This window comes from Myceligenerans pegani (genome assembly GCF_014892515.1).
Classification (GTDB): Bacteria; Actinomycetota; Actinomycetes; order Actinomycetales; family Cellulomonadaceae; genus Myceligenerans; species Myceligenerans pegani.
On record NZ_JADBGR010000068.1, the window covers coordinates 1 to 82,901 of the forward strand.

Sequence of the window (82,901 nt, forward strand, 5' to 3'; positions counted from 1 at the left end):
CGCGTGGCCCAGAACGCTACCGCCGAGGCCGCCGCCACGTTGAGCGAGTCGACGCCGCCCGCCATCGGGATGCGGACCACCGTGTCGGCCGCGGCGACCGCGCCGTGCGAGAGCCCGTCACCCTCCGTACCCAGCACGAGAGCAAGACGCTCGTGCCGGCCCGCGGCGATCTGCTCCACCAACTCGTCCAACGAGATCGAGTCGTCGCTCAGCGCCAGCGCGGCGGTGGTGAAGCCGGCCGCACGCAGTTCCTCCAGACCGCCCGGCCACTTCTCCAGCCGCGTCCACGGCACCTGGAAGACGGTCCCCATCGAGACCCGCACCGAACGACGGTAGAGCGGGTCGGCACAACGCGGCGTGACCAGCACGGCATCCACCCCGAGCGCCGCGGCCGACCGGAACGCCGCACCCACGTTCGTGTGGTCCACCAGGTCCTCCAGCACGGCCACGCGCCGCGCCCCCGCTCCCCCGCGAGCGGCGGCCAGGATCTCGGCGACCGGGGCGAGCGGCGGACGGTGCATCGCGGCGAGCGCGCCGCGATGCAGGTGGAACCCGGTGATCTCCTGGAGCACGGGCTCCTCGGCCACGTAGACCGGCACGCCCGGACAGGCGGCGAGCGCGTCCGCCATCACGTCGAGCCAGCGGGGCGCCATGAGGAACGAGCGCGGCCGGTGGCCGGCCTCCAGCGCCCGGTGGATCACCTGGGTGCTCTCGGCGATGTAGAGGCCCTTGGCGGGTTCGTGCTTGCTGCGCAGGGCGACGTCGGTGAGGCGCGTGTAGTCCGCGAGCCGCTCGTCGGCCGGGTCGTCGAGGTGGACGACGTCGGGGTTGGTCACGGTCCCCGATTCTGCCGCACAGGCCGTTATCGCCCCGTTATCACTGACAGCGAAATCCGGGTACTTCCCATGAAGCCCAATGGTTCGCTAATGTCCCCACCAAGGCAACTTCGTACACGACGAAGGAGATCAGTGATGAGAACCGCCAGATCCTCCCGACCCCGCCGCTCCCGGAGTTCCGGCGCGCATCCCGCGCTCCCGCTCTCCTACCAGGAGATCATCGAGCGCACGCCGTCGCTCGACCCCGCGGAGGAGGCGCTGCTCCTCGAGCGGGCCGCCCTCGGCACGGCCGCCGCACGCACCCTCGCGAGGACCGCCGTCTCGCCGTCGCTGCGCGTCGACCTCGAAGCCAGGGTCAAGGCCGGGCAATACGCGAAGGAGCGGCTCGTCCTGGCGTACCTGCGCATCGTGCCCGACGTCGTGAGCGCCTATACCGGCCGCCTGCCGTTCATGGACCTCGTGCAGGAGGGCAACGTCGGCCTCGTGCGCGCCGCCGAGAACTACGACCCCGCCCACGGCACGTTCGCCGCCTTCGCCGCCCGCTGGGTGCGCCGCTCCGTGGTCCGCGCGATCGCCGCCGGGAGGCGCGCCGAGGCGCCGGACGGCGGGTCCTTTCACGACGGGACGCCCACGGCCGAGCAGTCGGTCCTGCGCCGCCGCGTGCGCCAGGCGCTCGCCCACCTGGACGCGGTCGAGGCCAAGGTGCTCGAGATGCGGTTCGGGCTCGTGGACGGCACCACCCGGACGCTCGAGGAGATCAGCCGCCGTCTCGGCGTGACCCGGGAGCGCGTGCAGCAGATCCTCAACGAGGCCCTGATCCGCCTCCGTGACGTCGTGGCGCCGCTGCCGGCCGTGGCCTGAGCACGCGACCGCCCGCGGCTCCGCAAGAACCCAGAGACTCCCCCGAGGGCGCACCCCGCGTGCGCAGGCCTCGCGGGCCGGTGGCCCGACAACGGCGTCGTCCCACCGGCCCGCGAGGATCACGTGCGGTCCGACATCACGTACGGTCCAGCCTGGACACGACCTCGTCGAACGCCTCCTGGTAGGCGGTCGTGCGCGGATAGCCGCCGTGCAGGCCGATCTCGAACAGGTACGCCGAGCGGTCGACCTCCTCGGCCCCGCGGTCGATCTCGTTCGGCTCGTACCCGACCACGGGGAACCCCAGGAAGTCCGTGCGCCGCCACAGGTTGATCCACGCCGGCGGGCCGGGCCGCGGCGCCGCCGTCGCCCCGGTTCCCGTTGCCTCCTGTCCCGCCAGCTCCTGTCCCGCCACCTCGTGTCCCGTCGCGTCCGTTCCCGTCGTGGCGCCCGGCACGAGCAGCCCGCGCAGGCTGAGGTCCGGCGCGGGAGCCGGCTGGAGGTCGACGTCGTCCACTCTCCACGGGTCGCCCGACCACGCGGGCGGGCCGACCGGCGGGAGGCCGAGCGCCTCGGGCCCGAGCAGCTCGGGGAAGAACCGGCCGAAGTAGGGACGGAGCTGGACGCCGTAGGTGAGCAGGCCGATCCGGCCATCGGCCGACACCTGCCGGTGCACCGGGTTGCCGGACCTGATGAGCACCACCGCCGCGGCGATGACGCCGCCGATGGAGTGCGCCGACAGCACCACGCGACGGCGGCGGGCGACGGCCTCGCGGTACGCGTCGTCGTCGACGTCGACCGCCGTGAGCCACGAGTCCACGCGGCTGCGCACCTCGGGGACCGCACGCTCGGCGTAGCTCGGCGGGCCGAACGGGTGGGCGCTGCGGGGCAGGAAGCACAGGACATCCCAGAGCAGACCCCACGGCCGGGTGTCGTTGGCGACTGCTCCGGCCAGGGCGCTGGCGACCAGCGCGGCCGCGAGCGTGCCCAGCATCGGCACCGCCAGCGCGGCGAGCCAGGCCGGCACGGTGAACAGGCCGGACGGGTCGCCCATGAAGCCGGGGAGCGCCAGCGTGGCGGGGTCGCCCAGGTCACCGGGCGCCACCGCCAGCGGGACGGTGGCGACCAACGCGACCCAGGACGCGACGGCCAGTGCGGACACCGCGAGCTCGGAACGGTGGGACATCGCGGCGAGCTGCCGGGCGCGCAGGGCTCGCTGGGCGGCCGGGTTGAGCATGCCGGGATCGATCACGTCACCGGCACGCACGCCCGGGAGCCCGCGGCCGGCGGCCCGCGCGGCCCGGGCCCCGGGACCGCGGCGCGGCCCGTACGTGTCGACCGCGGGCGGGATCCACAGCGTGCCGCTGCGCACGGCGTCCACTCCCGCCGGCGCCACCAATGCCACCAGGAGGATCAGGGACACCACGACGATGACCGCGACGCTCGCGCCGAACTCCGTGTACACGGGCGGGACGGGCACGATCTCGCCCGGGTCGGCGTCGATCACGACCTCGACGAACAGCCCGCCGCGGGACTCGGGCACGACGACGCCCGTCGGGGCGGAGCGCAGATACCACTGCACCCCCACGACGGCGAGGCTGGAGAAGATCGCCGCGGCCGCCGTCGAGAGCAGGAGGAACACGCCCGGCCCCGCTCCGCCCCAGCCCTCGGCACGCGAACCGTTCGCCCGCCGACGGGCCACCGCCCACGCGGCGGGAACCGCGAGCGCGACCACCGCCACGGACAGCAGCACGGCCCGGACGGTGATCGGCAAGGGCTGCCCGCCCGGGGCGGCGAGCGTGGCCACCGCCGTGCAGGCCGTCGCGACCAGCGGAGGGAGGAGCCAGACCACCGTCAGCGCGGCGCCCGGGCGGCGGGCGCGCCGCCACACCAGGGCCGCCGACGCGATCCCCGTGAGCGCGACGACCAGGAGGCCCGGCGTCGCCTCGATCCCGATCAGCCGCGGCGTCTCGGCCGGCGGGTCGGCGCGGGCCAGTGTGACCCACGCCCCCGCCCAGACCAGCAGGCCGGCGACGAGCAGGGCGAACGCGGCGCGAGGCTTCCAGCGAGGCGCCTCGACCTGGACGCCGTCGTCGTCGGTGCGCAGGGCGACGATCCACGTGGCCACCATCGCCACGGCGAAGCCCGGCGCGGCCGCCCAGGCCGTGCGCTCCGACGTCCACAGCATGAGCGCCGAGAGCAGGCCGAGCGCCGCGGCCAGGTGGCTGTAGAGCGCCCCCGTGCCGGTGCGGCGCGTCCAGAAGCCGGGACGACGTAGGACGGGACCGTCGCCGGACGCCGCCGTCTCGCCGGCCATCAGTGCGGAGACACGGGACTCGAACTTGACGCTGCCGCTGTGCGCGATGAGCACCAGGACGGCGACGGCGACCACCGACACGAGCGACAGCCAGCCGAGCCGGTCGCCGTGGTCCAGGCGAGCCATCCAGTACAGCTCGTCGGGAATGCGCGCGCAGACGGAGACGGTCTCGCCGGCCACCAGCCCCATGCACCGGGTACCGATCGTGGACAGGGCGATCGCGGCCGTCGTCGTCGTGAACAGGAGCGTGAGGAACAGGGCGAAGACCCTGGTGAGCGCGGCCGAGGGGTCGGGCAGGATGCGACCGGCCGTGGGTTCGCGCAGCGCGGGCGGGATGCGCCGGGCCCAGTACCCGGCGTTCGCCAGCCCGAACGGCACGATCGCCACCCACATCACCCGCGTCGCCGCCGTGCCGACGAGACCGAGCACCCCGCCGAACGGCAGGCGGCCCAGGCGTGACATCGCACCCCAGGAGTAGGCCTCGCGGCGCACGTCGTTACGGATCTCGTGCGGGTCACCCGCGGGGATCTCCCGGTCCCGTACGTCGCCCGGCGCCGGCTCGCGGTCGCGGGCGTCGGCCTCGGGGGTCGGCACCCAGAAGCTGCCGAGGCCGTCCCCGTCGGTCTGGACCACCTCGCCGGCGGGCAGGTCGAGGATGTGGTGCGGCTGCGGGCTCGCCACGCCGTGGATCCGCAGCTCGAGGATGTCCTGGCCGGGGGCGACGGGGACGTGCCGGCCCGGGGGCTCGTCGCGCCGCACCGCCTGCGGCTCGGCGCGGGCGGCGTCCGGCCGCTCGGGCTGCTCGGCCCGCTCGGGCTCCTCGCGGTCGGTGGCGGGCTGCGGGGAGTCTGGCTCACGCACGTGGCTCATGGATGCCTTCTGTGACGGGGTCAGGACAACAGAACGCCACCAAACTAGGACGGACACCGCATTTGCGCTAGGGCTCAGGCGGGAGCGGGAGCCTCCTGCCCCTCCGGCGCCGGCTCCTCGTCCGTCACCGGCGCCGCGAACTGGCTCTCGTAGAGGCGCGCGTACGCGCCGCCCGCCGCGAGCAGTTCCGCGTGGGAGCCCTGCTCCACGATGTCGCCGTGCTCCATCACGAGGATCACGTCGGCGTCGCGGATCGTGGACAGGCGGTGGGCGATCACGAACGCCGTGCGGCCCTGGCGCAGCCGGTGCATCGCCTCCTGGACGAGCACCTCCGTGCGCGTGTCGACGGAGCTCGTCGCCTCGTCGAGCACCAGGATCTCCGGGTCGGCGAGGAACGCGCGGGCGATCGTCAGGAGCTGCTTCTCGCCCGCCGAGAGGCTCGATCCCTCGTCGTCGATCTCGGTCCGGTAGCCGTCCGGCAGGGTGCGCACGAACGGGTCCACGTGCGTGGCGCGGGCGGCCTCCAGGAACTCCTCGTCGGTGATCTCGCGCCGCACGCCGTAGCGCAGGTTCTCCTCGATGGAACCCTTGAACAGCCACGTGTCCTGGAGCACCATCCCGATGCTGCCGCGCAGCGCCTCGCGCGTCATCTCGCGGGTGTCGACGCCGCCGAGCGTGATACGGCCGCCATTCACCTCGTAGAAGCGCATCAGGAGGTTCACCAGCGTCGTCTTGCCCGCGCCCGTCGGCCCGACGATCGCGACCGTCTGCCCCGGCTCCGCCGTCAGGTCCAGCCCGGTGATCAGGGGCTTGGCCGGGTCGTACGAGAACTCGACGTCCTCGAACACCACGCGTCCCCGCACCGGGCCGCCCTCGCCCGGCGGCACCGGACGGGCCGGGTCCGGCTCCTGCTCCGGGGCGTCGAGCAGGTCGAAGACCCGCTCGATCGACGCCACGCCCGACTGCAGCAGGTTCATCATCGAGGCGACCTGCGTCAGCGGCTGCGTGAACTGGCGGGAGTACTGGATGAACGCCTGCACGTCGCCGATGGTCAGCTGCCCCGACGCCACCCGCAGGCCGCCCACCACCGCGATCACCACGTAGTTGAGGTTCCCGATGAAGCCCATCGACGGCTGCATCGTGCCGGAGATGAACTGCGCGTTACGGGTCGCGACGTGCAGGCGCTCGTTCTCCTGGGCGAACGTCTCCGCCGCGGTGCGCTGCTGCCCGTACACCCGCACGAGCGAGTGCCCGGTGAACATCTCCTCGATGTGCGCGTTGAGCCTGCCGGTGCTGGACCACTGCTCGATGAACTGCGGCTGGCTGCGCTTCGCGATCTGCATCGTGACCACCACCGACAGGGGCACGGTCACGAGCGCCACCAGCGCCAGGATCCACGAGATCCAGAACATCATGGCCAGCACGCCCACCACGGTCAGCAGGGAGGTGACCAGCTGCGCGAGGGTCTGGGTGGCCGTCTGGGACGCGTTGTCGATGTCGTTGGTGACGCGCGACAGGATCTCCCCGCGCCGCTGCCTGTCGACGTACGACAGCGGGATGCGGTGCAGCTTCGCCTCGACGTCGTCGCGCAGGCGGCGCATGGTGTTCTGCACGGCCACCGCCGTGATCCGCGCCTGCAGCCAGCCGAACACGAACGCCGCCACGTACACGGCCACCGCCCAGGCGAGGACGGTGATCAGCTGTCCGGTGTCGATGCCCTGGCCGGCCACCACGCCGGTCATGCCCGAGAGCATGTCGGCCAACTGGTCCTCGCCCCGGGCGCGCAGCCCCGCCACGATCCCCTCGGTCGGGGTCCCCGCCGGGACCTGACCGCCGAGCATCGTGCCGACCACGCCGCGGAAGATGACGTTCGTCGCCTCGCCGAGGATCTTCGGGCCCGCCACGGTGAGCGCGACCGAGATCACGCCGAACAGGGTCAGGACCACCACGCGCGCCCGCTCGGGCCGCATGACCGCGGCGAAGCGCCTCAGCGACCCGGTGAAGTCGAGCGCCTTCTCGGCCGGCATGCCCATCCCGCCCATCGGGCCGGCCCCCGGGCCGCGCCGGGCACCGCCGCGCAGGGCCTCGCGCGTCGTCTCCTCGTCGGCGGTCCTGGACCCAGGGGTCCCGGCGTCGCCGGCGGCGTCGCCCGACGGCGTCCCGTTCTGCGCGCTCATGCCGCCTCCTCCAGGCTCATCTGGCTCGTCACGATCTCCTCGTAGGTCTCGCTGTAGTCCGGATGGTCCCGGTCGAGCAGCTCGTGGTGCCGCCCGCGGCCGACGATCCTCCCGTGGTCGAGCACGAGGATCTGATCGGCGTCACGGATCGTCGCCACGCGCTGCGCCACGACGATCACCGTGGACTCCCGGGTACGGGGCGCGAGGGCTGCCCGCAGCCGGGCGTCGGTGGCGTAGTCCAGCGCGGAGAACGAGTCGTCGAACAGGTAGACCTTCGGTTCGCGCACCACGGCACGTGCCATCGCCAGGCGCTGGCGCTGGCCGCCGGAGAAGGTGCTGCCGCCCTGTCCGACCGGCGCGTCGAGGCCTCCGGGCAGCGCCTCCACGAAGTCCCGCGCCTGGACGATCTCCAGCGCCCGCCACATCTCGGCCTCGGTCGCGTCCGGCTTGCCGTAGCGCAGATTGCTGGCGATCGTGCCGCTGAACAGGAACGCCTTCTGCGGCACCATGCCGAGCAGCGAGCCCAGGTCGTCGGTGCTCAGGCGCCGCACGTCGACGCCGTCGATCAGCACGCGGCCACCGGTCGCGTCGAACAGCCGCGGCACCAGGTTCAGGAGCGTGGTCTTGCCCGCGCCCGTGGAGCCGATGATCGCCGTGGTCTCCCCCGGGCGAGCCGTGAAGCTCAGGTCGTGCAGCACCGGCGCCTCGGCTCCCGGGTACCCGAAGGTGACGTCGTCGAACGTGATCAGGCCACGTGGGCCGGCGCCGTCGGACAGGCCGGCCAGCGGGGCCGGCTCGGCCGGCTCGCCGACCGACGTCCTCGTGCCGAGCACCTCCGCGATGCGGCCCGCCGCGACGGCGGCGCGCGGCACCATCATGACCATCATCGTGGACATCATCACGGCCATGAGGATGAACATCAGGTACGCGATGAACGCGGTCAGCGCGCCGATCTGCATCTCCCCGGAGTCGATGCGGCCGGCGCCGAACCAGAGCACGGCCACGCTCGACAGGTTCATGATGAGCATGACCAGCGGGAACGCCATCGCCATGAGCTTGCCCGCCCCGAGCGACGTGTCGTAGAGGGCCTCGTTGGCGACGTCGAACCGCTCGGCCTCGCGCCGCTCGCGGACGAACGCGCGCACCACGCGCAGGCCGGTGATCTGCTCGCGCAGCACGCTGTTGATCGCGTCGATCCGGCTCTGCATGGCCCGGAAGTACGGCACCATGCGCCACATCAGCAGCCCCACGCACACCAGCAGCACCGGGACGACGACGAGCAGCAGCATGGACAGCTCCACGTCCTCCTGCAGCGCCATGATCACCCCGCCCACCAGCATGATCGGCGCCATCACCATGATGGTGAACATCATGATCAGCACCTGCTGCACCTGCTGGACGTCGTTGGTGGTGCGGGTGATGAGGGTCGGCGCCCCGAACTGTCCCACCTCGCGGGCGCTGAACGTCTGCACCGTCGAGAACAGGTCCCGCCGGACGTCCCGGCCGAACGCGGTGGCGGCCCTCGCGCCGAGGTACACCGCGCCGACCGCCGTGGCGGCCTGCAGCAGGCTCACGCCGAGCATCCAGCCGCCGGTCCGCCAGATGTAGGCGATGTCGCCCTGCACCACGCCGTTGTCGATGATGTCGGCGTTCAGCGACGGCAGGTAGAGATTGGCCAGCGTCTGCAGGAGCTGGAGCACCAGCAGCAGAGCGACGGCCACCCAGTACGGGCGCAGGTACCTGCGCATGAGCGTGATGAGCAATTCAGTCTTCCTCGCTGTGATGAGAGGCCGCGCTGCCGCCGGCGTACGCGGCGGGGGGCGAGTAATGGGTATCAGGAACCTTCTGCTCCGGCGAGCGCTTTTCGCCGACGATCCCGTGGACCAGCGCGTCGGCGAGAACATCGGCCGGGAGGGGCGCGGTCAGCTCCTCCGGCCCCGCCCAGCGGTGCGCGGTGGCCGCCTCGATCAGCGCGACGGCCACCGCGAGCGGCACCCGCAGGTGGTCCAGGTCCTGGGCGAGCACGCGGCCCAGGCTCTCCTCGATCACCGTGCGGCGCGTTTCCTTCTGCGCCATGAGTCGCGACCGCATCTCGTGCGCGCGCTCCTGGTGCGCGGGATCCCGCGCGTCCATGGGCTCGCGGCCGTGCATCGCGCGCAGCACCATGACCCACGCGGTGGCCTCCTCCGAGCGCCGCTGGCCGAGCTCGATGATCCGCCGCACCCGCTCCACGAGCGGCAGCCGGGCGTCGACGGACTCGAGGTCCGCGCGGGCGTTCGCCGGGTCCGAGGCCCGCAGCAGCCCCTTCAGGGCGACCTCGCCGATCAGGCACGCCTTGTCACCGAACGCGCGGAACAGGGTGCCCTCGGCGACACCCGCGGCGTCGGCGAGCTCGCGCGAGGTCGCGTCGACGCCGCGCTCCGCGACGAGCGGCATCACGGCCTCGACGATCGCGGCCCGACGGTCCTCCGGCGCCATCGGCGCGGCGCGGCGACGCCCGTCGCCCGCAGCCGTGGCGGAGGTCTCTCGACTGTATGGCACGGTGACAGCCTAAATGAGTGAGCACTCACTCCGCAACCTGGAGCCGACGCCGGTGGTCGGCCCGATGTCGAGCGGCCGATCACACGACCGGCGACCGACCACGCGGCCGGATCGAGCGTGCAAAAAGGCCGCCCCGCCCACGAGATCGTGGGCGGGGCGGCCAAGGTCCCTCCGGAACTACTGCTGCGGCGGAGCCGGCGGAGGCGGCGGGACCTCCCCCTCGTCGCCGTTCACCGGACGCGGGCGCGGCGTGGGCGGCGCCTGGCGCGCCTGCGTCGAACCGCCGGGGCGCTGGCCCCGCTCGGCCGACGGGTCGAACGGCGCGCCGGAGCGGGTGCCCGACTCGGTCGCGTCCGCCGTGGCGGCCTCCGCCTGGCGCTGGGCCTCGGCCAGGGCGTCGCCCGCGCTCGGCAGGATGCCGCCCCCGGTGAGGAAGTCCGTGGTCGGCGTGACCGGCGGCGTCGGCTCCCCGCCCCCGTCGCCGGCCCCGGCCGCGCCGCCACCGCCGAAGCCCTTGGCGATGCTCGCCATCGCGGCGGTGAACTCGGTGGGGATCACCCAGTTGGTGTTCGAGGTGCCGTTCGCGAGCTGCGGCAGCATCTGGATGTACTGGTAGCTCAGCAGCTTCGGGTCCGCGTTGCCGCGGTGGATCGCCTCGAAGACCTGGAGGATCGCGCGCGCCTCACCCTCGGCCTCGAGGATCTGGGACTGCGCCGAACCCTCGGCCCGCAGGATCGCCGACTGCTTCTCACCCTCGGCGGTGAGGATCGCCGACTGCTTGACACCCTCAGCCGTGAGGATCGCGGCGCGGCGGTCGCGCTCGGCGCGCATCTGCTGCTCCATGGCGCCCTGCACGGAGGCGGGAGGGTCGATCGACTTCAGCTCCACGCGGTTGACGCGGATGCCCCAGCGGCCCGTCGCCTCGTCCAGCACGCCGCGCAGCTGGCCGTTGATCTGGTCGCGGCTGGTGAGCGTCTGCTCGAGATCCATCGAACCGATGACGTTACGCAGCGTGGTCACGGTCAGCTGCTCGATCGCCGTGATGTAGTTCGCGATCTCGTAGACGGCCGACCGGGCGTCGGTCACCTGGAAGTAGATGACCGTGTCGATCTCGACCACCAGGTTGTCGCTCGTGATCACGGGCTGCGGCGGGAACGACACGACCTGCTCGCGCATGTCGACGCCGGCGCGCACCTTGTCGATGAACGGCACCAGCAGGTGGAAGCCCGGTGTCAGCGTCGTGTGGAACTTACCGAGGCGCTCGATGACCAGCGCCACGGACTGGGGCACGATCCGCACCGCCCGCGACAGTGCCACCAGGACGACGATGACGAGTATGAGGAGGACTATCCACAGTCCGATGTTTTCCACAAGCCTCTCCTACCGCGGGCGCACCCGCTGGAACGATGTGTACGTGATCTATCCGGGCGCGGGCGGTCAGGCGGACCGGTCGGCCGACTTCGGCGCGACCACCGCGGTCGCACCGTCGATGCGCACCACCTGCACCGTAGTCCCCTCCGGCAGCGGAGGCGAGCCTTCCGCCACGCGTGCCGTCCAGACCTCGCCCATGAGCTTGACCAGGCCGCTCACCTCGGTCACGTCCTCGACCACCGACGCCGTCCGGCCCACGTGGGCCTCGGCGTTCGTCAGGGTCTCGGGCCCGCCCTTGGACAGGTACCGCTTCAGCGGCGGACGCACGGTCAGCAGCAGGATCGTCGAGACGACGGCGAACACGATCACCTGGACCCACAGCGGCTGACCCGCCGCGTTGGCTCCGGCAGCCGCGAGCGCGCCGCCCGCGAACATGATGAAGACGAAATCGAGCGTCGTGATCTCGATCAGGCCGAGTATCAGGGCCGCGCCGACCCACCACAACCACTCCATGGGAATCCCCTCCCCGAGGCTGAGCGCTCACCTGGCGCCTTTGCCCGAAGATTACCAATCCCTCACACTGCGTTCCAGCAAAATCGGGCGAAGTCGCGAAGACTTTTCGATCAACGCCGGCTGACGCCGGTCAACGGGTCAGCGCGCGGCCCGCGCCAGCCAGCGTCCCCCGCCGTGCGCGACGACGAGCGGCAGCCCGAACGCGGCCGACAGGTTGTCCGCGGTGAGGACCTCGTCGATCGGGCCGGCCGCGTGGATGCGGCTGCGCCCCATGAGCAGCACGTGCGTGAAGCCCTCCGGGATCTCCTCCACGTGGTGGGTGACCAGCACCAGCACCGGCGACGCCGGATCGCCGGCGAGTTCCGTCAGCGCCGCCAGCAGCTCCTCCCGGCCGCCGAGGTCCAGCCCGGCGGCGGGCTCGTCGAGCAGGAGCAGCTCCGGGTCGGTCATGAGGGCCCGCGCGATCTGCACGCGCTTGCGCTCGCCCTCGGACAGGGTGCCGTAGTGCCGGTCGGCGAGCTTGGCGACGTCGAACGCCCCGAGCAGGTCGGCGGCGCGCTGCTCGTCGACCTCGTCGTACGACTCCTGCCAGCGGCCCGTCACCCCGTAGGCGGCGGTGAGGACGACGTCGCGCACCGTCTCGCCGCCCGGGATCCGGTCGGCGAGCGACGCCGACGACAGCCCGACACGCGGGCGCAGCTCGAACACGTCGGTGCGGCCGAGCCGCTCCCCCAGGATCTCGGCGCTGCCCGCGGTGGGGTGCATGCGGGTCGCGACGATCTGCAGCAGCGTCGTCTTGCCCGCGCCGTTCGGTCCCAGCACGATCCAGCGTTCGCCCTCGTTCACCCGCCAGTCCACCGAGTCGAGGATGGTCGTGGTGCCGCGCCGGACAGTGACGCCCGAAAGGTCGAGAACCGTGCTCATGGTCCACAACAGTAACCGACATGTCCCATACTGTGAGGGCGATGAACACAGCGCCGGACCTGCCCCGCAGCGTCGTCCTCGCTCTCTGGCTGCAGGGCGTGGGCGACACCTCGGACGCCGCGGGCGCCATCCAGGGGGACGACGAGCCGCACCGCGTCCACGGCCTGCCCGGCGTGTGGGACGGCACGGACCTCGGCACGCTGCTCACGACGTGGACGCACGGCCCGCGGACCGTGGCCGCGCTCCTCCCGGTGGCCGGCGATCCCGCCGGGGTCCCGGCCGCAGTGAACCACGACGCCACGGAGGCCGGCGAGTGCGTGGTCATCACGACGCCGGACGGAAGCTGGGCCGCCGTGCCGGACATCACGCCGTTCGGCAGTCACCTCGAGCCCGGCCACCTGGTCGAGTGGAAGGTACAGCCGGTGCCCGACTGGAGCACGGGGCTGTTCGGCACGCTCGGGTCGGTGTCCGACGCCGAGCGCGAGCTGCGCACCAGCCTCATGACCGCCACGGACGCCCTGGACTCGCTCGACGTCGCCCGCTGGCGCGACGACGCGGCCGACGCCATCGAGCGCCTCCGCGCCGCCAGCACCGCCGACTGGCCCGTGCCGCACCTCGACGGCCGCCGCGCGCGGGTCCTGCAGCTGGCCGCGCGCCTGCGCGCGATCGTCGCGCTGGGCGCGGTGGACGACGGCGGTGCGGTGAACCTCTGGCAGGCGGACCAGCGCAGCACGGCGCTGCGGGAGGTGGACCGGACGGCACGCCACGCCATGAGCGCGGCAACCTACGGCGAGATCCCCTGACGACCGACTCACGTTCGGCAGGGGCTCGAAGCCCTGCTGAACCCGACTCAGGAAAGGCTCCCCCCGGGGGGGATCAGGGGCTGAGGAGGGCGAGGACTTCGTCCAGCCGACCGTCCACCGCGTGGGGTGCCTGGGCCTTGACCACCGGCTTCGCCCGGAACGCCACCCCGGTCCCCGCCGCGGCGATCATGTCGAGGTCGTTCGCGCCGTCACCCACCGCAACCGTCGCCGGTATCGGCACGCCCTCCGCCGCCGCCCATTCGCGCAGGGTCGCGGCCTTCGCGGCCCGGTCGATCACCGGACCGACGGTCCGCCCGGTCAGGACGCCGCCGGACACCTCGAGGCGGTTCGCGCGCACGAGCCGGATGCCGAGGTCCTCCGCGATCGGCCGCACGATCTCCTCGAAGCCGCCCGAGACCAGCCCGAACGCCCAGCCCCGCGCGTGGCACGCCGCCACGAGCTCGGCCGCGCCCGGCATGAGCTCGACGGCGTCACGCACCTTGTCCAGGGCGTCGACGGGGACGCCGGCGAGCGTCGCGACGCGCTCGCGCAGCGATCCCGCGAAGTCGAGCTCGCCGCGCATCGCGCGCTCGGTCACGGCGGCGACCTCGTCGCGGGTCCCCGCGTGGTCGGCGATGAGCTCGATGACCTCCTGCTGCAGGAAGGTGGAATCGACGTCGGTCACGATCAGGCGCTTCACGCGCAACAGTGTGCCCGACGTCGTGCGGCCGCCGCAGATCCCTCCGCGGTGCGGGCGGTGCGGGCGCTCAGCCCTGCGGCCTGCCCACGTGGGTGAGCACCGCCGAGGAGCGGTCCCACGCGGACCACGGGGTCTCGGCCGGGGCCTCCAGCACGGAGTAGGTGGCGGTCGGCACGCCGGCGCGGACCTGCGCGAGGGCGGCGTCGTCGGAGCCGGGGCCGGCGAGGTAGGACGCGGTCGCGGCCATCGTGGGCTCGTGGCCGATCACCAGGACGGTGCGTGCGCTGTCGTCGAGCTCGCCGACGAGCGCGAGCACGTCGCTCACGCGGGCGTTGTACAGGCTGTCGGTGACGACGACGAGCGGGCCGTCGATGCGCCGGCCGTTCAGACCGCTCTTGGCCAGGTCCCACGTCTGGCGCGTGCGCAACGCGGAGGAGACGAGGACGACGTCCGGCACGGCGCCGAGCGCGACGAGCGCCGCGCTCAGCCCGGCCGCCTGCGTGCGGCCCCGCAGGGCGAGGGGGCGCAGCGCGTCGTCAGAGGTCGTGGCCGGCTCGGCCTTGGCGTGACGCAACAGGACGAGCCGACGCACCGGCGTCGTCGACGCCACCTCCTCGCGTTGCCTGGCCACGATCTCTCCTTCCGTTCGGCGGCGCCTCCCGGATGGGGAAGGCGCCGTGGTGCTGGGGGCTCTCCCGCGATGGCGGTTACTGCCCCATGGCGTGCACGCCGCCGTCGACGTGCACGATCTCGCCCGTGGTGGCCGGGAACCAGTCGCTGAGCAGGGCCGCGACGGTTCGCGCCGTCGGCTCCGCGGTGGTCTGGTCCCAGCCGAGCGGCGCGCGCTCCGGCCAGTTGGCCTCCATCTGCTCGAAGCCGGGGATCGACTTCGCGGCGGTGGTCTTGATCGGCCCGGCGGACACCAGGTTGCAGCGGATGCCGGCGGGTCCCAGGTCGCGCGCGAGGTAGCGGTTCGCGGCCTCCAGGCCGGCCTTGGCCACGCCCATCCAGTCGTAGACGGGCCAGGCGAACTGCGCGTCGAAGGTGAGGCCGACGATGGCGCCGCCGTCGGTCATCAGCGGCTTCGCGGCCACGCCGAGCGCCTTGTAGGAGAACGTGGACACGTGCAGCGCGGTGGCGACGTCCGCCCACTCGCCCGAGAGGAAGTTCCCGCCCATCACGCTCTGGGGCGCGAAGCCGATCGAGTGGACCACGCCGTCGAGCCGGTCGAGGCCCGCCTCGCGCACGGCATCGGCGAGACCTGCGAGGTCCTCGTCGCTCGTGACGTCGAGCTGAACGACCGGGGGCGGCGTGTCACCCGGCAGACGCTTCGCGAACGCACTAGTCAGCTTCATCTGACGGCCGAACGACGAGAGGACCACCTCGGCCCCCTCCTCGATCGCCAGGCGCGCCGTGTGGAACGCGATCGACGAGTCGGTGAGGACCCCGGTGATGAGCAGCTTCTTGCCTTCGAGGAGACCCATGTTGTCCTTCCGGTGAATGCGCGGGGCATGACACGCCGTGCCCCGCACTGGGTGTGAGCGTAACGGTGCGACCGCGCGCGAGGAAAACTCCCGGGTCGGCGCGGGTCGTGGAAGATGTCGCCAACGGTGTCGGCGAGGACACGGCCGTCCCGGCGGCCGTGGTGAAAGCGCAGGTGAGCGCGAGGATCGGTGGGGCCGTCAGTGCCCCATGCCCATGCCGCCGTCGACGGGGACGACGGCGCCCGTGACGTAGGACGCGGCGTCCGATGCGAGGAACGTCACGACGCCCGCCACCTCGTCGGGGCGGGCGAACCGGCCGGCGGGAATCGCGGCGAGGTAGAAGTCCCGCGTCTTCTCGGGCAGTTCGGCGGTCATGTCGGTCTCGATGAAGCCGGGCGCGACGACGTTCGCGGTGATGCCGCGCCCGCCGAGCTCGCGCGAGATGGAGCGCGCCATGCCGACCAGCGCCGCCTTCGACGCGCCGTAGTTCACCTGGCCCGTGCCGCCGTACAGGCCCACGAGCGAGCCGATCAGCACGATGCGACCGTAGCGCTTGCGGATCATGCTCTTGGCGGCACGGCGCACGCAGCGGAACGTGCCCGTCAGGTTCACGTCCACGACCTGCTCGAACTCCTCGTCCGACATGCGCATGAGGAGCTGGTCCTTCGTGACGCCGGCGTTGGCGACGAGGACGTCCACCGGCCCGAGGTCCTGCTCGATCTGCGCGAAGGCTTCGTTCACTGCCTCCGTGTCGGTGATGTCGGCCTTGTAGCCGTGCACACCGTCGGGCAGGTCGCCCCCGCGGTACACCGTGGCGACGCGGTCCCCCTCGGCGACGAAACGTTCGGCGATCGAGCGGCCGATGCCGCGTGCGGCGCCGGTCACGACGACGACGCGGCCGGCGGCGGAATCCAGGTTCTCGGTCATACCGGCGACGCTACCCGTGCGACCCACCGGGCGGCGCTGCGCGACCTGCCACGCGCCCCGCGCCGCGCGTTGTGGGGTTCCGACAACATCGATTCGTGACATCGGGTACCAACACCGGGAATCCGTCGATCCCGGACGAGGTTCACCCCGTCGTGACGCCGCGATAGACCTCCATCGTGCGGTCGGCGATCGCCGCCCAGGAGAAGTGCTCGCGGGCCCGGCGGCGGCCCGCCTCGCCCATCGCCGCGGCGCGCGCCGGATCGGCGACCACCCGGTTCAGGGCCTCGGTCAGGTCGGCGACGAACCGGTCGGGGTCGAGCGGCGTCCCGGTGCCGTCGTCGGCCTGCTCGATCGGGACGAGCGCGCCCGTGACGCCGTCGTCCACGACCTCCGGGATGCCGCCGGTCGCCGTGGCCACGACAGGCAGCCCGACCGCCATCGCCTCGAGGTTGACGATGCCGAGCGGCTCGTACACGCTCGGGCAGACGAACACGGTCCCGGCCGCGAGCACGGCGACGAGTTCCTCGCGCGGCAGCATCTGCTCGATCCAGACGATCCCGCCGTCGCGGCCCGCGCGCGCGGGGCCCGCTCCGGCGCGCGCCTCGCGCAGCCCGCTCACCAGTGTCTTCACCTCGTCCATCAGCTCCGGCGTGTCGGGGGCGCCCGCACACAGCACGAGCTGCACGTCGTGCGGCAGCCCGGCCGCCGCACGCAGCAGGTACGGCAGCCCCTTCTGCCGCGTGATGCGCCCGACGAACACGACCGCCGGCCGGTCCGGGTCGATCCCGAGGCGCCGCACGGTCCCGTCGGCGGCCGCGAGGGCGGCGTCGCCCGACGGCCGCCGCCACCCGGCCAGGTCGATCCCGTTGTGCACCACGTGCACGCGGCCGGGATCGAGCTCGGGGTAGCAGCGCAGGATGTCGTCCCGCATCCCGGCCGAGACCGCGATGATCGCCGACGCGCCGAGGTAGGCCGTCCGCTCCGCCCACGACGACACGGCGTACCCGCCGCCGAGCTGCTCCGCCTTCCACGGCCGCAGCGGCTCCAGGGAGTGCGCGGTGACGACGTGCGGCACGCCGTGCAGCAGCCCGGCGAGATGGCCGGCCATGTTGGCGTACCAGGTGTGCGAGTGCACGACGTCGGCCCCGGCGCAGTCCTGCGCGATCGTCAGGTCGGTGCCGAGAGTGGCCAGCGCCGCGTTCGCGCCGGTCAGCTCGGCGGGCGTGACGTAGCCGGTCACGGCCGGAGCGGGCTCCCCGGGGCCGACGACGGCGCCGCCGGCCTCGCCGAAGTGGCGCACCCGTATGTCGGCGAGCGGCGCGAGCACTCTCGAGAGCTCCGTGACGTGCACCCCTCCTCCGCCGTAGACGTGCGGCGGGTACTCCCGGGTGAGGAGATCGACGGTGAGACGGGACGACGGCGGCCGCTGCGGCTCCAGAGCTGTCACGGTCCAGACGTTACCGATATTTCTTCACCGCCATTTCCTCTGCGGAGCTTTCGCCGGACTCGCCCGAGGCCATATCGTCTGAGCCATGGCAGCCCCTCGTGTTCTCGCGATCGTCCTCGCCGGAGGCGAGGGAAAGCGCCTCATGCCGCTCACCGCGGCACGCGCGAAGCCCGCCGTCCCGTTCGGCGGGATCTACCGCCTGGTGGATTTCGCGCTCTCCAACATCGTCAATTCCCGCTACCTGCACGTCATCGTCCTGACCCAGTACAAATCGCACTCGCTGGACCGGCACATCTCCAAGACGTGGCGCATGTCGCCGCTGCTGGGCAACTTCGTGGCGCCGGTCCCGGCGCAGCAGCGCGTCGGCAAGCACTGGTACCTGGGCAGCGCGGACGCGATCTACCAGTGCCTGAACGTCATCGAGGACGAGAGGCCGGACATCGTGGTCGTGGTGGGCGCGGACCATGTCTACCGCATGGACTTCTCCCAGATGGTGGACGCGCACATCGAGTCGGGCGCCCGGGCGACGGTCGCCGCGATCCGGCAGCCGCTTGCCCAGGCGGACCAGTTCGGCGTCATCGACGTCGAGCCGGACGACCCCACGCGGATCCGCGAGTTCCTCGAGAAGCCGTCCGACGCCGTCGGCCTGCCCGACGCCCCCGACAAGGTGCTCGCGTCCATGGGGAACTACGTGTTCGACGCCGATGCCCTCGTCGAGGCCGTCACCCGGGACGCGTCGAGCAACGACTCCCGGCACGACATGGGCGGCGACATCGTCCCGGCGTTCGTCGCGGCCGGCGAGGCCGGGGTGTACGACTTCATCCGCAACGAGGTGCCCGGCTCCACCGACCGGGACCGGGCGTACTGGCGCGACGTGGGGACCATCGACTCGTTCTTCGAGGCGAACATGGATCTCATCGCGGTGCAGCCCGTCTTCAACCTGTACAACGACGAGTGGCCGCTGTACACGGGGTACACGGGCCTGCCACCGGCGAAGTTCGTGCACGCCGGCCCGGGCCGGATGGGGCACGCCGTGGAGTCGATCGTCTCGCCGGGCGTCCTGATCTCCGGGGCGCAGGCCGCCGGCTCGGTGCTGTCACCGGGCACCCACCTGCACTCGTGGTCGTCGGTGGGCAACTCCGTGCTCATGGACGGCGTGCAGGTGCACCGGTACGCGCAGGTGCACCGGGCGATCCTGGACAAGAACGTGATCGTGTCCGAGCGCGCCCGGATCGGCGTCGACCACGAGGAGGACCGGGCGCGCGGTTTCACGGTCACCGAGTCGGGCCTGACGGTCGTCCCGAAGGGCAGCGTCGTCAAGTAGGCGGAGGCACCGCGAGCGGCCGCCACGGGGCGGTCGCGTCAGGCGCTCGCCCGGACGACGAGGCGCGGCGTCAGCACCTCGTGGCGGTCGGTGGTGCGGCCGGACCAGCGTTCCCGCAGGAGCTCGACCGCCAGCGCGCCCATCTCCGCGCGCGGCTGGTGCACGCTGGTCAGGCGCGGGCGGGCCCGCAGGGCGAGGGCGGAGTCGTCGTAACCGACGACGGCGAGCCCGGCCGGCACGTCGATCCCCCGGTCCCAGGCGTGGTCGAGCACGTCGAACGCCTCGACGTCGTTGCGGGCGAAGACGGCGGAGCATCCGTCCGCCAGCGCGGCGTCCAGGCCCGGGCCGGCCGGTTCCTCGCGATCCCGCTCGATCACCCGCACGTGGCCGGCCAGGCCGTGGGACACCATCGCCGCCTCGTACCCCGCCCGGCGGGCCAGGCCTGCCGGGCGGCGGGACGACGTCAGGTGCGCGATCCGCTCGTGCCCGGCCGCGACGAGGTGGCCGACGGCGAGCGCGGCGCCGTGCTCGTCGTCGTTGTTGACGGAGTCGATCCCGGCGACCGGCTCCAGGGAGCGGCCCACCATGGCCACGGGCGCGCGCCGGGCCGCGGCCTGCAGCAGGGCCGGGTCCGCCCAGGAGGACACGACCACCAGCCCGTCCACGTTCAGGTCGCCCAGCGCGTCGAGCCGCTCGGCCATGCGCCCGGCCTTCCGCGCCCCGTGGGCGAGCAGCACGGACAGGCCGTGCTTCTCGGCGGCCCGCTCCACCGCCTCGACGACCTCCGTGTGGTACGGGTTGTCGAGGCTCGCGACGACGACGCCGAGCAGCATGGTGCGCGTCTGCCGCAGGGCGCGCGCGAGGGCATTGGACCGGTACCCGAGCTCGTCGGCGGCGGCGACGATCCGCTCTCGCGTGGCGGGGCTGACGCCGTCGTCCCCGCGCAGCGCCAGCGACACGAGCGACTTGGAGACGCCCGCCCGCGCGGCGACGTCGAGGATCGTGGGGCGGGACCTCATGCACTGTTTCTACCCCACGGCCGTGGCCTGCCCAAGCCTCGCCGGGCGGGCGCCGAGGACCGTCCCGCGTCCGGTGCGGTCGTCCCGGCCGCCCGTCGGGCGTGCCCTGTGGCACCGCCGACCTGGAACGTTCCAGAATTCGCGTCTCGTTCACCTGCCGGTCCGGGTTCCGCTACCCGGGCGCCGCCGTCCGTCCCTAGCGTCGTCGCCCGTGACCGAGATCTCCGCCGCGGCGACCGCCGCTCCCCCGCCGCCGTCCGCCGCTCTCGCGACCCGCCCCGAGGCGCTGTTGCTGGACTTCGGCGGCGTCGTCTTCGCCACGCGGAAGCGTCCCGGCGGGATGAGCGAGGTCGCCGACCGTGTCGCCGAGGTCCTCGCGCGGGCCGGTCACCACGTCCCCGCCGCGGACCTGCTCCCGGTGCTGACCGGCGGGCGCACCGCACTGCACGACTGGAAGAACTCCGCGAGCCGCCGCCTCGCGCCGCGCGAGCTGACACACCGCGAGATCTGGGGCGACTTCTTCGCCGCTCCCCTGCCCGCCGCCGCCCGCGAGGTGCTGGTCGGCCAGGCGGGAGCGCTGCAGCAGATGGTCACGCTGACGCTCGCCGAGCACCGCCTCCGGCCGGGCGTCCGGGAACTGGTCGAGCTCGCGGACGCGCTCGGCGTCTCGCTCGGGATCGTGTCCAACGCGCACTCCGGCCGCGCCCACCGCGCCGTGATGGAGCGCCACGGCCTGACCGGGGCGTTCGGCGTGCAGGTGTACTCCGACGAGGTGGGCGTCCGCAAGCCCAACCCGGAGATCATCGAGATCGCCGCGCGGGCCCTCGGCGCCGAGCCCGCTCGCTGCTGGTACGTCGGCGACACGTACGACCGCGACGTCGTCGCCGGGCGGCGCGCCGGCGCGGGTGCGGTCGTCATCACCCGCCACCGGCACACGGACGAGGTCCCGTTCCCGGTCGCGGACACCCCCGACGCCATCTTCGACACCCCGGAGGGCCTGGTCGAGGCGCTGCGCGCGGCCGCGCCGCCGGAGCCCGGGCGGGCGGAATCCGGGCCGGCAGCGAACGCCGGTGACCGCCCGGCCGCGCACTTCCCAGCGGTCGGGGACTCGGCGGTCGGGACACCCGTCGCCCAGGTTTCGGCGACCGGCCGCCCGGGCCGCGGCGAGCGGCCGAGCGCGCTGCTGCTCGACCACGGCGGGGTCATCTCGGTGTCGCGGCCCGACGACGGCGTCCGGCGCGCCTTCGCGGAACTGCTGGCCACCCGCCTCACCCGGGCGGGCTACGCGCTCACCCCGGACCAGGCCCTCGCCGCGCTGGACGACATCCGCGCCGCCCACAAGTCATGGAAGGCCCGCCACGAACTCCCCGCCGCCCCGGCCCCGCTCGCCGCGGCCACTCCGCCCGCCGAGCACGACATCGGCGCCGGTGTCAGCGTCCATGACGCCGACGTCGTCCTCGGCGCCGGGGATTCCGGGAGGGGCGTCGTCGTTCCCGAGATCGATGCGACGACGTTCTGGGTCGAGTTGGCGGGCCCCGTGATCGCCCGGGCGGTGGGCGGCGCCGCGGGCGCGGCCCCCGCTGCCGCCACGTCCGCGACCGGGCCCACCACGCCCGCCGTCGTCCCCGACGGGCTGCGGGCCTGGCTGCGGGCCGAGGCGCACGCGCTCATGGTGGCCTACGCCCGCGCCAAGTCCGTGTCCGTCGTGCGGTCGGGGGTCCGCGTACTGCTGCGGGCCGCGCGCGCCGCCGGCGTCCCGGTCGCCGTCGTCTCCAACACCGTGAACGGCCGCGCCGTGCGCGAGAAACTCGACGCCGCCGGGCTGACCGAGTACGTCGGCGCGCACGTGTACTCGGACGAGCTCGGCCGCCGCAAGCCCGACCCCGAGATGCCCGCCACGGCGCTGCGCGCCCTCGGCGCCGAGGCCGCGAGCGCCTGGTTCGTCGGCGACAAGCCGGCGCGGGACGTGATCGCGGCGCGGGCGGCCGGCATCGGGCACGTGGTGCTGGTGCGGGGCGGTTCGACGTCGGACGACGCCCTCGCCGCCCTGGCCGACGACGATCCCGCGCGGCCCGACCACGTCGTCGACGACATGGCCGGGCTGGCCGCCCTCATGGGCCTCGCGCCCGCCGCACCCCCCGACTCCGGCCGGTCACCCGCCGGCCGGGAACAGGACCCCGTCCCAGGGTCCTGACCCCGCACGACCATCCCCCTTTGGAGCCCAGCATGACCACCACCGCCGCGGACGCCCTGCGCGTCCGCCTCCACGACCCCGACCGGATCTCCGGCTCGCAGAAGCTGATGATCATGATCCTGTCCATGACCCTCTACGGCGTCGCCGACATCGTCGCGGACCTGCTGCCGAAGTTCGAGGTCGGCAGTCTCGAGCTGGAGGTCGCGTACTTCGCGTTCATCCCCGTCGTGCTCGCCGCCCTGCTGACGCCGCTGTGGGTGGCGCTCGGCGTCGCCATCGGTGAGGCGGTCATCGCCGACATGCTGCTCGGTTCGTTCTCGGGGATCGGGGAACTGGAGGGCTTCCTGCAGATCTTCGTCGGGACGTACGTGGCGGGCTGCCTGGTGAAGGACCCCCGGCGCCCCGCGCGGCTGTTCTGGGCGGCGATGGCGCTCGTGTCGATCGACAAGGTGTCGTCCGGGATCATCGACGTGGCGAAGTTCGGTGTCGGGATCGACCCGGAGGCCGGTGAGGACGCCGGCGGCGGGCTGGCCGCCGTCGTGCTGGCGGAGGGCATCGAGCTGGTGCTCGCGCTGGTCATCACGGGCGCGGTGTTCGGCGGGCTGGTCGCGATCTGGCTGGCGCCGCGCCTGTACGGCAAGATCGAGCCGCTGATGGGCCTGCGGCCGCGCGATCCCGCGAACCCGCCGCGGCTGGTGGGCCCCTGGGGCTCGCCGTTCTGGCTGGTGGGTGTGCTCGGGATCGTGCTGGCCGCGGCCGTGGGGATCTTCGAGCAGTGGGAGGAGCACTTCGAGGTCACCAACCCGGTCACCGCGCTCGGCGAGTGGGAGGCGGCGAACGCGGAGTCGCTCGCGGAGTCGTCGTTCGCGTGGCTGGCGGCGCTGCTCGGCCTGGTGGCCGGGCTCGTGATCGTCGCGGTCATCGCCGCCCTGCGGGCGCGCGGTACGCAGCGGTCCCTGGCGGCCGACGCCGACGACGAGGCGGAGGACGACGCCTGATGCCGGCCGCCGACGACGGCCCGCGCGGAGCCGCCCCCGCGATCGAGGTCCGGAACCTGACGTTCCGGTACCCCGGCGCGGAGCGGGACACGCTCCGCGGCGTCGACCTGACGATCGCCGCGGGTGACTTCGTGGCCGTCGTCGGCGGCAACGGCTCGGGCAAGACCACCCTGGCCAAGACGTTCAACGGGTTGGTGCCGCACTTCTGGAACGGCGACCTGTCCGGGTCGGTGCGCGTGCACGGGCGCGGCACGCGCAAGCGGTCGGTCGCGGAGCTCGCCTCCGAGGTGGGGTTCGTGTTCCAGGACTTCGGCAACCAGCTCGTGCGCCCCACGGTGCGGGACGACGTCGCCTACGCGCCCCTCAACCTCGGGCGGGCCGACTGGCGCGAGCGGGCCGACGCCGCCGTCGCCGGGCTGGGACTGGAACCCATCGCGGACACGTTCACCTGGCAGTTGTCGGGCGGCCAGCAGCATCTGACGGCGCTGGCGGGCGCGCTCGCGCTGGCGCCCCGCATCCTCGTGGTGGACGAGCCGGCCGCCGAGGTGGACCCCGCGCGGGCCGCCGAGATCTACGAGCACCTCGTGCGGCTCAACGAGCGGGGCACCACGGTGGTCGTCGTCGAGCACCACGCGGAGCTGATCGCCCGGTACGCCCGCAGCGTCGTGCTCGTCGACGACGGCGTGGTCCGCTGGCACCTGCCGACCGCCGAGGCGATGGCCCGCCGCGAGGACCTGGAGTCGGCGGACGTGCCGGCACCGCAGGTCGTGGAGATCGCCCGGGCGCTCGCCCCGGGATCCCCGCTGCCCCTCACGGTCGACGACTGCGTCGCGGCCCTCGCCCTGCTCGCCGACCCGCTCCTCACCCCGCCCGCCGAGGCAGCAGCATCCCGGGATGCCGCACTGCCGCGGCGGAGCACCGAGGCCGGGTCGGGGCCGGAGTCGGGGTCGAGGTCCGGGTTCGGGGGCGCCTCGGACGGACTACGGAACCGCGCGGGCATCGCCTCGCTGCGGGACGTCTCCCACGGGTACCTGACCATCGACGGGCCGCGGTCCACCGTCGTCGACGGCCTGTCGCTGGACCTGTTCGACGACGACCGCGTCGCCCTCGTCGGGTCGAACGGGGCCGGGAAGTCCACGCTGCTCACCCTGCTCGCCGGACTGGCGCTTCCCCGTGCCGGCACGGTGACCGTCGACGGCCGGGACACGCGCGAGGTCTCGGCCCCCGAGCTCGCCGGCACCGTCTGCTACCTGGTCCAGCATCCGGAGGAGATGTTCCTCCAGGACTCCGTCGCGGCCGACGTCGCCATGTTCCCCCGGGGCCGCCGGGTGGCCGGCGCGGACGAGCTCGTCGCCCGCGTCCTCGACCGCATGGATCTCACCGGGGTCGCCGACCGTGACGGCCGGCTGCTGTCCGGCGGCCAGCAGCGTCGCGCCACGCTCGCCATCGCGCTGGCCATGCGGCCCCGCCTGCTCCTCCTCGACGAACCCACCGCCAGTCTCGACCTGCGCAGCCGGGACGACGTCATCGGCCTCCTCGCCGACCTTGCCGAGCACATCCGGTGCACCGTCGTCGCGACCCATGACATGCAGCTCGTCGCGGAGTGGGCCACCCGCGTCGTCGTCCTCGACGGGGGCAGGATCATCGCGGACACCACCCCCGCGGCCCTGTTCGCCGACGACGCCGTGCTCGCGCGCGCCCGCCTCGTACCGCCCCAGGCCGCCCAGGTGGGCAGGCGGCTGGGCCTGTCTCCCGTGCCCCGCGGCGTGGCGGAGCTGGTCGCGCGGCTGGGCGGCGCCCCGGCCGAGGCGGCCTCACCCGCGCCGGATGTCCTGTCTCGGCCGGCTGAATCGGGGGCCGCGATCGCCGGGAACGTCGCCGGTACGGTCGCCGGCGGGAAGGAGGCGGCTCGGTGAGCACCCGGCGCGATCTCGACCGCCTCTCCGTCGACTGGATCACCCTCGAGCTGATGCGCGTCGCCTACGCCACCCGGGGCGGCTTCCTCGCCGTCCGGGACCCGCGTGCGGTGGTGTGGTGGTACGTGATCGGGGCGCTGGCCCCGTGGTTCACGTACGACGTCGGGGTGCTGGCCGTCCTCTTCGCCGCGGCTCTGGTCGCGGCGCTGGCGGCCAGGATCGGGCCGCTGCTCCTGGGACTGTTCCTGCTCGGGATCGTCGGCGACCTGGTCTACCTCCTGGTCATGCTGCTGATCCTGCGGGAGGACCCGGCGGCGGTCGGCACGCTCGTGCTGCCCGTGCTGAAGCTGGGCACGGTGTCGCTGGTGAGCATGGCCGCCTTCGCCTCTCTCGACCCGGAGAAGATCAGCGACGCCCTGCTGGCGATGCGGGCGCCGGAGATCCTGGGCTTCGCCGTCAGCTACGGCTACCGCATGATCCCGGTGCTCGTGGACGAGTTCCGCACCATCGTGGACGGCCACCGCCTGCGCGGAGCGCCGCCGCGCGGCCCGGGTCTGCTGGGCTGGCGCCTCGTCGTCCGCCTCGCCACGATCCTGGTCCGGTCCTTCTACCCGCTCATCCTCAACACTGCGAAGCGCACCCGCACCACGGTGGAGGCGCTGGAGACCCGCGGCTTCACCGCCGCGGGCAGCGTCGGCGGCGCGGGCCGCGCGCTCCGGCTGGCGCACCTGCGGTTCACCGTGGCCGACGGCGCCCTGCTGACGGCCACGCTCGCGGTGGTGACCCTGGCGTACTGGACGGGCGGCATCATGTGAGCGCGCGGACGCGGGTGAGTCGGTCGCGCCACCAGGTGATCCGTTCCGGGTCGGTCGGTTCGTGGGTGTCGAGCAGGTCCGGGTCGGGTTCGGGTGCGGTGCGCGGGACGGGGAGGTATCCGTCGACCGGGCGCAGTGACGCGTCGCCGGGGACGACGTCGCCGTCCAGGAGGGACAGCGTGCCCAGACCGCAGGCGAAGTCCAGCTCCGGCAGCGCCCCCGCGAGGGCGAGCTGCGCGGACAGTCCGACACTGGTCTCCAGGGCCGAGGAGACCACGCACGGCAGTCCGGCGGCCTCGGCGACCTCGAGCGAGCGGCGCACGCCACCCAGCGGGGTGCACTTGATGACCGCGACATCGGCCGCACCGGCGACCGCGACCCGTAGCGGGTCCTCGGCGCGCCGGATGGATTCGTCGGCAGCGATCCGTACGTCGACCTGACGCCGGACGGCGGCCAGTTCCTCGATGGTGCGGCAGGGCTGCTCCACGTACTCCAGACCAGCCGCAGCCTTGTCCAGCAACCGGATCTGCGCGACGGCGGTCTCCACGTCCCACACCCCATTGGCATCCACCCGGATCGCCCCGCCCGGCCCGAGCGCGTCACGGACGGCTTCGACGCGGGCAAGGTCCTCGGACAGTGACTCGGGGTGATCGGCGACCTTGACCTTGGCCGTACCGCAGCCCGACCGGGCCACGATCTCGTGCGCACGCTCCGGGCCGACTACCGGAACCGTGCAGTTGATCGGGATGCGGTCGCGCACCGGCTCGGGCCAGCCGATGGTGGCCTGCTCGATTGCGGTGGCCAGCCAGGACGCGGACACGACGTCGTCGTAGTCGTCGAACGGGCAGAACTCACCCCACCCGGCAGGCCCACGGATCAGCATCCCCTCACGCACAGTGATGCCCCGGAACCGGGCGGTCATGGGAATGGCGTAGACGCGCGCCCCAGCGAAGTCGATCTGGTCAGGGTCGGTGGTACTGATCATCACTTGGTGGATCCTCTTCTCGGCTAGCCGGGGTGCAACGCGCGGTGGTGAAGCGCGGGGTATCAGCGCCCGCGGGATCGCTGGGCGGTGCAAGGGCCAGACCGCCCACCGCCTATCTGCTCCCATGCCGCTCGATCCATCAGGTAGTGAGGCATCTCCATCCTGACTCCTCCGGATGCGGTTCTCACTGTCGTTCCGGCCCGCTCGAACCCAGCGTGGACAAGCGCGCGGTGACCAGCTACGTCTCGGGGTAGCCGGATCGCTCGGACCTCATCCAGCGCACGAAGTTCGAAGGCGATCCAGGCCAGGCCGGAGAGCGCTTCGGCCCCGAGACCGAGGCCCCACCAGTCAGGATGTATGGCGACATCCGCTTCGCACGCCGACTCCTGCGCTCGACTGCCAACGAGGGTTCCGCAGCCGACCGTCCGTCCACTCCTGGCGTGCACAATGGCGAGCGTGGCGTCCTTCGGCGCAAGTCCGGAGCCCGCCTTTTCCGAGCCTTGAACGGCACGTCCCACCAAGTCACGCACCTGTTCGCGATTGAGCAGGCCGTGGCGGCGATGCCGGACAACGCGGTAGTCGCTGAAGAGCGCAAACAGAGCATCGACGTCCTCGACGCGAATCGGTCGCAGGACAAGACGGGTGGTCGCGCGCAAGGCCTCGGTGATCAGATCTTGACTCATGCTGCGCCTTCGTCAGTGCCAGCTGAGCTCGCGACCTGCATGGCTCTGCGTACGGCGTTGAACGTCTCCCATACCGATGCCGCCGTGTCGACCTCGCCGTGGATCATGTTGGTCAGTCCATCGGTGCTCATGGCTCGGCGCACGAGGAGCTTGGCCGGGAGCATGAGAGCAGCGTTCTCGCCGGTCCATACCTCAATCCGGACGGGAGCCCTGGTCAGCAGCGGAATGAGCAGGTGACGATGCCGTTGGAAGTTGTTGGAGCGCCCGTAGAGGACATCGATCGTCGGAGCGGTCAGCGTGAGTTCGACGGCGTCGCGGCACGCCAGACCAAGGGCTTTGAGGAGCAGGGCGAACTCCGTGTGCAGCGATGTCACCGTGACGTCGCTTCCCGCCTGTGGCGAAAGTGCGGTGACGCCTTCGGCCAAGGCCGACCAGACGGCGATGTCGTACTCCGGATTTCGGGGCAGTCTCAGAGCCGCCTTGCGCGCGACGGCGGCCACAAGGTCTGGCTCGGCGACGGCGTCAGGGTCGACGCCCTGAAGCCAGGCCAGGACAGAGGCCCATCCCACGCGGATCCGGGCACGATCACCGGCGGTGCAGGGGCGGTTGAAGCCGTTGGGCTTGTACATCACCAGCGCCGCGTCGCAGCTGCTGACCGTAGAGATAGGGCGGGCTGCCGCGCCGTCGGGCATTGGTTCGCTCTCCTCATCGAGCCGGTGGTAGGACTTGGATCTTTCCCATGACAAGTGCATCGAGACCGCAGGCGACGAAGGTGCGTACCGCATCGGCGGGGGCGTTCACGATCGGTTCGTCGGCCTCGTTGAACGACGTGTTGAGAACTACGGGCAGGCCTGCGCGGCGCCGGTACTGCTCGATCAGGTCCCAGAACATTGGGCTGGCCGCGCGTTCGACCGTTTGCACGCGTGCAGTGCCGTCGACGTGAACGACGGCTGAAACAGTGCCCCGTTGTGCCGGAATGACATCGGCCGTGGCCAGCATGTACGGGTACACGTAGCGGCCCGCTGCGTGCAGGCGAAAGTAGGCGTCCCCATGCTCGGCGAGCACTGCAGGAGCAAGCGGCCGGAACAACTCGCGGCGTTTGATCAGGGCATTGATTCGTTCGACGACTGCGCCATCTTGGGCGGGAGCAAGGATGCTGCGCGCGCCCAGCGCACGGGGTCCGAACTCGGTACGCCCCTGTGCCCAGCCGAGCACCTTCCCTGCGGCAAGGAGTTCAGCCGCGCGCTCAGCCGGGTCGGCGACAGGCGTCACACGGTATCCAAGAGCTGGGAGGTGCTGGACGGCTCGCTCAACATCGTTGTCGGAGAGTTCTGGCCCGTGCAGTGCATGGCGCCACGCCTCACGCTCGCTGGCGTCGGCGACAAGCAGGGCGGCACCGACAGAGGCCCCGGGGTCCCCTGCCGCGGGCTGGACGTAGACCTCATCGAACAGGCCCGACTCGACGATGCGCTGGTTGAGCACGCAGTTGAGGGCGACGCCGCCGGCCAGGCAGAGGCGGCGGTGCGGGGTCAGCTTCCGGGCGTACCTCAGGAAGCGCAGGACGAGCTTCTCGAGTAGCACCTGCGCGCCATGGGCAACGTCCCGATGGCGGTCGTTGATCTCCTCGTCTGGCTCTCGTGGCGGGCCGAGCAGATCGACGAGCGCAGGGCTGAAGAGCCTGCGGTGCGAACTGGGCCTCCGATGATGATCGAAGTACGACAGGTTCAGCCGGAGTCGGCCGGATCCATCGACGGTGGCCAGTTGCGAGATATTGCTGACCACCTTGGTGCTGCCGTAGGCGGCCAGGCCCATCACCTTGTACTCGTCGTTCTGCGGCTGGAAGCCGAGGTACCTGGTGAGCATCGAGTACAGGTAGCCGAACGAATGCGGATAAATGACGCTGTGCAGCTTCCTCAGGTGCCCGTCGCGCCCGTCGTAGATGCAGGCGGTCTCATACTCGCCGCGGCCGTCGAGAGTGACCACGAGCGCGTCGTCGAACGGCGAGGTGAGATACGCGCTGGCGGCGTGAGCGCGATGGTGAGCTACAGGCGTGATGCGAACATCGGGGTGCAGCAACCCTCTCTCACGCACCTGAGCGGGTAGCCGTCGCCGTCGGAGGTACTTGTCAACATCAGACCTCAACGAGCCGAGTGAGTCCGGGAAGGCGTGCCACAGGTTCGCCGGTGCGAGCATCGCCTGGAGGCGTGGATCGACGAACAGCGCGACATCGTCGATCTCGCCGGGCTCGAGCCCCACTTGATCGAGGCACGCCTTGATCGCCTCTGTGGGAAACGCCTTCGTGTGCTTGTCGCGGGTCAGGCGTTCCTCTTCGACGGCAGCCAAAACCCGGCCCTGGAGAACAAGTGCGGCGGCCGAGTCGTGCGTGCCGAAATTGATCCCCAGGACCGGTGATGTCATCCGGCCGTGGGCTTCCCGATCAGGTCCTGGCCACCCAGGTAGGGACGCAGAACTTCGGGCACTGTGACAGTGCCGTCGTCGTTGAGGTTGTTCTCCAGGATCGCGAACACGGCGCGGTCGGTGATGCCGGTCGAGGAGATCGTGTGTGGCAGCACAGTCTTGCCGTCCGCGCCCTTGAACCGGATCTTGAACCGGCGCGCCTGGTAGTCCCACAGGTTCGTGTTCGAATGCGTCTCCTTGTAGGCGCCGAACGACGGGAACCACGCCTCGGTGTCGTACTTCTTGTACGCCGGGGCTCCCATGTCGCCCAGGCACACCCGCACCACACGGAACGGCAGCTCCAGAGACGTCAGGATGTCCTCGACATTCTGCTGACACTCCTCGAGCATCGCGTCCGAGTCGGCCGGGTCACAGATGATGATCTGCTCCACCTTGTGGAACTGATGCACTCGGAACCCGCCACGGTTCGACCGGCCCGCCGACCCTGCTTCAGTTCGGAAGCATGGCGAGAAGGCCGTGACCTTGATCGGGAACTCCGACGCGTCCACGATCGTGTCGCCGTAGTAGCCGATCAGGGTCTGCTCCGAGGTGCCGATCAAAGCCAGATCGGAGTCGGCGACCTGGTAGATCTGGTCGGCGAAGAACGGCAGGTACCCCGTGCCGAACAGCGTCCGCTCACGGGCGAGCAGCGGCGTCAGCATCGGCGCAAAGCCGCGCTTGACCAGGAAGTCCTGCACGTAGGTGAACACCGCCCAGGCCAGGCGGGCACCATCACCCTTCCAGTAGTAGAAGCCGTTGCCGGCGACCTCGGCGCCCCGAGCCATATCGAAGATTCCCAGCCGCTCACCGATGATGTCGTGCGAACGGTTCTCGTCAGCGGGCACGGGGGTGCCGAACGCGCGCAGTTCCACGTTGTCTTCGTCCGAATGCCCGAGCGGAGTATCTTCCGCGAACAGATTTGGCAGTCGGACCCACAGCTCGTCGCGAGCCTTCTCAAGCTCACGAAACCGCTCGGTAGCGTTCTTCAGGTCCTGCTTGAGCGCGCGGGCCTTATCGATGTCCGCGCCCTTGCCCAGCTTCTTCTGCTCCGCACGCAGCGTCTCCATCTGGACCTGCGTCGCGCGCATCTCGGAGTCGAGAGAGATCAGCCCGTCCACATCGACGTCGGACTCCTTGGCCTCGACCGTACGGCGCACACGGTCAGGGTCGGTACGCAACAGGGTGATGTCGATCACAGGGCGTCTCTCCTCGATGGTTGCTGGTCATCGTGCTGGCAGTGCGCGAATGCCGACACGCGGCTGTGTGACCGCTCGAAGAGGCCGATTGCCTCTTGCAGGTGCCGCGGGTTCGACGTGGTGATCGCCAGCGCCGAGACCCGCTGGTCGGCAAGAGCCCACTCTAGCGCCGAGAGCCTCCTCATCCCGGATCGGACCGTCTGATCGACGAGGCGTCCCCGGTCGAGCGGCGACATCCCGACGAACGCCCGACCCGACTCGACGACGCCATTCACGTACAGCGCGGACCACCGGTTGTGCAAGTTGTACTGCGCGGCGACCCCGCCAATCCCACGGCAACGCAGAGCGCCCAGCACGTGCGCGGGCTCGTGACAGTACGCATACACGGAGCCGACGACACCGGTGACGCGGCACAGGTCCTCACCCAGCGCGTAGAAGTCGGCAGCGGCGCCCTCGTCGCGCAAGAGTTGACGGTCTTGCGTGCGCTTGACGTCAATCTCAAGTACGAGCACGTCGACCGCGCTGATCCCGAGCGCCACGACCGAAGCTTCCAATGCCTCCGCGATCCTCGCGGCGATGACTCCGACGTTCACACCGAGCGGAGCTTCCGCCTTGACCAGGTGCCGCACTCGGCAGCCGGTCTCGTCTAGGACCTGGCGCACCGCCCATTGGGTGCCAAGCCGCGGGTTGGAGTGGATCATGCTGACTCCGGACCGGAGAGCGAGCCGGAGTGCCGCCATGCCGGGAGCCGAATCCTTTCCCGGCCGGAGGCGGCCCTCGACGAAGGTGCTCGTGCCGAAGCAGTACCTGTCGAGTGCCGCCCGGGATTCGACACCTTCACGGGCGGTTGGTTCCGTTGGCACGGTACTCATGCGTCGGCTGTTGGGACTTCGACCGGGCGGGTCGGTTCGGCCAAGCCCGTCCCGCACGCACCTCCTGAGCAGCCACCGCCCGCCGCGACTGCGCCGCCAGGTGTCTCCTCCGTGGCGGTGCGGGTCAGGATCGTCTGGAAGTAGGCGATCGACTTCTCCTTGCCCACCACCTTGTCGAACCGAAGTTCGCCGAGCTGGTCGCGGTAGTGGCGCCGCTTGGGATTATCGACGTCGAACTGCTTGCTGTCGCGGTAGCCAGTCAGGCGAGCGAAGGTGTCGCGCTTCTCGGACAGGCTCATGCCCCACAGCGTCGGCGGGTTCTTCTGACTGATGCAGATCGTCGTCATGCCGTTCGGGCTGATCCGCAGCTTCCAGCAGCCGCCGCACGGGTAGTTCCATGAGAACATCGCCAGCACCGCGACCTTCACACCGGTGTCGCCGATCTCGTAGTAGTTGTAGGACGGGTTGTCACCCTCGATCGACTCGCGCGGCACGGGCCTCAGTTCTCCGGCCTTGGCCAGCGCGGCGAGGATCGCCTCCTCATCGACGAACTGGTCCTTCCAGAACTGCTCGCCCTCGTCCCCGAGCTGGGCAGGGTTCGACGGGAAGAACTGGTTCAGTTTGATCGCCAGCTGCCCCGCATACCCCCGACGGTTGTTGACGTCCCGCGCGAACTCCACGAATGCTGGCAGCTCGTCGAGCGTGTCGCGCATCGTCACGCACGACAGCTTCGTCATCGTCGGCAGCAGTTCCACCGACCGTTCGATGCTCTTCAGCGTGTCGTCGTGGAATCCGCGCCGGGTGAGGAACAGGTTCTTCTGCTCGTCAAGTGTGTCGATACTGATGATCGCCCGCGTCAGGCCAGCGTCGACTGCGTCCTCAATGAACCGGTGCAGCCGATACCCGTTCGTCGTCACGATCTGCTGGGCGAGACCGATTTCCTTCCCCGCGCGCAGCATGTCGACGAAGTCCTTGCGCACGGTCGGCTCACCGCCGGTGTAGTGAACCCGGCTGATCCCGATGTCGTGCCCGGCCTGGAGCACCTCGATCGCCTCGTCCAGCGACGGCTGGACGATCACCCCCTGCGGCCCTTCCGGCAAGCAGTACCGGCAGCGGATGTTGCACCTCGACGTGATCCCGAACCGCAGGTTCCACTTGCGCATCCCGGGTGAGTACCGGTTGTCCATGACCTTCACGGGCATCTCCCACATTGTGCGATCGCTGACAGAACGCGCCGTCAGAACTGCTCACGACGCAGATAGCGCAGACGAACCACCCCGAAGTTCACAACATAGGGCACAGATGATGTCAAACTCTTTCTGGTCGGGCTGGATGGTTCGTACGTGATCATCCAACTCCGGCTAATCCGCCCGGTACAGTGCACGCCCGCCGCATCCTTGTGGCATCCGTGTCGCAACGAGGTGCTGACCGGCGGCGGAGCTGGGATTGGCCAACCGCTATTGCGCGACCTGCCGGCGTCGAATTGACGACAGGGATCGGACTCGCCGCGGCGTGCGGACCTCGCCCAAGAGGGTGCAGCGCACGCCGTGCTTCTCCAACTCGAACGCGAGCCGGATGTACGCCTCGGCCAGACGAGCCGACCCCGGCACCACCACGACGTCGGCGTGGCGGTGGCGAGCGGTCTCGGTGACCTGGCTAATGGTCAGACCGTCGCGGGCATCGTCGAGAACGTCCGCCAGAGCGAAGCCTTCTGCCTGCGCGTACGCGGTCACGGCCTCGCGCTGCTGCTGTGCTTGGGCATCGGTGTGCGCGGCGATGTAGCCGAGCACAACCGGACGCGGCCCGTTCACCCGTCGCTCCCGGCCAGCGCTCGCACGTGGCATTCCAGGCCTGAGACGGTGCCGGACCAGTCGGCGACGGTCGGTACCGCGAGGCGCTGGATGAAGGTCTCCGACAGGCCGAGGTCGCGGGCGATCGAGGCGCCCTCGGACAGGTGGACGGGTTCGATCGTGACGGTGCCGCCGCGCAGCAGGGTCAGGCGGGCGATGCGGTCCTCACCGAGCATCTCCACGATCTCGGTCAACGCAACGAACATCGCGTGCAGGGAGGGCGTTGGTGCAGGCGTCTTGGTGTTCGACACGGTTCACGCTCCAGAGTTCGGCGTCAGCCCACGAGCAACGATCAGCGGCGGGCCCTCGTACCGTCCCATCGGACCTGTCGCGCGGAGAACTCTGTAGCGCACACCCGACGCGATCGCTCCGCTTTCGTGTGCATCGCGCGGTGTGTCATCTCTGTAGCATCCTCTGCGCGGCCATCGCCAGATGCCCAATGGCGCCGTACGGTGGACGGGCATCAGAGATCGCAGCCGGAAACACCGCAGCCGGAACGGAGTGCCTCGATGGTCGGACGTCGCAGGTGGTTGGTCGAGCGGCGCGCGGCTGCGGGCCTCACACAGGAGGCCCTGGCTGCACGTGTTGAGGTCGAGCGCACCACGATCGCCCGTTGGGAGACTGGCGCCAACACGCCAGGGCTCTGGGTCCGTTCGCGTCTCGCCGTCGCGTTGGATCTGACGACCGAGCAGCTCGACGGCCTCCTCCGTGCCGAGCCGCAGGACGACGGCACCAATATTGTCGAGACGCTTCCCGAAATCCAGGAGCGTCAGGAGGCTGGCCGTCTTCTCGTCCTGGCCGCTGGTGCGACGATCGACCTGGAGGACGACGCCAGTTCCTCGTGGGCTGAGCCGGTCGACCGGCTGACGTCGCCTGCCCCAGGCCGGATCGGGATGACCGACGTCGAGCACATTCGAGCCCTGACGACGGCGATGCGGGCTGTCGATCACGCACACGGGGGTGGTGCGTGCCGGGATGCGATCGCCGCTCAGGTTCGCTGGACCCAGCAACTGCTGGCCGCCGACGCCACGGACGAGGTACGGCGTCACCTGCTGGTAGCGCTGGGTGATCTGCACAACCTTGCCGGTTGGGCGTCGTTCGATGTCGGCTTGTTCACCACGGCCCGGCGGCACTTCGCCCGAGCGCTTGAACTCGGTCGTCACGCCGGGGATGCCTCGCTGTCTGCGAACGTCCTGTACCGGCTCGGCAAGCTGCACCTGCATCGCGGTCTCAGCAAGGAAGCACTGCGGTTCTTCCAGTTCGGTCAGATGCTTGCACAAGGCGGGTGCGGCGTGACCGACGCGATCCTGTGGGCCAACGCCGCATGGGCGTACGCGTTCCTCGGGGACCGGACTCAGATGAACACGGCGCTTTCCGCGGCGACCGCCCTGTATGAGAGCGCCGACCACGACCGTGTCGAGTCCTGGGCGGCGTTCTTCGACCACACCGACCTGCATGCCTCGGCCGGTGTGGCACTGACGTCGCTGACCGATCCCGGAGAGGCCGATACGAATCGCGCGATCGAGCATCTCTCCGCCGCTGTGGCTCAGCGTGGGCCCGACATGGCACGCAGCCGATCCTTCGAACACACGGCCCTGGCCGTCGCTCACCTGCGCGTCGGTGCGATCGAGGAGGGCATAGCCTTTGGTCACGAGGCGATCGACGAGGCCACTGCCGTGCGTTCGGTGCGGACCGTCGAGAAGCTCGAGCCCTTGCGCGCGGAGGCGGCTCGTCTGACGACGCGCTCGGGTGCCACCGATCTCGCCCACCGCATCAGCACACTGCAACCCACGGCCTGAAGGACGATGAGCACTAACTCCACTGCCACTCCCACCACCGAGCACATCCCCGGTGACACCGACTGGCCCTACGCGGTTCTCGCCGCTACCTGCGAGCGCATCGGCGCGAGCCCCGAGGATGCACGGCTGATCAAGTTCACGAACAACGCGGTCTTCGCCCTGGCTCGCGACCCGTTCGTGGTCCGGATCGCCGGGTCGAGCGCGATCGAGAAGCGCGTGAACAAGGTCGTCTCGGTCGCGAACTGGCTCGCGAGGCATGACATGCCGACGGTGCGGCTCGTCGAGGGCATCGAGCAGCCGATGACGGTGGACGGGCGTCTGGTGACGGTGTGGCACAAGGTGGCCGACGTCGGACCCCAGCCGACCGGGCACGACCTGGGACGGATCGCCAAGCGCTTCCACGCCCTGCCCGACGCCCCAGGCTCCCTGCCGAAGTGGGATCAGCTGCATTCAACACGCACCCGCCTGGCAACCCAAGACGTCCTCACCGGCGACGAGCACGACTTCCTCGCCCAGACGGCCGACGAACTCGAAGCGGAACTGGCGGAGGTCGACTACCTGCTCGAGCCCGGGCCCATCCATGGCGACGTGTTCGCCGGCAACCTCATCCCCGGACCAGACTGGCCGGTGCTGTGCGACTTTGACTCCACCTGCCACGGACCGCGCGAATGGGATCTGACCCCAGCCGCCGTCGGACGCCTGCGATTCCACTACCCGGTCGACTACCACGGACAGCTCGCCGAGGCCTACGGCCTGGACATCACCACCTGGCCAGGCTTCACCGTCTTCCGCCGCATCCGCGAACTCCAGCTCGTGTGCAGCGTGCTACCCGTCCTGCGCTCCAGCCCCAGGATCCGCGACCAATGGCGCCACCGCTTCGAGACGTTCCGCGACGGCGACCTCGACGCCGTCTGGACCACCTACACCTGACAGCCGGCGCCGCAGCCGTGCCGGCGAGGCGTTGAGGGCGGTCGCCGACGACGACGTGACCGGAAGCATCGGCGATCGGGGCGTGGTTCCCATCCTCCGCGGGCTGATCGCGACCCGGGTCGCGGCTCCGGCCGGGGAATGAGCACCGGCCTGCAGCTCGACCGCATCGCCGAGGCGGTCCGGTCCTACCACGTCGAGATCCGAGTCATCCCCTCGACCTACCGACCGGACTCATCTCGCACGTTACGTTGCCCTGTTCGACGGCCTGGACCGGACCGCCGTCCCATCCACGACCCTGCAGGGCCAAGTCCGGCTGACCAGTGCACGGCGCGGCCTCACTCCATGTCTGCGGGATTCGCTCCCCCATGCCGCGCAACATTTGCCAGTGTGCGCTGCAGAATCTCGTCGAGTGTCACCCGGCCGGCAACGTAGTCCCGGGCACTCTGGATGTCCTCGGCATCGGGTTCCATGCCCTCCAGCCGTAGGCTCACAAAGGTTTCGAGCACGCTCTCGCGCCGCTCCGCCTCCGCCGTGGGCGCGTCGTCGGCTCTGCGAGGTGCTCGATGTCTCGCCGGACGAGCTGAGCGTGCTCCTGGACGGCGTCGATACCCCGCCGATTCGCGTGATGCAGGTGGAGCGCACAGACGCCGATCCCGGGCCCGAAGGCCAGCTCCGCGCCGTCGAGGTCCCATAACCATCTGGCCCGATCAGGCACTTTAGAGGCATCTGACGCGGATCACGGCTCACCGGGCGTGTCGCCGTGACCGGTCCCGTAGCCTCGCCACGTGGATGAGACGTCAAAGGACGACAAGACGATGCGGTTGGACATGTTGGATCGCTTGGTGGCGATGCGCGGCTACCCGTTGGCCGAGGAGGTCGCCAACGCGATGCGTGTTGTGCCGCGTCACGTGTTCGTGCCGCAGGCGCCCCTGGGCGAGGCGTACGGCCTGGGAGCCGTGATCACCCACCGGGACGCCCAGAATGTGCCGATCAGCTCGGCGTCCGCATCGGGCACGGTCGCGGGCATGCTGGAGCAGGCCCAGGTCCAGCCCGGTCACCACGTCCTGGAGATCGGTGCGGGAACGGGATACAACGCGGCCCTGCTGGCGCACCTTGCCGGTCCGTCCGGTTCCGTGACGACGATCGAGTTCGCACCGGACGTGGCGGAGGCGGCCCGGGAACATCTCGTCACCTACGGCGCCGACCAGGTGCGCGTCGTGACCGGCGACGGAACCATCGGGCATCCGGACCAGGCTGCCTTCGACCGGATCCTGGTGACGGCGGGCGCGTGGGATGTCGCGCCGGCCTGGGTGAACCAGCTCGCCCCGGGAGGACGGATCATCCTGCCGCTGAGGCTGCGCGGCTTGACCCGGGTGGTGGCGTTCGAGCGGGACGGGGATCGGCTACGCAGCGTATCGGTCGCTGAGGACGGCTTCATCCCGATGAAGGGCATCGGCGCGATACCCGAGAAGAACGTTCCCCTGGGCCAGGGACCGGACATCACCCTGCGCATCGACGACAACCAGCCGGTCGCCTCCGCGCTCTCGACTGCCCTGGACGAACAGCCCGTGTTCGAGTGGACCGCCATCGAGTCTCCGTGGGCGTGGACCCCTGACCAGGACTTCTGGCTCGCCACGCTGCCCGGGTTCTGCCGAGTGTTCGTCGATGCCGAGGCGGTGACCGCTGGACGGGTGCCACGTGCGAAGGATCCATGGGGAGCGTGGGGCGTGCAGGTCGGCGGCTCGGTCGCGTACCTGACAGCGCAACGGGTCGGCGGTACGGACGAGATGCCCATGCTCCAGGTAGGAGCATGTGGATTCGGCCCGCAGGGCGCCGACCTGGCCAGGCAGCTCACCGACCGTGCACGGGCCTGGCTCGACGAGACGGCCGGCGACGTCGATATCACGATCGAGGCCCGTCCCGCTTCCGAGGCATCTGCCTCCGATGAGGCTGCGGCACTGCTGATCGCCAGGAAGACGGATCACGAGTTCGTCGTCACGGCCGCCCGCAAGCCGGAGGCCATGAGCGCGTAGCGACGACGGTAAAGGAGACCCGCACGCGCTTGGAGCCTGTGACCGCTACGAACTCGTCAGGTTGCCCTGTTCGACGGCCTGGACCGGGGCGCAGCACACGGCTCGTAGACTGGGGTGATGAGCAAGGCTCCGCGTCCCGAGCCCGAGGTCCAGTCGATCACGTCGGTCCCCGAGTCGCTCGACGCCGACCAGGCGCGGCGCGCCAAGGTCTACCTCATCCAGATGGCGATCCGACTGGTCTGCTTCATCGCCGCGATCCTCTGCCTCACCATGGGGCCCGCCTGGCTGGGGTGGACGCTCGCCGTCGGCGCGGTCGTGCTGCCGTACACCGCCGTCGTCTTCGTCAACGCCGGGCCGAACCGCGCGCCGCGCGACGCCCAGGCCTACGTGCCCGAGGGTCCGGCCGCGCTCCCCGCGGCCGGTGACGGGCCCGACGACGCCGGGCGGCCGCCGTCGGGCACGAGGCACACCGTGATCGACGGCGACGCCCTGCTCGACGACGTGCGTGACGAGCCTCTGCACGACGAACCCCTGCGCGACGAACCCGTGGAGAAGAAGAACTGATGGACGTCCTGGGACTGGGCGGCGGGTCCGCCGCGACGCCGGACCCCGTCGGCGAGCTGATCTGCAGCGCGAAGGGTTGCCGGGCGGAGGCTGCCTGGGGCCTGCTGTGGAACAACCCGCGCCTGCACACCCCCGAACGCCGCAAGGTGTGGCTCGCCTGCGACGACCACCGCGAGCACCTGGAGCAGTTCCTGTCCGCGCGGAGCTTCTGGAAGCAGACCGTCCCGGTCGCCGAGTTGGACCGTCAGGAGAGCGCGTGAGCGCTGCCGGCCAGGCCCGTGCGCCCCGTACCACCAGGCAGTGGGTCGTCCTCGGCGTCGCCGCCGTGCTGCTGGCCACGCTGTGCCTGGTCGCGGGCCGCTGGCAGTGGGACCGCTACGAGGACCGCAGCGCGCAGATCGACCTGATCGAGGCGAACTGGTCGGCCGCGGCCGTGCCGGTAGAGGACGTGCTCGACGGCCCGGGCGCCGTCCTGCCCGACGACGCCGTCTGGCAGCCCGTCACCCTGACGGGCCGCTACGAGTCCGATGCGACGGTCCTGCTGCGCAACCGGCCCGTGCACTCCACGCCCGGCTACCACGTGCTCGTCCCGTTCGTCGCGGAGCACCCGGACGCGCCGGACGGGATCGTCGTGGTGATCGACCGCGGGTTCGTTCCCCTGGGCGCGGACGGCAGCGCGCCCGCCTCCGTGCCGGAGGCCCCGGCCGGGGAGGTCGAGGTGACGGCGTCGCTGCGCCTCGACGAGCCGCCGTCGTCCCGCGGTGCCCCCGAGGGGCAGGTCCAGGCGATCTCGACCGCCCAGGTCCTGGCCGCCGGCCCCGACGGCGCGGCCTGGGCCGACGGCCGCACGGTCGGTGCGTACGGGGCGCTCCGCGCCGAGGAGCCACGACCCGCGACGGCGCCCGTCGCGCTCCCCGCGCCCGACACCGATCCCGGGTCGCACCTGAGCTACGCGTTCCAGTGGGGCGTGTTCTCGGTCGGAGCGATCGCCGGCTACGTGCTGCTCTGGCGGCGCGAGCGCGGCGCGCTGCGGGGCGCTACGGTGTCGGCCGGGGACCTGCTCCTGGCCGCGCCCGACGTCGACGCCGCCACGGGCGGGACGACATCGCGCGCGCGCCGCCCGGCCCGGCCCGGCGCCCGGGGCCTCCTCTCGCGCCCCACCGCCGACTCCGACGACGAGGACGCCCTCATCGACTCCCAGCTCCGCTGACCTCATCGTCACTGACCTACTCTTGGGGCGATGCCCTTCACTCTGTCCCACCCTGCCGCCGTGCTGCCGTTCGTGCGCCGGCCCCTCAGCGCGGCCGGCCTGGTGGCCGGGGCGATCGCGCCGGACCTGCCCTACTTCGCCCGGGCACTGCCCGTTCCCGTGACCGCGCAGTCCTGGTACGAGCCGTATCTCAACGCGACCACCTCGCACGGCCTGACCGGCTCCCTGACGGTCGGCCTGCCCTACGCGATCCTGCTCGCCGCGGCCTGGTGGGCGGCCCGGCGCCCTGCCGCGGCCCTGCTCGTGGCAGGTCCGACGGCGGACGGCGCGGCCCCGCGCGATGATGCGGGCGGCGGGGGCGGGCTGCGTCCGGTGGCCGTCCGCGGCGGATGGATCCTGCTGTCGCTGCTGATCGGGATCGCCACGCACCTGCTCTGGGACTCGTTCACCCACGGTGACGGGTACGTCGTCACACACGTGGCGGCGCTCTCCGACCCGGCGATCGGCGGCCTGACCTGGGCGAGACTGCTCCAGCACGTGAGCACCGTGGCGGGCCTGGTGGTGCTCGCATGGTACCTGTGGCGCCGCCGGTCCGGCCTGCGGGTCCGGGCCGGTGCGGCCGTGACGGTCCTGGCGGTGGCCGCCGCAGGCGCCGTCGCCGGAGCGCTGCTGCAGTGGCGGAGTGCGGCCGGCGACCCGGCCGGTGTCTCCGTCGAGGTCCTCCTCCGGGCTGCCGCGGAGACCGCGGGCGTCACGCTGTTCGGGGCCGCCGCCGTCTACGTCGCCGCATGGTGGCTCGTCCACGCGAACCGCCACCAGCGACGTAACTCACTGCGCCGCCCCGCCTCGACTGCGTAGACTGGCCCGGCCCCGTTCGGCTCGGCCGCCATGGGCCCCGCACTCCCTGCGACCTCCGAAGGACCCTCATCCCGTGATCACCGCCCATGGCGTGGAGCTGCGCTTCGGCGCCCGCGCACTGCTGAACCCCGCGACGTTCCGGGTCGCGCCGGGCGACCGCATCGGGCTGGTGGGCCGCAACGGCGCCGGCAAGACCACGCTCACCAAGACCCTCGCGGGCGAGACCCTCCCAGCGGCGGGGCAGATCACCCGTGGCAGCGAGATCGGCTACCTGCCGCAGGACCCTCGCACGGGCGACCTCGACGTCGTGGCCATGAACCGCGTGCTGTCGGCACGCGACCTCGACAAGCTCATCGCCAGGATGCGCACCACCGAGGCCGAGATGGCCTCCGAGGACCCGGACGTGATGGCCCGCGCCCTGGAGCGCTACCCCAAGCTGGAGGCGCGCTTCCTCGCTGCGGGCGGATACGCCGCCGAGGCGGAGGCGCAGGTCATCACCGCGAACCTGGGCCTCGACGAGCGTGTGCTCGCGCAGCCGCTGCACACCCTCTCGGGTGGCCAGCGCCGCCGGATCGAACTGGCGCGCATCCTGTTCTCCGGCGTCGACACCCTGCTGCTCGACGAGCCCACCAACCACCTCGACGCCGACTCCATCGCCTGGCTGCGCGACTACCTGCGCACGTACAGCGGCGGCTTCATCGTCATCTCGCACGACGTCGACCTGCTGCGCGCCTGCGTCAACAAGGTGTTCCACCTGGACGCCAACCGCGGCGAGCTCGACCAGTACGCGATGGGCTGGGACAACTACCAGAAGCAGCGGGAGACGGACGAACGACGACGCCGGCGCGAGCGGGACAACGCCGAGAAGAAGGCCGCCGCGCTCATGTCCCAGGCGAACAAGATGCGCGCGAAGGCCACCAAGGCGACCGCCGCGCAGAACATGATCCGCCGCGCCGAGCAGATGCTGGACGGCGCGGAGGGCGTGCGGCAGGCGGACCGGGTCGCCAAGCTGCGGTTCCCGACGCCCGCGCCCTGCGGCAAGACGCCGATCACGGCGAGCGGGCTGTCCAAGTCCTACGGGTCGCTCGAGGTGTTCACGGGCGTGGACCTGGCGATCGACCGCGGGTCGCGCGTCGTCGTCCTCGGCCTGAACGGCGCGGGCAAGACGACGCTGCTCCGGCTGCTCGCCGGCGTCGAGAAGCCCGACTCGGGCACTGTCGACGCCGGTCACGGGCTCAAGCTCGGCTACTACGCCCAGGAGCACGACACCCTCGACATGGACGCGACCGTCGTCGAGAACCTGCGGCACGCCGCCCCGGACCTCACCGACACCCAGGTGCGCAACGTGCTCGGCTCGTTCCTCTTCTCGGGGGACGACGCCGACAAGCCCACCCGCGTCCTGTCCGGCGGCGAGAAGACCCGCCTCGCCCTCGCGACGCTCGTCGTCTCCAGCGCCAACGTGCTCCTGCTCGACGAGCCCACCAACAACCTCGACCCGGCCTCCCGCTCCGAGATCCTCGGCGCGCTGAAGACGTACGAGGGCGCCGTCGTCATGGTCACGCACGACGACGGCGCGGTCGACGCGCTCGAACCCGAGCGCGTCCTCCTCCTGCCGGACGGCGACGAGGACCTCTGGAACGAGAGCTACGCGGAGCTGGTGTCGCTCGCCTGATCAGGTGATGTGGTCGACCCGATGCCGATGCGGTCGCTCCCTCAGGAGACCGACCGCATCGGCATCCGGCCGACCACTCGACGCATCTCGCGCGGCCCGGCCGGTCGTCAGCGGGCCGAGAGCTCCCCGTCCTCCGCGACGCTCACCGGGATGGCGTCGCTCCACACGAACCGCGGTGCGGCGCTCGCCGGATCGAGCACCGTCATGACCCGGGCCGTGTAATCGCCCTCCGGGATCGGGGCCCCGGCGCCTTCCGCGGTGCGCCGGCAGGAGTTCATCGGGTACGAGTACGCGTAACCCCACCCGTCCCCGCCGGTCACCGGATCCAGCGTGGGACCGGGATACCCGTGCCCGACCAGCACGCCCTCGTCGAACAGGATGATCGTCGGAGGCGCGTACGGGAGGTCCGGGTCACGGTCGCCGTCCGTCAGCGTCACCGGGATCTGCCAGCGCCCGAGGATCGTCGTCACGGCGACGTCGTGCAGGTCGAACGTCCATCGCTCGTCGGCGGAGGACTCGGCCAGCACGGTCTCCTCGGACGCCAGGCAGCCGACGCCGGACCAGGTGAGCCAGTCCGGCTTGAACTCGTCCCAGTACACTTCCGGGTCCACCGACGGCCCGCCGCCGACCGGGCCGCCGGCCCCGTCGGCGGTCTCGAGCTCCACCGGCTCGCTGAGGTACAGGGCGGAGTCCGCCCCGTGCGCCCGCACGGCCACCCGGACCTCGAACCGCCCCGCCTCGCGCACGTGCTGGTACCGGTCCTCGTCCCAGGGTTCGTCGGCACCTTCCGTGGGCAGGCAGCCCGTGACCGGCTCCGCACGAACCGGCCCCCACCACTCCCCCATGTCGGCCTCGGCGATCCCGTAGTTCCCCTCGCTCGAGAAGTCCCAGCCCAGGTCCACCACCGTCCCGTCCTGCGACCAGACGAGGAACGGCTCCTGGACCGCGTCACCGATCGCCTCGCCGGAGATCGTGGCCGGGACCCACCAGCCTTCCCGCTCCCGGTAGGCGGCGGGCTCGCCTGCCATGTCGACCTGCAAACCGGCGACCCCCGTGGGCTCCGCGACGTCCTCCAGTTCCGCGACGGACATCCCGCAGTAGGCCCCGCTCCCCTCCCAGCCGTCGGGCACGTACCCGTCCTGGTACTCGACGGTCACCCCGTCCGGGATCTCGCCCTCGGCCCGGTCCGGGCCGGGGCTGACCACCGGCGGCGCGGTGCTCGGGTCGCCCGGCAGCGGCGCCGGCTCACCCTGGATCCACTCGGCGGCCTGCGATCCGGTCACCGCCAGCACGCCCGCCAGGGCGAGCGCGGCGGCGGTCCCGCCGGCCTTGGCGACGCGGCGACGCCGCACCCGGCCCCGCAGGGTCGGCAGCCCTTCGGCGAGCGCGGCCTGCCCCTCCGGGCGGACGCCCGCGCCGTGATCCCGCAGGAGGCCCGACAGCGCGGCGCCCTCGTCGGGTGTGGCCCACTCGTCGTTCGTGGTGGTGGCGCTCATCGTGCGCTCCCTCCTTCCAGGGCGGCGTTCGTGCTGATCGTGCTGATCCGTCGCGTGCCGGGCGCGGTCGCCCGTCCCGGACCGGTCTCGCCGTCCGGCCCGCCGCCGCTGCCGAGCAGCTCCCGCAGCACGGGCATCGCGGCGTGCAGATGCCGTTTCACCGTTCCTTCGGTGACGCCGAGCTCCGCCGCGATCTGCGGCACCGTCAGGTCCTCGTAGTAGCGCAGCACCACGCACGCCCGCCGCCGGGGTGTGAGCTGCTTCAGCGCGGCGCGCACGTCGGCGCGCGCGGCGGCCGGGACGTCCGCGCCCCGCACGCTCGCGTCCGCAGCCAGGAGATGGTGCACGCCGAACCACCTGCGCCGGCGGCGGTACCCGTCCAGGAAGAGGGTCATGATCGTGCGCCGCACGTAGCCCTCGACGTTCTCCACCGGCGAGCCCACGTCCAGCGTCGCCATCCCGCCCGTGCCCGCCTGCCGCGGCCGCCGGAACTTCGAGTACACCTTGACCAGGGCGTCCTGGACCAGGTCCTCGGCCTCGCGGCGGTCCCCGACCAGCATGTAGGCGTGACTCACCAGCGCCCCGCCCCGGTGGGTGACCAGTTCGGTCAGTTCGGCGTCCCACCCCGCCGTCATGGCCGGCTCCGCATGCTCATCACGTCTCCCGGGTCCCGGCGCGGGCCTCTCCCGCGCCTCCACCCGCCATGACGCTCCGCGGGGCCGGAACCGTTGACGCTACCGTGCCGGTTGCGAGGACGCCCCGGCTACAGATCCAGCTCCGACCGCTTGAACTTCTCCCGCAGGAACCGGCCGTGGTCGTCCAGGGCGTCCAGCGCGCGGGAGTACACCGCGTCGCGGATCCGGCCCGCCTCCTCGGCCAGCAGCTCGAGCTGTGCCACCAGCTCACGCTGCGGACTCGTGCCGCCCCGCACCTCGACGCGCACGCGTCGGGGCAGGTCGAGGTAGCGCCGCAGCGACGTCGGCAGGTAGTCCCCGACGATGGACTCGACGAGGTACCGCTGCTCCGGCGCCCCGGCGAGTTCGTCCCACCGGGCGACGATCTCGTCCAGGGCGACCAGCAGCCGGTCGGCGGGCTCCCGCGTCCCGGGTTCCAGTCGCGCGGCGGCTCGCCGGATCTTGGCGACGCCCTGTTCCACCTCCTGGGCCGGCGCTCCCGCACCCAGCGTGACCGTCAGTGGCGGTTCCCCCGGCATGACGAGCGCGCCCACGGCGTACGCCCCCGCCACCACCGCGAGCCAGAACTCGCCCAGTCCGACGGTGAGCTGCGCGGCGACCGCGCCGACGCCCAGTGCGGTCCCCGCGAGGTTCTTCCTCGAGCCCACGTACCGGCCCACAGGGCCGTCCATGAACTTACTGGTAGCCACGGATCTCCTGGAACGCTCCGGCGAGATCTCCGTTCAGCGCGTCGAACACCTGGCCGCCGCTCAACTCGGCGACGCGCGTCAGCTCGTCCACGTCGCCGTCGCCGAACAGCACGACGAACACCGGGATGCCCCGCGCGTCCGGTCCGAGCCCCGCGTAGTAGTACTCGAAGTCCGCCGCGTCCGAACCGTTGGCGTTCTCGCCGTCGGTCATGAGCACGATGGAGACGAACGTGTCGGGCCGTTCGGCGCGCTGCGCGACGGCGACCTCGTAGGCCTCCCGGAGCGAGTCGTAGATCGCCGTGCCACCCTCGGCGTGCAGGCCGTCCGTCACCGACCGGATCTCCTCCAGCGCCCCGCTCTTGTCCGTCTCCGGCACGTCCACCACGGTGGGCGCACCGGGCACGTCGTCGAACGGCAGCAACGTGATCCGCTCACGGACGCGGAACTGGTTGAAGGAGCCGGTCGTCGACGTGTCGGCCCCGGACAGGCCGGACAGCGACGCCTTGAGCGCGTCGATCCGCTCGCCCGCCATCGAGCCGGACGTGTCGAGCACGAACACCGACTGGGACGGTGCCCGGACCGTGTCGAGGTACGTGGAGATCAGCGCGTTGGCGACGTCGATCGTGCCCGGGAACGGTGTCTCGAACAGGACCTCGTCACCGAACACGCCGCCCGTGTCGACGCCCGGTACGGCGGGCCGGCGGTGCACCTCGCGCACGATCCGCTCCTGCACCTCGGGCGTGGTGAGCCAGTCGGTGAGCGCGTCGAACTTCTCCTTCTTCCCGGTCGCGCTCTGCAGCAGCGTGAGCGGGTAGTCGGAGGTGACGACCCCGTCCGACGGCGTCACGATCGTGGCGGGCGCCCCACCCAGCTCGAGGCCCATGAGCACGGACTCGTAGTTGATCAGGCCGTCGACCGTGTCCGGCTCCGAGACCACCTTCTCGGCCAGCCAGCCGGAGGACCCCGCCGTCAGCTTCTGCGCCGAGAAGAACTTCGTCATCTCCGGCGTGACCGACTCGATGTCGCGTTCCTGGAGCGCCGTCCCCGTCCCGGACAGCGCGGTCGCCACCGCGACCAGGGCGCTGAACCCGGAGTTCGACGCCGCCGGGTTCGTCATGCCGTACGTGAAGTCCCCCGCCGCGGCCGCCTCGGCCAGCTCGGCCCAGGTCGGCGGCTCGGCGTCCCAGCCGAGCCGCTCCGCGACGTCGGAGCGCAGTCCCAGCACGACCGGCGAGCTCATGATCCGGACGCTCTCCGAGATCTCCTGGCCCGCGCCGGGCAGCAGGGAGAGGTACCGGTTGTTGGGGAACCAGGTCGCGTCGTACCTCCCGGCGGCTCCACCGGACGCGACCAGTTCGGTTCCCTCCAGCGTGCCGGTGTACTCGAACACCACCTTCACGCCCGTCTCCTCGGCGGCGTCCTCCAGGATCGGGACCATGTCCTTGACCTCGCTGCCCGCGAGGATCCGGAGGGTGTCCGGGCCGTCCGGCAACGCGCCGTCGTCGGCCCCGGGGACGCAGCCGGCGAGGAACAACGTCGCGGAGACGACGGCGGCGATCCCCGCCGGGAGACTCCCTCGCCTCATGCCTGGCCCTCCGGCTTCGCCCGCTCGAGGTACGCCGACGCCTCGTCGAGGCGCTGCCGCAGGGCGGTCACGGTCTGCCCCATCGTCTCGACGGCCTTCGCCTTGTAGCCGTCGACGGCGTCGATGGTCTCGTAGATGTTCGTGAACGCCGTCTCCAGCGCCTGGACGCTCACGCTCGGGTTCGTGGCCTGCTCGGCCACCCGCGCCGAGTTCTGCTTCAGCATCTCGGAGGTCGCCACGATGATGTTCGACGTCGTGCTGCTGAGCGCGTCGATCTGGTCGAGGACGAGCTTCTGGTTCGCGAGCGCCTGCGCCACGATCACCGCGGTGCGCAGCGCGGAGACCGTGGTCGTCGTCGCGCGTTCGACGCCCTTGACGAGTTCGGCGTTGTTCTTGCGGACGACGTCGAGGGCCATGTACCCCTGGGCGGAGACCGCGAGCTGGGTGAGCAGGTCCTGGTGCTTCTGGCGGACCTCGAAGAGGACGTCGGAGGTGAACGCGTCGGCCTTCTCGGGGTCGACGGCGCGGATGCGCGCGATCTCGTCGACGAGCGCCGTGTCGAGCGCGGCGGTCAGGGTCGCGTACTCCTGCAGCTTGGTCATCGTCTCCCAGAGCCGCGCCTTCTCGCCCTCGACCGCGGCGTTGTCCTTGAGCAGGGTGTCGGAGCCGCTCTGCAGCGCGCGGATGATCCGGTCGAGCTGGCCCTGGGCGGAGACGTAGCGGGCGAAGTAGCTCTGGAGCTGCTTGCGGAACGGCAGCAGGTCGCGCAGGAACTTGCCGAAGCCGCCGTCGGCGGCCTTGGCCGGGTCGAGCTCCTCGACGGTGAGCCGGAGTTCCACGAGTGACGTGGCGACCCGGCGCTGCGGATCGGTCTCGGTGCCCCGGCCCTGGGCCGCTTCCAGCGCGGCCACGGGGCGTTCGAGCATGCGGCTGGTCACCGAGGCGGCGGCGCGGATGTCGTCGCGGCCCATGGCCGAGACGTCCTTGACCCTCGCGGCGAAGTCCGGGTCCCGCGGGTCGAGGCCCGTCAGCCCGCTGACGAACGTGCTCGCCCGTTCGGCGAGTTCGGCACGGCGCCCGGCCTCGAGCGGGACGACGGCCCCGGCCTGCTCGGGCTCGACCGGCGCGACGGCGGCCGGGGGTTCCAGTACCAGCGGCGCGGGCTCGGGGGAACTGCTGTCGTTCATCGTGGTCCTCCGGGGGTGCCGGCAGTGCGTCCGGTCATTGATCGGCGGTGGGGTGCTCGGTCGGCGCGGACGTGTCGTACCGCTCGGCGATCTCCTGGATCATTCCCTCGAGCGACTCGTAGGCGGGCGGTTCGACGACGTCGACGGGCGCGGGCGGGACGGGAACCCCGCTCTCCTCGAGGACGGAGGTGAACACGGCGGCGTCGTTCGGCCGGAAGCCGTACGCCGCCTCCAGGCGGGCCAGCGCGTCGTCGTCGGTCAGCAGCCTGCCGACCTGGTCGCCGGCGTCGGTCAGCGAGACCAGCGAGTGCTTGGACAGGATCGTCGGCGCGGGATAGAGCAGGACCATGTCGTCGGTGATCGCCGCCGCGGTGGCCTCGTTGAGCTGCCGGCCGAGGAACTGCGCCTCGTAGGCCATCACGAGCGGCTTGGAGCCGATGCCCTGGCTGAGGTAGTCCTCGAACGGCGACTCCGAGCTGTCCGCGGAGTAGCCCTGCTTGAGGAAGAGGGCGGACATCTCGTCCAGCACCTCGTCCTGCTGCCGCGCGCCGCTCACGATGTTGTCGCCGTTCGCCACGTACGAGGCGATGGCGAGGTACATCGCCGCGGAGTTGGAGGTGCGGATGTCGGTGCTGGAGATGAGGATCGAGCGCGAGCTCGGGTAGGCGTCGTCGGCGCCCTCCAGCTGGTTCCAGCGGGTGTCGTCCGCGACCAGCTCGAGGTAGGCGTGCATGTCGAGGGTCCACATCCCTGCGTCGGACCGCCTGGCGACGCCCGCCTCCTCGAGCAGTTCGGCGATCGGCTCGAAGCTGGCCACGACCATCGGCGAGTAGAACGGCGCGTGGACCGTCTCGGCGCCCGTCACCTCGCGCGCCTTGTCGGCGGCGGGGGCGGACGAGGGAAAGACGAAGTCGACGCCGTCCAGGTCGACGCTGGTGGCGATCTGCCGCGAGCCCGCCGTGGTGACGCGCACGTCCAGGCCGTGCCTCGCGAACTCCTCCCTGACGCGCGGGTCGTCGAAGAAGGGCTTCTTCTCCGAGCCGATCACGCCCGTGACGACCGTGAGGTCGCCGCCGCCCGCCGCGGGGCCGCCCGGGCCTGCCTGCATGCCACGACCGACGATGATCGCGACGACGATGCCGATCACGAGCACCGTCGCAAGAATCAGCCCAACGGTTCGCCTGGTGGTTGCCGCCATACCCCGCCCCGGATCGTGCCCGGACGTGGTCCGCCGGGCTGCGATCTCACCTTATTTCTGGGCACATGGGGACGGAAGGAAAGTATGGTTGCGCCACGGTGAATTCCGGGCAACCATCTGGTGCCTCTGACCGGGGAAGTCGCTCAGGTCAGTTTCTTCTCCAGGCAGTCCGTGAAGCGGCCGAGCATCGTGGTGGAGACCTCCTGGACCAGCCCGCGCCCGATGCTCGCGACCTTGCCGCCGATCTGGAGGTCCGTCGTGACCTCGACGTCGGTCGCCGGGCCGCCGTCCGCCCGGGCTGCCCCGGGACGGAGTGCGACGACGGCCTCCGCGCCCGCCGTGCCGTTGCCGCGCCTGTCCTTGCCGCGGGCGGAGAGCACCATGCGGCCCGACGAGCCGTCCTTCGCGAGCGACTTCTCCCGGAACTCGCCCTCGCCCCGGAACGTCAGCGAGATCGGGCCCAGCTTGATCTTCACGCCCCCGGTGAACGCGTCGCCGTCCACCGACGTGACCTCGGCGCCGGGAAAGCACTCCGCCACGGACTCGACGTCGTCGAACGCCGCGAACGTGGTGGCCACGTCCGCGGGCACGGTGAAGCGGTGGGTCAGTTCCATGGGCGCACTCCTCCGGGTGGCGTCACTGCGGGTGTCCCGCCGCCGCGAGCACGGCGCGCCGGGCGAGCACGGTCGCCAGGTGCCGCCGGTAGTCGGCGTCCCCGTTGAGGTCCGACGGCGGACTGGTGCCGTCGGCTGCGGCGGCGCAGGCCGCGCCCACCGCCTCGGGCGTCGGCGTCACTCCCGCGAGCGCCTCCTCGACGGCGCGCGCCCGCAGGGGTGTCGGCCCCATGTTGGTCAGGCCGATCCGCGCCTCGGAGATCGTCTTCCCGTCGGCCAGGTGGACGCAGGCCCCGACGGCGACGACGGGCCACTGCTGGGCGGTGCGCACGAACTTCTGGTAGCCGGCGCCCCAGCCGGGGTGGACGGGGAAGCGGATGGCGACGAGGAGTTCGTCGTCGCCGACGGCGGTCGTGAACAGGTCCTGGAAGAAGTCCGCGGCGGGCACGACGCGTTCGCCGGAGGGCCCGGCGATGACCATCTCGGCCTCGAGGGCGAGCGCGACGGCGCCGCAGTCCCCGGCCGGGTCGGCGTGGGCGAGGGATCCGCCGAGGGTCCCCCGGTGCCGGATCTGCGGGTCGCCCACCTCCGCGACGGCGTGGTGGAGCAGCGTGAGCTCCTGGCGGATCTCGTCGGAGGCGAGGATCTCGTGGTACGGGGTCATCGCGCCGATCTCGATGGCTCCTCCTCCCCCGGCGACGGCGCCTCCGCCGCCGATGTCGCGGATGCCGCGCAGGGAGTCGATGCGCCCGAGGTCGACGACGAGGTCGGGCGCGTTCAGCCGCATGCGCAGGACGGGCAGGAGCGACTGGCCGCCCGCGAGCACCTTGGCGTCGTCGGCCTGTGCGAGGAGCCGGAGGGCTTCGTCGACGCTGGTGGGCCGCGCGTAGTCGAACGCTGTGGGGATCATGCGGCGCTCCCTTCCTGGATGGCGTGCCAGACGCGCGCGGGTGTGCAGGGCATCCGGACGTCGTGCACGCCGTAGGGCCGCAGCGCGTCGACGACGGCGTTCACGACGGCGGGGGTGGACGCGATAGTGCCGGCCTCGCCGACGCCCTTGGCGCCGAGCGAGTTCGTGGTGGCGGGGGTGCTGCGGTGTGCGGCGTCGAAGCTGATGAGGTCGGCGGCGCTGGGTACGAGGTAGTCGGCGAGGGTGCCGGTGAGGAGGGTGCCGGCGTCGTCGTACACGGCCTCCTCCCAGAGGGCCTGGGCGATGCCCTGCACGAGCCCGCCGTGCACCTGCCCGGCGACGATGAGCGGGTTGATGACGGTGCCGACGTCGTCGACGCACACGTACTTGCGCAAGGAGACGGCGCCGGTCTCGGTGTCGACCTCGACGGCGCACAGGTGCGTGCCGTGGGGGAACGAGAAGTTCACGGGATCGAACGTGGCCTCGGCGTCGATGCTCGGTTCGATCCCCTCCGGGTAGTCGTGCGCGGCGAAGGCGGCGAGGGCGATCTCCTGAACGGTCTTGCCCTCGCCCGTGCCGGCCACGGTGAACTTCCCGTGGGCGAACTCGATGTCCTCCGGGGCCGCCTCGAGCAGGTGCGCGGCCCACGGCTTGGCCTTGGCCACGACCTTGTCGGCCGCGAGCGCGAGCGCCTCGCCACCGACGGTGAGCGACCGTGAGCCGTAGGTGTCGAGGCCGCGGGGGGCGACCTGCGTGTCGCCGTGCAGCACCTCGACGTCCTCGTAGGGGACGCCGAGCCGGTCGGCGACGATCTGGCTGAACGCGGTCTCGTGTCCCTGGCCGTGCGCGCTGGCGCCGGTGGTGACCTCGACCTTGCCGGTGGGGAGCATGCGGATCTCGGCGTGCTCCCAGCCGCCGGCGCCGTAGTTGAGGCTGCCGAGCACGCGGGAGGGGGCGAGTCCGCACATCTCGGTGAAGGTGGAGATGCCGATGCCGAGCTGCACGGGGTCGCGTTCCTCGCGTCGCCTGGCCTGTTCGGCACGGAGGTCCTCGTAGCCGAAGGCTTCGACGGCCTGGGCGGTGGCGGACTCGTAGTCGCCGGAGTCGTAGGTGAGCCCGGCGACGGTGGTGAACGGGAACTCGTCGTGGGTGATCCAGTTCTGGCGGCGGACCTCGAGGGGGTCGCGGCCGAGTTCGGCGGCGAGCTCGTCCATGAGCCGTTCGACGGCGAACGTGGCCTCGGGCCGTCCGGCGCCGCGGTAGGCGTCGGTCCAGGTCTTGTTGGTGAGGACGGTGCGGCAGTCGAACCGGTAGGCGGGGAACTTGTAGATGGCGTTGAACATGAAGGCGCCGAGGACGGGCACGCCGCCGCCGACGAGGGCGACGTAGGCGCCGAGGTCGGCGAGCAGTTCGACCTTGAGGCCGGTGACGGTGCCGTCCGTGGTCGCCGCGAGGGTCAGCTTCTGCCACTGGTCGCGGCCGTGGTGGGCGGCCAGGAGGGACTCGGAGCGGGTCTCGGTGTACTTGACGGGTTTGCCGAGGCGTCGCGCGACGGCGAAGGCCGCCCATTCCTCGGGCGTGGTCTGCAGCTTGCCGCCGAACCCGCCGCCGACGTCGGGCGCGATGACCCGGATCTTCGACTCGGGCACGCCGGTGGTGGCGGCCAGGAGGAAGCGGGTGATGTGCGGGATCTGGGTGGCGGACCACAGGGTGATCTGCTCGCCGGTCGGGTCGACGACGACGGAGCGGGGTTCCATGAACGCGGGGATGAGCCGCTGCTGGCGGTACTCGCGCTCGATGAGGATGCCGCCCGAGCGGGCGGCGGCGATGGCGTCCTCGACGTCGCCGCCCGTGCCGGCCTCGGCGGAGTCGAAGATCCACCGGGCGGAGTTGTTGGTGCCCAGGTCGGGGTGGGCGAGGGCGCCGCCGTTCTCGGGGGTCGCCGCGGCGGCGTCCTTGAGGTCGAGGGCGGCGGGCAGTTCCTCGTAGTCGACGTCGACCAGTTCGGCGGCGTCGACGGCCGCCGCGGCGCTGCGGGCGACGACGACGGCGACGATCTCGCCGGCGAACGCGACCCGGTCGACGGCGACCGGCTTGTGCTCGGGTGCGACCTGGTCGGTGGTGATGGGCCACGCGTTGGCGAGGACGCCCTGGGTGTCGGCGAGATCGGCGCCGGTGAGCACGGCGACGACGTTCGGGGACGCCTGGGCGTCTCGGGTGTCGATCCCGGTGATGCGCGCGTGCGCGTACGGGCTGCGCACCATGGCCAGGTGCAGGGTGCCGGGCGGCGCGATGTTGTCGGTCCAGCGGGTGCGGCCGGTGAGGAGGCGGTGGTCCTCCTTGCGGCGTCGGTCGCGCCCGATCTCGCCGTCGTGGGCGGCCTCGGCGGTGGGGGCCTCTTCGGTGGTGGTCATGCCGCGCCTCCGTCCGCTGCGGGTGCGGCCGTGGTGCCGGGGGTGCCCGCCGCGTGCTGCACGGCGCGCACGATGTTGTGGTAGCCGGTGCACCGGCAGAGGTTGCCCTCCAGGCCCTGGCGGATCTGTTCCTCGGTGGGCGCGGGGTTCTCGGCGAGGAGGTCCGCGGCCTGCATGATCATGCCCGGCGTGCAGAACCCGCACTGCAGGGCGTGGTACTCGTGGAACGCCTCCTGCACGGGATGCAGGGCGCCGTCGGTGGCGAGTCCCTCGACGGTGGTGACCTCGGCGCCGTCGGCCTGCACGGCCAGCACGTTGCACGACTTCACGCTGTGGCCGTCGAGGTGGACGGTGCAGGCGCCGCAACTGGCGGTGTCGCAGCCGATGACAGTTCCGGTCTTGCCGAGCCGCTCGCGCAGGTACTGCACGAGCAGGAGGCGGGGTTCGACGTCGTCGGACACCTTCGCGCCGTCGACGGTGAGCTCGATCCTGGTCATGGACGCTCCTCTGCCACTGCGTTGTGACGGTGTGACACGCATCACGGTACGCCCGGGCGACCGCGGTCCGCCACAGCTGGGCCGGGGAGGCGCCGCCCGGGCTCAGGCGAGCCGCAGCGTGCGTTCCACGGCCCCCGGCGAGTCGAGCGAGAAGGGCAGCGGCGCCGCGTCCCGGACGCCGGGCAGCGTGACCTCGTAGTCGCCGAGGAAGCCCGTCACGCGCACGCGGCCCTCGGCGTCCGTGCGCAGGGTGGTGGGTGCCAGCCACCACTCGCCCCTGACCAGGTCGCGGAGGCGGTCGTAGGCCGGCTTGGGCGAGCCGTCCGCGCGCAGGAGGCCGCCCGGCGCGTTCAGCCACATGCCGCGGTCGCTCAGCCCCCAGTAGGTGAACGCCTCCACGTCCGGGTGGGCCAGGAGCAGCCGGAGGTGCGCCTCCAGCTCCTCGGCCTGGCGGGCCTCGCCCTCGGCGGTGCTCGGCCACTCGTCGACCTGCCAGTCGTTGAGGTCCACGACGTGCTCCGGCATGAGTTCGCCCGACAGCAGTGTGGTCTCGGTGAAGTGGATCGGGATGCCGTAGCGGCCGAAGCGCTCCAGGACGTCGAGCGTCTTCTCCTCGCCCCACCATCCCTGGTGCATGTGGGACTGCAGGCCGAGGCGGTCGATCCGGATGCCCGCCTCCAGCACGGCCTCGAGGAGGCACTCGTACGCCGTCGACATGTCGAAATCGTTCAACAGGAGGGTCGCGGACGAGTTCGCCGCCCGCGCCTCCTCGAACGCGATCCGGATCGTCTCGACCCGTCCGCGGGCGCGGGCGAGCGGCGTGATCGCGTTGTCCTCGGCGGTGAAGACCGGCATGATCACGACCTCGTTGATCGCGTCCCACGTGTCGATCACGCCCGCCATGTCCGTGACGTCCCGCCGGATGCGCTCGCGTTGGAGCCGCTCCACCTCGGCCAGGCCGGCGGCGGTCACGCGGTCGCCACCCTCGCGGGCGACGTCGAGCAGCCATCCGGGCTGGACCGTGTGCCACACGAGCGGATGACCCTTGACGACGACACCGCGCACCGCGAACCACTCGGCGGCCCGGCGCAGGCGCGCGGTGCGCGGCACGCCCCGCTCCGGCTCGAACGTGCCCCAGTAGAACGGCAGCGTCGCCTGGTTGAAGACGTCCAGCCAGGCGTCCGCCAGGAGCTGGTCGTAGCCGGGGTCGCGCGAGTCGCCGTTCGCCAGGTCCACCAGGTCGAACCCGATGCAGCCGAACCAGAACGCGTGCCGGGTCTGGCGCACGACGACGTCCTGGCCGGCGAGGGCCGCGCCGTCCGGGCCGCGCAGCGTCAGGCGGACGTCCGCGCGGCGGTGCGCGAGCGAGGGATCGGGTCGGCGGGTCACGGGCGGCCGGAAGAGGGACGACGTCGTCATGGTGGGTACCTTAGAGGTCGCGCGACACCTTGGTGATGAATGCGCCCGTCCGTCGTCGTCAGGGACTCGCCCGAGCCGCCCCAGCGGGCCGAGACGATCTCGGCGGCGATGCTGATCGCCGTCTCCTCCGGGGTGCGGGCGCCCAGGTCGAGGCCGATCGGGCTGCGCAGGCGCGCCAGGGAGTCGTCGGGCACGCCGGTCTCGCGGAGCCGGGCGAGACGGTCATCGTGCGTGCGCCGCGAGCCCATCGCGCCGACGTAGGCCAGGTCGAGGCGCAGCGCCAGGTCCAGAACGGGCACGTCGAACTTCGGGTCGTGGGTCAGCACGCACACCACCGTCCGGGCGTCGATCCGGCCCGCGTCCGCCTCGGCGGCGAGATAGCGGTGCGGCCAGTCGGTCACCACCTCGTCCGCGTCCGGGAACCGCGTCGCGGTCGCGAACACCGGCCGGGCGTCGCACACCGTGACGCGGTAGCCGAGGAACGAGCCGACCCGCGCCGTCGCCGCCGCGAAGTCGATCGCGCCGAACACGAGCATCCGCGGGCGCGGTGCGAAGGACGAGACGAACACGCGGCAGCCCTCGCCGCGGCGCTCGCCGTCGGGTCCGTAGGTGAGGGTCTCGCTGAGGCCGCCGGCGAGCAGGCCGAGGGCGTCGTCGGTGACGGCGTCGTCCATGCGGGCCCCGGCGAGTGCGGGCCTCGCCGGGGCGGGAGACTCCGGGCGGACGACCAGGCGGCGGCCGACGACCGCCTCGTCCGGGTGCTCCACCACCGTGGCCACGGCGACCGGGCGTCCGGCGGCGATGTCGGCGGCGACCTCGTCCAGGTCGGGGAAGCCGGCGCGGTCCACCCGCTCCACGAACACGTCCAGGATGCCGCCGCAGGTCAGGCCGACGGCGAACGCGTCGTCGTCGGAGATGCCGTACCGCTCCAGCACCGGGCGGCCGGTCGTGGCGACCTCGCTCGCGAGGTCGAACACGGCACCCTCCACGCAGCCGCCGGAGACCGAGCCCACCGCGACGGGCGGCGCGCCCTCCGCCCCCGGCCCGACCAGCATGGCCGCTCCCGGCGGGCGGGGAGCGGAGCGGAACGTCGCCACGACCGTGCCCATCCCGACCGGGTGACCCTCCCGCCACCACGCCAGCAGTTGGTCCAGCACGTCACGCACGCGCGATCACCTCCAGCACCTCCTCGAACGTACCCAGCGAATGCCCCGCCAGGAAATGGTCCACGTACGGCAGCACCGCTACGATCCCCGACTGCACCGGCCGGTACCCGGCCTTGCCGCGATGCGGGTTCACCCACACCACGGCGTGGGCCAGCCGGTGCAGCCGGGCGGCGCGGTCGGCCAGGTCGGCCGGGTCGCCCCGCTCCCAGCCGTCGCTGCAGACCACGACGACCGCCCCGCGCAGCCGCGCGCCGTGCCGGTCCGTCAGCGTGGCGAGCGCCCCGGCGAGCCGCGTGCCGCCCGCCCAGTCCGGGACGAGGTCGCCGGCGCGGGCCAGCGCGCGCTCCGGGTCGGCGGTGCGCAGGGCGTCGGTGACGCGCGTCAGCCGGGTGCCGAGCGTGAACGCCTCCGCGCGGAACCGGGTCCCGGCGCGGCGTGCGCCCGCGGGGGCCGCCGACCGCACGACCGCGTGCGCCAGCCGCAGCAGCGCCTCCGCGTACGGGCGCATCGAGCCCGACACGTCCACGAGCAGCACGACGCGGCGCGGCGTCCGGGCCCGGCGGCGGCGCTCGATCCGGGCCGGTTCGCCCGCGCGGCGCAGGGAAGCACGCAGCGTGCGGTGCAGGTCAGGGCGGCCACGGTGCCACGGCACGGTGCGGGCGGCGCGGCGCAGCGGCGGGCGCGGCCGGAGGGCGGCGAGCTGTGCGGCCAGGACCCGCCGCTCCGCCTCGGTGAGGCCGGCGACGTCGCGATGGCGGAGAGTTTCGCGGTCGTCGGCGACCACCCCGTACTGAATGGGGTTCGGCAGGGTTTCGAATCCGTTCGAACGGTCCGCAAAGGTCTGCGCGGCCCTGTCGAACCCTCCTCCAGCAGCGGGGTGGGGGAGGTCCGTGTCCCGGGTGGCGTGGTCGTGGTGGGCGGGGCCGGCGGCCGTCCTGCCGCGGGGCACCGGCAGCCCCAGGGTCGAGGACCCGAACCAGGCGGCGAACACCTGGTCGAACCGGGCGAGATCCTCCGGGCCGCCGCAGAGCGTCGCCCGCCCGGCGCGATAGGTGGAGACGGCGCTTCCGGCGCCGAGCACGGCGGTGGCCTGCAGGAACGAGGTCGCGCGGTCGTGCGTCACGCCGACCCCGGCCGCCCGCAGTGCCCGCGTGAACCCGAGCAGCACCCGCTCGCCGTCGTCGGACACGTCACGCCGCCAGGATCCGGGTCAGCGCCTCGCGGGCACGGATCGTGTCCTCGCGGTACTTGACCACCGCGCCGAGGGTGCGGGACGCCGCGTCGAGGTCGAGCGTCGCGGCGCCGAGACGCTCCAGGGCGCGCGCCCAGTCGAGCGTCTCGGCGACGCCCGGCGGCTTGAGCAGCGGCTCCGCACGCAGCCGCTGCACGCAGCCGGCTACCTGGCGGGCCAGGGCCTCGGCGACCTCGGGCAGGCGCGCCCGCACGATCGCGACCTCCCGCTCCAGGCCTGGGTGGTCGATCCAGTGGTAGAGGCAGCGGCGCTTGAGGGCGTCGTGCAGCTCACGCGTGCGGTTCGACGTGAGGACGACGGTGGGCGGCGTCGCCGCGCGGATCGTGCCGAGTTCCGGGACGGTGACCGTCCAGCCGGACAGGACCTCCAGCAGGAAGGCCTCGAACTCGTCGTCGGCGCGGTCGACCTCGTCCACGAGCAGCACGGACGGCGTGGTCCGCAACGCGCGCAGGACGGGCCGGGCCAGGAGGAAACGCTCGTCGAACAGCGAGCGCTCGACGGTGTCGACCTCCAGGGCGCCCTCGTCCGACGACACCGCCGCCGCCTCCAGTGTCCGCAGGTGCAGGATCTGCCGGCCGAAGTCCCAGTCGTACAGGGCCTGGGTGGCGTCGATGCCCTCGTAGCACTGCAGCCGGATCAGGGGCGCGCCGGTGACCTCGGCCAGCGCCTCGGCGAGAGCGGTCTTGCCGGTGCCCGGCTCCCCCTCCAGGAGCAGCGGGCGCTCCATGGCCCGGGCGAGGTGCGCGACCGTGGCGAGGTCCTCGTCGGCGAGGTATCCCGCCTCCCCCAGTGCCGCGGCGAGGGCCTCGGGTGAGTTCATTCGTTCAGGCTACGGTGTGGCCGGAGTTCTCGTGCCGTTCTCTCCCGGGAAAGTTCCGGTGCCTAACGTCGCGGGGTATGAGCAACGATTCCCTGAAGCAGACGCCGGCATCCGCAGGGCGGGGCGTCGGTCTCGGCCGCCGGACCTTCATGGCCCTCGGCGGCGCGGCCGCCGCGACCGCCGCCGCCACCGCTGCGGCACCGGACACCGCGGCGGCCGCCACCCTGCCGCGGTACCGGCGTCCGCGCCTGCGCTTCGGCCGCGACGGCAGGTTCACGATCGTGCAGTTCAACGACACCCAGGACGACGAGCGGATCGACCGCCGTACGCTCGAGCTCATGGACGCCGTGCTGGACGACCAGCGGCCGGATCTGGTCATCCTGAACGGCGACAACCTCACCGGCGGGTGCGACACCGCCCGGGAGGTGCACCAGGCGATGAACAACGTGGTCCAGCCCATGGAGTCGCGCGGGATCCCCTGGGCCGTCACGTTCGGCAACCACGACGAGGACAACCTGCACCTCAACGATGTGGACGAGGCGCAGATGCTCGCCTTCTACCGCTCCTACGAGCACAACGTGAACGTCGCGACGGCGCCGGGCGTCACGGGGCAGGGCAACTCCCAGTTCCTGATCGACGGGACGAACGGGCGGCCTGCCTTCAACATCTGGCTGCTGGACTCGGGCCGCTACGCCCCCGAGACGCTCGCCGGGCAGGACTTCGAGGGCTACCCCACCTGGGACTGGCTGCGCGGCGACCAGGTGTCCTGGTACTTCCGCACCTCCGAGGCGCTCGAGCGGCGCCATCGGCGCAAGATCCCCTCCCTGATGTTCATCCACATCCCGCTCTGGGAGTACCGCTTCATGTGGTTCGGTTCGGTCGACGGCCGCACCGACGCGGACCACGCCCGCGGCGCCGAGCGGCACGGGATCGTCGGCGAGCGCAACGAGGACGAGTGCCCGGGGCCCTTCAACTCGGGGATGTTCTCCGCGATCCAGCACCGCGGCGACGTCAAGGGCGTCTTCTGCGGCCACGACCACGTCAACACCTATGTCGGCGACTACTACGGCGTCCTGCTCGGCTACGCGGGCAACACCGGGTTCGGCACCTACGGCCTCTCCGGCGACGAGCGCAACCGCCTTCGTGGCGCCCGCGTCTACACGCTGGACGAGCGGGCCGACGGCGTCCTCACCGACACGTTCATGGTGTTCGCGGCCGACTACGGCATCGACCTGACCGCCGACGACCAGTCGATCGACCCGCTGCCCCTGCCGAGGGGCTGAGCGGCGCCGGGCCTGACCGGAGGCCGGTCAGGCCCGGCCAGGGTCAGCTGTCGTCGTCCATGGACTCCTCGCCCTCGTCCATGGACTCCCCTTCCTCGTCCATGTGCTCGTCGTCCATGGACTCCTCGCCCTCCATGGATTCCTCGTCCATCGACTCCTCGTCCATGGACTCCTCGCCCTCCATGTCCTCGTCCTCGGACATCTCGTCGTCGGACATCTCCTCGTCCGTCATCTCCTCCGTACTCGTCGGCGACATGTCGTCCTCGGCGGGCTCCGAGTCGTTGCAGCCGGCCAGGAGGGTGGCGGCGGTCAGGGCGGACAGTGCGACGGCCGCGACGCGGCGGCTCCGGGTGATCCTCATGCCACCGACGCTAGAGCCCGGAGCCCCCGGATGACCCTTACGGCCTGGTTATGCGGTCCTTACAGGGATCTAACGCACCTGCCACAACCACCACGGGTCATCGGGTCCTCGCCGACGACGCCCCGGGCCGCGCCATCAGCCGCGATACCCCTCCGGCCGCTCGCGGTGCTCCGTCACCCGGTCGAGCCAGTCCCCCACCAGGGCCCCGAACAGTTCCGGCTGCTCGGCGCCCACATCGTGCCCGGCGCGGTCCAGCACGGCGAACGTGGCGCGCGGGTACTTCTCGAGAATCGTCCAGGCGTCCCGGTAGCCGGTCACGTTGTCCTGCCGTCCGGCGAGGATCAGGCTCGGCCGGGCGAACTCGCCGTCGTCCACCGCGAACGTGCCCTCGTACGACGCCGCGATCCGCAGGGCAGCCGTCTCGTCCAGGATCTTCTGGCCCGGCACCACGGCCGCCTCCCGATGGGCCCAGGTGGCGGGCGTCTGCGCCACGCCGATCTCGTCCGCGTCGAGCGCGTCGCGCCCCACCCGCCCGGCAAGGCCCGGGGCGCGGAACAGGATCCGTCGCGGCGGCAGGTCACGCTTCTCGTGCTCCGGCTCGATCACCGGCACCACGATCGCCATGCCGTCCACCCGGTCGCGATGCGCCGCCACCAGCCCGCGCGCCAGGTACCCGCCGTACGACTGCCCGACGACGGCGTATCTCCCCGGCACCAGGAGCTCCACGGCGGCCCGCAGGACCCGGAGGACGTCATCGGCCCCGGCGACGCCGGGCGCCTTCGTCCCGCCGTGCCCTGGCAGGTCGACATACACCCGCCGCCACTGCGGGTGCCGTGTGAACACGGGCTCGAACGGGACGGTCATCGCCCGCAGGTCCAGGGTGAAACCGTGCACCAGCACGACCGTCGGCGCGTCCGGGTCATCGGGCCCGCGCACCTCGTGATGCACCCGCGCACCGTCGACCTCCACGTACGCCATACGACTCCCTCCGCCAGGTTCCGCTCGCACCACGCCACACGGTAGCGGGACACACCGACATCGACGCCGTCAGCGGGGACCCGGCGACCGTGCGGCCCTGCGCCGGCGGCCGTCCGACGCGCCGCCACCGCTCCCACCAGCACCGCGACCGAGTTCCCTTATATCCTCTTTGCGATCGACCGAGGGAGCTCGATGCCGGACCCAGCCAGCCCGACCGCCCCGCCCGCGCGGCCCCGCCGCAAGCACTACGACGCGTTCCTCTCCTACAGCCGCAGCGCCGAGGGCGACTTCGTCCCCCGTGTCCAGGCGATGCTGCGCGGCTTCGGCAAGGGCGCCGCGGGCCCGTCGGACGATCGCGACCTGCGGCTCTTCGTGGACCGCTCCGGCCTGGCTGCGCACCCCCACCTGTGGCTGGAGATCAAGAACTGCCTCGAGGCCTCGGACCGTCTCGTCGTGTTCGCCTCCCCGGGCGCCGCCGCGTCCGAGTGGGTCGACAAGGAGGTCCGCTGGTGGCTCTCCGAACGCAGCATCCACACCGTCTACATCGCCCTGACCAGCGGTGAGATCGTCTTCGATCACGGGTTGGGCCGCATCGACGCCGAGGCCACGACCGCCCTGCCCCCCGCCCTGGTCGAGCATCTCGACCGGGAACCCCGGTGGGTCGACCTGCGTGGCCCTCGCCGCGATCCCGCGCGCACCAACCATCCCGAGCTCCCGAACGCGCTCGCCGAGCTGGCCGCCCCGCTGCGGGGCGTCGCCAAGGAGGACGTGCTCAGCGCCCACATCACCGCGCAGCGCCAGCTCAACCGGCGCGCCCGGGCACTCACCTCGGCGCTGTCCGTGCTGCTCGCGCTGTCCGTGGTGAACGGCGTCGTCGCGAGCCATTCCGCCGAGCAGGAGGCGGCGGCGTCGTACGAGAGCGACGCCCACCTGCTGGCCGCGGCGTCGCACGCCAACCGCACCGAGGACCCCGACCTCGCCCAGTACCTCGCCGCCGAGGCGTACCACCGTGCGCCCGGGACGCAGACCCGGCACGCCTTCCTCACCGCCACGCTCGACACCCCGCACGACGACCAGCACCTCCTGCGCACCGTCGACACGCCCGGCGTGACGGCCCTGGCCGCCACCGGCACCGGCACCGTGGGCCGGACCGCGACCGGCGGGCTGCTGCGCTGGAACCCCGACGACGGCGACCCGGAGATCCTGCCCGGCGCGAGCGTCGCCCTCTCCGAACCGGACCTGCCCGCCGGGAGCACCGTCGTCGCGGGCAGCCGGGACGGGCGCGTGGTCGCGGCGATCGACGCCGCGGGAGTCGTCCTCGGCCGCTTCCCCGACGACGACGGCCCCCTGGCCGGCGACGGCGAGCTCGTGCGCCTCTACCGCCCGCTCCTCGACGTGCCCGACGACGAGCGGCTGGACCCCGCCGGCGTCGCGGTCACCCCGGCCGGCGACGCGCTCCTGGTCGCCTACGAGACCCGCGGCACCTGCCCGGGCGGCGCCACCCGCCAGCTCCTGCGCATCGCCCTCACCGGGCCCGACGGCGACGTCGGCCTGCGCGAGGTCGCCGCCCGCGCGCACGCCTTCTTCCGCAGCCCCGCGTCCCGCTGCACCGCCGACGACGGCCCGGACGACCCGGTCCGCGCCGTCACGGTGGACGTCGTCGCCGCCGCGCTCCACACCGACGACACCGGCCGGGTGACCGTCGCCGACCCACGCACCGGCGCGTCCCGCACCCTGCGCCTCGACACCCTCACGCCCTCCACGGACGGTCCCCCGGCGCGCGCACCCCGCGACACCGTGCCCGCCCCGTCGCTCACCACCTGGGCCGGTCTCGCCGGCACGGGCACCGCCACGCAGGTCACGCTCCACCACCCGCGCACGCGTCCCGGCGACGACGTCCCGGGCACCATGTCGTGCCCGGTCCCCCACGGCTGGCGGAACGCGGAGCTCGCCGCGGTCGACGACGCCGGGCCGCGGGCGCTCGTGCGGACCGACGACGGGCTCGTCGCCTGCACCGCGCCGCGGGACATGCTCTGGCCGCGGACCCGGACCTGGCACCTGACCGGCGTCGCGCCCGGCGCGCTGGCCGTGCTCGCGCCCGAGGACCGCGTGGTCGCCGCCGACGACGAGACGCTGTTCCTGTGGCGCACCACGCGCGAGAGCAGCGACATGGACTTCCCGCCCGGCATCGCCGAGGATCCTGCCGCGGCGCCCGTCGTCGCCTCCCGCTCCGGCGACCGCCTGCCGGAGCACGCCGCCACGACAGCCCTGTCCTGGCCCGACGGCACCGTCCAGGTCCACGAGAAGGGCACCGTCCAGGTCCCCGGCCTGCCCGACGGCGAGCGCCTGCTCCCGGTCTGGCTCACGCCGTCGGCCACGGGCACCGCCGCGCGGCCCGGCGCCGGCGACCTGCTGCTCCTCGCGCCGGACGGCCGGGCCTGGATCAGCGCCACCGACGAGCTGCGGCCCGGGCCGTCCGGCACTCTCGAACCGCCCGCCGAGCCGCTGCCGGGCTTCCGCGCGCGGCTGCGCGAGGGCCACACGGCGTTCACCACGTTCCCGGCGGAGGGCTGCCTGCCCCGCCGGCTCGAGGAGTCGGACAGGACCTGCCCCGTGCTGGTCGGCGCCCACCGGACGCCGGACCACCTGGTGCTCGTGGACTCCACGGGCGGCGTCTACCTCATGGATCCGGGCCTGGTCGTGACGCCCCGCTACATCCCGGACGAGCTCGGGATCGGCGAGCCGATCGCTCCGCCGTGGGACGATCCGGGTCGCGTGTCGGCGCAGGACGACTGGCTCGCCGTCGCTCCGCGCGGCCGGTCGCTGCGCGTGCTCGACCTCGCGAGCACCGTCCCCACCTGGGACGTGCGGGGCGGGGCCATGGCGCAGGTGCACCTCGTGCCCGCGCTGTGGGAGGGGAAGGACGCGCCGCCCCGGCTGGTCACGCTCGCGGAGGACGGATCGGTCCGCACGGGGGCCGTCGCCGAGAACGGCCCCCTCCTGCCCCTCCTGTCCCCCGGCTCCCACGGCGACGTGCTGACCACCCTGGCCGAGCCGGGGCTGGTGGTGCGGAACGAGGGAACGCGGCTGGCGCTGTTCGACATCCGATCCGGCGCCCGGGTCGGGACGATCGCGACCAGCCTGCGCGCGGCCGGGGACGAGCCCGACGCCGGTACCGTCCACGCCGCGCACGGGCGTCTCCTGCTGGTGCAGGAACACGGGGTCACGATCTCCCGTGCGCTCGACAAGGGCGAGGACGCGATGCTGGAGCAGGCCTGCGTCTCGGCCGCCCCGGCGCTCACCCCGGCGGACCTCGGCCGGCTGGGCGTCCGCCACACGCCGCCGCGCTGCCGCATCGTCCACACGGAGGGCCTGCCGACGTTCACGGACCCGGCGCTGCTCACCTCGGAGACCCGGCTCGCCCCGGCACCCTTCCCGCCGGCCAGGTAACGCCCGGAACGCCGCCGAGCAGTCACTTGCGCCGCGCATCACAGCGATTGAGACGAACCCACTGACTGTTCGGCGGTGGAAGTCAGTGCGCGCATGCCACCGGCGACCGAACGGGCGTCGATGTCGGACGCGCGAAGCCTCGCCGCGACCCGGGCGGAGCGGACGCCCGACGCGCACAGCACGTGGACCACGCCGCCGTCCGCCCAGGCGGCGACGTCGGACACGCTGCGGTCCGCGTCCGGACCCGTGAAGTTCCCCGACGGAACCACGCGTGCCCCCGGGAACGGGTCGATCTGCGACTCCCAGGCCTCCCGCACGTCGAGCACGAGGACCTCCGCGCCGCTGTAGCGTGCCGCGACCAGGTCCGCCGCCGACACCTCGCCCGGCTCGACCGGCTCGACCGGCTCGGCGGGCTCGGCGGGCTCGGCGGACTCGACCGGCTCGGCCGACCTGCCGGACCCGGTCGACTCGGGCTCCACGGGGCGCCGCGCGTCGGTGTCGCCGGCCGCGCCGCCCCCCACCCCGCAGAACACGGCATACGGATCCGCGCCGCCTCCGCCGTCGTCGGCCTTCCCCGTACCGCCCAGGAGTTCCGTGACCGGCCCGCGGTCGGGGTCCGGCCGCACGGTGAGCGTGCGCCAGGTGCCCTCCAGGGCGTCGTGGACCGCGAGCCGCCCGAGCAGCGGCCGCCCGGCGCCGGTGATCAGCTTGATCGCCTCGGTCGCCATGGTGGTCCCGACCGTGCCGCAGACGGCGCCGAGGACGCCCGCGGTGGCGCAGTCGGGCGAGGCGCCGGGCGGCGGCGGCACCGGGAACACGTCGCGGTAGGTCACCCCCTCCGGCGCGACGGCGCCCGCACGGGCGCGGGGCACCGCCCAGAACGTCGAGACCTGACCCGTGAACCGGTGGAGCGCCCCCCACACGCACGGCGTGCCGAGGATCTCGGCGGCGTCGGAGACCAGGTACCGCGTGGCGAACGCGTCCGACCCGTCCAGCACGAGGTCGTAGCCGGCCAGCACGTCGAGCACGTTGTCGCGGGTCAGGCGCTCGCGGTGCTCGACGACGCCGACGTGCGGGTTCACCTCGCGCACGGTGTCGGCCGCCGACGCCGTCTTGGGCCGGCCCACGTCGCCCTGCCCGTGGACCACCTGGCGCTGCAGGTTGGAGGTCTCGACGACGTCGTCGTCCACGATGCCGAGCGTGCCGACGCCCGCGGCCGCCAGGTACAGCAGCGCAGGGCTGCCGAGCCCGCCCGCGCCGACGATCAGCACGCGCGCCGCCCGCAGCCGCCGCTGCCCGTCGACGCCGATCCCGGGCAGCGCGAGGTGTCGTGCGTATCGCGCCAGCTCGTCGCGGGTGAGGTCCTCGGCGGGCTCGACCAGCGGCGCGAGGCCCGGAAGGCCCGGCCCACCGCTGGACGGCACGCCCGGCCCCGGTGGCACGGCCCGCCCCGTCACAGCGCCAGGTCCAGGTTGTCGCGTGCGCCCGGGGCGGCCGTCGCATCACCGACCGCCACCCGGCCGTCGGCCGGCGACGACGCCAGTGCCTGCTCGCGGCGGGGCATCCGGCCCGCGCGGGCGGCGTCGTACCCGGCCTCGACCGCGAGACGCATCGCCCGGGCCATGCGCACCGGGTCGGCCGCACGGGTCACGGCGGTGGCGAGCAGGACGCCGTCGCAGCCGAGCTCCATCGCGAGCGCCGCGTCCGACGCCGTCCCGATCCCCGCGTCAAGGATCACCGGCACGGGCGACGCGGCGGCGATCGCCTCGATGTTGCGCGGGTTCGCGATGCCGAGCCCGGAGCCGATCGGCGACCCGAGCGGCATGACCGCGGCGCAGCCGGCGTCGGCGAGGTGGCGGGCGGTGACCGGGTCGTCGTTGGTGTAGGGCAGGACGGTGAAGCCGTCGTCGACGAGGATCCGCGCGGCCTCGACGGTTCCGGCCGGGTCGGGCAGGAGGGTCACGTCGTCGGCGATGACCTCGAGCTTGATCCAGTCCGTGCCGCACGCCTCACGCGCGAGCTGTGCCGTGAGCACGGCCTCGCGGACGGTGAAGCAGCCGGCCGTGTTGGGCAGGGGACGGATGCCGAGGCGTTCCAGCAGGCCCCAGATCGAGGTGTCGCCGGTGGCGGCGGCACCCGCCGCCCCGAGGGCTGGGCGGGCCACCCGCCGCATCGCGACGGTGGTCAGTTCCGTGCCCGACGCCACGAGCGCGTCCTCGAGCGCGAGCAGGCTCGCCGCTCCCCCGGTGCCCATGACCAGGCGCGAGCCGAGCGAGGTCCCCGCGATGGTCAGCGGTGCGTCGGTGGAGGTCGTGGAGGTTGTGGCCATGGTCAGCCTCCCTGCACGGCGGTGACGACCTCGACCCGCATGCCGGGCCGGATCTCGGTGCGGTCCCAGGCGCCGCGGGGCACGACGGCGTCGTCCACGGCGACGGCCACGCCGCGCGGCACGCCGTCGACCACCACCTCGGGCACGAGGCGGGCGACGAGGTCGGTCACGGGGACGGGCCCGTCGAGCGGGTAGGGCTCGCCGTTCACGAACGCGGCGGGCCGGGCGGGATCGGCGAAGGTGTCCGGGGAGGTGGTCACGAGGGTGCTCCTTCGGTCGTGCGGGGGTGTGCGGCCGGTGCCGTGGACCGGCGCTCCAGCCTGCGCGGGTCGAGCAGCGGCGCGGCGGCCTCCGCGATCCGCGCGACGCCCGCGGCGTCGGGTCCGGCGGGCGGTGCGACGGCCTGACCGTGGTCGACGACGCCGGGACGGTGGTCGACGACGGCGGCCGTGAGCGGGGCGAGCAGGATCCCGCCCCGATGGTGGCCGGTGGCGAGGAGGAGGCCCGGTGCCGCCTCCCCGAGGAGAGGGGCGTTGTCCGGGGATCCGGGCCGGGAGCGGGTGGTCGTCTCGACGAGGTCGGCCTCGTCGAGGGCGGGCAGGAGGGCGCGCGCGTCGCGCAGCAGGGCGAACACGTCGCCCGCGCGGGTGCGCGTCGTGGCGGCGCGCTCGTCGGAGGTGGCGCCGACGACGATCTCGCGGCGGCCGTCGGCCCGGGGGCGGCGGGGCACCACGTAGACAGGCCGGCCCTGGACGGTACCGCGCACCACGACCGACGGACCCAGGGACACCTCGGCGTCGAGCCGGAGGGTCGTGCCGGGGACGGCGCGGGTGGGGGCGCCCGGGTACAGCGCGGCACTGGCGTGCCCGGCGGCGAGGACGACGATTCCGCCTCGACGCCGACCACCTCTCCCGGCCTCGTCCGGGCCGTCGCCCCCGGCCCCGTCGGCGCTTCCGACCGCGACCGGCCCGTCGGCCACCTCTGTGGGTGCCCCCGCCACCCATGCCGTTCCCGCGTCGTCGCGCACGCCGACCACGGCGCCGTCCTCCCAGATCAGTGTCGTGACCGCACGCTCCACCAGCCGCCCGCGCGGGTGCGCACGCACCACGTCGAGCAGCGCGCTCTGGACCACCCGAGGGTCGACCTGGTGGTCGCCGGGGACCCAGGCGGCCGCAGAGACGCGCGGTCCGAGGGACGGTTCGCGGTCCCGCGCCTCGGCCGGGGTGATCTCCTCGGACTCCAGGCCCAGCTCGCGGTGCAACGCGAGGCGCCGGCGCAGCAGGGCGACGTCGTCGGCGTCGTACGCGACGGCGAGCGTTCCGGCGGTGTCGAGCCCCAGCGCTCCGGGCGCGAGCCCGGCGGCCCGTTCCAGCTCGGCAGCGAACCGCGGCCAGAGCCGCGCGGACTCCGCGCCGATCCGCGCGAGGCGTTCCTCGCCGAACTCCGCCTCCATGGCGGGCCCGAGCATCCCGGCCGCGGCGTGGGTGGCGCCGTCGCCCGGCGCGGGGTCGAGCACGGTGACGGCCGCCCCGGCCGCGAGCGCCCGCCACGCGGCGGTCAGCCCGATGATCCCGGCGCCCACGACGACGACGCCGGGCGCACGGCTGTGCTCCATGGTTTGCTCCCTTCGCCGGCATGACCCGGATCAGGTTCGACGGTCGGCGCTCCCGCGCCCTCTCAGCCCCGTGGGGCTCCCGTGCATGTCGTAGCAACCATAACCCCGGTGTCGGACGACCGGCCCACGGGTCTCGTACGGCAGCTCCGCCGCCGTCCCGCTCACGCCGGGACGCACGGGACGAGTCGTCACCGGGCAGCCGATGCCGTGGGTTGTCCCGGCCGGAACGGCCGACTGATCGTCCGCCTACACTGCGTTCCGTGGATCCTCGGACACGGCTCGCCGACGCCCGGCTCTACCTGTGCACCGATGCCCGGGAGGCGGCGGGTGATCTCGAACCGTTCCTGCACCGGGTGTTCTCGGGCGGGGTCGACGTCGTGCAGCTGCGCGACAAGACGCTGGACGCCGCGCGGGAGCTGGAGCTGCACGCCCTGGTCGCGCGCGTGGCGGCGGAGTACGGGGCGCTGTGGGCGGTCAACGACCGGGCCGACGTCGCCGGGCTGGCCGGAGCGCCCGTGGTGCACATGGGGCAGGACGACCTCGCGCCGGGCGACGTGCGCACGCTCCTGGGCGACGGCCCCGTCCTCGGCCGCTCGACCCACGCGTTCGAGGAGGCCATGACCGCCGAGGCGGACGACCGCGTCGACTACTTCTGCGTCGGCCCCCTGTGGTCCACGCCGACGAAGCCGGGCCGCCCGGCCGTGGGCCTGGACCTCCTCCGGCAGGTGGCGGCCACCGATCCCGCGACCCCGTGGTTCGCGATCGGCGGCATCGACGACGACGGCGGGCGCGCCACCCGCCTGGACCAGGTCCTGGAGGCGGGCGCCACCCGCATCGTCGTCGTCCGCGCCATCACCGAGGCAGACAACCCGGAAAAGGCCGCCGCACACCTCCGCCGCCGCCTGACTCCGCCACCCTACTGAGTGAGGTTCACCAGGGTTTCGAATCCATCTACTCGGCCCCGAAAGGTCTGCACGGCCCTACTGAACCGACCTCAGCAGCGGCCGGGTCAGCCGTTCCAGGCTGCCGTGAACTCCTCCAGGTTGATCTTGCCGTCGCCGTCGCCGTCGGCGTGCACGAAGATCGACGTGAGGTCGTCGTTCGTGACCTCGTCGCCCCGCCTGCTCATGGCCTGGCGGAACTCCTCGACGGTGATGTGGCCGTCGTCGTCGTTGTCGAACTCGTTGAAGGTGGCGGTCAGCTCGTCCTCGGCGGTCACGGAAGCCCTCCTGAAATCTCCGACTTGCTCGGTCCGGGAGCAGGCTACCGCCAACCCGTCCCGCCGGGCTCATTCCTGCTTCGGCCCCACCCACACCTGCTGGGCGTTGACGAACTCGCGGATCCCGTGCGGCCCGAGCTCGCGGCCGTAGCCCGAGCGCTTGATGCCGCCGCTCGGCAGCCGCGGGTCGGTCTTCACGATCCCGTTCACCGCGACCTGGCCCGCCGCGATCCGGGACGCCAGCGCCTCGCCGCGCTCGGGCGTGGACCACACGCTCGCCGCCAGGCCGTAGTCGCTGCGGTTCGCGACGGCCAGGGCGTGCTCGGCGTCGTCGGCCCGCATCACGACCATGACCGGTCCGAACGTCTCCTCGCGGCACGCCGTCATGTCCTCGGTCACGTCGGCCAGCAGCGTGACGGGGTAGAAGAACCCGTCCCCGGCCGGCATGCCGCCACCCAGCAGCAGGCGCGCACCGGCGTCGACCGTCTCGGTCACCTGGCGGTGCAGGTTGTCGCGCAGGTCGGCCCGGGCGATCGGTCCCACCTGGGTGGCCGGGTCCCGCGGGTCCCCCACCACCAGCTTCTCGAGCCGCCGCTGCAGCCTCTCGACCAGCTGGTCGTACACGGGCGCCTCGGCGATGATCCGCTTGGCCGCGATGCACGACTGCCCCGCGTTGATGATCCGCGACAGCGTGATGACGTCGGCCGCCTCGTCCAGGTCGGCGTCGGCCAGCACCAGGCAGGGGTCGCTGCCGCCGAGCTCCAGCACGGCGGGCTTGATCTCGCTCGCGGCGACGCTCGCCACGGCCGAACCCCCGCGCGCCGAGCCCGTGAACGACACCGCCCGCACCCGCGGGTCCCGGATGACGCCCTCCACCGCGTCCGTCTCCAGCGGCAGGTTCGCGAACACGCCGTCGGGCACCCCGGCCGCCGCGAGGGCGTCGGCGATGGCCCGGGCGCAGCCGGGCACGTGCGGATCGTGCTTCATGACGCACGTGTTGCCCGCCATGAGCGCCGGCGCCGCGAAGCGCGCCGCCAGCCAGAACGGCGCGTTCCACGGCAGCACGCCGAGGATCGTCCCGAGCGGCAGGTACTGCACGTAGCTGCGTGTCGCGTCGGACGCCAGCACCTCCTCGGCCAGGTAGTCCGCCGCGTGGCCGGCGTAGTGCTCGAAGCACCACGCCGCCTTCGCGACCTCCCCGTGCGCCTCGGTGACGGGCTTGCCCATCTCGCGGGTCATGAGCGGGGCCAGCTCGTCGGTGTGCTCGCGCAGGTAGGCGCCCACGGCGGTGAGCACCTCGGCGCGCCGCGCGATCCCGGCGTCGCGCCAGGCGGGCCAGGCCGCCTCCGCGGCTCCCAGCACGGCGTCGACCTGCTCGGGGCCGGCGGGTTCCAGCTCGGTGACGACCTGTCCGGTGCTCGGGTCGATGGCAGTCAGCATGCGGGCCTCCTTCTCACGCGATCTCGGCGACGTCGGGGCGGATGGGAGTGGGTGCGTCCTCGGTGTCGTCGGTGACGTCGGGCGGTGCCCCGTCGCCGGGCACGACGACGGTCGAGGACTCCGGCACGACGGCGGACGACAGCGACGCGGCCTGCTCAGGCTTGCACACGAAGTCCTCGTCCAGGGTGTAGAACGACTCGCAGCCGTCGGCCGTCACGTGGATGGTGTCGGAGATGCCGACCGTCTTGTCCCCGTCGACGCCCCACATCCACGGCAGGATGTGGAACGTCATGCCCTCGCGCAGGATCGCCGGGTTGCCCTGGTTCAGGCTCAGGATGTAGCCCTCGTCCCAGCTCGGGGGGAAGGCGATACCGATCGAGTAGCCGGACCGCGTGATGAGCCGGGCGCCCACGCGGTTGTCCGAGATGATGTTCCGGACGATGTTGTCGGCGTCCGACACGGTCAGGCCCGGTCGGATCGCCGCCTTGACCTCCTTGAGCGCGAGTTTCATGCGCTCCTGGGCGACCTGCATCGAGTCGGACAGCTCGTCGAGGACCACCGTGCGCATCATCGCCGTGTGATAGCGCCGGAAGCAGCCGCCCACCTCGAGGAAGACGTGCTCCCCCGGCTGGACGTGGCGGCCCTCCCAGGTCGCGTGGCCGATCATGCTCCGCGGGCCGGAGACCACGTACGGCATGACGGCCGGCGGCTCGCCCCCGGAGCGGAACATGGCGGCGCTGATCTCGGCGCCGATCTCGTTCTCCGACACGCCGGCCACGCACGCCTCGATGCCGGCGCGCATGCCCGCCTCGGTCGCGCGGGCGGCCTTGGCCATGATGCCGATCTCGGCGGTCGACTTGATGAGCCTTCCCTCCTCGACGATGCCGAAGCAGTCCAGCAGCCGGCCCTCGGTGAACGCGGTGTGGATGTAGTCCTGGTGGTATGCGGGGAAGAAGTAGCTGTTGCGCTCGTAGCCCACGGTCCCCGAGTGGAGGCCGAACTCGCGCAGCGCCTGCACCAGCCCCTGGATCGCGTCGCCGGTGTCCGGGTAGGGCCGGGTCGCCTCGACCCAGGTGCGCGCGTGGACGTTGGACTCCTCCATCGCGCGCGTGATCATGAAGGGCTCGAGCTCCAGGGGCACCACCAGGGCCTGGAAGAAGGAGTACCCCGTGGTCTGGTAGTCCGTCAGGTACATGAGGTTCTCGGGATCGGTGATCACCACCGCGTCCAGCAGGCGGTCCGCCATGCGCGTGCGCAACTCCGTCAGGCGCCTCTGGTACTCCTCGAACGGGAACGTCATGTCGTCGCGCTGTCTCATCTCCGGGGCCTCCCCTCGTCGTGCCGTGAATTCGGTTCCCGCTCGGTCCCGGCCGGGCGGTTCAGGTGGTCGCCCGCACCGCGAACGCGAGGATCTCCAGCCCTTCGGCCAGGTCGTCGTCGCCGATGGTGAGGGGCGGGATCAGCTTCAGCACCCGCCCGCCGGTGCCGCACGGGCACACGAGCAGGCCGGCCTCGAAGCACGCCGTGGTCACGGCCTTGGCGAGGGCACCGTCGCCCAGGTCGAGCCCCTGGATCATGCCCTTGCCACGGACGTCGAACCCGTGGCCCGAATCCTGGGCGATCGTCCGCAGCGCGCCCGCCATGGTCTCGCCCTTGGCGCGCACCTGCGCGAGGAACTCGTCGTCGTCGAAGTAGGTGAGCGCCTCGCGGCCGGCTACGAACGACAGGCCCTGGCCGCGGAACGTGCCGGTGTGCTCGCCGGGAGACCAGCGGGCGTCGTGCTCGGGCTTGACGAGGTTCATCGCGAGCGGCGTGCCGAAGCCGCCGATGCCCTTGGCGAGGCACACGATGTCGGGGTCCAGGTCCATGCCGTCGAAGCTGAAGTAGCTGCCCGTCCGGCCGCAGCCCACCTGGATCTCGTCGATGACGAACAGTGCGTCCACGTCCCGTGCGAGCTGCTGCACGGCCCGCAGCCACTCGCCGTTCGCGACGTGGACCCCGCCCTCGGCCTGGACGGTCTCCACCACGAAGGCCGCCGGGGGCTTCAGCCCGCTGGAGCCGTCGGCGAGCAGTGCGCGGTAGTCGTCGAGCGCCCGGACCCCGCCGCCCGGGGCGGTCTCGAACGGCAGGCGCACCACGTGCTCGAGGGGGACGCCCGCGGCGTTGCGGAAGTAGTCGTTCGCGGTCAGGGCGAGGGATCCCAGCGTCATGCCGTGGAACCCGTGGGTGAAGGCGACGACGTCCTGCCGCCCCGTGACCCGCCGGGCCAGCTTGAGCGCCGCCTCCACGGCGTTGCTGCCCGTGGGGCCCATGAACTGCATGCGCATCGTCATGCCGCGCGGGCCCAGGATCTTCTCCGCGAACGCGGACAGGAAATCCCGCTTGACGGTCGTCGCCATGTCGAGGCTGTGGGCGATGCCGTCGGCCTCGAGAAAAGCGATGATCGCCCTCTTCATGCGCTCGTTGTTGTGGCCGAAGTTGAGCACCCCGGCACCGGCGAAGAAGTCGACGTAGCTCTTACCGGCCTCGTCGACCTGGCGGGCGTTCGACGCCGAGGTGAACACGGTGGGCCACATCCTGCTGTAGCCCCGGATCTCTGACTCCCACTTCTCGAAGACCTCCATGGGCCAGATCTAGTTTCTCCCGCCGCTCCCCGTCAAGGAACTCGCCGCGATTTTCTCCGCGGTTTTCCGGGAAAACGCGGCCGTCACCCGCAGCGGATCCGATTCATCCTTGATGTCGGTCGTCAGCCTCGTCAGTTCGCCGCGATGCCCGCCAGGAGCTGGTCGACCAGCCGCTCGGCGAGGTCCTCCGTGCGCAGGTGCGGGTAATGGCCGTAGACCATGATCGTGAGCATCGGGCTGACCAGCGCGGCGGCGGTCAGCACCGGATCGAGGTCCGCTCGGAGCTCGCCCTGGTCGATCCAGTACCGGATGACGTCGATGCCCGCGCGCCGCCGCCTGGTCATGAGCCGCTCCTGCTGGCGCGCCAGCTCGGGGTTGTCCTCGGCCTCGACCATGATGGACTTCAGGATCCGGCGCTCCACCGGCGAGACATCGGTGCGCACGCCCCGCAGGAGCCGCACCAGGTCGTCCCGCACGGACTCGTGCGGCAGGTCCGAGGCCGGCGGCGCCTTGATGCTCTCCACGGCGGCGGCGACGAGCGCCTCCTTGGAGGACCACCGCCGGTACACGGTCGCCTTGGAGGTGCCCGCCCGGGACGCGACCGCCTCCATGGTGATCGCGCCGATCGAGCCGTGCTCGGCCACCAGGTCGAGCACCGCGTCGAGGATCGCCCGGCTGGCGGCCTCGCTGCGCGGCCTGCCGGCTACCGCGTTCTGGGACGTCATCGGCCCATTGTCACCCACTACCCCCGCCGGGCCGCGGCACGCGCGGCGACTCCCTCGGATGCGTCCTCCGGTTCACCGGCGTCCGGCGCCGGCCTCCCCGCGAAGTAGCGGGCGACGACGACCATCCCGAGCACCACCATCGCGGCCGAGACGTACGCGGTCACGTGCATCGCGCCGACGAACGCGCCGTCGGCCGCCGCGAGCAGGTCCGCGGCCTGCGCCTGCGGCACCGCGCCCTCGGCGACCGCGCCGTACGTCGCGGGCAGGGAGGCCTGCGCCGCGTCGGGCAGCTGGGGCGCGACGCCGGCGATCCGGCTCTGGTACGCCTGCGCCATGACCGTGCCGAGCACGGCCACGCCGAGCGCACCGCCGACCTGGCGCAGCGTGTTGCTCAGCGCCGAGGCGACGCCGGCCTGCTCCCGGGGCACGGACTGCATCATCGTGTTCATCGCGGGCGGCATGAGGTTCGCCATCCCGGCGGACTGCACGAAGAACAGCACCACGATGACCCACAGCGGCGTGTCCGCCCGGATCTGCGCGATCGCGAGGAACACGGCCCCCACCAGCGTCAGGCCGACGAGGCCTACGGCCCGCGTGCCGAACCGCTTGACGAACGTGCTCGACAGCGGCGAGAAGATCATCATGCCCGCGCCGAACGCCAGGAACAGCAGGCCCGCCTGCAGCGGGGTGCGGTCCCGCACGATCTGGATGTAGAACGTCATGAAGAAGAACAGGCCGAGCATCGCGAAGAAGACCAGCGCGATGAGCGCCGACGCCGAGGCGAACCTCCGGTCGAGGAACAGCCGCGGGTCGAGCGAGGCGTGCGGGGTGCGCAGTTCCCACCAGACGAACGCCGCGAGCCCGGCGACACCGCCGGCGATGGTGCCCCACACCTCGACGCCCGTCCACGAGCCCGAGTCGCCGGCCTCGATGACGCCGTAGGTGATCAGCACGAGCGCGACGACCGACAGCGCCATGCCCACCAGGTCCGGCCGACCCTGGCGCCCCTTCGACTCCGGCGCCACGAGGAGGATCATCACCAGGCCGATCACCACGACCGGGACGTTGATCAGGAACACCGATCCCCACCAGAACCGTTCGAGCAGCGCGCCCCCGACGATCGGCCCGATCGCCCCGCCGACCCCGACCGCACCGCTCCAGATCCCGAGCGCCCGCGGGAACTCCTGCTCGGAGAACACCGCCCGCAGCAGCGACAGCGTGGACGGCATCATCGCTGCCGCGCCCGCCCCCATCAGCGCGCGGTACCAGATGAGCTGGTCCGGGTTCTGCGCGTACGCCGACAGCAGCGACGCCGCCCCGAAGACCACCATCCCGATCATGAGCATCCGCTTGCGGCCGACCCGGTCACCGATCACGCCGAACACGAACAGCAGCCCGGCGAAGACCAGCGTGTAGGAGTTGATCATCCACGCCAGGTCGCCCTGGGCGGCGCCGAGCCCGTGGACCGGATCGGCCAGGGTCTTCAGGGCGACGTTGAGGACGGTGTTGTCCAGGACGACGACGATCAGGCTGACGACGAGGACGCCGAGGATCAGCCACCGACGCGGGTGGCCGGCGTAGGTGTCGGTGCTCATGCCCTCCACCGTACACCTTTACGAAACGGAACGGTAGCGTTTTGAAATGCCGCCCGGCTTCCGCCCCGACCCGACCTCACGGCATGGCGATCTCGCGATCACCCACGACGGCGACCGTCCGCTCCCCCTTCCGGACCAGGGCCGGACGGGTCGGCGTGACCACCCGGCCCGCCGCGGCCGCCAGGACCGCCGAGGCGTCCGCGAACCCGGCGAGCTCGGTCATCGTCAGCCAGGTGGGCGGCATGAGGCGCGCGGCGCCGGCCGCGTGCTCGGCGAGGATGTCGGCCGGGTACCACCAGCCGGCCTCGATCGCCTCGGTGGTGCGCGCGTCGGCGGCCTGCCCGGCCGGGAGCGCCGCGACGAAGAACGCGGCGTCGTACCGCCGCGGCTCCTGCTCGGGGGTGATCCAGCGGGCCCACGGGCGCAGGAGATCCGCCCGCAGGACGAGCCCGGCGCCGTCGAGCACGTCGGCCAAAGTGCGCGTCCGGTCGATCAGGCCGGAGCGCGCGGCGCGCAGCCACGCGTCGTCGGGCGGCGGCGGTTCCGCGGTGCCCGACGACGAGCCGGACGGGGGTCCGGCAGGCGCGGCGAGCAGCACGCCGCACTCCTCGAACGTCTCGCGCACGGCGGCGCCCACGAACCTGGCCGCCTCCCCGGGATCGCACGAGAACCGGCGCCCCCACTCCGCGGGGCCCGGGCCCCGGACACGGGCGGGTGCGATCGCGTCCCCGGCGTCGACGGCGCCGCCGGGGAACACGGTCATCCCGGCGGCGAACGCCATCGACGCCACCCTGCGCTGCAGGAACACCTGCAGCGGGGCACGCTCGCCGGAGGGATCGGTCCGGTCGCGCACCAGGATCACGGTGGCGGCGGGCCGGGGCACGGCCGGGGTCGTGGTCACCCGGGCAACGTAGCCGATCCGCGGGAGACGGCCTCCATCAGCCGCGTGGCCGTGCGCTCGTCCAGCACCAGGTCGGTGACCACGCCCGCCGCGAGGGCGGCGCGCAGCGGCGGGACCTTGTTGTCGCCCGCGACCGCGCACAGCCGCCGGGGGATCCGGCGCAGCTGCCGCGGCGTCGGGCCGGTGGCGCGGGCGTTGATCGGGATGTCCTGATAGCTGCCGTCCGCCCGGAGGAACACGGTGCACACGTCCCCGACGACCCCCTCCGCGTGCAGCAGCTCGGTGTCGTGCGGCTCGAGGTAGCCGGCCGCGTACACGTGCGAGGGCAGGCCTCCGGAGACCGCCGCGCCCACCGAGAACAGGGCGATGTCGATCCGGGACTGGACGTCGAGCACGCGCTGCACGGAGCGCTCCCGCCACATCGCCTCCTTCGTGGCGGCGTAGTCGAAGAACGCCGGGACGGGGAAGTGGTGCACGTGTGCGTCGAACGCCGCGCCGAACCCGGCGACCAGGTCGCCCGCGTAGGAGATGCCGGACGTGCGCGTGTTGGCCGCGCCGTTGAGCTGCACGATCTCCGCACCGCGCGTCGGCTTGCTCGGCAGGTGGCCCGCGATGGCGGCGAGCGTCGTACCCCAGGCGATCCCGAGCACCATCTCGGAGTCGAACCAGCGGGCCACCAGCCGCGCCGTGGCCATGGCCACCTGGTCCAGGCGGTCCGACAGGCTCGCCGTGTCGGGGACCGGGACCACGTAGGCGGCGACACCGAAGGTGGTGGCGATGTGCCGGCCCAGGCTCGGCGCCCGCGAGTGGCCCGGGCGGAGCGTGATCTCCACGACCCCTTCCTCGCGTGCACGTTTGAGCAGCCGGGACACCGTGGACCGCGACGTGTGCAGATGCTTGGCGATGACCTCCATCTTCGCGTCCTGCAGGTAGTACATGGTCGCCGCGGTCACCAGGTCCCGCTCACGGTCCGGCATGTCTGGCTCCTCCTGGTTCTCGGGGACACCACCCCGGCGCGACCCGGCCAATTCTTGCACGTTCGTGCATACAGCTTGCACGTCCGTGCCCGAGGGGGTGTTGTTGGTACAGCGCCGCGATCGGCAATGACCGGCATATACGCGGTGCACGGAATGGACAAGCAACCGGAAGGGAACGGCATGGTCACCACCCGCCTCACCACGGAGTCGCGGACCCGGGCGCTCGCCGCGCTGGAGCGGTCCGCGCACGCCGACGCGCTCGACGTCCTGGTGATCGGCGGTGGCGTGACCGGTGCGGGCATCGCGCTCGACGCCGCCACCCGCGGGCTGTCCACCGCCGTCGTCGAGGCGCAGGACTGGGCCTCCGGGACATCGGGGCGCAGCAGCAAGCTCGTGCACGGCGGCCTGCGCTACCTGCAGATGCTCGACTTCCATCTCGTCCGCGAGGCGCTCACCGAGCGCGACCTCCTCCTCAAGGAACTCGCCCCCCACCTCGTGCGCCCCGTGCCGTTCCTCTACCCCCTCGAGCACCGCGTCTGGGAACGGGCCTACGTCGGAGCCGGCATCGCCCTGTACGACACGCTGGCCACCATCGGCCGCGGCCGGCGCGCCATGCCCTGGCACCGGCACCTGACGCGCCGCCGCCTGGCGGAGAAGTTCCCCGACCTCGCCCACGACGCCGCCGTCGGCGCCGTCCAGTACTGGGACGCGTCGGTCGACGACGCCCGGCTCGTCACCACCCTCGTCCGGACCGCCGCCGGCCACGGGGCCCACGCCGCCCCACGGACCCAGGTCACCGCGCTGACCAAGGACGCCGACGGCGCCGTGGACGGAGCCGTCGTGGTGGACCTGGAGACCGGCCGCGAGATCACGGTGCGGGCCCGGCACGTCATCAACGCCACCGGCGTCTGGACCGAGGACACCGAGGCGCTCGCCGGTGACGAGGGCGGGCTGCGGGTGCTGGCCTCGAAGGGCGTCCACGTCGTGGTGCCCCGCGACCGCATCCGGGGCGAGGTGGGGCTGATCCTGCAGACGCCCGTGTCGGTGCTGTTCGTCATCCCGTGGTCCCGGTACTGGATCCTCGGCACCACCGACACGCCGTGGGAGCTCGATCCCGCGCATCCCGTGGCGACGTCGGCCGACGTCGACTACGTCCTCGACCAGGCGAACTCGGTGCTGTCCTGCACGCTGCGGCGCGAGGACGTCATCGGGACCTACGCCGGGCTGCGCCCGCTGCTGCAGCCCGGCACGAAGGAGGGCACCAGCTCCGCCAAGGTCTCCCGGGAGCACACCGTCGCCTCGCCCACGCCCGGCCTCACGGTGATCGCGGGCGGCAAGCTCACGACGTACCGGGTGATGGCGAAGGACGCCGTCGACTTCGCGCTCGGGGACGCCGCCGCGGCACGGCCCAGCATCACGCACGAGATCCCGCTGCTCGGCGCGGACGGCCTGGAGGCCGCGCGCGGCGACGCCGGCGCCTGGGCGCGGCGGTACGGGTGGACGCCGGCGATGGTGGACCACCTGCTGCACCGGTACGGCGCGAACCTCTTCGAGATCGCCGCGCTGTGCGAGGCGGACCCGTCGCTCGCCCGGCCGCTCGACCAGGCTCCCGCCTACCTGCGTGCCGAGGTGCATTACGCCGTGAGCCACGAGGGCGCGATCCACCTGGAGGACGTGCTCGCGCACCGCACCCGCCTCGTCTACGAGCTGCCCGACGGCGCCCTGGCCGCCGTCGACGAGATCGCGGACGTCGTCGCGCCGCTGCTCGGCTGGGACGACGCGACCAGGGCGGCGGAGATCGAGTCCTATGCCGCCCGCGTCCGGGCGGAGGCCGCGGCCGCCGCCGAACCCGACGACGCGGCGGCCGCCGCCGTCCGGCGTCGCGCGTCCGACGTCGCGCCGATGCGGGCGCTGCGGACCTGACACATGCTGTGCGCGACGGCGCACCGACCGACAACGAAGTCAACGAGAGAGGGAACCACCCATGTCGACCATCCAGTTGTTCGTCACCGAGATGCTCGGGACGATGATGCTCACCCTGCTCGGCTGCAGCGTCGTCGCCAACGCGATCCTGCCGAGGACCAAGGGGGCCGGAGTCGGCGCGAGCTGGCTCCTCATCAACTTCGGCTGGGGCCTCGCCGTGTTCTCCGGCGTGTTCGTCGCCTTCAAGAGCGGCGCCCACATCAACCCGGCGGTGACGGTCGGGCTCCTGGCGAGCGGGTCCGACGAACTCGGTCCGGGCATCGCGGCGACCGCCGGCAACGCGGCGATCTACATCGCGGGGCAGATGGCCGGCGCGTTCCTCGGCGCCGTGCTCACCTACCTCGCGCACAAGCGGCACTTCGACGAGGAGGCTCCCGGCGCGGTCAAGCTGGCGGTGTTCTCCACCGGTCCGGAGATCCGCTCGTACGGCTGGAACGTGGTGACCGAGATCATCGGCACGTTCGTGCTGGTGTTCGTGGTGCTGTCGTTCGCGAACTGGCCCGGTGACCTGGGCCCGCTGGCGGTGGCGCTGCTGGTGACCGGGATCGGTGCCAGCCTCGGCGGCCCCACCGGGTACGCCATCAACCCCGCCCGCGACCTCGGCCCGCGGATCGCGCATGCGATCCTGCCCATCAGGGGCAAGGGCGGCAGCGACTGGGCCTACTCGTGGGTCCCCGTGGTCGGCCCGCTCATCGGCGGAGCCCTCGGCGGCGCGCTCGCCCCCGCCGTAGCCTTCTGAACGGCCCCGCACGTCCCGACACCCGAAACCCCCGCAACCCGCACAACGAAGTGGATGGAGAACCATGCCTGACTACGTCCTCGCCATCGACCAGGGCACCACGAGCTCCCGGGCCATCGTGTTCGACCACGCCGGGACCGTCGTCTCGACCGGACAGCTCGAGCACGACCAGATCTTCCCGCAGCCCGGCTGGGTGGAGCACAACCCCGAGCAGATCTGGGACAACACGCGGCAGGTCGTGGGGATCGCCCTGACCCGCGCGAACATCAACCACGCGGACCTGGCGGCCGTGGGGATCACGAACCAGCGCGAGACCACGGTCGTCTGGGACAAGAACACCGGCAAGCCCGTCTACAACGCGATCGTCTGGCAGGACACCCGCACCCAGGCGATCGTGGACGAGCTGGCCGGCGACGCCGGGCCGGAGCGGTACAAGAGCGTGGTGGGCCTGCCGCTCGCGACCTACTTCTCCGGGCCCAAGGTGAAGTGGATCCTCGACAACGTCGAGGGTGCGCGGGAGGCCGCGGAGCGCGGTGACCTGCTGTTCGGCAACACGGACGCGTGGGTGCTGTGGAACATGACCGGCGGCGTCTCCGGCGGCGTGCACGTCACGGACGTCACCAACGCGTCGCGCACCATGCTCATGGACCTGGACACCCTGTCCTGGCGGGAGGACATCGCCGCGGACATGGGCATCCCGATGTCGATGTTGCCCGAGATCAGGTCGTCGTCGGAGGTGTACGGGAACGGGCGGCCGAAGGGCATGGTGCCGGGCGTGCCGATCGCCGGCATCCTCGGCGACCAGCAGGCCGCGACGTTCGGCCAGGCGTGCTTCGAGGTGGGCACCGCCAAGAACACGTACGGCACGGGCAACTTCATGCTGCTCAACACCGGCACGGAGAAGATCCCCTCGAAGAACGGCCTGCTCACCACCGTCTGCTACAAGATCGGCGAGGCGGACGCGGTGTACGCGCTGGAGGGATCGATCGCGGTGACCGGGTCGCTCGTGCAGTGGCTGCGCGACAACCTCGGGCTCTTCGCCGACTCGCCCGACGTCGAGTACCTCGCGGGCAAGGTGGAGGACAACGGCGGGGCCTACTTCGTGCCCGCGTTCTCCGGCCTGTTCGCGCCGTACTGGCGTCCGGACGCGCGGGGCGCGCTGGTGGGGCTCACGCGGTACGTCAACCGCAACCACATCGCCCGCGCCGCCCTGGAGGCGACGGCGTACCAGACGCGCGAGGTGGTGGACGCCATGCGTGCCGACTCCGGCGTCGAGCTCACCGAGCTGAAGGTCGACGGCGGCATGGTCGCCAACCAGCTGCTCATGCAGTTCCAGGCCGACCAGCTCGGCGTCGACGTCGTCCGTCCGCAGGTCGCCGAGACGACGGCGCTCGGCGCCGCCTACGCCGCCGGCATCGCCGTCGGCTTCTGGTCCGGCGAGGCCGACGTCGTGGCCAACTGGGTCGAGGGCGGCCGCTGGTCCCCGTCGATGGCCGACGACGAGCGGGAGCGCCTCTATCGCAACTGGAAGAAGGCCGTCACGAAGACCTTCGACTGGGTCGACGCGGACGCCGGCTGACGGCGGCCGACGACGGCC

73 protein-coding genes and 1 riboswitch are annotated in these 82,901 nt (G+C 72.3%); of the genes, 21 read left to right on the forward strand and 52 right to left on the reverse strand.

Annotated features, from left to right (window positions below; translation table 11 throughout):
* A partial coding sequence (locus IIE03_RS08265; RefSeq protein WP_192862277.1) for a TrmH family RNA methyltransferase occupies positions 1-836 on the reverse strand: 836 nt, incomplete at its 3' end.
* Between the two features lie 135 nt (positions 837-971).
* On the opposite strand from IIE03_RS08265, the gene IIE03_RS08270 reads away from it, so the two are divergent.
* Complete coding sequence (locus IIE03_RS08270; RefSeq protein WP_192862278.1) at positions 972-1,697, forward strand: sigma-70 family RNA polymerase sigma factor; 726 nt, start codon at positions 972-974, stop codon at positions 1,695-1,697.
* Between the two features lie 136 nt (positions 1,698-1,833).
* Here the strand turns inward: IIE03_RS08270 and IIE03_RS08275 are convergent, their stop codons facing one another.
* From IIE03_RS08275 to IIE03_RS08305, 7 genes are all read right to left on the reverse strand, one after another.
* Positions 1,834-4,881 (reverse strand): hypothetical protein, encoded by a 3,048-nt coding sequence (locus IIE03_RS08275; RefSeq protein WP_192862279.1) that lies wholly within the window; start codon positions 4,879-4,881, stop codon positions 1,834-1,836.
* A gap of 74 nt (positions 4,882-4,955) precedes the next feature.
* Positions 4,956-7,058 carry an ABC transporter ATP-binding protein gene (locus tag IIE03_RS08280; RefSeq protein ID WP_192862280.1) on the reverse strand — a complete coding sequence of 701 codons (2,103 nt, stop codon included), beginning with the start codon at positions 7,056-7,058 and terminating at the stop codon, positions 4,956-4,958.
* The gene (locus IIE03_RS08285) at positions 7,055-8,821 is read right to left on the reverse strand and encodes an ABC transporter ATP-binding protein (protein WP_192862281.1); all 1,767 of its coding nucleotides are present in this window, start codon (positions 8,819-8,821) and stop codon (positions 7,055-7,057) included. The genes IIE03_RS08280 and IIE03_RS08285 overlap by 4 nt, the downstream gene beginning before the upstream one ends.
* A gap of 1 nt (position 8,822) precedes the next feature.
* Complete coding sequence (locus tag IIE03_RS08290; protein ID WP_318842875.1) at positions 8,823-9,599, reverse strand: TetR/AcrR family transcriptional regulator; 777 nt, start codon at positions 9,597-9,599, stop codon at positions 8,823-8,825.
* A gap of 177 nt (positions 9,600-9,776) precedes the next feature.
* The gene (locus IIE03_RS08295; RefSeq protein WP_192862282.1) at positions 9,777-10,970 is read right to left on the reverse strand and encodes an SPFH domain-containing protein; all 1,194 of its coding nucleotides are present in this window, start codon (positions 10,968-10,970) and stop codon (positions 9,777-9,779) included.
* A 66-nt stretch (positions 10,971-11,036) separates the two neighbouring features.
* Positions 11,037-11,483, reverse strand: a complete 447-nt coding sequence (locus IIE03_RS08300; protein ID WP_192862283.1) for an NfeD family protein — start codon at positions 11,481-11,483, stop codon at positions 11,037-11,039.
* 138 nt (positions 11,484-11,621) lie between these two features.
* Positions 11,622-12,407, reverse strand: a complete 786-nt coding sequence (locus IIE03_RS08305) for an ABC transporter ATP-binding protein (RefSeq protein ID WP_192862284.1) — start codon at positions 12,405-12,407, stop codon at positions 11,622-11,624.
* Positions 12,408-12,448: 41 nt separating this feature from the next.
* Here IIE03_RS08305 and IIE03_RS08310 point away from each other — a divergent pair, with 41 nt between their 5' ends.
* On the forward strand, positions 12,449-13,210 hold the full coding sequence (locus tag IIE03_RS08310) for a hypothetical protein (RefSeq protein ID WP_192862285.1): 762 nt from the start codon (positions 12,449-12,451) through the stop codon (positions 13,208-13,210).
* A 73-nt stretch (positions 13,211-13,283) separates the two neighbouring features.
* On the opposite strand, the gene serB is transcribed toward IIE03_RS08310, so the two are convergent.
* The 5 genes from serB to glgA all read right to left on the reverse strand — a co-directional run bounded on the left by serB (position 13,284) and on the right by glgA (position 17,768).
* Positions 13,284-13,916 (reverse strand): phosphoserine phosphatase SerB, encoded by a 633-nt coding sequence (gene serB, locus IIE03_RS08315; RefSeq protein ID WP_192862286.1) that lies wholly within the window; start codon positions 13,914-13,916, stop codon positions 13,284-13,286.
* Positions 13,917-13,977: 61 nt separating this feature from the next.
* Positions 13,978-14,541 carry a SixA phosphatase family protein gene (locus tag IIE03_RS08320; RefSeq protein WP_192862287.1) on the reverse strand — a complete coding sequence of 188 codons (564 nt, stop codon included), beginning with the start codon at positions 14,539-14,541 and terminating at the stop codon, positions 13,978-13,980.
* A gap of 76 nt (positions 14,542-14,617) precedes the next feature.
* Positions 14,618-15,394: an enoyl-ACP reductase FabI gene (gene fabI / locus IIE03_RS08325; protein ID WP_192862288.1), complete on the reverse strand. Its 777-nt coding sequence runs from the start codon at positions 15,392-15,394 to the stop codon at positions 14,618-14,620.
* 198 nt (positions 15,395-15,592) lie between these two features.
* A complete protein-coding gene (locus tag IIE03_RS08330; protein ID WP_192862289.1) occupies positions 15,593-16,321 on the reverse strand; it encodes a beta-ketoacyl-ACP reductase in 729 nt (242 codons plus the stop codon).
* A gap of 142 nt (positions 16,322-16,463) precedes the next feature.
* The gene (gene glgA, locus IIE03_RS08335) at positions 16,464-17,768 is read right to left on the reverse strand and encodes a glycogen synthase (RefSeq protein ID WP_318842876.1); all 1,305 of its coding nucleotides are present in this window, start codon (positions 17,766-17,768) and stop codon (positions 16,464-16,466) included.
* Between the two features lie 85 nt (positions 17,769-17,853).
* On the opposite strand from glgA, the gene glgC reads away from it, so the two are divergent.
* Positions 17,854-19,092, forward strand: coding sequence for a glucose-1-phosphate adenylyltransferase (glgC, locus tag IIE03_RS08340; protein ID WP_192862290.1), 1,239 nt, complete (start codon positions 17,854-17,856; stop codon positions 19,090-19,092).
* A 38-nt stretch (positions 19,093-19,130) separates the two neighbouring features.
* On the opposite strand, the gene IIE03_RS08345 is transcribed toward glgC, so the two are convergent.
* Entirely contained in the window at positions 19,131-20,111 is a 981-nt protein-coding gene (locus tag IIE03_RS08345) for a LacI family DNA-binding transcriptional regulator (protein ID WP_192862291.1), read from the reverse strand.
* Positions 20,112-20,322: 211 nt separating this feature from the next.
* Between IIE03_RS08345 and IIE03_RS08350 the strand changes: the two genes are divergently transcribed.
* The 4 genes from IIE03_RS08350 to IIE03_RS08365 are packed head-to-tail and all read left to right on the forward strand — an operon-like array spanning position 20,323 to position 26,034.
* Entirely contained in the window at positions 20,323-22,305 is a 1,983-nt protein-coding gene (locus IIE03_RS08350) for an HAD family hydrolase (protein WP_192862292.1), read from the forward strand.
* A gap of 32 nt (positions 22,306-22,337) precedes the next feature.
* Positions 22,338-23,303 (forward strand): cell division protein FtsQ, encoded by a 966-nt coding sequence (locus tag IIE03_RS08355; protein WP_192862293.1) that lies wholly within the window; start codon positions 22,338-22,340, stop codon positions 23,301-23,303.
* Complete coding sequence (locus tag IIE03_RS08360) at positions 23,303-25,219, forward strand: ABC transporter ATP-binding protein (protein WP_192862294.1); 1,917 nt, start codon at positions 23,303-23,305, stop codon at positions 25,217-25,219. The genes IIE03_RS08355 and IIE03_RS08360 overlap by 1 nt, the downstream gene beginning before the upstream one ends.
* A complete protein-coding gene (locus tag IIE03_RS08365; RefSeq protein ID WP_318842877.1) occupies positions 25,216-26,034 on the forward strand; it encodes an energy-coupling factor transporter transmembrane component T family protein in 819 nt (272 codons plus the stop codon). The genes IIE03_RS08360 and IIE03_RS08365 overlap by 4 nt, the downstream gene beginning before the upstream one ends.
* Here IIE03_RS08365 and IIE03_RS08370 read toward each other — a convergent pair.
* From IIE03_RS08370 to IIE03_RS08410, 9 genes are all read right to left on the reverse strand, one after another.
* On the reverse strand, positions 26,027-27,019 hold the full coding sequence (locus IIE03_RS08370; protein ID WP_192862295.1) for an o-succinylbenzoate synthase: 993 nt from the start codon (positions 27,017-27,019) through the stop codon (positions 26,027-26,029). The two genes, IIE03_RS08365 and IIE03_RS08370, sit on opposite strands and share 8 nt — an antisense overlap.
* A gap of 62 nt (positions 27,020-27,081) precedes the next feature.
* Positions 27,082-27,702 carry a GNAT family N-acetyltransferase gene (locus tag IIE03_RS08375; protein WP_192862296.1) on the reverse strand — a complete coding sequence of 207 codons (621 nt, stop codon included), beginning with the start codon at positions 27,700-27,702 and terminating at the stop codon, positions 27,082-27,084.
* Positions 27,699-28,394: a hypothetical protein gene (locus tag IIE03_RS08380; RefSeq protein WP_192862297.1), complete on the reverse strand. Its 696-nt coding sequence runs from the start codon at positions 28,392-28,394 to the stop codon at positions 27,699-27,701. Before IIE03_RS08380 ends, IIE03_RS08375 begins: the two co-directional genes overlap by 4 nt.
* A 13-nt stretch (positions 28,395-28,407) precedes the next feature.
* Complete coding sequence (locus IIE03_RS08385; protein ID WP_192862298.1) at positions 28,408-30,120, reverse strand: carbamoyltransferase family protein; 1,713 nt, start codon at positions 30,118-30,120, stop codon at positions 28,408-28,410.
* Positions 30,117-31,355, reverse strand: a complete 1,239-nt coding sequence (gene serS, locus IIE03_RS08390; protein WP_192862299.1) for a serine--tRNA ligase — start codon at positions 31,353-31,355, stop codon at positions 30,117-30,119. Before serS ends, IIE03_RS08385 begins: the two co-directional genes overlap by 4 nt.
* Positions 31,352-32,056 carry an aldo-keto reductase family protein gene (locus IIE03_RS08395; protein ID WP_192862300.1) on the reverse strand — a complete coding sequence of 235 codons (705 nt, stop codon included), beginning with the start codon at positions 32,054-32,056 and terminating at the stop codon, positions 31,352-31,354. The genes serS and IIE03_RS08395 overlap by 4 nt, the downstream gene beginning before the upstream one ends.
* 167 nt (positions 32,057-32,223) lie before the next feature.
* A complete protein-coding gene (locus tag IIE03_RS08400; protein ID WP_192862301.1) occupies positions 32,224-33,429 on the reverse strand; it encodes a radical SAM protein in 1,206 nt (401 codons plus the stop codon).
* A gap of 255 nt (positions 33,430-33,684) precedes the next feature.
* Positions 33,685-34,038: a recombinase family protein gene (locus IIE03_RS08405; protein ID WP_192862302.1), complete on the reverse strand. Its 354-nt coding sequence runs from the start codon at positions 34,036-34,038 to the stop codon at positions 33,685-33,687.
* A complete protein-coding gene (locus IIE03_RS08410) occupies positions 34,035-34,271 on the reverse strand; it encodes a hypothetical protein (protein ID WP_192862303.1) in 237 nt (78 codons plus the stop codon). The genes IIE03_RS08405 and IIE03_RS08410 overlap by 4 nt, the downstream gene beginning before the upstream one ends.
* A 315-nt stretch (positions 34,272-34,586) precedes the next feature.
* Between IIE03_RS08410 and IIE03_RS08415 the strand changes: the two genes are divergently transcribed.
* Together IIE03_RS08415 and IIE03_RS08420 are read left to right on the forward strand one after the other, a co-directional pair.
* The gene (locus IIE03_RS08415; RefSeq protein ID WP_192862304.1) at positions 34,587-35,876 is read left to right on the forward strand and encodes a helix-turn-helix transcriptional regulator; all 1,290 of its coding nucleotides are present in this window, start codon (positions 34,587-34,589) and stop codon (positions 35,874-35,876) included.
* Positions 35,877-35,882: 6 nt separating this feature from the next.
* Positions 35,883-36,806, forward strand: coding sequence for a phosphotransferase enzyme family protein (locus IIE03_RS08420; RefSeq protein ID WP_192862305.1), 924 nt, complete (start codon positions 35,883-35,885; stop codon positions 36,804-36,806).
* 335 nt (positions 36,807-37,141) lie between these two features.
* Here IIE03_RS08420 and IIE03_RS27000 read toward each other — a convergent pair whose 3' ends face one another.
* Positions 37,142-37,504, reverse strand: a complete 363-nt coding sequence (locus tag IIE03_RS27000; RefSeq protein ID WP_408632838.1) for an antitoxin VbhA family protein — start codon at positions 37,502-37,504, stop codon at positions 37,142-37,144.
* Between the two features lie 87 nt (positions 37,505-37,591).
* Between IIE03_RS27000 and fxlM the strand changes: the two genes are divergently transcribed.
* The 6 genes from fxlM to IIE03_RS08455 all read left to right on the forward strand — a co-directional run bounded on the left by fxlM (position 37,592) and on the right by IIE03_RS08455 (position 43,143).
* Positions 37,592-38,839, forward strand: a complete 1,248-nt coding sequence (gene fxlM, locus IIE03_RS08430; protein ID WP_192862307.1) for a methyltransferase, FxLD system — start codon at positions 37,592-37,594, stop codon at positions 38,837-38,839.
* A 117-nt stretch (positions 38,840-38,956) separates the two neighbouring features.
* Entirely contained in the window at positions 38,957-39,403 is a 447-nt protein-coding gene (locus IIE03_RS08435; protein WP_192862308.1) for a DUF3099 domain-containing protein, read from the forward strand.
* A complete protein-coding gene (locus tag IIE03_RS08440) occupies positions 39,403-39,663 on the forward strand; it encodes a hypothetical protein (RefSeq protein WP_192862309.1) in 261 nt (86 codons plus the stop codon). The genes IIE03_RS08435 and IIE03_RS08440 overlap by 1 nt, the downstream gene beginning before the upstream one ends.
* On the forward strand, positions 39,660-40,613 hold the full coding sequence (locus IIE03_RS08445; protein WP_192862310.1) for an SURF1 family cytochrome oxidase biogenesis protein: 954 nt from the start codon (positions 39,660-39,662) through the stop codon (positions 40,611-40,613). The genes IIE03_RS08440 and IIE03_RS08445 overlap by 4 nt, the downstream gene beginning before the upstream one ends.
* Before the next feature lie 30 nt (positions 40,614-40,643).
* Positions 40,644-41,471 (forward strand): DUF4184 family protein, encoded by an 828-nt coding sequence (locus IIE03_RS08450; protein ID WP_192862311.1) that lies wholly within the window; start codon positions 40,644-40,646, stop codon positions 41,469-41,471.
* A 73-nt stretch (positions 41,472-41,544) separates the two neighbouring features.
* Entirely contained in the window at positions 41,545-43,143 is a 1,599-nt protein-coding gene (locus tag IIE03_RS08455) for an ABC-F family ATP-binding cassette domain-containing protein (protein WP_192862312.1), read from the forward strand.
* Positions 43,144-43,250: 107 nt separating this feature from the next.
* Here IIE03_RS08455 and IIE03_RS08460 read toward each other — a convergent pair whose 3' ends face one another.
* From IIE03_RS08460 to IIE03_RS08525, 14 genes are all read right to left on the reverse strand, one after another.
* Positions 43,251-44,639, reverse strand: a complete 1,389-nt coding sequence (locus IIE03_RS08460; RefSeq protein WP_192862313.1) for a hypothetical protein — start codon at positions 44,637-44,639, stop codon at positions 43,251-43,253.
* Complete coding sequence (locus IIE03_RS08465) at positions 44,636-45,274, reverse strand: SigE family RNA polymerase sigma factor (RefSeq protein WP_192862314.1); 639 nt, start codon at positions 45,272-45,274, stop codon at positions 44,636-44,638. The genes IIE03_RS08460 and IIE03_RS08465 overlap by 4 nt, the downstream gene beginning before the upstream one ends.
* Before the next feature lie 128 nt (positions 45,275-45,402).
* The gene (locus IIE03_RS08470; RefSeq protein WP_192862315.1) at positions 45,403-46,023 is read right to left on the reverse strand and encodes a hypothetical protein; all 621 of its coding nucleotides are present in this window, start codon (positions 46,021-46,023) and stop codon (positions 45,403-45,405) included.
* On the reverse strand, positions 46,010-47,608 hold the full coding sequence (locus tag IIE03_RS08475) for a substrate-binding domain-containing protein (protein ID WP_192862316.1): 1,599 nt from the start codon (positions 47,606-47,608) through the stop codon (positions 46,010-46,012). The genes IIE03_RS08470 and IIE03_RS08475 overlap by 14 nt, the downstream gene beginning before the upstream one ends.
* The gene (locus IIE03_RS08480) at positions 47,605-48,795 is read right to left on the reverse strand and encodes a toxic anion resistance protein (protein ID WP_192862317.1); all 1,191 of its coding nucleotides are present in this window, start codon (positions 48,793-48,795) and stop codon (positions 47,605-47,607) included. The genes IIE03_RS08475 and IIE03_RS08480 overlap by 4 nt, the downstream gene beginning before the upstream one ends.
* A gap of 34 nt (positions 48,796-48,829) precedes the next feature.
* Complete coding sequence (locus IIE03_RS08485) at positions 48,830-49,948, reverse strand: hypothetical protein (protein WP_225997465.1); 1,119 nt, start codon at positions 49,946-49,948, stop codon at positions 48,830-48,832.
* A 188-nt stretch (positions 49,949-50,136) separates the two neighbouring features.
* On the reverse strand, positions 50,137-50,607 hold the full coding sequence (locus IIE03_RS08490; protein ID WP_192862319.1) for an SRPBCC family protein: 471 nt from the start codon (positions 50,605-50,607) through the stop codon (positions 50,137-50,139).
* 22 nt (positions 50,608-50,629) lie between these two features.
* The gene (locus IIE03_RS08495) at positions 50,630-51,517 is read right to left on the reverse strand and encodes an FAD binding domain-containing protein (protein ID WP_192862320.1); all 888 of its coding nucleotides are present in this window, start codon (positions 51,515-51,517) and stop codon (positions 50,630-50,632) included.
* Positions 51,514-53,931, reverse strand: coding sequence for a xanthine dehydrogenase family protein molybdopterin-binding subunit (locus IIE03_RS08500; RefSeq protein WP_192862321.1), 2,418 nt, complete (start codon positions 53,929-53,931; stop codon positions 51,514-51,516). The genes IIE03_RS08495 and IIE03_RS08500 overlap by 4 nt, the downstream gene beginning before the upstream one ends.
* Positions 53,928-54,428: a (2Fe-2S)-binding protein gene (locus tag IIE03_RS08505; RefSeq protein ID WP_192862322.1), complete on the reverse strand. Its 501-nt coding sequence runs from the start codon at positions 54,426-54,428 to the stop codon at positions 53,928-53,930. Before IIE03_RS08505 ends, IIE03_RS08500 begins: the two co-directional genes overlap by 4 nt.
* Positions 54,429-54,530: 102 nt before the next feature.
* Complete coding sequence (locus IIE03_RS08510) at positions 54,531-55,847, reverse strand: endo-1,4-beta-xylanase (protein ID WP_192862323.1); 1,317 nt, start codon at positions 55,845-55,847, stop codon at positions 54,531-54,533.
* Positions 55,844-57,013 carry an XdhC family protein gene (locus IIE03_RS08515; protein ID WP_192862324.1) on the reverse strand — a complete coding sequence of 390 codons (1,170 nt, stop codon included), beginning with the start codon at positions 57,011-57,013 and terminating at the stop codon, positions 55,844-55,846. Before IIE03_RS08515 ends, IIE03_RS08510 begins: the two co-directional genes overlap by 4 nt.
* Positions 57,006-58,202, reverse strand: a complete 1,197-nt coding sequence (locus IIE03_RS08520; protein ID WP_192862325.1) for a vWA domain-containing protein — start codon at positions 58,200-58,202, stop codon at positions 57,006-57,008. The genes IIE03_RS08515 and IIE03_RS08520 overlap by 8 nt, the downstream gene beginning before the upstream one ends.
* Position 58,203: 1 nt before the next feature.
* Positions 58,204-59,085: an AAA family ATPase gene (locus IIE03_RS08525; protein ID WP_192862326.1), complete on the reverse strand. Its 882-nt coding sequence runs from the start codon at positions 59,083-59,085 to the stop codon at positions 58,204-58,206.
* A gap of 77 nt (positions 59,086-59,162) precedes the next feature.
* Here IIE03_RS08525 and IIE03_RS08530 point away from each other — a divergent pair, with 77 nt between their 5' ends.
* Positions 59,163-60,368, forward strand: a complete 1,206-nt coding sequence (locus IIE03_RS08530; RefSeq protein ID WP_225997466.1) for a metallophosphoesterase family protein — start codon at positions 59,163-59,165, stop codon at positions 60,366-60,368.
* Positions 60,369-60,411: 43 nt separating this feature from the next.
* Here the strand turns inward: IIE03_RS08530 and IIE03_RS08535 are convergent, their stop codons facing one another.
* Positions 60,412-60,729 (reverse strand): hypothetical protein, encoded by a 318-nt coding sequence (locus IIE03_RS08535; RefSeq protein ID WP_192862327.1) that lies wholly within the window; start codon positions 60,727-60,729, stop codon positions 60,412-60,414.
* Between the two features lie 135 nt (positions 60,730-60,864).
* A complete protein-coding gene (locus IIE03_RS08540) occupies positions 60,865-61,707 on the reverse strand; it encodes an alpha/beta fold hydrolase (protein ID WP_192862328.1) in 843 nt (280 codons plus the stop codon).
* Positions 61,708-61,899: 192 nt separating this feature from the next.
* Here IIE03_RS08540 and IIE03_RS08545 point away from each other — a divergent pair, with 192 nt between their 5' ends.
* Positions 61,900-65,157, forward strand: a complete 3,258-nt coding sequence (locus IIE03_RS08545) for a TIR domain-containing protein (protein WP_192862329.1) — start codon at positions 61,900-61,902, stop codon at positions 65,155-65,157.
* Positions 65,158-65,195: 38 nt separating this feature from the next.
* Here the strand turns inward: IIE03_RS08545 and IIE03_RS08550 are convergent, their stop codons facing one another.
* From IIE03_RS08550 to IIE03_RS08565, 4 genes are all read right to left on the reverse strand, one after another.
* A complete protein-coding gene (locus IIE03_RS08550) occupies positions 65,196-66,581 on the reverse strand; it encodes a ThiF family adenylyltransferase (RefSeq protein ID WP_192862330.1) in 1,386 nt (461 codons plus the stop codon).
* A gap of 29 nt (positions 66,582-66,610) precedes the next feature.
* Complete coding sequence (locus tag IIE03_RS08555; RefSeq protein WP_192862331.1) at positions 66,611-67,486, reverse strand: thiazole synthase; 876 nt, start codon at positions 67,484-67,486, stop codon at positions 66,611-66,613.
* Between the two features lie 2 nt (positions 67,487-67,488).
* Complete coding sequence (gene thiS / locus IIE03_RS08560) at positions 67,489-67,746, reverse strand: sulfur carrier protein ThiS (RefSeq protein WP_318842878.1); 258 nt, start codon at positions 67,744-67,746, stop codon at positions 67,489-67,491.
* Complete coding sequence (locus IIE03_RS08565; protein WP_192862332.1) at positions 67,743-69,101, reverse strand: FAD-dependent oxidoreductase; 1,359 nt, start codon at positions 69,099-69,101, stop codon at positions 67,743-67,745. Before IIE03_RS08565 ends, thiS begins: the two co-directional genes overlap by 4 nt.
* Positions 69,092-69,194: riboswitch (TPP riboswitch) on the reverse strand. Its footprint overlaps the gene before it by 10 nt.
* Before the next feature lie 158 nt (positions 69,195-69,352).
* Between IIE03_RS08565 and thiE the strand changes: the two genes are divergently transcribed.
* On the forward strand, positions 69,353-70,024 hold the full coding sequence (gene thiE, locus IIE03_RS08570; RefSeq protein ID WP_192862425.1) for a thiamine phosphate synthase: 672 nt from the start codon (positions 69,353-69,355) through the stop codon (positions 70,022-70,024).
* Between the two features lie 86 nt (positions 70,025-70,110).
* Here thiE and IIE03_RS08575 read toward each other — a convergent pair whose 3' ends face one another.
* From IIE03_RS08575 to IIE03_RS08610, 8 genes are all read right to left on the reverse strand, one after another.
* Positions 70,111-70,374, reverse strand: a complete 264-nt coding sequence (locus IIE03_RS08575) for an EF-hand domain-containing protein (RefSeq protein WP_225997467.1) — start codon at positions 70,372-70,374, stop codon at positions 70,111-70,113.
* Positions 70,375-70,389: 15 nt separating this feature from the next.
* Entirely contained in the window at positions 70,390-71,760 is a 1,371-nt protein-coding gene (locus tag IIE03_RS08580) for an NAD-dependent succinate-semialdehyde dehydrogenase (RefSeq protein ID WP_192862334.1), read from the reverse strand.
* A 13-nt stretch (positions 71,761-71,773) separates the two neighbouring features.
* On the reverse strand, positions 71,774-73,078 hold the full coding sequence (doeA, locus tag IIE03_RS08585; protein ID WP_192862335.1) for an ectoine hydrolase: 1,305 nt from the start codon (positions 73,076-73,078) through the stop codon (positions 71,774-71,776).
* A gap of 61 nt (positions 73,079-73,139) precedes the next feature.
* Complete coding sequence (locus IIE03_RS08590) at positions 73,140-74,384, reverse strand: aspartate aminotransferase family protein (RefSeq protein WP_192862336.1); 1,245 nt, start codon at positions 74,382-74,384, stop codon at positions 73,140-73,142.
* 131 nt (positions 74,385-74,515) lie between these two features.
* Positions 74,516-75,109 (reverse strand): TetR/AcrR family transcriptional regulator, encoded by a 594-nt coding sequence (locus IIE03_RS08595; RefSeq protein WP_192862337.1) that lies wholly within the window; start codon positions 75,107-75,109, stop codon positions 74,516-74,518.
* Between the two features lie 17 nt (positions 75,110-75,126).
* Positions 75,127-76,704 (reverse strand): MFS transporter, encoded by a 1,578-nt coding sequence (locus IIE03_RS08600; RefSeq protein ID WP_192862338.1) that lies wholly within the window; start codon positions 76,702-76,704, stop codon positions 75,127-75,129.
* A 76-nt stretch (positions 76,705-76,780) separates the two neighbouring features.
* Positions 76,781-77,605: an NUDIX hydrolase gene (locus IIE03_RS08605; RefSeq protein WP_318842879.1), complete on the reverse strand. Its 825-nt coding sequence runs from the start codon at positions 77,603-77,605 to the stop codon at positions 76,781-76,783.
* Entirely contained in the window at positions 77,602-78,582 is a 981-nt protein-coding gene (locus IIE03_RS08610; protein ID WP_192862339.1) for a sugar-binding transcriptional regulator, read from the reverse strand. Before IIE03_RS08610 ends, IIE03_RS08605 begins: the two co-directional genes overlap by 4 nt.
* A 180-nt stretch (positions 78,583-78,762) precedes the next feature.
* Here IIE03_RS08610 and IIE03_RS08615 point away from each other — a divergent pair, with 180 nt between their 5' ends.
* From IIE03_RS08615 to glpK, 3 genes are all read left to right on the forward strand, one after another.
* Positions 78,763-80,505 (forward strand): glycerol-3-phosphate dehydrogenase/oxidase, encoded by a 1,743-nt coding sequence (locus IIE03_RS08615; RefSeq protein WP_192862427.1) that lies wholly within the window; start codon positions 78,763-78,765, stop codon positions 80,503-80,505.
* A 61-nt stretch (positions 80,506-80,566) separates the two neighbouring features.
* Positions 80,567-81,304: an MIP/aquaporin family protein gene (locus IIE03_RS08620; protein WP_192862340.1), complete on the forward strand. Its 738-nt coding sequence runs from the start codon at positions 80,567-80,569 to the stop codon at positions 81,302-81,304.
* A gap of 64 nt (positions 81,305-81,368) precedes the next feature.
* Entirely contained in the window at positions 81,369-82,883 is a 1,515-nt protein-coding gene (gene glpK / locus IIE03_RS08625) for a glycerol kinase GlpK (protein WP_192862341.1), read from the forward strand.
* Positions 82,884-82,901: the final 18 nt, after the last annotated feature.

Bases quoted from the DNA above. Each gene is read 5' to 3' on its own strand.
- IIE03_RS08370 (WP_192862295.1), bottom strand. From the start codon at position 27,019: ATGATCAGTACCACCGACCCTGACCAGATCGACTTCGCTGGGGCGCGC.
- IIE03_RS08385 (WP_192862298.1), bottom strand. From the start codon at position 30,120: ATGACATCACCGGTCCTGGGGATCAATTTCGGCACGCACGACTCGGCC.
- IIE03_RS08620 (WP_192862340.1), top strand. From the start codon at position 80,567: ATGTCGACCATCCAGTTGTTCGTCACCGAGATGCTCGGGACGATGATG.
- IIE03_RS08530 (WP_225997466.1), top strand. From the start codon at position 59,163: ATGAGCAACGATTCCCTGAAGCAGACGCCGGCATCCGCAGGGCGGGGC.
- IIE03_RS08395 (WP_192862300.1), bottom strand. From the start codon at position 32,056: ATGATCCACTCCAACCCGCGGCTTGGCACCCAATGGGCGGTGCGCCAG.
- IIE03_RS27000 (WP_408632838.1), bottom strand. From the start codon at position 37,504: ATGGTTATGGGACCTCGACGGCGCGGAGCTGGCCTTCGGGCCCGGGAT.
- IIE03_RS08540 (WP_192862328.1), bottom strand. From the start codon at position 61,707: ATGGCGTACGTGGAGGTCGACGGTGCGCGGGTGCATCACGAGGTGCGC.
- IIE03_RS08355 (WP_192862293.1), top strand. From the start codon at position 22,338: ATGACCACCACCGCCGCGGACGCCCTGCGCGTCCGCCTCCACGACCCC.
- IIE03_RS08525 (WP_192862326.1), bottom strand. From the start codon at position 59,085: ATGAACTCACCCGAGGCCCTCGCCGCGGCACTGGGGGAGGCGGGATAC.
- IIE03_RS08465 (WP_192862314.1), bottom strand. From the start codon at position 45,274: ATGACGGCGGGGTGGGACGCCGAACTGACCGAACTGGTCACCCACCGG.
- IIE03_RS08305 (WP_192862284.1), bottom strand. From the start codon at position 12,407: ATGAGCACGGTTCTCGACCTTTCGGGCGTCACTGTCCGGCGCGGCACC.
- IIE03_RS08610 (WP_192862339.1), bottom strand. From the start codon at position 78,582: ATGCCGGACCGTGAGCGGGACCTGGTGACCGCGGCGACCATGTACTAC.
- IIE03_RS08495 (WP_192862320.1), bottom strand. From the start codon at position 51,517: ATGATCCCCACAGCGTTCGACTACGCGCGGCCCACCAGCGTCGACGAA.
- IIE03_RS08275 (WP_192862279.1), bottom strand. From the start codon at position 4,881: ATGAGCCACGTGCGTGAGCCAGACTCCCCGCAGCCCGCCACCGACCGC.
- IIE03_RS08505 (WP_192862322.1), bottom strand. From the start codon at position 54,428: ATGACCAGGATCGAGCTCACCGTCGACGGCGCGAAGGTGTCCGACGAC.
- IIE03_RS08565 (WP_192862332.1), bottom strand. From the start codon at position 69,101: ATGGAGCACAGCCGTGCGCCCGGCGTCGTCGTCGTGGGCGCCGGGATC.
- IIE03_RS08475 (WP_192862316.1), bottom strand. From the start codon at position 47,608: ATGAGGCGAGGGAGTCTCCCGGCGGGGATCGCCGCCGTCGTCTCCGCG.
- IIE03_RS08600 (WP_192862338.1), bottom strand. From the start codon at position 76,704: ATGAGCACCGACACCTACGCCGGCCACCCGCGTCGGTGGCTGATCCTC.
- IIE03_RS08270 (WP_192862278.1), top strand. From the start codon at position 972: ATGAGAACCGCCAGATCCTCCCGACCCCGCCGCTCCCGGAGTTCCGGC.
- IIE03_RS08555 (WP_192862331.1), bottom strand. From the start codon at position 67,486: ATGGCCACAACCTCCACGACCTCCACCGACGCACCGCTGACCATCGCG.
- IIE03_RS08280 (WP_192862280.1), bottom strand. From the start codon at position 7,058: ATGAGCGCGCAGAACGGGACGCCGTCGGGCGACGCCGCCGGCGACGCC.
- IIE03_RS08450 (WP_192862311.1), top strand. From the start codon at position 40,644: ATGCCCTTCACTCTGTCCCACCCTGCCGCCGTGCTGCCGTTCGTGCGC.
- IIE03_RS08345 (WP_192862291.1), bottom strand. From the start codon at position 20,111: ATGAGGTCCCGCCCCACGATCCTCGACGTCGCCGCGCGGGCGGGCGTC.
- IIE03_RS08440 (WP_192862309.1), top strand. From the start codon at position 39,403: ATGGACGTCCTGGGACTGGGCGGCGGGTCCGCCGCGACGCCGGACCCC.
- fabI (WP_192862288.1), bottom strand. From the start codon at position 15,394: ATGGGTCTCCTCGAAGGCAAGAAGCTGCTCATCACCGGGGTCCTCACC.
- IIE03_RS08500 (WP_192862321.1), bottom strand. From the start codon at position 53,931: ATGACCACCACCGAAGAGGCCCCCACCGCCGAGGCCGCCCACGACGGC.
- IIE03_RS08490 (WP_192862319.1), bottom strand. From the start codon at position 50,607: ATGGAACTGACCCACCGCTTCACCGTGCCCGCGGACGTGGCCACCACG.
- IIE03_RS08510 (WP_192862323.1), bottom strand. From the start codon at position 55,847: ATGACGACGTCGTCCCTCTTCCGGCCGCCCGTGACCCGCCGACCCGAT.
- IIE03_RS08400 (WP_192862301.1), bottom strand. From the start codon at position 33,429: ATGCCCGTGAAGGTCATGGACAACCGGTACTCACCCGGGATGCGCAAG.
- IIE03_RS08380 (WP_192862297.1), bottom strand. From the start codon at position 28,394: ATGCCCGACGGCGCGGCAGCCCGCCCTATCTCTACGGTCAGCAGCTGC.
- IIE03_RS08535 (WP_192862327.1), bottom strand. From the start codon at position 60,729: ATGAGGATCACCCGGAGCCGCCGCGTCGCGGCCGTCGCACTGTCCGCC.
- IIE03_RS08590 (WP_192862336.1), bottom strand. From the start codon at position 74,384: ATGGAGGTCTTCGAGAAGTGGGAGTCAGAGATCCGGGGCTACAGCAGG.
- IIE03_RS08545 (WP_192862329.1), top strand. From the start codon at position 61,900: ATGCCGGACCCAGCCAGCCCGACCGCCCCGCCCGCGCGGCCCCGCCGC.
- IIE03_RS08420 (WP_192862305.1), top strand. From the start codon at position 35,883: ATGAGCACTAACTCCACTGCCACTCCCACCACCGAGCACATCCCCGGT.
- IIE03_RS08375 (WP_192862296.1), bottom strand. From the start codon at position 27,702: ATGAGTCAAGATCTGATCACCGAGGCCTTGCGCGCGACCACCCGTCTT.
- glgC (WP_192862290.1), top strand. From the start codon at position 17,854: ATGGCAGCCCCTCGTGTTCTCGCGATCGTCCTCGCCGGAGGCGAGGGA.
- IIE03_RS08310 (WP_192862285.1), top strand. From the start codon at position 12,449: ATGAACACAGCGCCGGACCTGCCCCGCAGCGTCGTCCTCGCTCTCTGG.
- IIE03_RS08580 (WP_192862334.1), bottom strand. From the start codon at position 71,760: ATGCTGACTGCCATCGACCCGAGCACCGGACAGGTCGTCACCGAGCTG.
- IIE03_RS08615 (WP_192862427.1), top strand. From the start codon at position 78,763: ATGGTCACCACCCGCCTCACCACGGAGTCGCGGACCCGGGCGCTCGCC.
- IIE03_RS08595 (WP_192862337.1), bottom strand. From the start codon at position 75,109: ATGACGTCCCAGAACGCGGTAGCCGGCAGGCCGCGCAGCGAGGCCGCC.
- IIE03_RS08300 (WP_192862283.1), bottom strand. From the start codon at position 11,483: ATGGAGTGGTTGTGGTGGGTCGGCGCGGCCCTGATACTCGGCCTGATC.
- IIE03_RS08360 (WP_192862294.1), top strand. From the start codon at position 23,303: ATGCCGGCCGCCGACGACGGCCCGCGCGGAGCCGCCCCCGCGATCGAG.
- IIE03_RS08415 (WP_192862304.1), top strand. From the start codon at position 34,587: ATGGTCGGACGTCGCAGGTGGTTGGTCGAGCGGCGCGCGGCTGCGGGC.
- glpK (WP_192862341.1), top strand. From the start codon at position 81,369: ATGCCTGACTACGTCCTCGCCATCGACCAGGGCACCACGAGCTCCCGG.
- IIE03_RS08460 (WP_192862313.1), bottom strand. From the start codon at position 44,639: ATGAGCGCCACCACCACGAACGACGAGTGGGCCACACCCGACGAGGGC.
- IIE03_RS08435 (WP_192862308.1), top strand. From the start codon at position 38,957: ATGAGCAAGGCTCCGCGTCCCGAGCCCGAGGTCCAGTCGATCACGTCG.
- IIE03_RS08480 (WP_192862317.1), bottom strand. From the start codon at position 48,795: ATGAACGACAGCAGTTCCCCCGAGCCCGCGCCGCTGGTACTGGAACCC.
- IIE03_RS08330 (WP_192862289.1), bottom strand. From the start codon at position 16,321: ATGACCGAGAACCTGGATTCCGCCGCCGGCCGCGTCGTCGTCGTGACC.
- doeA (WP_192862335.1), bottom strand. From the start codon at position 73,078: ATGAGACAGCGCGACGACATGACGTTCCCGTTCGAGGAGTACCAGAGG.